We start from the raw sequence: 115,343 nt of genomic DNA on the forward strand, positions 1-115,343 counted from the left end.
ATCGCACCGCCGCGAAGAGGGTCGTAACCCTACTTTTTTAATTTGATATCAAATGCATTCGGCGGAAGGGGAACGGGATCATGCTCGCCTTCCATCGGCGGGAAGCGGTTGTCCCGCCAGTCTTCCTTGGCTTTTTCGATGTCTTCCGGTTCGGACGCAACAAAATTCCAGTAGATATACCGGCCTTCCGGAAAAGGCTCTCCGCCAAAAAGATACAGGGTGGTTTCCGGCCCGATGGTGAAGTGGCAAAGGCGGGCGTTTTTCGCTACCAGAATCTGTCTCGGCCCGAAGGTATGCTCCTCGCTTTCCATACTACCTTCCAGGATATACAGCCCGGCCTCGCCATAGAGATGGTCGCCGAGGTGTACTTCCTGCCGCTGTTTGCTTTTGATTTCCAGCATGTAAAGGGGGCTGTAGACGGGTACCGGCGAGGTATGCCCCATCAGGTTACCTGCCACCAGCTTGAACGAAAGACCGTCTTCTTCCCAGGCGGGGAGCTCGTCGGCGTCCAGGTGAAAAAACGCAGGGTCCATGTGTTCGAGCTCCTTCGGCAAGGCTACCCAGATCTGCAGACCGTGAAGCGTTTTTGCCTCTTCCCGCAGGTGGTCGGGCGTACGCTCGGAGTGTACAACGCCTTTTCCGGCTGTCATCCAGTTGACCTGCCCCGGCCGGATCTCAACCGCTGAGCCGAGGGAATCCCGGTGAAAAACAGCGCCTTCAAACAAAAAGGTAAGGGTTGACAATCCGATGTGCGGGTGCGGACCAATGTCCAGGTTCTCCCCCGGAGCCAGTTTCGCCGGTCCCATGTGATCGATAAACACAAAAGGACCGACCATCCGCTTGTCACGGAAGGGGAGGAGCCGGCCTACCAGGAAATGGCCGATATCGGCCGGCCGTTCTTCGATAATAACGCTGAGATTCGACATGACGGAAAATGCGGCCGGCCTGCGGAGCCTTGCCTTTTTACGCAAAAGAAAGCTTTTTCAGGTCTTTCGTAAAGCATATGCACTTTCTTTTCGCCGGGGCGGCTCATGCGGGGAATGCATTCAGCTACGCCCTTTCAAAAGGGGTATTTTCTTCCCGGTTTTTCCCTGATTTCTGTCCGTTTTTACTGCAATTTCTTCCATTGATCGAATGGTGCCGGCAGGTATCCTTTTTGTTGGGAAATTCATAACTGATTTTGTTTCAACAGCTTCTGCTCCGATGCAAGACTATCTGCCCAAACTGATCAAAGAGGCGTTCTACTACTTCATGATCGCCTGTATGTTTGCCTTCGTTGCCTGGAATGCATGGGGGCTTCTTCAAGACATTGCCCTCTGAGTTTCTTCATTTCAGGGGAATCGCAACCTGGCTTGACAGTCAGCAGGTTGCCTGAATAATTCGCCTCTTTTTTCCGGGATACCTGCTTTTTTCCTGTGCCTTCATGGGGGGACTTTTCCGATCGGTTGTCCTCAATTCCGTAAAAGCACATGAAAACATGAAGAATCAAGTTGCCGTCGTGACCGGCGCCAGCCGGGGCCTTGGGAAGTTCCTCGCGCTTGAACTGGCCCGGAGAGGTTTCTCGATCGTACTCGTTGCGCTGCCGGAGGAAAACATCGCGGACGTTGCCCGGCAGGTCCGCACCTGCGGCGTCGACGCGTGGACGTATGAAACAGATCTTTCCCGAAAAGAAAACGTCATTGACCTGACTACGTGGGTCAACGAACAGTTTGAAGTGGGCGTCCTCGTCAACAACGCCGGTCGCGGCGGCACAGTACCGTTCTCCGAATGCGGGGTCGACTACATCGACCAGATCATCCAGCTCAATGTCGGAGCAACGGCTCTCATGACCCATCAGTTACTGCCCAACCTGCTCCGGCAGTCCCAGGCGTACATTCTCAACGTATCGAGCATGGCATCTTTCAGTCCGATCGGTTACAAGACCGTATATCCGGCATCGAAACGCTTTGTGCATCATTTTACGCGGGGATTATATCAGGAACTGAAAGGCACAAATGTCTTCGTCAGCGTGGTCATGCCCGGATCGATGAAGACAAACGACAACGTCACCGCCCGCATCGAAAAACACGGATTTATCGGAAAAATAGGCCTTGTTTCACCGGAGAAAGTTGCGGAAAGGGCTATCCGGCAGCTCTTTCGCCGGGATTCGATGATCCTGGTCGGCTGGAGCAACCACCTGAACTGGTTGTTAATGACACTGATACCGGTCTGGATCCGCCTTCCGCTGCTCACCCGGGTGGTCCGCCGCGAAATCGAATGCGTATGAAACCGGTTCTCGTTACAGGCGCGAGCGGCCTGCTGGCTGTCCACACCATCCTGCAATTGCTGGAGAGTGATTATCCGGTGCGGGCGCTTGTCCGCGACCCGGACAGGCTCGCCTGGCTGACCCGCCCTGGCCTTGAAATTGTACCGGGCAGTGTGGAAGATCGTTGGGCGGTCGCCCGGGCTGTTCGCGGATGCGGCGCCGTTGTTCACGCCGCCGCGATAACCGACCCTGACCGGCTCGGATATGCTGAATACAAAGCCGTAAATGTCGATGCCACGCGTTGTCTTCTCAAAGAAGCGGTAGCTGCCGGCGTGCGAAAATTCGTGTATGTCAGTACTGCAAATACCCTCGGCTACGGGAGCAGAGAGAGGCCGGGCGATGAAACGATGCCGGCGAACGGGCCTTTTCGCCGCTCCGCTTACGCCCGCAGCAAGGGCGAGGGAGAAGATTGGGTACGACGGTTTTCGGACGATCTGGAGGTAGTGGTTGTTCACCCGACGTTCCTGATCGGAGCCTATGACGCAAAACCGAGCTCCGGACGTATTATCACGTTGCATTTCGACCGGCGCTGGATTTTCTGCCCGCCCGGAGGCAAGAACTTTGTGGATGTACGGGATGCCGCGAAGGGTGTCGTCGCGGCGCTGGTCCGGGGTAAATCCGGCGAATCATATCTGCTCGCGGGAGAAAACCGGAGCTACCGGGAGTTTTTCGGGCAGATGAGCCAGTATATGCCCCGCAGACCGAAATTGATTACCCTTCCGGCGGCCGTATTACTGGCGGCGGGACTGGTCGGAAGTATCCTTCGCCGATGCGGTATCCGCACCGCCCTCAGCCTGACGAATACGCGTATTCTCTGCGTCTCCAACTACTACTCTGGCGCAAAGGCGACGAGGGAGCTGGGCGTACCTTTTCAGCCGGTTTCAGGCGCCATCGCCGAGGCGGTTAACTGGTTCCGGCAAACCGGTAGGATAGGGCGGTGAGAATCGCGTTCGTATATTTGGATTTTGCAAGAGACGAACATGCAATCACTGGAGGACTTTTACCGGGAGACATCAGCAGTCGTCCCGGAGCAACTCAACCGTGAAATCGGGCACTTCAACGTATTCCGCCTGGAAGACCTCGGCCCGACCAAGAGCCGGCGTATGCCTTACAACCGGCGGGCCTATTACAAGATCAGCCTCATCAGCGGGCGGAACAAGGCCGAGTATGCGGATAAGGTCATCGAGATCGAAAAGAATACCCTGCTTTTTGCCACACCAAAAATTCCCTATCACTGGATTCCGCTGGAGGAAGACCAGAGCGGGTTTTTCTGTATTTTTTCTCCGGAATTCCTGGCTCCGCTGCGCAACGGAATACCCCTCGAAGACCTGCCGATTTTCCACCCCGGCGGCTACCCGCTTTTCCAGCTTCCGGACGATACTTATGCCGAGGTGACAGCTGTGTTTCAGCGCATGTTCCGGGAAATTTCGTCTGATTATGCCTACAAATATGACCTGCTGCGAAACTACGTTCTGGAGCTGATTCACTACGGCCAAAAGCTACAGCCGGCGACGGCTCTGTACCCGGCTCATACCGCTTCAGCTCGGGTTTCTTCTCTTTTTGTGGAATTATTGGAACGCCAGTTTCCGATAGAATCGCAGGTACAACGGTTGCAGTTGCGGACAGCGAAGGAGTATGCCGACCGCCTGGCCGTCCACGTCAATCACCTCAACAAAGTCCTGAAAGAAAACCTCGGCAAAACCACGACCGAACTCATCGCCGGCCGTGTGACGCAGGAGGCAAAGATCCTGCTGAAACAAACCGACTGGACCATTTCCGAAATTGCCTGGAGCCTCGGCTTCGAAGAGCTCGCTCACTTCTCCAATTTCTTCCGGAAACAGGCGGGGCTTTCGCCGGGTGCGTTCCGGCATTGATTTGAATTTTGTAAGATTCAGAATTCCGGATTCACCCCGACCCCGGAGGGGTCGAACACTGTAGCCGCAGGCACCGCCCGGGGCGTTTTTACGTATGGACCAAATCTCGCGGGCTGCAGCCCGCGGTTACCGGCGTTCGACCCCGAAGGGGTCCAAATGCTGAATACCACAGCCGATCAATGGTGCTTCCCCGCTTTGAAAAACACGGACTCATCTCCAGTGACGATATCAATTAACTATTTGATAATGAATTAGTTATAAACTTTTTTCAGAAAACAGAACAAAAATGAACCACCAATAGTTAAATACTTGACTATTTAAAATACCTTTGTGCATCTTTTGAAAACAGGCATGACAGAACAGGAAGAAACCATCGATTTGGCGCGGTCGTACTTCAAGGTATCGACGCAGGCGACTATGGCGTTCCGGCAGTTCATGCAGCAGAAGTTCAAAAGTACCGGCGTGGACCTGACATTTGAAATGGCTCAGGTTTTGAATGCACTCGCCGGCAAGGACGGCGTCAACCAGCAGGAAATCGCGAACGCGACTGTCAAAGACAAAGCCAGCCTGACCTACCTGATCGACAACCTCAGCATCCGCGGGCTCGTTTACCGGCAGGAAGATGAGGCCGACCGGCGCAACAAGCTCATTTTTCTGACGCCCAAAGGCCGGCAGTTGCTGCAGGATACCCTGCTTGCCTGGGCCGATGAGATGTACACCCTCGCTGCGAAAGATATTCACCCGGATGATATTCAACTGGTTATCAGTGTTATGGAAAGAATCGTCCAGAACCTGAAGAATTGATTTTTTTTGCCCAAATAGTTAAAGTCTTTACAGTCAATAAACAAAACATTAAACCATTTACTTTATTCCCGTTACAACCATGTATCGATTTGTTCTATTCCTGTTGCTGCTGACAGCCGTCCCGGGGTACTCCCAGAGACGGATTCCGCTGGAAGAAGCAATAGGGCTCGCTCTCCGGAATAATACGGCGCTGAAGGTATCGGCTGACCGCATTCAGATTGCCGATGCCCGGTTCCGGCAGGTGAAAGACCGCGCGCTGCCGCAGACAAGCGCCTCGCTCCAGGCCGCGCGTCTTTCGATTCTGTCTCCGTTTGAACTGAACATGGGCGGGCCTGAGCCGGCGTTCGCTTTGCCCCCGACATCGTTCTGGTCGACGATCGGAATGGTCTCGGCCGGGAAGGAAATCTTCTCCGGATTTGCCGAAAAATCGGCCCACAAGTCTGCCGAACTGCTCGCTGAAGCCAGTCGCCTCGACGCTGAAAAAGACAGCCGCGAAATCGAGTATGCCGTAGTTGCTTCTTATTACAACATCTACAAACTGATGCAATCGGCCCGAATCCTGGACGAAAACAGGGAGTTGCTCCTCCGAAAAGAACAGGATGTCAAAAACATGCTGCGCGAAGGTATCCTGACGTCGAACGAACTGCTGAAAATCCAGCTCCAGCAAAGTAACCTGGAGCTGTCACGGGTGGATGTACGCAATGCACAGGAAGCAGCGCTGTTTAATCTCGGAACGCTGCTCGGGGTAGAAACACCCGTTGCCATCGATACGACCCTGAAGCTAACGGATGCCTTGCCTGATCAGCTTGGCGACCTGCTCGGCCAGGCTGAGACCTCCCGTTCGGAGCTGAAAGCCAATGTATTGCGGATCAAATCAGCGGAATCGAACCTGACGCAAACGCGTAGCGTGCTTTACCCGCATGTCAGCGCCTCCGCGATGTACCTGTACCTGAATCCGAACAAAAACGTCATTCCGGACCGGCATACGTTCCTCCAGGCTGTCAACCTGGGCGTTTCGGTTCACTACAGCATTTCTTCGCTGTACGCGGCGAAGGGAAAAATCCAGGAAGCCCGGCTCAACATTGATCAGGCCCGGCACCTGAACACATTGCAGGAAGAACAAATCCGGAACGAAGTATTCGGGCTGTTCCGGTCGGGGATCTCCGCCCGGGAAAAGATCCGGGTATCAGAAACAGCCCTGGCGCAGGCGAGCCGGAGTTTTACACTTACAGAGTCGAAGTTTCGCAATGGGTTACTGCTGTCGAGCGACCTGCTCGAATCGCAAAACCTGCTCCTGCAGGCGCAACTGCAACTGCTCAACAGTCGGGTCGATGCCCAGCTGACCTACTACAAACTGCAAAAAGCCATCGGAAATCCTGTTCACTAATCAATACCATCATGAAACCGGAAGAAACACAGGCGGAAAAACATCCCCAGAAAAAACATAGGAAAGTAAACCTGCGGAAATGGACCGTCAACGGCATCCTGCTACTGGCGATTGCCGGCGGCGCCGGCTGGACATATGACCGGTTTGTCCGGTACCAAAACAGCGAGATTACGAACGATGCGCAGGTGGAAGAATTCATTAACCCCATCAATTCCCGTATCGGCGGGTACATACGCGAAATCCGGTTTACGGAACACCAGGCGGTAAAAAAAGGAGATACGCTGGTGGTTGTGGACGACAGGGAACTGAAAATCGCCGTCGCCCAGGCCGAAGCAGCCTACCTCGAAGCGCAGGCGGGTCAGGGAGTGACGACATCCACCATCAATACCGTCAAAAACAATACCGATGTAGCCGACGCCAACATCGAAGAGCTGAAAGTCCGCCTCGCCAACGCGGAGCAGAATTACAGCCGGTATGTCAACCTGCTGAAGGACGAATCGGTATCCCGGCAACAGTTCGACATGGTTAAAACAGAATACGACGCCCTGAAAGCCCGTTTCCAGGCATTGAAAGTACAGCGCCAGAGTACAGAGCTGGCCACACACGAAGTCAGCAAACGCCTCAATGTCAACGTAGCCGGTATCAAGCGGGCATCTGCCGCGCTCGACATGGCCCGGCTGAACCTCAGCTATACCGTGATTACTGCGCCGTACGACGGGTACGTAGGGCGGAGACTGATCCAGGAAGGACAACTGATTCAGCCGGGGCAGTCGCTGGTATCGATTGTCCGCGCCGATCAGAAATGGGTGACCGCCAATTACAAGGAAACCCAGACAGCGCGTCTGCGCATCGGTCAGCCGGTTACGATCCGGGTCGACGCCCTCGAGGGGAAGGTATTAAAAGGAACCGTCACGGCTATCTCTCAGGCGACCGGCGCGCGGTATTCGGCCGTTCCTACGGACAATTCAACCGGTAATTTCATCAAAATTCAGCAGCGGATTCCTGTTCGCATCGATTTCTCGGACAACGCGCCGGAAGATATCGCCCGGCTCCGCGCGGGCATGAATGCCGAGGTGGAAGCTGCCTCCCGATTATGAAAAGCCCGTTTCAATCCTGGTTGCCGAAAGGCCTGATTCCGGTGGCGTTGCTCGTCCTGCTGTTTCCAACGCTGAGTATGAGCGGAGTATATACCAGCAATACGCCTGATCTGGTCGGGGCGATGGGTACACTCAGCGAATACTTCACGATGGCCAACTATGCGACAACGATCGGGATGGTCGTCGCCTATCCGTTGTTGCTGAAAGTGAAGGGATACTACAATTCCCGGACAATTCTGCTGGTATCTTACGGCGCAACGCTGGGACTGAGCGTTTTATGCGCGACGACAGGATACCCCGAGGTAATCGTCGGTGCGAGCCTCTTCATCGGTTTCTTTAAGATGTTCGCCATGATCGAGCTGATCATTCCGATCATGATGATGCTGAGTCCGACGGGCGACCGGGGCCGTTTTTACGCCTTTTTTTACCCGTTGTCAATCGGTATCGGCCAGTTTTCGGCCTGGCTCACGGCATACCTGACATATGCATACAACTGGTCGTACGCCTATTATTTCATGGTATTGGCGATGCTGGCATGCCTGCTGCTGGTCCTGCTGATGTATCACGATGAACCGCTTGAAACCCGGGTACCTGTTCAGGGTATTGACTGGTTGAGTGTAGTTCTGCTTGCATCGGGGCTGATGACGCTGAATTACGTGCTTGCGTTCGGGAAATACGAAGATTGGCTGTCTTCTCTCCGGATTCAGGGCGGATGGATTGCGACGGTGATTCTGTTAACCGCGTTCGTTTCCAGGCAAATCGGGCACGCACATCCCTTTCTCGATCTGTCAGTGCTGAAGAGCCGAAACGTCCGCGTGGCGCTCGGTCTGATTTTTCTGATGGGCGCTTTCTTTGCCACCGGCGGGATTCAGACGGCGTTGACGACTACGGTATTGCGGTTCGACAACGTAACGTCTGCCGAGCTATCGCTCTGGATGCTGCCGGGCGTGCTGGCAGGCGGTGTGCTGTGTTTCTTCTGGTTTAAATACAAGGGCGGTTTCCGGGGATTATTGCTGATCGGATTCGGGGCATTCATCGCCTATCACCTGTTGCTGTACTTCCGGTTTCACCCCGGCGCCGGCGATCACGATTTGTGGTTTCCCAACGCGCTTAAAGGCCTGGGTATGCTCGTACTTTTCGTTGCGCTGGGACTGTACATGGCCAACAAAATGACCATGGTCGGCATGATCAACAGCGGTATGCTGATGATTATGTTCCGATCTTTTATTGGCCCGGCGGTCTTCTCCGCCCTCTATTCCTGGGGCATGTACTACGGTCAGATCAGCCATACCCAGGCGCTGGCCGGTCGGATGGACCTGCTCGATCCGCTGGTCACAGCCCGGTACCAGGCCGCCGGACTACCGGCGTCGAGTATGGGTGCTGAAGCCGTTCATTCCCGCGGCGCGCAGGCGTTGCTGGGATCGGTGCAGGTACAGGCAGTGCTCGTCACAGGGCAGGAGCTGTTCGGGTACATCGTTCTCGGAGGCCTGGCGGTTTTGGTGCTTATTCTCGTCCTTCCTCTCCAACCCGTTAACAAACGCCGGCTCGTAAACCTGCGTCGCCGCTGGCGCCAGGTAATCCCGGTACCCTGATCGTATGACCGTTTCACTTTCACACGTCCGGAATTTTCTTTGCCTTTTTCTGCGGGTACGGCATCAGATAGTCAGCCGGTTTGAGGAAGAAATGACCCGTCGAGGGCACAAGGGGCTTACCGTCAGGCTGTTTTCCAGTCTGTCGATGATTGAAGACGGGATGAATCCGGCGGAGCTCGCCCGCCTCCGCGGCGTCACCAAGCAGGCCATGAGCCAGACGCTGACCGCGCTTTCTGACGCCCGGCTGATTCGCCAGATGTCAGACCGCCACGACGGCCGTATCCAGCTTCTTGCCGTTACCGAAAAAGGAAAACAGGCGCTGGCAGACGGTCTGGAAGCGATGCAGGTTTTACTGGATCCTGCCGGAGCAATAGCCGACGAAGCTTTTTACAGGCAGCTGACCGGTATTCTTGAAGAATTGGGGAACTGAACATTCCTGTAAATGCCATGAAAAAGAAAAGGCGACCACCTGGTCGCCTTTTCACTTATTCCAGCACCCACCTGTTCACGGTATTATACTGCCCTTCCAACGCGATTTTGTAGTAGGATGAGGGTAAGCGGGATACATCAATCATTGCTTTTCCTTCCGTCACCGGTACTTCGCCCATGAGGAGGTACCGGTCGGGTTTGCCTTCCTCGAAGTAGTTGGTTGTACTGATCCAGATTTTCACCTTGCCTTCCGGATTGTGCGCTTTCCACTGGATGGAGAGGCTCTTTCCGGTTTTTTCGGCTTTCGGTTGAGAGAGAGACAGCCGGCCGGTCAGCGGAACGCCGTCTACTTCGAACGCCTGCTGCTTGGGGAATGTCACATCCAGGTGCCGCGCGATGGTCGGCATGATGTCGACAATCGCCGGCGTCGCCTGCGTAAAGGCGGCATTCAGACCTGTCGCGTTCGTTACAATCCAGGTACTCCGCTCCCGGTCCGACTGACCGCCGTGGTTTTTTCCGGTCTGAAAATCACGACCGTGGTCGGTGGTGACGACCATCAGCCAGTCTTCGCCCGTCGTCTTTTTCCGGTATTCGATTGCCTGCCAGAGCCGGCCCATTTGTTCGTCCATCATCCGGATAGCCGCGTAGTAGGGCTCGGCATCGCCGTAGCGGTGACCCATGTCGTCGGTGTATTCCAGGTATACCCACGACAGGTCAGGAGCCTGCGTACGGATATACTCGTCCGCCGTGTCGACGACCTTTTCGTCGATGCGATGAATGTACTGACTCTCTTTGTCATGCGGGAAATGAAGCGTATCCAGCTCGAAGCCATCGAAAAAGTAATCCATTCGCAGGTGGTCGGTCTGGGGCAGGCCGTCGCCGAGGAGCTTCGTCCGGTTATCCAGCCAGGTAGAAAATACAGCCGCCTTTTTCGCCGGATATTGTTCCTTGAAAAACCGGAAGATGGTCCAGTAATGATAGTTGGGGTCCTTGATGTCATTGCCCCAGACGTTATGCTTATTCACCCAGGTTCCGGTGAGCAGGCTGTTGTAGCCTACCGCCGAGATCGTCGGGGTTTGGGAATAGGTTTTCCGCTCTCCGCCGACATACGCCGCCGCGAAGCCGCCCTGTTTGGCGATGGCGTCGAGCCGGGGCGTACCGACTTTCTTCAGGACGTCGGGGGCAATACCGTCCACAATGACGAAAAGAACTTTTTTAGCTCCCTTCTGCGCCATCGCGGGTGTGAGAACGGAAAACAAAAACAGGAATGCGAGCGTACGTAGCATAGTCAAAACAGGTAAAAACGGGAGCCTGACGAGCAGACTCCCGCAAAGATGAACAGGCAGAATTACCAGCCAAAAACCTGTTTCAGGTTCGGGTTGAGAAGCATCTGCGTCTGTGGTACCGGACGGTAATAGTATTTCGGATCGATAAACTGCCGCGTCGTCGTTTCCGTGATGATCGCGCCGCCCGCGTTTCCGTTTTTAAGGTACACCGTAACGTTCTCACCCGGAGCGCCGGCTTTGTAGTACACGAGTACCACGCCGAGGGAGTTCTTTTCCTTCTGGGCTTCAGCAGGGATGGAAGCGCCTTTGTCGATGAGAATGATATCTTCGACACCGTCGCCGGTCAGGTCATACTTTCCGAGGCCGGGGAAATACATGCCTTCCGGGATTTTGGTCAGCACCTTGCCGGCTTTCCAGCGCATCAGGTCGTGGAAGCGGTGGTCTTCAAAAGCGAATTCCACCCGCTTTTCCCGCCTGATTTCCAGGATAATACCCTGATTGGCGCCGGTTACGTTGGGGAATTTCTCCGCCTGAACGGGATCAACCGAAGCATTGGCCTTGACGAGGTTCAGGTCCGGCATACCGGCGCGGCGACGGAGCAGGTTCACGGACTCATCGAGGTTGGCCTGCGTCAGTTTTCCGGTTTCGGCAAGAGCTTCCGCGTAAATCAACAGGGCTTCCGCATAGCGGTAAACAGGGTAATCCGCTCCGTTCTGAATCGCTGCTGTGGTGGAATTGATATATCCTTTCAACTGGTGATATCCGGAGAAATTCTTGTTAAGACGCTGAATATAAGGCGTTGCGTCGGGTTGACGAACCCAGCCCGGAGGAACCATCGTCTGAGACAACCGGGGATCGCGGTTCTGAAATTCCTTCACAAAACCAAACGTCTCGTACCCGGGTTGTGCCGAAAGGGGGGTACCGTCTTTCATGAGGTACGCCTGTACCAGATCGCGGGAAGGCGCCATTTCATAGTCTCCGAATACTACGCCATTGACCGAGCCGCTTCGCTTCTTGTCCATATCATAGGGGTTGGCGAGGATGACTTCCTTGTTCGAGAGCAGGTCCTGGCTCGCAAAAAGGGTAGCATAGTCTTCGTTCGGTTTTCCCGTCGAATAGATCGAAAACTTTTTCGAGGCGATGATCTCGCCGGCTATTGCTGCGGCTTTTTCGAGCAGTGGCCCGGCTGAGGCTGTCAGGCTTAATTCGTCGTGGTATTTCCGGTAGGTACCTTCATACAGGGCCGCGCGGGCATAGAGCAGCTGGGCGGCCCATTTGCCGGGAGTACCTGTCGGAACAGACTCCCGTACGTTGGCAGCGGCAAAGGCGAGGTCGGCGAGGACCGAATCCATGACGACCGTCCGCGAGTCCTGGGTTTTGTACAGGTCTTTGTCTGACGGGTTCAGCGTTCCGGAGTACCAGGGCACATTGGAGTACCGCCGTACCTTATCGAGGTAAAACTCTGCACGGTAGTACCGGGCGATACCCGCATAGTGATTCTTCACCGCTGCCGATACGTTGGCTTTCTGGTAGCTGACGAGGAAGTAGTTGATGTTCCGGAGCCGCGTCCAGTCCCATCCGCCGGTAATGGTCTGGGCGCTGGGCGTACCGGTCATGATGGTCTTCATCTCTATGGCGCCGGTAGTAGAGGCATTGTCCGTTCCCTGCTCCGTTGAAGCCAGGTACGAGCCCGATCCCGGGAGCGAAAGAAGCCCGTTGATGTACAGGGAGAGGTCTTCTTCCGAATTGAAAAATGCTTCCGGAGAAATCGACGTCTGCGGATACCGGTCCAGGAACTGGTCCTTGCACGACGTCAGGAGAATGAGTGCGAAAAACAGGTATTTTTTCATGGGATGTTAGAACTCGATGTTGACACCAACTGCCATTTTACGCTGGAAGGGATACGCCCAGGCGCTGTAACCCTGGTTGACGGCCTCGGGATCGATGTATTTCTTGATCGCGGAGAATTCGAACAGGTTTTCACCCGAGACATACACCCGGAACCGGTTGATTTTGTAGCGGCTCAGCCAGGCAGACGGGAGGGTATAGCCAACGGAAACGTTCTTGACCCGCAGGTATGCAGCGCTCAGCAGGTACTTGGTTTGGGGAATATCCAGACCGGCGCCGTAGTTGGCATCCGCGAGCCACGACTGAAGTACCGGGTATTTCGAGTTTGTATTGGCGTCGGCGAGGCCCGCAGCGATGTAGGAAGCAGAGTGGCGCTCCCGGTCGGCTCCCGTTTCGGAAGTAGCCCGGTAGAAATCCAGGTTCCAGGGATAGACGTTGGCATACGGCTGCTGGTAGGGTCCCCAGAAGAGGTAGTGACGGGGGTAGTAATCCGCTTTGCCGACTCCCTGCAGGAAAATAGCTGCGTCGAAATTGTTCCAGCTCAGGTTCAGGTTGATGCCGAAGCGGTACCGGGCCGTGGTATTCCCGATGATGCTCATGTCTTTCGGATCTTTGGCAGAAAGGCCCTTTTCGATCTTTCCGTTACCGTCGAGGTCGACATACTTCGGCCATCCCTGCACAATCTGCAGCGCTCCCCAGGGGATGATGGCGGTTTCGTCGAGCTTCTTGATTTCATCGGCGCTCTGGAAGTAGCCGTCGTTTTTCAGCCCCCAGATTTCACCAAGCTTCTGGCCTTCCCGGTAATTGCTGAACAACTGCTGGTCGTTGCGGAAGCGGGTAATGGTCGATTGCGCATCGGATACCAGGAATTTCGCATCTACTGACAGCGGCTTCGAGCCGACGGTATACGAGTCCCGGAAGCCGATCGACAATTCCCATCCGTTTGTCCGCATGTCGGCTGCGTTTTGCTTCGGTACCGACGTGCCGAGTACGCCCGGAAGTTCCTGTCCGGTGGTGAGCATGCCTTTCGTGTTCCGGATGTAGTAATCGGCCGTTACCATGATTTTATCACGCAGGAGCCCGAAGTCGAGACCGGCATTGACGGTGTTGACACGCTCCCAGGTATAGTTCCGGGGGTCGATCGTGAGCGACGGCGAACCGGTGATCACCGTTTGCTGACCTCCATTGATGAGGTAGCCGGAGAGACCCGTCGGAAGGGTTTGCAGGTAGCTGTAGTACCCGACGTTCTGGTTTCCGAGATCACCATAGGAAGCGCGGAGCTTCAGCGTGGGAATGGCATGCTGGGCGCCGGCAAAGAACGGTTCCGAGCTGATAATCCAGCCTGCCGAAACGGAGGGGAAGAAGCCCCAGCGGTTGCTCGACGGGAAGCGGGAAGAACCGTCCAGGCGTCCGTTGGCTTCGAGCAGGTAACGTTCCTTGAAAGTATAGTTGAGGCGGCCGAAGGCGCTCCGTGTGGCGTAGGAATCGTAACCGGCAGTGACGAAAATATCGCCGGTCGTCAGTCCCAGGTAAGGAAGCGAAGACGAAATCAAGACATTGCGCTCGGTCTTAACGGTGGAATATACGTAGCTCTCCTGGTTGAAACCGGCCATCAGGCCGACGGTATGTTTGCCGAAGGTCTTGTTGTAATTGCCGTACAGGTTGTAAACGGTCTGGTTGAGTGAGCCGTTTTGTTCGGTCACGGATCCGTTGCCGCCTTCCTGCCGGATATCGCCGGGGCCGAAGCCGATGTTGAACTTGCGGGTATCCCAGTGGTAGGTCCACATTTCTTTTTTGAACGAAGCGTCTCCCGTAATCGAGAAATCGCCGAAGGTGGCCGTCAGTCGCGTAATGTTCTGAAAACCAAACATATCCTCGCGGTTCTTTCCACCGTCGGTCAGGCGGGCTGCCAGGCGGCCGGCGCCGGTATTGGCCCAGGTTCCGTCGGGGTTTTTCGCCACGTCGGTCGGCTGGAGGTAATACACATCGGTGATGGAAGACGTCGGATCGGCGCGGCGGGTAGAATAGAGCGAAAGGTTGTTGTCGACCTTCAGCCAGCGGAGCGGCGAGAAGTTCACCCGGGATTTGAGGGCGTAGCGCTCCCAGAAATCAGCTGTGAGCTTATTCAGACCGTTTTCTTTCGTGTAATCTCCGGAGACATAATATCCGACCGGTACGTTTCCATCGGCGTTGGCACTGCCGGTAAACGCCAGGCTATGGTTCTGTGAAATGCCGACTTTGTTGAAGAAGTAGTCATACCAGTTGTTGGCGCCCATGTAAGCCCACTTGGTCGGATCAGACGGATTCAGGCGGGTATCGGGGAGGGACGGGTTGTCCGAGCGTTCCTTCGCCCACTTGTAATATTCATCCGAATAGTTGACATAGTCCCAGGGAGTATTGTCGGTCGACGTTTCAAGTACCCGGGAATAAATGTACGGGTCAGTAACGGGCTTCGCGAGTACCGTCGGTTTACCCCAGGAAACGAAATTGTTATACGTAATACTCTTCCGGCCCTTTCCACCCTCTTTTGTCGTGATAAGGACCACGCCGAACGCGGCCCGGGCGCCGTAGATGGAAGCGGAAGCGGCATCCCGCAAAACGGAGAAGGAAGCGACGTCCGACGGGTTCAGCCGGAGCATGTCATTGGACGTGGCCGGAATGCCGTCGATGATGATCAGGGGTTCGCCGCCGTTGATCGAGGTACCTCCCCGGATGTTGATCGTGGGTACCGTACCCGGCCGGCCGCCGCCATAGGTAATGTTCAAACCGGGGCTGGCGCCCTGTAAGCCCTGAATGACGTTGGCTACCGGTCTGGATTCCAGTGTTTTGCCGGCAAGTTGGTCGACAGCGCCCGTCAGGTTGATTTTCTTTTGGGTGGCGTATCCGACGACAACCAGTTCATCCAGATCGCCGGCGTCAGCGGGCAGGACGACATCCACTACCGTCCGCCCGCCGACCGCTTCTTCCACCGTCCGGAAACCGATCGAGGAGAACACCAGCACCGCGTTGTTCGGCACATTGACCAGGGTATAGCCCCCGGAGGCATCGGTGGCCGTGCCCTTGGCCGAGCCTTTCACACGGATGTTTACACCCGGCAGACCGTCCTTTCCGTCGGTAACCTTCCCGGTGATTTTTTGCTGGGCGTGTGCCTGCCAGACAAGCAGCAGCAGGCACGACACCCTTAACAGGTACTGTAGAGGGTTTTTCATGTTGTCAGGTTTGTGTTTCTGGAGAAATGAGGCAAAGTTCCTTCACGTAGATTAATTGAATGTTAAGTCAAAAAATCCAAATCATTAATAAATTGTTTGAATGTTCAGTTAATTTATAAATCAAACAGGTAACGCGCCGGAATACGGGGCGGTATGAACGGAAATGAATGATTACGGGGTTGGTTTTTCAGTCGGGAACGCGTGGCCGGGTGGCCAGTGAAAGGTTCACAAAGTAGTGAAGCAGAATGCATATTTCCATGCAGTTGCGCCGAAAGAAATGCTGAAAAACAGGCAGACAAACGTTTGCATGCCCGGATACAAACGTTTGTGCAAAAAACGGAGGGAAAGACGGGAGCGGAGCGGAACGCTTTCCGGTGGGGTATCATTCCGGGCGCTGCGAACGGAAAAGGGAGAATTCGGGGAAAAAAAAGGCATATTTGGGAGAAAATATTTTACTCGAAATGGGAAGAAAAAGTCTGAAAGACATCCGGCAACGGGAAATCATAGAGGTGTTTTATGCCGTGGCGAAGCGGGAAGGGCTGGAGAACACGTCCATCGCCAAAATTGCCAGGGAAATGAATACCAATCCCAGTCTCATCATCCATTACTTTCAGACGAAGGAAGACCTGATTTACGAACTGATCGACTACATCCTGAGCCAGTATCAGTTGATTTTTCAGATTGAGCGGGAAGGCGCCACGCGCGAGGCCCTCGTGGAAACGATTGACAAGCTGTTTTCCAAGAAGTGGAACGACCTGTTTGACGACGGCCTGTCCTTCAGCTGCTACGCGCTGATTTTCCGGAACGAAACGGTGAAGGAGAAATTCAAATCCGTGCTCGACCTGCTTCATACCCGCCTGGCGACGCTCATCCGGCAGTGCGCCGAAAACGGCGAGATCAGGCTGACGGAAGATCCCCGGGTGGTAGCCGACCTGATTTTCGTGATTGTTGACGGTGCGTACTACTATTTGAGCCTGGTCAGTGATCCGGCAGAGTTTGACCGGAAACTGACGGAATACAAGCTCCGGGCGCTTCGCCTCCTGTCGATCTCACTGATCCCGGTTTCTGCGGGCGATCGCGGCCAGGCCTATTCCCATCCAGACGACGTTGACGGCCAGGCTCGGTAAGCTCCCGGAATACAGGGAATGGACGATCAATCCCAGCGCACCGAGAATATTAAGCAGGTGAAACGGGATGCCCTGGGAGCTCAGTTTCCCAAGGGTCAGCAATAAATACGCCAGGACGTAGAAAACGGCTCCCAGCCAGCCGGCAAGTTCGATCAGGAATGTAGTAGTCATGCCGCTCACATGGGCTCATCTTCCGACAGGGCTACGCTGTCAATCTCAAAAAACAGAGTAATACGATCCCGGCTGAATACGCGCCGCACTACTTTCAGATTCCGCTCGGCAATGGCCTGATAGGCTACTTTATAGCGCTGGAAATCCTCTTCTTCCCCGTTCTCATCCCAAAATTCCGGCGGATTAACGAAGTCCGTTTCCCGGAAATTGATGTAGTCGCCCGCCTGCGGAACCAGGTCGTAAGGCAGATCCAGCTCCAGACCGGCAAACTCGCTGAGTACTTCATACAGCTCCTCATCGTAATCGTCCGGGACGAGAAACTCCACCGTAATTTTCATATAGCTCTTTTGATCGTTACCCGCAATATACGACGAATGCCGGTTTGGCGAGCGGCAAAAGCCGTTTCGTAACACCTATACATACCTAGTACGGTTTTTTCTACACTATGTTATTGTCTCCCGTTTAGCTGTCCGGCTACGGGAGTATCTGAAACCAAATGCATACAGTCATGGCACGTTACTCAAAAAAGGCAGGGGAGAAAGTAGAAGAGAACCTGCATGAAATGAAAGAGGGGAAACTCCGGTCCGGATCGGGGAAAAAAGTCACCAACCGGAAACAGGCCATCGCGATCGGTTTGTCCGAAGCGCGGAAAGAGGGCGCCAAAGTCCCCGCAAAAAAGAAGGAAAAGAACCAGTAACCAGGCCGGGGGATATTCTCCCGGCTTTTTCAAAAACGCCTTATGAGAGCTATCTGGTCGGGGGCCATCGGATTCGGCCTCGTTAATATACCCGTCAAACTACTGAGCGCCACGCAGGAAGAAACGCTCGACCTCGACATGCTGGACCGGCGGGATCACGCCGCGATCAAATACCACCGCGTCAACGCCGATACCGGCCGGGAAGTCGTCTGGGACGACATCGTCAAAGGATTTAAAACTGATTCGGGGTATGTCATTCTGGAAGACAGCGACTTTGAACAGGCGAGTCCCGAGCAAACGAAAATGATTGAAATCGGCGAATTCGTGGAGGAAACGGACATCGATCCTTCCTTTTTCGAAACCGTATACTTTCTGCAGCCGGACAAGTCGGGCGCTCGGGCTTATGCCCTCCTGCGCGACGCGCTGAAAAAAACCGGAAAGGCGGGAGTCGGCTCGTTTGTCTTACGAAACAGGGAAAGTCCGGTATTGGTCCGCTCGTCCGGAAACGTGCTGCTGCTGCATCGCCTGCGGTTTGCCAACGAACTCCGGGATCCGGCGGAGGTGACGATACCTGCTGCCAGAGTACGCCCCGATGAGCTGAAGATGGCGGTGGACCTGATCGGCCAGATGAGCGAGTCGTTCGATCCGTCGCGCTACCACGATACCTACAACGAAAAACTCCTGAAACTGATCCGGGCGAAGGAAAAGGGAAAGAAACCGGCAACCAAGGTTGTCCGCGTACCCACAGCCGAGAGCCGCGACCTGCTCAGCCGCCTGCGGGAAAGCCTCGCAGGAACCACCAAAAAGGTATCCTGACGGGAAAATGCGCCGGGATTCGGCGAAAAAATGCGTATTTTCACCGGTCAACAAACCAACCACTATGCGCCTTGTCGTTCTCGCCACTCTGGCAGCTTTCTCCGCTCAGGCCCAGCAATTTGACCTGAAAGGGAAAGCCGGTTCCCTGAAAGACGGAGACAAAATCTACCTCATTTACACCGCTGCTGATAAACAGGTAACGGATTCAGCCAATGTCAAAAGCGGTGAATTTCAATTCAAAGGCAAGCTCGACTATCCCGTTCAGGCGAACCTCTACCTCAACCGGAATCCGTATGTCAACCGGCTTCAGCCCGGTGAGAAAATGGACTACCTCCGGTTTTACCTGGAGCCGTCGGCTTTTGCGTTTAACTCCCCCGATTCCCTGAAAAACGGTAAGTTCTCCGGATCGGGCCTCAATCAGGACCACGCCGCGCTGAAGGAACTGATGAAGCCGAACGACGAGAAATTCACGGCTCTCCGGAAGGAATTTGAAGCGTTGCCGGCAGAAAAGCGTCAGGATAAGGAGGTCGTCAACGGATTTATCGAACGCGAAAATGCGCTGATGGGTGAATTGTATGGCCTGTATGTGACCTTTGCGGAGCAGCACCCGCAGTCGTACCTGGCGGTTATCAGCCTGAATCATGCCGCGTCCCGGGAGGATCTGACCGCCCGCGTACGCAAAGCCTATGAAAAGCTTCCCGCCAAGTGGAAGAACTCCCCCCTGGGCCAGGGCGTACCCGTAGCACTGGACGCGCCGGAGAAAACCAAAATTGGAAAAGAAGCGCCTGATTTCGCACAGAAAACGCCGGAAGGTCAGGACTTTAAGCTTTCCAGTCTTCGGGGTAAATACGTGCTGGTCGACTTCTGGGCGAGCTGGTGCGGTCCCTGCCGCCGGGAAAATCCGAATGTTGTCAAGGCCTATCAGAAATACAAGGAAAAAGGATTTACCATTCTCGGCGTATCGCTCGACAACCCCGGCCAGAAAGAAGCCTGGCTCAAAGCCATTGCCAAGGATCAGCTCGAATGGACGCAGGTTTCCGACCTCAAGGGCTGGGATAACGGCGTAGCCAAGATCTACGGCATCCGGTCGATTCCGGCAAATTTCCTGCTGGATCCGTCGGGAAAGATTATCGCGAAGGATCTTCGGGCAGAAGGGCTGAATGAGAAGCTGAAGGAATTGCTGGGAGGGGAATAGCCTTTTTTTATGTAAAACCTTCTATTTGAGACAGATGCCAGTTCCATGGGAACTGGCATCTGTGCTTTCTGTCCGGCCGGCGGGTATTTGCTTCGCGAGCGCGAACCGCCTATCTTCCCGGCTTCCTGAAAAGGACTACCCCAAAACACGCCTCCGCCGGCATGCAGAAAAAATTCAACCTCAAATCCTTCAATCTCTACGAGTTTCTGAAGCATCAGAACGCGTATGACCAGAGTGTTCCGTTCTTCCTTGCCGACCGGCATACGTATGAAAAGGCGCACGTCAACTTTCCCTTCCGGACCTTCGCCTACGGCATCGGGATTACCTATTCCGGACCGGGAGATATCTTCAAAATCGGTAGTACCGACTACTTTGTAACGGAAGGAAGCCTGACAACAGTAGGGCCGGGAATGGTTTGCCAGTGGACGGGCAACTACGTCTCCGAGCATGATACCGTGTACTTCACCGAAAAGTTCTTCAGTGATTTGCAAACGCATTCGTTCCTTCATTCGCTGCCGTTCTTTTTTCACGGGGGAAAGCACGTAATCGCGCTGACAGCGGAGCAGACGAAGAAAATGGCATCCTTATTCGGGTTACTGAAAGAGCTGAAAGACGACCGGAAGGCCGTCCCGGGGATTGTCCATTCCCTGCTCATGCTGGTGGATTCGTTTCATTCCGCCGACCCTTCCCGCAATTCGCCCGTATCCAACCGGGAAAAGATTGCCAGCTCCTTCCGGAAACTAGTGGCCGAACAGTTTGCCGAACACAAGGAAGTCGCCTTTTACGCCGACCAGCTTCACATTACCCCGAAATACCTCAGCGAAGTACTCCAGGCCGAATTGGGTAAACCGGCGAAAGTGTTTATCGACGAATACGTCATGATGGAAGCCCGTAGCCTGCTGAAACAGACCGCCTTCTCGGTGCAGGAAATCTGCCAGTGGCTGGGATTTGAAGACGCATCCCACTTCGCCCGGGTATTCAAAAGGGCCACCGGTGAGACCCCTACGCAGTACCGGAAAGTATAACGATACCGCCATTTGTGCTGGTTCTACCGTCTTCCTGCCTAACCGTGCGTTGGCAGGAAATCTACCTTTGTTCTGGTCCTGCTCGTAAACACCATGAACAAACTTTCTCTATTCACACTGCTCATTTTCAGCTTTTTCCATTCCTACTCACAAAATCGATCTACCATGAAAAACGTCACCGAATTCCGCGTCTCTGTTTCGCCCGAAGTACTGAACGACCTGAAAAGCCGTCTGCAAAATACCCGCTGGCCGGGCGAAGCCGACGGGTCAGGCTGGCATTTTGGTACCAGTGAAGCCTACCTGAAGGAGCTGGTCAAGTACTGGCTCACACAGTATGACTGGCGTAAGCAGGAAGCGGCGCTTAATCAGTATCCGCAGTACATTGCCGATGTCAACGGCGTCAAGGTTCATTTTCAGTACATCAAGGGAAAAGGGAAGAACCCGAAGCCGCTGATTCTGACGCATGGCTGGCCGGACAGCTACTACCGTTTTCACAAGATTATTCCGCTGCTGACAGAGGGAGAGCAGTCTTTCGACCTGATTATTCCTTCGATTCCCGGATTCGGATTTTCAGAGAAGGCATCTATGTCGAGCCGGCAGGTAGCCGATCTATGGAAAGTACTGATGACGGAAAACCTGGGGTATTTGAAATTCTATGCAGCCGGCGGCGATATGGGAATGAACGTTGTGAAAGCGCTCGCCTCCAACTACCCCGATCAGGTGACCGGCATACACCTTACAGACGCCGGGTATCCGATGGGCCAGGAAGATCCGGCAACGATGACCGAAGCGGAGAAACAATTTGCCCAGTTTGTGCAGCAATGGTGGTACAGCGAAGGCGCCTATGCGATGGTGCAGTCGACCAAGCCGCAGTCCCTTGCCTATGGCCTTAACGACTCTCCGGCGGGGCTGGCCGCCTGGATGCTGAGCTTCGGAAACGCCGGCGCTCCCTATGAAATCATCGAACAGGCCTTTGGTGGCCGGGACGAGCTGCTGACCAATGTGATGATCTATTGGGTGACGCAGACGATCGCCACCTCCGTCCGGATGTACAAAACAGACGCCCTGGCGCTGTGGGGAGGGGAAAAGCCTCTTCAGAAAACGCGTGTTCCGGCTGGGATAGCGGTATTCCCGCGGGAAGCGCAATTTCCCCGGGAATGGGCTGAGCGCTTTGTCCATGTCGTCAGCTTCCGGAACATGAAAGAAGGAGGGCACTTTGCCGCACTGGAAGTACCGGAAGCATTTGCGGACGAGCTGAGAACCTTTTTTTACAGCCTGAAGTAGCAGATCGTACTATTCTTTTCCCGTTTCCAGGAGGCGCCGCAGGTCGGCGCCTTTTTTCAGTACAGGTGCAAAAAGATCGCCCGTCTCGCGGAGCCGGTCGAGGGTATTCCGGAGATGAAAACGGGCCGGATCGAGCCCTTTCCGTACCTCGTCCCAATGCAGCGGCGTAGATACCGGCGCGCCGGGTCTGGGGCGCACAATATAGGGCGGCGCGACGGTTGCCTGCGGGCGGTTTTGCAGGTAATCAATGTATAGTTTCCCCTTCCGTGCTTTTACCGACCGCTCCAGGGTAGTAAAGTCTGGAAGCCGTTCGTGAACCCGCGAGGCGATGTACTCGGCAAGGGTTCGGGACTGCTCATACGTATACTTTCCGGCAAGTGGAAGATAGACGTGCATACCTGTTGCCCCGCTGGTTTTCGGGTACGATTCTATACCGTATTCCGAGAGAATATCCCGCACGGCGAGGGCTGTTTCCACTACCTGATCATACGTCTGTTTGTCCGGATCGATGTCGATGATGCACCACGTCGGGTGATCCGGCCGCGACGCCGTACTACTCCAGGGATGCGGATCGATGGTACCCATGTTGACAAGGTACAGCAGCGAAGCTTCGTCGTCTGCCATAGCGAAGTGCTTATCCGCGTCCGGATCGTCTTCCGGATGGTATAGCAAGGTATGCAGCCAGTCAGGTACCTGCCCGGAGACATCTTTCTGCAGAAACATTTTCCCCGAAATACCATTGGGGTATCTGTTGAGCGAGAGGGGCCGGTCTTTCAGATACGGCAACAGGAAGGGAGCGACCTCGTGGTAGTAGTTCAGCAGGTCCCGCTTGGTCAGATCAGGCCAGTACTTTTTGTTGAGATTGCTGAACGACAGGGTGCGTTTGCCGACCCGAACTTTCGCGTCGTTTTCGTCGGGCAGGAAGGATGGTTTCATCGATTTAGTTGCGGTTTCGGGTTGAACATTGGCCGGCCGCTTGTCGTCGCGCAGCGCCACAAACGACGGGTGCCGGAAAACGCCGTCCGGCGTAATTTCCGTGTAGTTGATTTCGGCCACCCGCTCCGGTTCCGTCCAGACGATTTCGGTATGCGGCGGCAGGGCTGCGCCGCCGGTCAGCGGCCCGGAGAGCGGGCTGGTGTCCCGGGGTTTCAGTTTCGAAAGAAGCTCTTTCTGAAACGCATCGGAAAAGCCCGTACCTACTTTACCCGCATACCGCCATTGTCCCTTTTCCCGGAGCGCCAGGAGCAGGGAGCTGAACGACCGCGGAGAGTCCCGTTTTCGGGTATATCCGGCGATAACTACCTCCTGCCGCTGCTGGATTTTCATTTTCAGCCAGTCTTTCGACCGCGTCCCGGGCCGGTACAGGCTGTCCATCCGCTTGGCCATGATGCCTTCGAGACCCAGTTTCTGAGCCGCCTGGTAAAACGACAACCCGCTTGTTTCCACTACTATACCCATCCGGATCGGGCCGCGTGGCGGTATCAGGCCCCGGAGCAGTTCCTGCCGCTCTGACAGAGGCCGGTTGAGCAGCGATCGCCCGTTGAGCCATAAAAGATCGAAAACATAGTAGTACAACGGTCCGTCTTCTTTCGAATGCCAGTGCTGGAGGTCGTTGAAGTGGGAAACGCCGTTTTCATCGGCAACAACGATTTCTCCGTCCACCACCGCCCGGATATCCCACGCTGCAACTGCGTCGTAAATAGGGTAAAAGCGTTCGTTGAACGACTGGTCGTTTCTGGAGCGCAGTTCTGTTTTCGCTCCGTCGCGGAAACAGAGTGCCCGGTAGCCGTCCCATTTGATTTCGAAAGACCAACCTTCGCGGTCAAACGGGGCGTCTGTCAACGTGGCCAGCATCGGAGCCACCGGGGGAGGGGCTTCGCCTGACTCATCCGCAGCCGGTTTTTTCTTCCCGCGGTGCCGGGGTGCGAGGGGCTCACCCGTCCGCACCGACTTGTTGTCTTTCGTAATGTCCCGGGAGCTGGCTTCGGCGTCGCGGTGCTTGATGAGCAGCCAGGCGTTGTCGCCCATGCCGCCCGCGCGGACGAGGGCAAATTCCCCTTTTAACTTTTGCCCATGCAGGATGATCTTCAGGGAGCCGTCGCGCAGCTCGTTCAGGAGTTCTTTTTCCTGCGCTTTTTTGCCCTTGGCAGGCGTTATCGGTTCGTATTCGCCTTCATCCCAGATGATAACAGTACCGGCGCCGTAATTGCCCTCCGGGATTGTTCCTTCGAAATCCTTGTAGGCATAAGGGTGGTCTTCGACCTGAACGGCGAGGCGGCGGACGGACGGATCTGTCGAAGGGCCTTTGGGAATAGCCCAGCTTTTCAGAACGCCGTCCATTTCCAGCCGGAAATCATAATGCAGGCAGGAGGCGTCGTGTTTCTGAACTACGAACCGCAGCGCGCCGGAACCCGCTTTTCCGCCCTTCGGTTCGGGCGTCTTTTCAAAGGAGCGTTTCTTCTTGTATTTCTGCAAGCCCATGATAGTCAGTAAGTAAGGTTAGTAATTTTTCCGGAAAAATTGCGTGCCGGGAGATGGGTAACCCCCGCACATTGGGTGGTTTCTTTCCCGGGAAAGATGGGGCGCAGCAGCAACGACTCCCGCTGCTCCCAAAACTGGAATGTGTTTTTCGCCCTGAAGCCGAAAAACCAACTACCTCTTGCTATGTCAACCATCCGAGATCTTTTCCGTACCGAGAAGGCCGATAACCTTCACGAATTGTTTGTCGACCAGCTCAAGGATATCTACTGGGCTGAAAATGAATTGCTGACGGCGTTGCCCAAAATGGCCGACGCCGCGACGACAGACGAAGTAAAGCAGCTCATCCGGGACCACCTCGACGAAACCGAGGGGCATGTCACCCGGCTGGAAAAAGTCTTTGCTTCCATCGGTCTTGAGCCGAAAGAACGCAAATGCGAGGCGATGGCGGGGCTGATTGACGAAGCGACGGACATTGTATCCGATTCTGAAACCGACTCCATCACCCGTGATGCCGGCGTCATTGCCGCCTGCCAAAAAGTAGAGCACTACGAAATTGCAACCTATGGAACCCTGCGGTCGTGGGCGGCGCTGATGGCGCATCAAGAGGCCGTCCGCCTGCTGTCGGCGACGCTGGAAGAGGAGGAGTCGGCCGACCGGAAGCTGACCGCATTAGCCGAATCCTTTGTCAACGCTGCTGCGCTGACCGAATAAAAATAGTCCCTGCCATCAACGGCAGGGACTGTCTCCGTTCCACAAAATCTGTACTGCTATGTCTATTCTGCCACCCGGAATCGAAAAAGAAATGATTCCCAAGCCCGTCTTCATCCGGGACAACTATCAGGGCAGCGGAAAGCTGAACGATAGAGTAGCGCTCATCACCGGCGGAGACAGCGGCATCGGACGTGCCGTTGCCGTGCACTTCGCGCGGGAAGGCGCGCACGTAGCGATCGTCTACCTCAACGAAGACCAGGATGCGCTCGAAACCCGCGAACTTGTCGAAGCCGAAGGCGCCATCTGCCTGCTCCTGCAAGGGGATATCGGCGAAGAATCCTTCTGCCGGCAGGTAGTGGAAAAAACGGCTGAGGTATTCGGTCGCATCAATATCCTGGTTAACAACGCCGGGGAGCAAACGCCCCGCCAGGAAATTGTCGACGTATCCGGGGAACAACTCCTGCGTACGTTCAGCACCAACCTTTTTTCCTTTTTCTACCTCAGTAAGGCGGTGCTGCCGTACATGAAGCCCGGCGATACCATCGTCAATACTACCTCGGTAACGGCGTATCACGGGAGTCCCGCGCTGCTCGACTATTCATCGACCAAAGGGGCTATTGTCTCGTTTACCCGTTCGCTTGCGTTGAACCTGGCCGACCGCGGCATCCGAGTCAACGCGGTAGCGCCGGGACCGATCTGGACGCCGCTTATTCCGTCGACGTTCGACGAGGAGAAAGTGCGCCAGTTCGGAAAAGATACGCCCTTCGGTCGGGCCGGACAGCCCTGCGAAGTGGCGCCGGCCTTCGTATTCCTGGCCAGCGAAGACGCGTCGTATATCAGCGGGCAGGTCATTCACCCGAACGGCGGGCAGATCGTCAATGGCTAAGCTTATTTCGCTTCTTCGAATTTGGAGAGGCTGACACGGATTTTCTTATCCTTGAATTCGTCGATTTCCATCAGAAAAGTCAGCGCGCCATCCTTGCCTTCAATGGTGAGGGTGGCGTGTTTCTGATCCCCGGAAACATCGCCGAATACCGCTTTGAGCACCGTCTTGCCCGTTTTGTAGGGAGTGGACCAGGCGCAGGATACGACGGATTCGATGGTGCCGTTCATCTGGTGGTCGGTCTGCCCGCCGGGGATAATCGTAATGTCTTTTGTGCCAATCGAAAGTGTACTGTTTTCATCTACGGTTCGCTGAACGGTTCCTGCGGCGTCGAGGTATTCCGTTTTGGAAGACTCCAGGGCGAGTTTCTGGTTGCATTGGCTGTAGCCTGCCACAGAAAGGGCTGATAATGAGAGGAGAAGGAGTGCTTTTTTCATGGTCGGTTATAGATTTCAATCGATGCAAAAGTAGAAAGGCAGAGCTACTGTGCAAAGCATAGTAGCTTATATTGCATGATAATATGACAGACGGGCTTTCGTGCGGGACGAAAGGGGAGGAGGGAAGGACGGAAAAGTAATGGATGGCGATGAGAGAGAGACCGATAGTACCGGACCATCGTCTCAATCGGTAGGCACTGCCGGAGGGGATTCCGGGTCAGGATCTCAATAGATTTCCTCAAATAAGGAAATTAACCCGACGCCGGGAGATTTTTCCCCGTCTCCCGCTTTCTTTGTATCTCTATTACTACTACAGCCATGCCCATTGAAGTTATTGCTTTCGACGCCGACGATACCCTCTGGATCAACGAGCCCTATTTCCGCGAAGCCGAAGTAAAATTCTGCGAATTGCTGAGCGGTTACATGCCCCCCAATCAGGCCGAACGCGAACTCTTCGCTGTCGAGATGCAGAATCTACCCTTGTACGGATACGGTATCAAAAGCTTTGTTCTCTGCCTGGTCGAAACAGCGCTGAAAATCACGGATTACCAGATCCCGCCGCGCATCATCGAGGAAATCCTCGGATACGGCAAGGAAATGCTCGAGAAGCCGGTTATCCTGCTGGAAGGAGTTGAAGAGGTACTTTCTACCCTGTACGGTCGCTTCCGGCTGGTCGTCGCCACCAAAGGAGACCTGCTCGATCAGGAACGGAAACTCCGGAAATCCGGTCTGGAAAAGTACTTCCATCACATTGAGATTATGTCAGACAAGAAGGAAGCAGACTATTCCAAATTGATCCGACACCTCGACATTCGTCCGGAGGCGTTTCTCATGGTCGGAAATTCCCTCAAGTCTGATATTCTGCCTGTACTCGGCGTAGGCGGCCATGCCGTGCACGTTCCTTTTGACATAACGTGGGCGCACGAACAGATCGATCATGCCGTTGAGCACGCCAACTTCTCCCAAATGGCGACCATCCGCGAGATACTTGCCTTTGTATGAAACAGGAACTCGACCTGAATACCTGGAAGCGGAAAGATCATTTCCGCTTCTTTTCCGCATTTGAGGAGCCTTTTTTCGGCGTGGTCATTAGAGTGGACGTCACGCGCGCCTACCACGTCAGCCGGGAAAACGGATATCCCTTCTTTCTGTATTACCTCCATGCAGCGCTTACGGCTGCGAATCGGATTGAGTCGTTCCGGTACCGGATCGACGGCGAGCACGTCTGGTTATACGACATGGTACACCCGTCGCCCACAATCAACCGGCCTGATGGCACCTTTGGGTTTGCCTACATGGAATATCAGGAGTCGTTTGAAGATTTCCGGGTGGAAGCCGAGAAGGAAATCACGCGGGTACGGGAGTCGACCGGCCTTTTCGGCTCTGCCTCAGGTGAAAACGTCGTCCATTGTTCCTCTTTGCCGTGGCTCGATTTTACCTCCCTGTCGCATGCGCGGAGCTTTTCCTTCCGGGATAGCTGCCCGAAAATATCCTTCGGCAAAATGACCGAAACGGAAGGCAGGCGCTCCATGCCGGTGTCGATACACGTCAACCACGCGCTGGCGGATGGAAATGACGTAGGGCTGTTTGCTGAAGCGTTTCAGGAAATTCTCAACCGGTAATGTTCCCGGTATTTCTGCGATGAATCCCGTACCGTTTGAGCTAACGGTACGGGATTTTTGCTTTTCGGGATGCTATTCTCAAATGAACCAAATATGACCATTGTCATATTTGGCGTCTATATTTGCACGATAGTAGCTTATTAAAATGACCGAAGTAACAATTATTAGGTAGCTTTCCCATGCGAAAATCCTTACACCGGAGTTACCGGGTGGCCCGGTACGTCTTGTACAAAGAGACGTTGCTCGAACCGGCGGATCACTTCTGGACCTTTCTCGGCGCTTTTACAGGTATAGCCTTGCTCGGGTATATGCAACAGGCGTTTCCGATGACCGACCGGGTATTTCTCATCGGATCGTTCGGCGCGTCGTGTGTGTTGATTTTCGGCGCGACGGATAGTCCGCTCGCGCAGCCGCGCAATGTGCTCGGCGGCCACGTTCTGGCGTCTGTTATCGGGGTAACGGTTCACAAATGCTGCCCGGACACCCTCTGGCTGGCGGCCGGCCTTGCCGTTTCACTATCCATCGTCGGGATGCAGATTACCAAGACGCTTCATCCTCCCGCCGGCGCCACAGCCCTGATCGCCAATATCGGAACCGATAAAATCAAAGCCCTCGGGTATGGATATACGGTCTCGCCCGTGTTTACAGGCGTGAGCCTGCTGTTGCTGGTCGCCATTGTCATCAACAATATCCCGGAAAACCGGCAATACCCCAGGCGGCCCGTTCGCCCGAAAAAACGAAAGCGCCTGGCGGTGCGGAAGCCCGTCCCGGCGTAACTTGTCCCGGTGAAAAAAGTAACCTGCGATCTCGCCTCCTGCCTTTTCTGCACCAGCTGTCCCGATGCCTGGCGGGATATCCTGCCTGCTGCCCGAACGATGCGTACGTTTCGGAAAGGGGAGGAAATCTTTGCAGAGGGAACGCCGGTCAGCGGCGCATACTTTGTTTTCGAAGGACTTGTGAAGATCCACATGGCCTGGGGGGCTCAAAAACAGCTCATACTCAATTTCGCCGGAAAAGGGGAAATGATCGGCTTTCGCGGGCTTGCTCCTGACCCGGTTTTTCCGATATCGGCGACGGCACTCGACGAGACGGTGATCTGCTTCGTCGAACGGGCCTTCTTCCAGTCCATGCTCGAAGTCAACCACCGGTTGACGCAACGCCTGCTCGACCTCTACGCCCGTACGTTGCAGGAGTCCGAGAAACGGATGCGCACCCTGGCGCTCATGGATGTCCGGGGCAGGGTGTCTGATATGCTGCTGATGCTTGAGCGGAAATTCGGGGCTGATAGTGAGGGGTTTATCTGCATTATTCCCAGCCGGCAGGACCTGGCAGCCTATGCCGGCACAACGTACGAGACCGTTTTCCGGACGCTTTCGGAGTGGGAAGAAGAAAAAATACTTGCCTTTCAAGGCAAAAGAATCGCTATCTTGGATCGGACGCGCCTGGAGGATTATACCCGTTGAACCACGATGCGACTCATCCGCTTTGTTTTCTTCTCCAATTACTTTCTTGGGCTGCTGGCCATCCTGTTGTCGGTCGAAGCCTCCAGTCAGCTCGGACTTCCCTTTAATTCGCCTGCCTACTACGTTTGTCTTTTTTCGTGGACGGTTGTGTACTATACCACCGCGTATGTCGTCCCCAAATCCGCAGCAGCCTCCCGGAACCCCCGCTCAGAATGGTACCGGCAGCATCGGGTATTTGTCCGGTGCAGTCAATGGTTTTTTTCCGGACTGGGTGTCGCATCAGGAATTGTACTCGCTGCAACGTTTTGGCGGAATAACGTCACTATACCGGTTTACTATTGGCTGGCGGCTATCCCGGTACCTTTTGCGGCGTTGCTGTATTACGGGTTTTTCCCGGCACTTAACCTGCGGAGTACGGGGTGGTTGAAGCCGTTCGTCATCGGGTTTGTCTGGGCGGGGGTAGTGACGCTGTTTCCCGTGATGGCCGTTCGGATGGAGCAGCATGCGGAGCTGGCGCAACCGGCGCTGCTGCCCTGGTTTTTCCTGAAAAACTGGATGTTTTGTACCGTAAACGCGATCATGTTTGACATGAAGGATTACGCGGACGACGCCAACCGTCAACTCAAAACCTTTGTGGTCCGGGTGGGTCTCCGGCGGACCATTTTCTACATCCTGATGCCGCTCCTGGCATTGGGCCTCGCGTCTTTCCTGATCTTCGCGTCCTACCGGGATCTCACTAACAGACGCCTTATTCTCAATGGATTACCTTTTCTGATTATGTTTCTCGTCGCCTGGTCTCTCCAAAACCGAAGGCGGATACTGTTCTACCTCATCGTGATCGACGGCCTGCTGCTCGTCAAAGCCTGTTGCGGAATAGCGGGGGTTTACTGGACTGCCTGAATACTTTCTTTGAGAATCGACACCGCCTGCTCCTGCTCCGCCAGGGTCAACGAGGCGAAACCGAGGCGCGTCGCCCCACCCGCGTTCGGTCCGTAAAAGGTCCCATCGCTGAATACCAGTCCCCGGCGGTATGCCTCAGCAGCTATTGCAGGCAGCGGCGACCGGAACCGCGTCCAGAGTACTAACCCGCCGGAAGGCAACTCAAATTCGGTTTCACCGGGTAGCTGGTCGCGGAGTAATGCCGAAAGATGATCCCGGCGCTCCCGGTAGATACGGTTGGTTTTTTTGATGTGCGCGGTAATAACGCCTTCCCGGAATAGCTCCGAAAGCGCTTTTTCGACGACACTATCTCCCTGAAAATCAATTAGTCGCCGACGGGCAGCCAATCCGTCAACAAACCGGGCCGGCGCCACCACAAACCCGACGCGTATCGACGGAGCAATCAGTTTGCTGAAGGTACCGACGTAGAGGGTGGTACCGCTGCGATCGAGCCCCGCCAGCGGCACATATGGCCTGTTATCGAACTGAAAATCAAAATCATAGTCGTCCTCCACAATCGCGAACGCGTACTCCCGGGCAAGCGCCAGGAGACGCTCGCGATGCTCCGGTGGCAGCGTGACGGTAGTAGGGTAGTGGTGATGCGGCGTGAGGTACAGCATCCGGATCTGCTCGTGCCGGCAATATTCTTCCAGTGAATCCACACAGATACCCTGAGGCGTAACCGGGATCCGCACTATTTCTGCTCGATAGGACCGGGCAATCTGAACGAGGAAAAAGTAGTCCAGTTCTCCCACTGCAACGCGGTCGCCCGGCCGGAGTACCGACTGACAAATCAACGAAAAAGCCATCTGCGCACCCCGTGTGAGCAGGATATTCTCCGGGCGGCAGGGTAGATGCCGTGTCTCGGTTACAAAAGCGGCGATATCCTCCCGGAGGGCGTCAATACCGTAAGGGGAAGTATATTTAAGAAAGGGTTGTGTCAGGTTCCGCCGGGCGATTTTGCGGTAGGCACGCATGAGTTCCTCCATCGGCGCCAGGCGTACGTCCGGGAATCCGTCGTCAAAAACCAATCCCCGGCCGGGGTAACCTGCGGGCAGGCGCGGGTAGTCTTCCGCCCATTGAAACGCAGGCATTTCCGGAATGTGCCCGGTACCTGCCGCCTCCGGCGCCTGACCAGGCGGTGTGGCGGATACGGCCAGGTATCTCCGCGGGGAGGAAGTAAGCCATCCCTGAAGCAGGAGCTCATCGTATGCGGAAAGGACCGTCTTCCGGTGTACGCCCAGCGCGAGAGCGAGCTGCCGGCTTCCCGGGATCCGGCTTCCGGCCGGAAGCCGTCCGTCCTGGATAAGCGTGACAAAACCATTGGCGAGCTGGCGGTACAGCGGCAGGCTGAAAGTACGGTCGAGCGGGATCCAATCGGATGGAAAAGGCATGGTGGACTCCTGAATTTTTAGGAACTGGTCGCCGGGAAGGCAGCGGTGATGGTGCAATTTTAGCGCATCCCGTCGTCGGGAAAAAACAATCTCACCCCATGAAGACACTTTTTTGCGGCCTGCTGCTATTGATCTGTCTGCCGCTCGCGGCGCAGCACCAGCACGGTATGCTGGCTTTTTCCGATGTACTGAGCCGACAGCTCAGCGACTCCCTGGGCAGCTACCGCCTGGTAAGCAAAGTGATGGAAGTACCCGCCGGGTTCCGGGATACCGTTGCCCACTACCACGACGCAGATCTGTTTGGCTATGTATTGCAGGGGAAGGTTTCGGTCGGATTGCGCCGCGCATCGCCGGAGGTATTTGCCGAAGGACAAATGTTTCACGAGCCGCGGATGACCCTCCATTCCCTGCTCGAAAACCGGGGGCAGTTGCCCGCCCGTGTACTCCTGTTGTTCATTATCCGGGAAGGAAGAAGGGAGTATATTCCCGCCCGTTAAGCCATGAAAAAAATACACCGCCTTTCGTCTGTCGTCCTGGCAGCCTTTATTCTTCCGCACCTGCTGAACCACCTGACAGCCTTTTGGAGCGGCCCTGACGCGCATATTGCCTTCATGGATGGATTCCGGAAAATATACCGGCAACCGGTCGTGGAAGGGATATTGCTGCTGAGCGTCGTCGTGCAGATCGGAACAGGATTACGGCTCGCTTTTACGCGTACCGGCCGGAAATTATCGTTCTGGGAACGGGTCCAGCGCGGGTCGGGTATCTACCTGGCGCTGTTTATGCTGATCCATGTTTCTGCGGTGCTGACAGGCCGGAGCAGCGGTACCGATACCAACTTTCATTTTGCGGCCTGGGGCGTTAATAACGATCCGTCGCTGCTGTTTTTTATACCGTATTATTTCCTCGGTGTCTGGACGTTTTTTTTACATATCGGAGCCATTCGGTATCGGAAAGTTCTGGAAATCAATAGGGTATCTTCTCCCTGGCAAGGGTATGGCATCTGGGCGGCGGGTTGGGGTATCTCCGCGCTGATCCTCGCTGGTCTGCGCGTCTGATGCGTATCTTTCGACCCTAATACACCCGGCTATGCAAGCTTTCCGAAAAGACCTGCTTACTGAACTTGCCACCTTTGGCAGGGAGAACGATCAGGCGCATACCGCCCGCGAGGCGAAGATGCTGAATATCACACCCGATACCGGACCGTTTCTGGCCTTGCTGGTGAAAACGGGCCGCTACAGCCGGATACTCGAAATCGGTACTTCAAATGGCTATTCGACCATCTGGCTGGCCGACGCAGCCAGGCAAACCGGCGGCCGGGTAACCACGCTGGAGCGCAGCGCGGCAAAAGCTGCCCTTGCGCAGGCCAATTTTGAACGGGCTCAGGTCGAAGTAGAGCTGGTTGTTACGGACGCGGACGAGTGGCTCCCGGCCCAGCCCGATGCCGCTTTCGATTTCATTTTTCTGGATTCAGATCGCGGGCAGTACACCGATTGGTGGCCGGTGTTGCAACGGCTGCTGATGCCGGGCGGTCTGATCGTCGCTGACAACGCCGTCTCCCATGCCGCCGAGATGCAGGCCTTTATCGGACTGACGGCCTCGGCGCCCGGTTTTGACACAGCCCTGGTACCCGTCGGAAACGGAGAATGGCTGGTACACAAAGAAGCATAAAGCAGACACCCCGCACCGGTATTCCGGGCGGGGTGTCTGCATAACTATAAGGTAACAAGTAGGCTATTTATATATTCTTATTTTTGATAATATATACGGGAATTCAGGTTGAAGGATTGCTGATATATCGTCGATGGAAACTTTTTTGTTCGTTCAGTAAAAACCCTCTTCCCCCAGACGGCGGAAGAGGGTCTGATATCGTCCGTCAGGTCCGTCCGCCTTTGGACCTGATTAATTATGCATCAAAATTAGCAGTGTCTTTCCGGCTGATGAGGGGTTTTCGACGAATGGCCTCGCTGCACGGAAAACAGGCGGAAAACGGCCGTTCTTGGGGAATATCATCCCCGCCTGTTTCAAAAGCATGTTAAGATTTCACAGCCTTTTGCAAAGAATGTAAGACGGGATTCGGCTGAAAGCGGCTTGTTTTGCAAAGGCGTCCGGAATGGACCGGACCGCTGCGAAGACGATGAACGTACTGACTTGCCTGACGCCCCGTCAACTGGCCTACGGGGAAATCCCCATGCCGGAACTGACGCCGGGCCATTCCCTTCTCAAAATCAAACGAATCGGTATCTGCGGAACAGACCTGCATGCCTTTGAAGGAACGCAACCTTTTTTCTCCTATCCGCGCGTTTTGGGCCACGAGCTGGCTGCGGAGCTGGTCGAACCGGGTGACGCCGCCGGATTTGAAAAAGGGGAGGCCGTGACTTTCATTCCCTACTACAGCTGCGGTACCTGCGTGGCCTGCCGCTCCGGAAAACCGAACTGCTGTGTAACGATCGCGGTATGCGGCGTGCACGTCGACGGAGGGATGGTCGAATACCTTTCCGTCCCATCCGAAACCCTTTTACATGGCGAGGGGCTCAGCTACGATGAACTGGCCCTCGTAGAACCACTCGCTATCGGCGCACACGGCGTTCGGAGAGCGGGTATTCAGCCGGGAGAGTTTGTGCTGGTCGTAGGTGCAGGACCGATTGGCCTGGGCACGATGGAATTTGCCCGGATCGCCGGCGCCAAAGTTATCGCGCTGGACCTGAACGAACAGCGGCTGACTTTTTGCCGGGAGAAACTGGGCGTGTCCCATACGATTAACGGCAAGACCGAGGATGTCGTCGCCCGGCTATCCGAAATCACGCATGGAGATATGCCGACGGTAGTGATTGATGCTACAGGCAGTCGCCGTGCCATCAACGAAGGCTTCAAATACCTCGCACACGGCGGCCGGTATGTGCTGGTAGGTTTGCAGCGGGAAGAAATTGTGGTCAGCCACCCCGAGTTCCACAAACGGGAGGCGACGCTTATGAGCAGCCGCAATGCGACGCGGAGCGATTTCGAGCACGTCATCCGCTCCCTGAAGGCCAACTACATCGATCCCACGACCTATATCACACACCGTGTTTCGTTCGATCAGGTCGGTGAACAATTTGCTTCCTGGCTGCTGCCGGAAACAGGGGTGATCAAAGCCATGGTTACTTTGTGAGCATGGGGCAAAGGGCAGCGGGTTTAGACCCATGCCCTCTGCTCCATGCCCCATGCGATTACGGCTGGCCGCCCTGAGCAGCGAGAGCCGCTTCATCCATGTAGGCAAATTCCCACTGGTGGCCGTTGATGTCTTCGAAGCTGCGCTGGTACATCCAGCCGTGATCCTGCGGATCGAGGGTCTGACGTCCGCCGGCGGCAATGGCTTTCTCAACGATATCGTCTACTTCTGCACGGCTCTCGGCAGAGAGCGCCAGGATCACTTCGGTGACGGCCTTGGCGTCTGCGATGGGCTTTTTGATGAAATTGCTGAAGAAGGGCTCGACGAGCAGCATCACGAAAATGTCTTCCGACACAACCATACAAGTTGCGTTTTCATCGGTAAACTGCTGATTGAACGTGAAGCCGAGCTTCGTGAAGAATGCCGTGGTGTCGGCGAGGTTCTTGATCGGGAGGTTGACGAAAATTTTGCGTGCCATGTGTGAAAAAGAGGTTGATTGGATGATGAGACAAAGGTAGGCGGGGAGCGTATCCCGACGGTCCCCCGAATGCGACATTATCAGGGGCCTATTCCGACAGGCATAAAAAAACACCGCCGGCAATATTTCGCGGCGGTGTTTTTCCTGTTCAGGGATAACCTATTTGGTTTTCGGCTCGAGAATGGTTCCGTAGAACGAAATCGGCTGACGGTTCTGGCTCGTTACCTGGAGTGAGGCATACCCGTTTTCACTGATGCTGAAGAAAAGCTGGCGAACGCCCTTCGCGTCTTTCGGAGTCAGCGTAACGTCCCATCCGCCTTTCTTCCTTTGTTTGACGGTATAGGAGTAGTCTTTGGAGGTGAACTTGATTCCGCCGTCGTTGGTACCTATCGGTGCAGAATATGCCCGGCCGAAGTAGGGGAGATAGGCGACAGCCGCTTCGGGGGAGACGTCTACCCGGTATTCTGTCGTCAGCTGAACCGTGCGGCCCCGCATGGCAGTAGCGCTCTGGGCACGGAACACAAATGTTTTATGCTCTATCCATCCGGCGATGGCGTCGTTTTTCTGGGCAAATGCTCCGGAGATGAGGCTGACAGCCAGGAGCAGGGTTATCGAAAATTTCATATGCTTCCTTTTTTGATCGGGAGGGAATAACCTATCCCTGTAAGAAAACAACCGGGCGGCGGAGCCCTTTGTTGCGGGAGACGGGGCTATTTAACTCTTTTTAGCAATTATCGGAAGATCAGACCCGTATAAAAGACAAAAGGCTTCTCTGAAAGAAGCCCCTGTACCGGAAATGAATTAACCCACACCTTTAATGGACTCCTGACAGCGAAACCGGCAGGAGTCTTTCGGTTGTCCAAATCTATATACGGGCAATGGCCGGAAAAGGTTTTCAGATTTTTGAAAAAAGTGGAAATAACGGTTCTGGCCCTAAAATTTTTCTTTAGTATACTTAATAGATAGAATAAATATATATTTGCCCTCCCATTCACCAACATTCCTTCGCTGTATGACCTGATCTACCCGACTTTCTTATTTCCTGCCTATTCAGAACCCTTCTTTCGGGAAGGGGCGGGAGATTTTTGTTTCCATAGAATAGTATGTCTATCGAACTACCCGAAAAACTCATCAACTGTTTTTTTCTTCCAATTGACCACCTATGAATCGCATTTTACCTCTTTTATTTCTCTGGCTGCTGGCCGCCCCGCTTTGGGCGCAGCAGTTTGCGCTTCGCGGAAAAGTGACAACCAGGGAAAACGAGCCGCTTGTCGGCGCGACGGTCCGCGTCAAAGGCACTCAAACAGCCGCACTTACTGATGGCTACGGCGGATTTCGCCTCCAGCTTCCCGGCCCGGGGAGCGTTCTTCAGGTCAGCTATGTCGGCTTTTCGACGGTAGAAGTGGAGGTCGGCGGCCGTACCTCGCTCACCATCGTCCTCGAAACAGACAGCAAAGTGCTGAACGACGTCGTCATCACCGGCTACAGCGTTCAGAACCGAAAGGACATCGTCGGTTCGGTGACGCGTATTTCCGGAGAAGACCTCAAAGGCACGCCCGCGGCGAGTTTTAACCAGCTTCTTCAGGGAAAAGCAACAGGCGTACAGGTGACGTCCAACTCCGGCGTTCCCGGCGGCGGAATCACCTTCCGCGTCCGGGGAAATAACTCGATCAATGCTTCCGTAGACCCCTTGTATGTGATCGACGGCGTCTTCGTCAGCAATACCGAACCGATCCGGACGAGTATTGGCAATCAGCAGCAGTCGAACCCGCTGGCTGATATCAACCCGGCGGATATCGAGAGCATCCAGATTTTGAAAGACGCCAACGCCACGGCTATCTACGGTTCGCTGGGTGCCAATGGCGTCGTTATCGTTACCACCAAGCGCGGCAGCCTGAATACCAAGGCACGGATTACTGCCAATATTTCGCATGGCTGGTCGGACGCGGTGAAGAAATTCCGCGCCACAACAGGCCCCGAAACCGGTACCCTCGTCAACGAAGCGGCAGTCAATACGGCGATCGACCGAGGTGTGGATCCGTCGACGATCACCCTGCCCTTTGCCGATCCCTCCAAACTTCCGACCTATGACCGCATCAGCGATCTTTTCCGGGTGGCGGGAACGTCGAGCTACGACCTCTCCGCGCAAGGAGGTACAGCCCGGAGTACCTACTTCGCCGGTTTCAGTTACCTCAAGCAGGAATCGATTGTTAAACCGTCTGATTTTGAGCGGTATACGGTTCGGTTTAACTATGATAACCACCTGAGCGACAAAGTGAAGCTGGGCAATAGCCTCAACATTACCCGTACCTACCGGAACGTCAGCAGCAATGACAATAACCCGACGGGCGTGATCAATTCGGCGATTTTCCCGCGGTCGTACCTGCCGGTGTTCAACGACGACGGCACCTATGCCCGGTCCGGAAGTTTCGACAACCACCTGGCATTGATCCGGAACCTGAATAACAATGCTGTCGGCTGGCGTACCATCGCCAACCTGTATGCCGAGTGGGCCATTCTGCCGGAGCTGACGCTGAAAAGCAGCTGGAGTCTCGACAACAGCGATATGTATGAAAACAATTACAGCAATACGCTCATTTCGGCCGGGATTGCCACAAAAGGCTCCGCTGCTTCCTACGAAACGAAAAACCTGATTCTCACCAACGAACAGATTCTGACCTGGCGGAAGTCGTTCGGAGAGAAGCACCGCCTGCACGCGCTTGTCGGGAATACGGTCAACAGTGTAATTCAGGAAAGTACAACCGCCACCGGACAGGGATTCGCGACGAACAACCTGACGAGTATCTCGGTCGCTGCCACAACGCTCGGATCGTCCAGCCGCGCGGTAGCCCGCCTGGTATCGTTCTTCGGGAAGGCCGGCTACACGTTCGATAACCGCTTTACGCTGGACGTCAGTCTTCGCGCGGATGCGTCCTCCAAATTCGGCGCCGATCGCCGCTGGGGGTACTTCCCGTCGGCAGGTGTTGCCTGGAACGCGTCGAACGAATCGTTCGTGAAAGACCTGGGCGTATTCAACGAACTGAAATTCCGGGCGAGTATCGGTCTTTCAGGTAATCAGAACGGCATCGGCTCGTATGCCGCGCAGGGGTTGTGGTCGTCCGGCTCCAATTACCTTGAAACAGCGGGTACGTCCCCGTCGCAGCTCGAAAACCGCCTCCTGACCTGGGAAACGACCCGGCAGGTGGATATCGGAACGGAATTCAGCATACTGAACAACCGGCTGGGGGTTACGGTGGACTATTACAACAAATACACCTATGACCTGCTGCTGAACGTGCCCGTGCCGTCGCGCTCCGGGTTCACGACCTACCTGCAGAACTTCGGTGCGGTCCGGAACAAAGGCGTCGAAATAGCACTCCATTCCCGGAATATTGAGGGACGGAATTTCCGGTGGTCGACCGACTTCAACATTTCTTTCAACCGGAATAAAATTGAAAAACTGGCGTCGGATATTGCACTGGGCGCGTCGGGTCGAAATATCTCCATCCTTCGTCAGGGATATGCCGTTAACTCCTTCCAGTTGTACAAGCAACTGTATGTCGATCCGCAAACAGGGAATGCGGTGTATGAAGACGTGAACAAGGACGGTATTCTGACGTCGGCCGACCGGCAGATTGTCGGAAATGCGCTGCCTCGGTTCACGGGCGGTTTGACCAATACCCTGTCTTACAAGCAGTTTGACCTCAATTTTCTTTTCTATTTCCAGGAAGGAAACAAGATCATGAGCATGCACGATTTCTTTTTGGTGCATGGAGGAACGCAGAATTTCATCGGATTTATTCCCCGTCAGCTGGAGCGGTGGCAGAAACCGGGCGACGTGACGGATATTCCCCGGCTGACGACGTACAGCGGCGCACCGACGGTCAACGGCGGGCCATCGAACAACTACGGCGGCAACGTTGCCAACCAGAGTTCGCGGTACCTGCTCGACGGCTCTTTCATCCGGCTTCGGAACGTATCGCTCGGGTATACCGTGCCGCAGAGCATCGTGAAGCGGGCGGGCCTGACGAATGTGCGGGCGTACGTGCAGGCGGCCAATCTCCTGACATTCACCCGCTTTACGGGTCTTGATCCCGAGGTCAGCTCGCAGAGCAACAGCCAGAATACCGCCGGCTACGACTGGGCGACGGTTCCGCAGCCGCGGACGGTCCAGGTGGGCGTAAGTGTGACTCTTTAATCCGATCGACATGAAACAGAAACTACTCACGCTGCTCGTCGCCCTCACCGGCCTGACGTCCTGCGATAAATACCTGGAAGAATCTCCCAATAATGCCCTGCCGACGGCCAGCGCGATTATCGACGCCGGTACTGCCCGGGCGGCTATCATCGGCGCGTATTCCCGCGTGCAGGGATACTATGCCAGCAGCTACCCGACATTGGGTACCATGCCGGCCGACAACGTTATTTTCAACGGTACCCTCAGCCAGTACCTTCAGTTGGATCAGAACGCAGTGACGCCGGACAATGCCGTCACGCTCGATGTATACCAGGGTATTTACCGGGTGATCAATTCGGCAAACAGTATCATCGCGTATGTGCCGGGTATCCAGGATCCGAACCTCGGTTCGACCGAAAAGAATACCATTCTCGGAGAGGCATACTTCCTGCGGGCGCTGGGGTACTTTGACCTGGCGCGTGGCTGGGGCGGGGTGCAGCTGCAGCTGAAGCCAACCGCCGATCTGGCGGATCTGAAAGGTATCAAACGCAGTACGCTCGACGCTACCTATGATCAGGTACTTGCCGACCTCGTCAAAGCGGAGGAGCTGCTTCCGGAAGATGCGACTACCCGCAACCGGGCACAGAAAAGTATCGCCCGGGCGCTGCGGGCGCGCTTACACCTCTACCGCGGGCAGTGGGCAGATGCGGAGGCCTATGCGACCCAGGTAATCGGCAATACGAAGTACGAACTGGTGAAGCCGTTCAAAAACTTCTTCACGTCTCCGTTTCTGACAAAGGAATCGGTATTCGAGCTGACCTATTCTACCAACAACCGGAATAGCTACTGGAACCTCTGGTATCCCAGCTCGCTGGGCGGGCAGTATACACTGAAACCTTCGGCGTCGGTTACCCAGAAACTGAATGACCCGGCGATCGGCGGCAGCCGGAGTACCCTGCTTGCCGGAACCGGAAGCAACGTATACGGGGTACTGTATAATACTTCCGCCACGAGTACCGATCCTTCGTACCTCATCCGCATCGCCGAGCTGTACCTCATCCGGGCAGAAGCGCGCGCGCAGCAGAACAAGCTGACCGCCGCCGTCGCCGACCTCAACGTGATCCGTGCCCGGGCAGATGTTGCCGCGTTTTCAGGGGCGACGCAGGCTGCTGTCCTTCAGGCCATTGAAGACGAAAACAGCGTTGAGTTTGCCTTTGAAGCCCACCGCTGGTTTGACCTTACGCGGACCGGTCGTGCGGGGGCTGTACTCGGCGTCACCGACCGCAATTACTGGGTCTTTCCGTTTCCCTACCAGGACGTCCTGTCCGATCCCGATCTTGAACAAAATCCAGGCTACTAATTCATATCCGACATGAACCGTTTCAGATGGGCGATTGCCGCTCTCTTCCTCCTCAGTACCTTTTCGCTTCGTGCCCAGCACGCGTATTTCTTTCCGGGAGCGGGGCCGTTTAACCCGAACGTCCCAACGCCGGAGCAATTCCTTGGCTATGCCATCGGCACGCACTACACCCGGCACGACCAGCTCGTGGCGTATTTCCGGGAGCTGGAGCGAACCTCCGGCGGCCGGGCGAAGCTTCAGGTAATCGGCAAGACGTATGAGGAGCGGCCACAGGTTGTCCTGACCGTCACGTCTCCCGAAAATCATAACCGCCTGGAAGACATCCGCCAGCGCCACGTAACGGTGACCGACCCGTCCAAAAACGGACTGGAAAAGGCCGACCCGGTCGTTATTCTCCTCGGCTACAGCGTGCACGGCGCTGAGACCTCGGGCGGAGAAGCGGCATTGCTGACGGCCTACTACCTGGCGGCCAGTCAGAGCCCGGAAACCGTGAACCAGCTGAAAGAAGCCGTAATTCTGATCGATCCGTCTCAAAACCCGGATGGACGGGATCGCGGCGCCAACTGGCACAATGCCTACAAATCCTTTCCGCCTGTTTCCGATCCGGCGGACATTGAGCACAACCAGGCCTGGCCGGGCGCGCGCGTGAACCACTTTTTCACCGACCTCAACCGCGACTGGCTCAGCGCCGAGCAGATTGAAAGCCAGAATCGGGTGGAGTTTTCGCACCAGTGGTACCCGAACGTCCACATTGATTTTCATGAGATGGGGACGAATAGTACGTATTACTTCGAACCGTCTCCGGCCGGAAACCAAAGCCCGATTATCCCGCAATCGTCTTACGACTTCAATACTACCCTGGCCCGGTACCACGCCGAGGCGCTGGACAAAATCGGGTCGCTGTATTTTACGAAAGAAGCGTTCGATAACCTGTCTCCGATTTACGGCTCTACCTACCCCGATTTTTACGGGGCAGTGGGCGTGACGTTTGAACAGGGAAGCTCCCGCGGACTCGTCCAGGAAAGTACCTCCGGGCTGGTGACCTTTCCGTTTACCATTCGGAATCATCTTGTGACGGGTCTTGCTACGGTCAAGGGTGCCGTCGCCGAAAAGGAAAACCTCTTTAAGCTTCAGAAGGAATTTTTCCGCTCCGCTGTTACCCAGGGCAAGGCTAATCCCGCAAAAGGCTATGTTTTCGGGGATAGCCGGGATGTATCACTCACGCAGCGGCTGCTAGGCCTGGCGCTGCGGCACCGGCTGAATGTGTATCAGTTGCCGGCGGACGTTACCGTCGACGGAAAGAAATTCGAAAAAGGCAAAGCCTATGTCGTTCCTGCCGACCAGCCCTTCTTCCGGATTGTACACTCGCTTTTTGAAGAAACACCGAAGCTGAAGGACAGTACATTTTACGATAATACTTCCTGGTCCGTCATCCATGCATACGGAGTGCAGTATGCGAAGTTGACGGGGGCCGTTTCGCTCGGCGATAAAGTGACGAAGGTAGAAGACGTTAAAGGTACAGTAACCGGCGGCAAAGCGACGTATGCTTACCTGCTGAACTGGTCGGACTACAACGCCTCCCGCGCACTGTATACCTTGTTGAAAAAGGGAGTTTTGGTCAAAACGGCGCTCAAACCGTTCACGAGCAAGACCAATGCAGGTGTTCAGAAGTTTGGTTACGGCTCACTGGTAGTTCCGGTACAGACGCAGACGCTTGGCGCGGATAGCCTCTTTGCGGCGGTATCGGAAGCGGCCCGTGTTGCGAAAGTGACGTTTTCGACGACTTCCACAGGTTTCAGCGTGGAAGGTATTGACCTGGGCAGCAACAACGTCCGGACCATCCGCAAGCCGGAGGTAGCGGTGCTGGCCGGCCCCGGTTCCGGACTGGCGGAAGTAGGGCAGGTATGGTTCCTGCTCAATAGCCACCTCGGCCTGCCGGTGTCAAAACTGGAGGTAAGTTCGGTTGGCCGTACCTCGCTCGACCGGTATAACGTCCTGGTACTGACCAGCGGCAATTACCGGGAGCTGGACAAACCGGCTGTAGACGAGCTGAAAACCTGGGTAGCCAAAGGCGGTACGCTCATTACGTTCCGCGCGGCTGCGGAATGGGCGATCCGGCAGGGACTGGCGAAGGAACGGGTTTACGTGGATTCTTCGGCCAGTCGCCGCGGCAATCAGCGGACAGACTATGCCGTCCGCGCGGAAACCGAAGCGCCCCGGCGAATCAACGGAGGAATTTTCCAGGCAGATATCGACATCACAAACCCGATTGCATTTGGGCTGAACGACCGCCGGATCTTCTTCACCAAAACCGGAAGCACGATTCTGCTGCCGAGCCGGGACAAGTACGCTACCGTGGCGAAGTATACGCCGTCGTCATACATCAGCGGTTTTGTAACCCGCGAAAACATCGCCAAAATCAACAATACAGCGTCTATTCTGATCGGACAATCGGGTCAGGGAAAGACGATTCTGTTTGCAGAAGATCCGACGTATCGCCATTACTGGCATGGAACGGACCGGTTATTTCTGAATGCGGTTTTCTTTGGTGATTTGATTCAGTTGCAGTCGGCGTTCATCGCTTCGGAAGAAGAATAACTCACCAATTTTTTTCTGTGAAGTCTGTGTCGTCTGTGAGAAAAATATAGTTAGCTCACAGACGACACAGACTTCACAGAAAAATTAGAGCAGTGGAGGTCTTTCTACGGTTTCAGACGGTAACAACCACTTTTCCCGCGATGGATTTCGACTCCTGTACCCGGTGTGCTTCCGGTAATTCGTCGAAGGCAAACGTCCTGAATATGTGCGGTTGCAGTGCGCCGCTTTCAAGCAGTTCTGCCAGCGAACGCTGATCGGCGCCATCGGAAACCACACCTACACGGTAGCCTTTTACCTGGCGGGCGCTGAGTTGTTGATTGAGCGCCTCGTCGAACTGTGCCAGAATACTGACGAGCGTTCCGCCCGGGCGAATCACGGTCAGGGAGCGTTCGAGGTGTTCTTTCGTCATCTGTACACCATCGAGGACGAAATCGACGTCCGAAACGACTTCTTCAAACCGTGTACTTTTATAATCGATGTGTTCATCCACCAGTGTCAGCGCGAAATCCCGGTGGGTGGCAGAGGAAGTACCTATGACATAGGCGCCGAAATGCCGGGCAATCTGCGCCGCAAAATGACCGACGCCGCCCGTGACGCCGTGGATCAGTACGCGGTCTCCCTTTTTCACCTGTCCATAGCCGACCACCGCTTTCCAGGCAGTAAGGGCGGCGAGTGTTGTTGCCGCGGCCGATTCGAAGGAAACGGCGGCCGGTTTGAGCGCTAACTGATCGGCCGGAGCCGCGACATATTCTGCATAGGCTTTTCCGTACCCCGGAAAGCGTACCATACCGAATACGGCGTCGCCGGGTTTGAAGGACGTTACGTCCGGTCCAACGCTTTCGACGATACCGGCAATATCCCAACCGAGGACAACCGGCTCTCCCGCCACAGGTTGCAGGAACATATTCAACGCCCAGTCATACGACCGGACAGCTATATCTACCGGATTGATACTCAATGCTTTGGTGCGAACCAGGACTTCTCCTGATTTCGGCTGCGGTACGGGAAGATCGGAGAGGACCAGGTTTTCGGGTCCACCCGGTTGGGTCAATACAAAGGCTTTCATAAGAGTGAAATCGAAGTTCGCAGCAAAGCTAGATTTATGCTATCTTTGAGGCAAGTATGCACCAAATGGTAACCTACGTACCAAATGGATACTAATGGGGCATATGAGCTGCAAACCGGGAAAAAAATGTCAAAAAAAATAGAAGAGCTCACCCGTGCGGCCTGTGCGGTAGATTACGCCTTCCAGCGGATGGGCGGAAAATACAAGGCCCGGATACTCTTTCACCTGCGGGAAGGTATCCTGCGTTACGGCGAACTGCGCCGGGGAATGCCGGATATTACTCCTAAAATGCTGACGCAGGCTTTACGCGAGCTGGAGCGGGATGCACTCATCACGCGGAAGGTCTACCACGAAGTACCTCCCCGGGTGGAATACGAACTGACAGGCGACGGCCAGGACCTGCTTCCCGCCATCGGCCTGTTGTGCGAATGGGGCAAACGGCAGATGAAACAACGGAATCTTCCGATCATCTACGATCGCGCTTCCCGATATGAAACCGAGGAAGAAGTGCTAACCTCGGTTTGATTTTTATAACTTTGCCGCATGAATACAGCAGAATCGATTCAGGATTTTTACGGTCGGGTAGCGTTGAAGAATCCGGGCAGCCCGGAACGCTCGGGAATCGGGCATTTCAACGTTTTTTCCCGGGAATCGTGCGCCCTGATCACGCCTTACAGCCGGAGAGATTACTACAAGATTTCGCTGATTATCGGAACGGGTACGCTGCATTACGCGGATAAGTGGATCAGAATCGACCGTCCGGCCCTGTTGTTTTCGAACCCTGTTATCCCGTATTCGTGGGAGGCTGGTTCCGAATCGCAGCAAGGCTGGTTTTGCCTGTTTACGGAGGCGTTTATTTTTCCGGGGGAGCGGCAGGAAAGCCTGCAGGATTCCCCGCTGTTCCGCATCGGCGGCAGCCCGGTGTTTTTTCCGGACGAAGAGCAACTGGCCGTGCTGGCCGATATGTACCGGAAAATGATGCGCGAAATGGCTTCCGACTATGTTCACAAGTACAGCGTATTACGGCATTACCTGCACCTGGTGATTCACGAGGCCATGCGGATGAGTCCGGCCGGCTCCTTTGAAAAACACACCAATGCTTCTTCCCGGATTACAACGCTGTTTCTGGAACTGCTCGAACGGCAGTTTCCGGTCGATACCCCGCAAACAGCGCTGAAACTGCGGACGGCGCAGGATTTTGCCCGCCATCTTTCCGTTCATGTTAACCACCTCAACCGCGCTGTTCGCGAAACGACCGGAAAGACGACAACCGAGCACATCGCCGCCCGGATTGTCCGCGAAGCCGGCGCATTGCTGCGGCATACCGATTGGAACGTTTCCGAGATTGCCTATAGCCTCGGGTTCGAGTATCCGGCTTATTTCACGCATTTCTTCCGGAAGAATACGGGGATGACCCCCGGGGAAGTCCGCGCAGCCCTTGTTTGAATCTTGACAGCTTTCGTTTGAATTTTGAAATGCTGCCGGAAGCAGGGGTACTACTTTTGCATCGTGACCAACGCAGCTATGAAAAACAGAAAACTGGGCAACACGACCGAATCACTCTCCGCAATCGGTTTGGGATGCATGGGCATGAGCTTTGCCTATGGCCCCACGGACGACACAGAAAGTATCGCCACCCTTCACAAGGCCCTTGATCTGGGCATCAACTTCTGGGATACCGCTGACATGTACGGCAACGGGCAGAACGAGGAACTCCTCTCGCGGATACTCGTCTCCAACCGCGAAAAGGTATTTCTGGCTACCAAATTCGGCTTCCGGTTCCGCGATGGCGTCGCCGGACCTTCCGGGTCTCCGGGGACGTATTTTGACGGATCTCCCGAATGGGTAAAGAAAGCGGCGGAAGACAGCCTTCGCCGCCTGAAAACCGACGTTATCGACCTCTACTACGCCCACCGGGTAGACCCCAATGTGCCGGTGGAAGAGACCGTCGGCGCAATGGCCGACCTTGTCCGCGAAGGAAAGGTCCGGTACCTCGGCCTCAGCGAAGCATCGGCCGCCTCCATCCGGAAAGCACATGCTATTCACCCGATAGCAGCCCTCCAAAGCGAATATTCCCTGCTCTCGCGGGATGTGGAAGGGGATATTCTGGATACGGCGCGGGAATTGGGTATATCGCTGGTGCCGTACTCGCCGCTGGCGCGGGGACTGGTGACGAATACCCTGGCCGTTGACCAGCTGGCCGATTCGGACTTCCGCCGGTTGCTGCCCCGGTACTCCGGCGCGCATTACGACAACAACCAGCGCCTGGCTGCCGAGTTCGCGGGCCTGGCTGCCGACAAGGGCGTTACCGCCGCGCAGCTTGCCCTGGCCTGGGTACTGGCAAAGGGCGAGGACATTATCCCGATCCCCGGCACTAAAAAACGGAAGTACCTGGAGGAAAACGCCGGCGCGGTAGATATCCAGCTCTCCGCATCGGAAATTGCCGAAATCGAAGCCGTTGCTGCCCGCTACCCGAATACCGGCGAGCGTTACAATGAAGGTTCGATGAAGCTCGTCAATAACTAGTTAAAATTTACCGGTAAAAGGCCCTCGGCGGACGCTCGTCTGCTGAGGGCCTTTTTCTATCTTTACCCTGATCCCGAAAACCTCTTTGTACCGCAAAACCTTCCTCCATGTCGGAAACCTTTCTCTTTTACATTCTGCTTGTTTTGATTATCCTCGGGCTGGTGATGCTGGCCCAGAAATTCCGGACGGCCTACCCGATTGTACTGGTGCTCGGAGGGCTGGTACTCAGCCTGATACCGGGCATACCTGACATATCGGTTGAGCCCGAATGGATTTTTGTCATTTTCCTGCCTCCGCTGTTGTATGAAGCGGCCTGGTATACCTCCTGGAAGGAATTCTGGCGCTGGAGACGGCTGATTTCCAGCTTTGCGTTTCCGGTTGTGGTGATTACAGCTTTCGGCGTGGCGGCTTTTTCGGTCGCCTGTATTCCGGGATTTACCTGGGCGCTGGGCTTTTTGCTTGGTGGAATTGTCTCTCCGCCGGATGCCGTATCGGCTTCGGCTATTCTGAAGCATATCAAGGTACCCCGGCGGATTGTTTCGGTGCTCGAGGGGGAGAGTCTTCTCAACGACGCATCCAGTTTGATCATCTTCCGCTTTGCGCTGATCGCCGTAGGTACCGGTCATTTTGCCATTGAGGAAGCAATCGGCAGCTTTTTTCTCGTAGTAGGAATGGGTATTCTGATCGGCCTGGGCGTCGCGCTGGTATACTACGCCATTCACCGCTGGCTACCGACAGATCCGAATATTGACATTGTGCTGACGCTCACGGCTCCCTATGCCATGTACCTGCTGGCGGAAATGTTCCATTTTTCGGGAGTACTGGCGGTGGTCAGCGGGGGGCTGTTTCTGTCTTCCCGAAGCCACGTCATTCTGAGCCATAGCAGCCGGTTGCGGGGGACAAACGTGTGGTCGGCGCTCGGGTTTGTCCTCAACGGACTGGTATTCATGCTGATCGGCCTGGAACTACCGGTCATCGTCGACCAGCTCGGCGATGTCGGGCTCGGAGAAGCCATCGTATATGGTATAGCGATGACGGTATTCCTGATCGCAATCCGGATGTGCTGTACCTTCGGCGCGGTTGTCTTTACGAAATTTATCAGCCGCTACATTACGACTGCCGATCCGAGTCCGGGCGTCAAGGCGCCGGTGATCATCGGCTGGGCGGGTATGCGAGGTGTGGTATCGCTCGCCGCTGCGCTTTCGGTACCGCTGGTGCTGGCAAACGGGCAGCCGTTCCCGCAACGCAACCTGATTCTGTTCATTACCTTCAGCGTTATTTTATTATCACTTGTGGTACAGGGACTTACCCTTCCGGTCGTGATCGGCTGGCTCAACATGGAAGATCCCGACAAAGCCCTGCCGGAAGAGGAACAGATAGAGGCCATCCGCCGCAAACTGGCAGCCAGGAGCCTGGCTATTCTGGACGAAAACCACCAGCAGACTGTCGAAGCCAACCGCATGCTGACGCAGCTGCGGGCCCGGTATGAGCACGATCAGTTCGGAACGGCTGAAGAGTCAGCGGCGTACGCGACTGTGGTACTCGATTTGCTGGACCGGCAACGGTCCTGGCTCCGTGAAATCAACCGGAAAAACGAAGTCAGCGAAGAAGTAATCCGCCGCTATCAGACCCTTCTTGACCTGGAACAGGAGAAGTTGCAGCGCTGGAGGGAGAAGTAGCGGGGTTGGGCAGGGGGCGTAGGGCATGGGGCAGAGGGCATGGGGTGAAGTCGTCTTGGAAGGTATTTGGTGCGAATAATTAAAAGCCCGTGAATGGCAATATACCATCCCAGGCTTTTTACCCTATGCCCCTTGCCCTACGCCCCCTGCCCCCTGCTCCTTGCCCTACGCCCCCTGCCCAACCCCGCACGCCGTATCCTCCAGACTATGCAGTTTGCTGAAAAGCGGGTCGCGGAGGTCGGTATAGGACAAAATACCCTCGCCGCGCCATAGCTCGATGCCGCGGCGGACCAGTACCAGCGTCGGAAAATGCCCGACCTGAAAGCTTTCGATTATTTCCGGGTAGACGTTTTGCCGTATTTTGAGAATGGAAACGCTGTTCCCAAAGACAGCCTGGACTTCTGACAGCAATTCATTCAGGTATAAATTGCCCGTCGACTCCAAAAATGCCAGCAGAATGGTCCGCGCCTCAAAGGCCCGTCTGCTTCCCCCGATGCCACCGCTCCGTGTTTCCATAAGTCAAATTTCGACCAGCCGGAAACGCGGTATCCATGAGGATCGTCACGGGAAAACCTGATTTTGGTCACCCCGTATTTTTTTTCTTGGTCCGGCTTGTACTAACTTCAACCCTCGGCCGCCAACGGACCGCACCACACTTTCATGGAATCAGATTTTTATCACCGGATATTTACGGATCTGCTTTTCGAGCAGGCCGATGACTTTATTGGCGTATTTGATCTGGAATCAGAGGAGTTTTTCCGCATCAACGAGGCCGGTACCGGTCTCTTCGGCGTTGTAACGAAAGACGAACTTCAGGTCCGCAAAGCAATCCCCTTTCTGACAGGTGAAAAGCTTGCAGAAATCCGCGAGCGCGGAAAATACCGCTACCAGGACGAGACCTTTCTCACCCGTGCCGACGGCAGAACATTCTGGGCCCGGATTTATGTCGATCCGTTTGACATCAACGACCGGCCTTACGCAATGGTCCGTATCTCCAACCTGGAATGGCTCCACCGCATCGAAGACCAGCTGGAACAGAACGCCCGGCGGTATGAAGCGATCTTCGACAGCGCGACTATCGGCATCATCGTATCGGACCGGAAAGGAAATATTGTTTCGTGTAACCAGCTGGGTTACAAGCTTTTTGGTTATCCGGATAACGAGCTGACGGGTCAATCCATCGAATTGCTCGTTCCCCGCGACCGCAGCCAGGGCCACGAACACTACCGGGAGTCGTTTTACCGGCACCCGCAGGTTCGGGCGATGGGCCATAACCGGGATTTGTATGCGCGGCGGAAGGACGGTTCGATCTTCCCGGTTGAAATTTCCCTGAGCTATTTTCACCTTGAGGATGAACTGTATGCCGTGGCATACATCATCGATATATCCTTCAAAAAGGAAACCGAGCAGGAACTTCTCGCCCAGCAGCACCGGATCGAATCGATGAATGCCGAGCTGGAACAGAAGGTAGTCGACCGGACCCATGCCCTGATGACAACCCTCGCCGAGCTCGAAAAATCCAAAGACGAGTTGTCGAAGGCCCTCGCCACCGAACGGGAGCTCGGGGAGCTGAAATCACGCTTCGTGGCTATGGCGTCGCACGAGTTCCGGACGCCGCTTACGACCGTTCTTACCTCCGCCTCCCTGATCGAGAAATACCCCGAGTCGGATCAGCAGGATAAGCGGAGCCGGCACATACGGCGTATTACCTCGTCCGTCAACCACCTCAACGATATACTGGAAGAATTCCTGTCTGTCGGAAAGCTGGAGGAAGGCAAGGTCGAAGTACAGCTCTCGGAAGTAGACCTGATGCGCCTCCTGTCTGAGATCATGACCGACCTTCAGGGTTTGCTCAAGACGGACCAGGTATTCGACACGCGCCTCGACTTCGGCGATGTGGTCTGGAGCGATTCTGCCATTCTGCGGATGATTCTCGTCAACCTCCTTTCGAACGCCATCAAGTACTCCGGCGAAGGAACCCTGATTTCCATCAACGGCATCCGGCAGGATAACCTGCTAGTACTGTCCATTCAGGATCAGGGTATCGGTATCTCCAAAGAAGACCAGAAACACCTTTTCGAGCGGTTTTTCCGGGCGCAAAACGCGACCAATATTCAGGGTACCGGGTTGGGGCTGCACATCGTGCGCCGCTACCTGGAACTCATCGGCGGAAAGATCACCCTTGATAGCGAACTCAACCAGGGTACCACCGTCACGATTGTCATTCCGATTACTGAACCCGTGAAAACTGATGAAGACGATTCTGCTTATTGAAGATAATTTAGATATCCGGGAAAATACCTGCGAAATCCTGGAGCTGGCGGGGTATAAGGTCATGGAAGCCGAAAACGGAAAGGTGGGCGTCGCGAAAGCGATGGAAACCCACCCCGACCTGGTTATCTGCGACATCATGATGCCGGTGCTGGACGGATACGGCGTGCTCCATATTTTCTCCCGGAACCCGGACCTGGCCCGCATTCCGTTCATCTTCCTGACGGCGAAAACGGAGCGGACCGACTTCCGCAAAGGCATGGAGCTGGGGGCGGATGATTTTCTGACCAAGCCGTTCGAAGAAAGCGAATTGCTCAAGGCTATCGAAGGACGGCTGAGCCGGTTCGAGCAGCTCGACCAGGTTCGCATCCGGGCCGACTACGACCTGAACAGCAACGGATTACAGGAATTTCTGGATGACGTGCAGCTGACGGTCGAGCTTGAGTCGCTGTCAGTTGACCGGAAGTCCCATTTCTTCCCGAAAAAGCAGTACATCTACACCGAAGGCGATCGCCCCTCCCGCGTGTACTTCGTTCGGAAAGGTACCGTCAAGACGATCAAGATGAACCCGGAAGGGAAGGAGTTTATCACCGGGTTGTATGGTCCGGGTACGTTTTTCGGCTACCTCTCGGTGCTGGAAAAAATGGACTATGCCGATTCGGCGGTATGCCTCGAAGATACCGAGCTCATTTACATACCCCAGACGGATTTCGAGCAGTTGCTCTGGGCCAACAAGCAGATCAGCCACCAGTTTATCCGGATGCTGGCCGGCCGGGTGATCGAGCGGGAGCAGCAGCTCCTCACGATGGCCTACAGCTCGCTGCGCCGGCGGGTGGCGAATATGCTGCTTCAGCTGAATGAACAGGCTTCGGAAGAAACAAAGGTGATCCGTTTTTCGCGGGATGACCTCGCCTCCATGATCGGCATCGCGACGGAATCACTGATCCGGACCTTGAGCGAATTCAAACAGGATGGCCTCATTGAAATTTCCGGCTCCTCTATCCGGGTATTGCAGGCAGAGAAACTGCGCCGCGCAAACTGGTAATTTCCTATTTCCGGGGAATGCAGGCGGTACGGTCGCCCGCATTCCCCGGAATGATTTTTATCAGCCGGTGGGGCAACCTTTCCTCATCGCACCGGAAAAATCGCGCAGGTAGCTTTGTCGCGTCGCTATCTGAAACGTGTCATGAACTACCTGCCTCATCAGCATACGCTGACCATCGCCCTGCCTACCGCCCTGAAAAAGGGGGAACTGGTCTGCCACCACCTGACGCAGAAGTACCAGGATTTCAAGGTCTCCCTTGCCCGTGTTCCGAACTCGCTCGTCCGCCTCACGACCGAACACATGGCTTCAGGTCGCTGGCTGGTGCAGGTATTCTGGACCGACGGAGACCGTGAATATTTCCTGGAAGAAGAACTGATGATCCGCGGATGAGAGCTTTTCTGCCGCTTGCCTTTTTTCTGCTGCCGTGGCTTGCCGCAGCGCAGCAGCCTCTCCGCGTTCTGAAAACGTATGCGTTTTCGAAGGGAATTGATACCGTTTGCCATGCGGGCGACAGTGTTTGCGCACGCCGGTTGATTACCGAACTGCTCTACGGCCACGCACCGGACGGAATCGCCTATACCGGGGTGAAAGAAAACCTGAACGTCTCCTTGCTGACTGTCCTGACAGACAGCGTAGCAGCCGGTCGTGATTGGTACCGTCTGCTGGCCGCACATGAACCGGAAGACCTCCGCTACTGCTACCTCGAAGACTACTGGGCCCGCGGTTGCAGTGACGAATATGCGATGGACGCGGCGACGCTTGCCGCGCTGAAAACGGCGCTTAATGAATACCGCTGGTTGAACCGGTTCAGCGCGCCGCTGAAAGTGGTAGTGAATATTCCGGCCGCGCAACTGGAAGTCCGGAATGCAGCGGGCAAAGTACTCCTCCGGAGCCGGGTAATAGCCGGAAAAAAGGCGACGCCGACGCCCGTATTTTCCGCGCCGGTCACACAGGTGATTACATACCCCTACTGGAACGTCCCGGCGTCGATTACTCGAAAAGAACTACTCCCCAAACTCCGGAATAACCCCGGCCTGCTGAACGAAATGGGTATGCAGGTAATCGACAAAAACGGGAAGACAGTCGACCCGTCCTCGATCGACTGGCAAAAGCCTTTTCCCTATCGCCTCCGGCAATCGACCGGGTGCGATAACTCGCTGGGCGTCATGAAGTTTCAACTGAAAAGCCCGTTTGATATCTACCTGCACGATACCAATAACCGCGCCGCGTTTTCCGGAAAAAACCGGTTTCTGAGTCACGGTTGCGTCCGGGTGGAAAAGCCGGTTGAGTTGGCTAATGCAGTGCTCGGAAAACAGGTATTCAAACCGGCTTTTCTGACGACTTGCCCGGCAAATCCGGTTTCCGGAAGCTATGCCGTTTCGCCGGAGGTACCGGTATTTTTTCTCTATAAAACCCTGGATGTCACTGAAACAGGTGACCTTGTTTTTTACGAAGACATTTATGAAAAGGCTAAGGAAGTGAGCAGCCACCGGTAGTATGATGCATATGCCGCAGAGAAGCAGCATATTGCCATACCAACCAACCTGATCCGCATGAAACTCCTTTGCAGTATACTTTTGATGATCGTCTTCAGCAGTCAGGTTTCCGGGCAGCGCAGGCTGGAATTGCCGTTCGGCCTGGCTTTCGGCATGTCGCCGGAGCAGGTAACCGAAGCCATGAAGAAGCTGGATATAGAAGAAGAACCGGCCATGTTAGCGGAGTACCGGTTTTTTTCTCACGTACCGGTAGGCCACCGCTTTGCGACCGTCAATGCGATTTTTAACGAAAAAACACTGGTACTGGAATCCCTCATCGAAGCGTTTGAGGAGTCGGACGACCCCCTCCTCGAATACGATTCCATGCGTGTAGAAGCCGGGGCGAAGTACGGGAAATCGACTACCCGGAAACGATTGGATCGCGAAACCTTTTCTGCCCAGGAAGACTGGCAGTTTGACGACGGCGTATTGACCCTGTCTCTGGCCAAATCCGGTGTTTCCCTGATATTCGATAAGGCGCTTCCCAAAAAGAAAAAGCGATAAATAGCAAAGCGGGCGCCCGGGAAACCGGGCGCCCGCTTTGCTGAGATAGTCCTGCTTATTGCTTAACGCGTACCGCGCTCGCTTCAAACGAACCCATTACTGAACCTTTGAGGTGATCGTCGTCTACCTTGGTAAGCTCCATCGCAATGCCGGAAGCCTGCGGGTGATCGAAGTAGATGGTGAGTTTTTCTTTTTCTTCTTCGATTTTCGAGATCGGCAGCGCTTCGGCGCCTTCGCCGACCGGTTTCAGCTCTCCAGTCAGTTTTCCGTCTTTCCGGACCAGTTCGGTTGTCATTTTGGCATCTCCGTTTGGCGTACCCAGTACGGTGATTTCCCATTTTCCGGCGAAGAAGTCATCCGGAGCAAGGGGTGTAAAACTGGTCAGGGAGAGGCCAAGCAGGATAAGGAACAGAAAGAAGTTTGCTTTTTTCATGCGAGTAATTGGTCTTAAGGTGAATTTGTTTCCACGGGTCTCCGGACAGAGAACAGGAGGGGTAACTGGTACTATTTCCGGAATAAATGTAAAGAGAGTTTTGATTATTCCGTAAAATGTACGGAATAATTTTATCTTTGAGTATGAATTCGTTGGAAGACGTACTGGACTTCGTTCACCACGGCCGCGGCCGATACGTGCCTCATGTCAGCCTGGACTCCGTGATCATCGGCTATCACGACCAGCAGCTCAAAATTTTACTACTCAAATGGAAAGGGTTCGAAGGCTGGGGCCTTCCGGGCGGATTCGTGCTGCGGCATGAACCGATCGGCGAGGCGGCGCATCGCATCCTGCACGAACGAACCGGTCTGGAAGACCTGTTTCTGCAGCAATTTCATGTTTTCGGCGACTCTCCCTATCGGCTGGAAGAACGGGATACGGCGTTCTTTGCGCGGTTCGGGCTGGAGGTGGAACCGGGCAACTGGTTGCTCGAACGGACGTTGTCGGTAGGGTACTTTGCGCTGGTGGACTATTCCCAGGTCAGCGTCCGGACGGATTTTTTCACCGAAGATTATCAATGGTGGGACGTAGCGGAGATACCCGAACTGCTCTTTGATCACAACGAGGTAGTAGAGAAAGCCCTCGATACGCTCCGGCTCCAATTGTTTCACCAGCCGATTGGCTCGAGCCTGCTGCCGGAGAAATTCACCCTGCCGGAGATACACTCCCTGTACGAAACCATCCTCGGCCGGAAGCTGGACTCCCGCAATTTTGCCAAAAAACTGGTCGCGCTGGGCCTCATCCGGAAACTCGACGAGCAACGCCTGATCGGACCGCACCGATCCCCCTTTCTCTATCAGTTTGAAAAGGAAGCCTATGAAAAGGCTCTCAAACTGGGTGTCGTGCAGACCTATTGATAAAAAAATCCGGCGGGTATCCGCCGGATTTTTTTATATCAGTTGCCATCGTGCAGCGCCAGGAGCGGCACCAACGGATTGTAGGCGAGTTGCCGGGTGACACTCCGGTTCCAGAGTACATCGAGGAGGGATTTCCGGTGAGGGACCGTCACGAGGAGGTCTACCTGGTTGTTTTCGAGGTAGGTTTCGATGCCGTGGCCGATGTTGTCGTCCATGATGAAATAGGGCGTCGCCTGCCCATCGCCGAACTGGGCCGCCAGGTCGCGGCGATGTTCCTCAAAATCACCCTTTTCGGCATGATCAAAGTTGGTTTCAACGATGGAAAGCGCGGTCAGTTCCGCTTTTCCAATGGCTTTGATATCGAGCAGGGGTTTCAGCACATCGGCAGAAGGCAACGTACCGGGGTACGGCACGGCCAGCACTACCTGCCGGATGGCTTTGTTTTTGGCTGATTCCGGTACGACGAGCACATTGGTTTCCGCTGAGCGGATAAGCCCGGTGGCGACGCTGCCGAGTACCGGAAAGAGACCGGCTCCGGTGGCGCCAACTACGACAAGGTCGTATCCTTCCCGTTCGAGAAGCGAACCGACTACCGTGACGGGCGTACCCGGCGCGTTGAGCAGACGGTAGGAATGAATTGCCGGAATATCCGTGATCGCGTTCAGTTCTTCGTGAAGATGCTGAAAGGAGGCGTCCTTGGCTTCGTCGAGCAGGTACGCCGCCGCGTAAAGCGCGTCGGTTTCAATCTGGTATACGTGCAGCAGGGAAAATTCGACGGGTGTATCCCGGAACAACGTCTGCGCGAAATGGATCGCATTCCGGGCGGCGTCGGAGAAATCGGTGAGGAGGAGGACTTTTTTCATAACAGATGCTGGATGGGCGGACCGAAACGTCCGCAACAAAACTACTGAAAGAACAACAGCCTGTACGCGGCAAAAATTCTGCGGAACGCTGATAAAAATCAGCCCCGGAGTCTTCTGAATGCTTTCCAACCTTCCAGCCAGACAACAGAAACAAAGCCCGCCGCAATACCTCCTGCCGCCAGTGAAACATCGGGCAGAATGAAGCCGAAGAATCGCGCCAGGGGTGGAACCGTCAGCAGGAGTACCGTCAGCAAAATCGTGATTCCGAGTACCAGCGGGACGAGGCGGTTTTTGTAACCGAGTGTGGTTATGAACGAATAGTAAAACGACCGGTTGACCAGTGTCAGAAATACGTTTGCTGCGATCAGGACGATGAACACCAGGGTACGGGTTTCGGCCTCGCCGAAGTCATGAATAAGGCCGTACTGGTACGCGCCGAGGGTCGACACGCTGATGAGTATGCCCTGTATGATGCTCAAAATCAGCTCATTGCCTCTGAAAAAAGTCTCAGAAAATGGTCGGGGAGGTTCCTGCATGGCATTTCGCTCCAGGGGTTCGTTTTCGTAAACAATGGAGCAGGTCGGCCCCATGATCAGCTCCAGAAAAATGATGTGAACCGGCGAAAAGATATCCGGAAACTTCCAGCCCAGAAACAGAGGCAGGGAAACGGTCAGGATAATCGGAATGTGGATGGAGATGATATACCGGATCGCCTTTTTGAGGTTGGTGTAAATGCGGCGGCCCATCGCCACGGCATCGACCATCCGGGCGAGGTCGTCTTCCAGCAAAATCAGGGAGGCGGCCTGGCGGGCGATTTCCGTGCCTTTTTTGCCCATCGCGATGCCGATATGCGCGGCTTTGAGTGCTGGGCCGTCATTGACGCCGTCGCCCGTCATGGCGACTACCTGCTGACTGGCTTTCAGCGCGTTGACCACGCGGAGCTTGGCATCGGGAAACATCCGTGTGAAGACAGACGTAGTCAACGCCTTCTCTTTCAGCTCATTATCGGAAAGCTGCATGAGCTCGTCCCCCGACAGGCCGTGTTCCCACCCGCGAAAACCCACCTGCCGGGCGATGGCGCGGGTCGTCAGTGCGTTGTCGCCGGTGATGATCTTTACCGAAATACCGGCGTCATAAAACGCATGCAGTACGTCCGGAATGTTGGCTTTCGGAGGATCGTAAAACCCTACCAGGCCGAGAAAACGGAAGGGAAGATCCTGCTGGCGTTCGGGATAGGCATCGCCTGAGAAAGTGGACTCACCAACCCCCAGTACACGGAAGCCTTCCGCCGACATCTCCTGTAGCGCAGCAAGTACCTCCTTTTTTTCCGTCTCCGACAGGTCAGAAACTGCAAGCATCGCTTCCGGAGCGCCTTTGGCAGCGATAATGCGCTGACCGTCAGACTGTTGAAAAACGTGCGTCATCATCGGCGGACGACCTCCCAGCGGGTATTCGTGTACCAGTTTCCAGTCCGGACGTTCATCCGCCTGCGTTCGTTCGCCATAGGCCCGGTGCAGCGCGATTTCCATCGGATCGAAGGGGAGGGGTTCGCTGGCCCACATCGCGGTGCGGATCAGTCCGGACTCGTCAGCGCCGGCCTGGTCCAACGTGACAATCTGTCCTTTTGCCGGCGTATATAAGCGGGCGAGCTGCATGCGGTTTTCCGTCAGGGTACCTGTCTTGTCGGTACAGATGATCGAAGCGCTGCCGAGGGTTTCGACGGTTTTCATCTGCCGAACCACAATGCCCATCCGCATCAGCCGCCAGGCGCCGAGCGCCATGAATGACGTAAAAGCGACGGGAATTTCTTCGGGAAGAATACTCATCGCCAGCGTCAGGGCTTTGAGCAGGCTGTCGAGAAGCTGGCCGGAGCGGACGAAATGCACGGCCCAGACGAGGGCGAAAACGATCGCCCCGAGGATGACCATCTTCCGGACGAAAGATCCGACTTGTGTTTCAAGCGGCGTTTTTTCTTCCCGGATGTTTTGCAGGCTTTCGCCGATACGACCCAGTTCTGTCCGGGCGCCGATAGCCGTTACTTCGGCGATGGCAAGTCCGCTTACGACGGTAGTTCCTTGAAAGACAGCTGGTTGTGTTGTGTCTTTGGCGACGGGCAGGGACTCGCCCGTCAGGATGGATTCGTTGACAGTGAAGTCGTGCGCATACCGGATGAGACCGTCAGCGGCGACAAGCGTGCCTTCTTCGGCAACGAGGTAGTCGCCGACGACGAGCTGATCTGCGGGTATTTCAATCAACTGCCCGTTTCGTACCACACGACTCGACGGCTGGGTATAGGCTTCCAGTTTTTCCAGGGCGTTCCGGCTCCGCGTGTCCTGATACAGCGAGATCGCGGAGACGAGTACGATGGCGGAGGCCAGAAAAATGGCGTCGCCGGTTTCTCCGCTGACCAGGTACAGGGCGGAAGCGGCGAACAGGAGCACGACCATCGGCTCCTTAAACAAATTCAGCAACAGACGCCAGGGGCCTTCCTTTCCGGAAACCGCGCGGGTATTGCTTCCGGATTTTTCGCGGGAAAGGAGTACTTCTTCGTCGGTAAGGCCTTTGATATCAGCGGGCAGGTTGACAGGCATGGCAGCGGGGTGGTGTGCGGCGAAAGTTACACAAACCCGCGCCGGAAAAAAGTGACAAAACGCGTTCTATGCGGAAAAGAAGCTGTATGCGGGCAAGTATGCATCACTGACAGGATAGAGCTTTCCAGGTGATGCTGTCAGTCGTCGAGCGACAAAGCCCCCGGAAAGCAGCTGACTTTTCGGGGGCTTTGTCGCTCAAAGGTTGTTTTATATCATCCGATCAGACTCGCTGCGATCTGGTATGACATCGTCGTGTAATCATAGATATAATGATCGCACGGCGGAAGCTCTTCTTTCGTATGGGAAGTCAGAACGCCTACTACCTTCATCCCGGCGTTGCGGGCGGCGGTAATGCCGGAAAAGGAATCTTCAAAAACCAGGCAGCGGTCGGGGGATACGCCCAGATTCCGGGCCGAAGTCAGGTATACCTCCGGGTCGGGTTTGTGGCGCTGCACGTCTTCGCTGGCCAGTACCGAACCCATCAGATCCCGGATGGGCACTTTGCTCATGATCAGGTCAAGGTTGGCCCGCGGCGCGGAGGTCGCCACACCCAGCGCTACGCCGTGGGCATGGAGGTCGGTGATAAACTCCACATTGTGCGCGATCGGCTCGACATACGGTTCGTAGATTTTCCGGAAAAGACTTTCTTTCTCGTCTTCGAGCAAAGCGAGTTCTTCTCCGTCGACAGTCCGTTGCAAAAAATGGCTCAGAATGTACCGGTTGCTTTTACCGAACATATGCTCGGCAAACTCTTCATCGGTAGGCGCCAGGTTCCGGACAGCGAAAAACTCCCGGAAGGCCATGGAGTGGTAGGGGTTGGTATGGCAGATAACCCCATCCATATCGAAAATGACGGCAATAGCGTTGTTCATGGCTCAAAATAACGCATAAAACAGCAAACGACGGAAGCAGACGGGCGTTTTCCGGATACCGGGTACGTTACCGAAATGATGTTTTAAAAGGACCTTTCCGGGGTCGTGCGGAATCTTAACGGTTTGGTTACACAGCTTAACATTCCGGTAACAGGGCCTGTCAAGTGACACTATACTTTTGCACCCGGTTCCGGTAAGGTACCCGACTATCCGGGCAAGAGGGCCCCCGACCGGCGGTCGCCGCTAATACAACTCTTCGCATTATTATGAATACGACACCGCGGTCGCCACGGTGCCGGAAAGGTCTTTGCCTTCTCACTATAAACTGACTCCTATGCATCCATTATTACCTGCTGACAGCCTGCTCAGAAGGTACGCACTTGTTGCCTGTCTGGGCTTTTTGCCCCTGCCCGGCGTTGTCCGGGCCGCCGAGCCGGTTGTGCTGACCGCACCCCGCGACATTGTCATTAAAGGCATCGTTACCGACGGAAAAGAACCCCTCCCAGGCGTCAATGTCAGCCTGAAAGGCACCCGCATCGGGGTTACGACGGACGCCAAAGGTGCTTTTTCCCTGTCGGTTCCTTCTTCGGAGTCGACGCTGGTATTCAGCTACATCGGCTTTGTCCGGCAGGAGATTGTTGTCGGAACGCAGACGAACCTGTCCATTACGCTGCAACCCGATGCGAAAGGGTTGGAAGAGGTGGTCGTTGTCGGATACGGTACCCAGAAAAAAGCCAACCTCACCGGAGCGGTATCGCAGGTGGGAACGGAGGTACTCGACAGCCGGCCCGTCGCCAACGTCACCCAGGCGTTGCAGGGCGCGGTACCCAACGTAAACGTGACGTTCGGAGACGGCCGTCCCGGCTCTACCGGTACCATCAATATCCGGGGTTTTGCTTCGATCAACAGCTCTACGGGTTCTCCGTTGATCCTGATCGATGGCGTGCCGGGCTCGCTCAACTCCATCAATCCCCGTGACGTTGAGAACATTACGGTGCTCAAAGATGCTGCTTCTTCGGCGATCTACGGGGCGCGGGGTGCGTTTGGCGTGGTGTTGATTACGACGAAGAAAGCGGCGTCCGGGAAGATGCAGGTCAACTACAGCAGCAACTTCGGCTGGTCGACGCCGACCGTCCGTACCGACTTCATCACCGACGGCTATACCTCCGCGAAACTGAATGACGAGGCCTTCCTCCGTGCCGTCGGGAAAACCTATACCGGCTATACCGATCAGGATTACGAGGAACTGAAAAAGCGGCAAACGGATAAGTCCCTGCCGTCGGTTGTGATCGATAACCGGAACGGAAAAGACATGTACGTCTACTACGGCAGTACCGACTGGTGGAGTACCATGTTCCGGAAGTGGTCGCCCTCGATGGAACATAACCTGAGTTTCAATGGCGGAAACGACAAGACCAACTACCTGATTTCGGGACGGTACTACCAGAAACGCGGCGTGATGCGCCTCAATCAGGACGTCTACAACGGATATAACTTCCGCGCGAAGCTCAATACCAAGGTAACCGACTGGTTCTCACTCAACACGAATACCCAGTTCAACGCCAGCGATTATACGTATCCGGGCTGGGGTGTAAACAGCAACTTCGTTTCGGTGACGGTGCACGCGCTGCCGTCTTACGTCCCCGTCAACCCGGATGGTACGGCGACCTACCGGACCGAGCTGAATAACTACACCATTGGCGACGGTATCTATGCCGATCTTCTCCACGGAAAATCAAAAGGCGGCGAAAAACGATTTGAGCTGACGAATACCGTCGGCGGAACGCTGAAACTGTCAAAAAACCTGTCGGTCGTCGGTTCCTACAGCTATACCCTCTCCAACGGAACGTTTAACGTCAACCGCAGCGCCTGGGAAGGCGGCAATACCTTCCTGCGGCGGACGGCCGCGCCCTGGTCGATCTACCCGGGCGTGATCAGCTACGTAGGCTACGATCAGTTGAACGAAACGTCAAACCTGTCGCAGTACCACGTAGTCAACGCATACGCTACCTATGACAAAACCTTCGGCGATCATGGACTGAAGGCGATGATCGGCTACAACCAGGAATTGTACCAGCAGAAATCCCTCAGCGGTAACCGGAAGGATCTGTTGTCGGAAGACCTGAACGACGTGAACCTCGGCTCCGGCGCGCAGGAAATCAACGGCGGCCAGGCCGAATGGGCGCTGCTGGGGTACTTCGCCCGGATCAACTACGATTACAAAGGCAAGTACCTGCTCGAACTCAACGGCCGCTATGATGGAACGTCCCGTTTTCAGCCGTCTGACCGGTTCGGGTTCTTCCCGTCGGTATCGGCAGGATGGCGGGTCAGTCAGGAGAATTTCTTCGACCCGATCCGGGATGTAGTCAACGACCTGAAATTCCGGGCGTCATATGGAGCGCTTGGTAATCAGCAGGTTGCGAACTATGCCTACGTTTCTTCCCTTTCCCGGGGAACATTGAGCTACCTCATGAACGGGGTGAAGACGGAATACCTCTCGTCGCCCGCCCCGATTTCCAATACGCTGACGTGGGAAAAAGCGACGTCAACCGACCTCGGTCTGGATGTCGTCCTCCTGAAAAACCGCCTGAACCTCACGTTCGACTGGTACCGCCGCGCCACCACGCAGATGCTGACGAAGGGCCGGACCCTTCCGACGGTATTCGGTGCGACCGAACCCCGCGAAAATGCGGCGGATCTTCTCACGAAAGGCTTTGAAATCTCACTCGGCTGGCGCGATCAGGTACGCATCGGGGCGAAGGCGCTCCAGTACAACGTCGGCTTCAACATCGGCGACTATACCGCGAAGATTACCCGCTTTGACAACCCGACACAGCTGCTGAGCAGCTATTATGTCGGGCAGCAGCTGGGCGAAATGTGGGGCTACTCGGTAGATGGTATGTTCGGAACGGACGACGAAGCCGCTGCCTGGCAAGCCAAAATTCCCCTGGCCAATTCGGCGGTTCACAAACAGATTTCCAGCGCTCCCGGCGAATGGGGCAAGCTCCGCGCGGGCGATCTTCGGTTTATTGATGTCAACGGAGACAACAAAATCAGCGTCGGCGCGAATACCGTGGGCGATCACGGCGATCTCAAGCGCATCGGCAACAGTCTGCCCCGCTACTCGTTCGGCGTCAACGCAGGGGTGAGCTGGAACGGATTCGACGTGTCGGCTTTCTTCCAGGGCATCGGCCGGCAAAACTGGTACCCGGGTTCCAACGCGGATAAGTTCTGGGGACCGTATTCCCGCCCGTACTATTCGTTCGTTCCCAAAGATTTTGAGTCACAGATCTGGACGGAAACGAACCGCAACGCTTATCTCCCGGTACTGCGGGGCTACACCGCCCTCAACGGCGGCGGCGATCTTCAGGCAGCGAACGACCGGTACATCCAGAACCTGGCTTACGTCCGCCTGAAAAACCTGACGGTTGGCTATACCCTCCCGAACCAGGTACTCCAGCGCCTGAAAATGAGCCGTTGCCGCATCTATGCGTCCGGCGAAAACCTGTTCACCCTGACGAAGTTCAAAACCGACTACATCGATCCGGAAATGGCCGCTGCCGAAACCAACGGCCGGGTGTATCCTTTCAGCAAGGTGTTTTCGATGGGTCTTGATATTTCTTTCTAAGCATGAAAAAGATACTTTCTCTCGCTGCGTGCGTCGCTGTCCTGTCTGCCGTTTGGGGCTGCAAGGGCTTTCTCGACCGCCAGCCGTTATCGGAACTTTCGCCGGATCAGTTTTTCACCAGCGAAAAGGATCTGAAACTGTACACGAACTCGTTTTACAACGTGATTCCTTCGGCGGAAGACATTTACAACGAAGGCATCGACAACGTCGTGAAAACGACCCTGGAAGACCAGGTAACCGGCAAACGGACCGTACCGACGTCGGGCGGCGGCTGGGACTGGGGTGAGCTCCGGAAGATCAACTACTTCCTCCAGAACTACAACAAACGGGGAATCGCGCCGGCTACGGCCAGCAAGTACGTCGGGTTGGCGAAGTTCTTCCGTGCCTGGTTCTATTTCAACAAAGTCGCGCGTTTCGGAGATGTTCCCTGGTACAATCAGGTACTGTCTACTGCCGATGAACCGCTCCTCACGAAAGCGCGCGATCCGCGTACGGTGGTGATGGACTCGGTTCTGGCCGACATCAACGACGCCGTGGCCCGCCTGGGTACCGCGCGTTCGACAGAAGAAGTAACGAAATGGACGGCCCTGGCGCTCAAATCGCGCATTTGCTTGTTTGAAGGTACTTTCCGGAAATACCACACCGAGTTCAGCCTGCCCAACGCCGATAAATTCCTGAACGAAGCCGTGAAGGCATCGGAGGATATGATGGCGGCAAGCGGGTACTCGATCTATGGCTCGTCGCCCGAAAGTGCCTACCGGGATCTCTTTGCTTCGTTGAAAGCCGTTCCTGAAGAGGTAATTCTCGCCCGGAAGTTCAGCGCCGATCAGCAGGTATTTCACAACGTCAACTACTACACGATCACGGCGTCATACGGTCGGCCGGGTCTGGAGAAAAAGCTCGTCAACAGCTACCTGATGAAGGATGGTACCCGGTTTACGGACAAAGCCGACTTCAACAAGATCCAGTTTTACGACGAAATGCAGAACCGCGACCCGCGTCTGGCGCAAACCATCCGGACGCCGGGCTATACCCGGATCGGCAATACGAATAAGCTGGTGCCGGATTTCGGGGCGACCGTCACCGGATACCAGCTTACGAAGTTCGTCACCGCCGAAACGGAGGATTCGTATAACAAGTCGCTCAACGACATGCCCGTTTTCCGGTATGCCGAAGTACTCCTGAACTACGCCGAAGCGAAAGCCGAACTCGGTACGCTGACGCAGGCAGACCTTGACAAGTCTGTTCAACTGATCCGCAAGCGGGTAGGGATGCCGGCGCTGTTGCTCACAAAGGCCAACGCCGACCCCGATCCATATCTCGCCGGGCAGTATACCTCGGTTTCAGGTACCAACAAGGGCATTATCCTCGAAGTACGCCGCGAGCGGCGCGTCGAGCTGGTGATGGAATCGTACCGCTGGAACGACGTCATGCGCTGGAAGGAAGGCCACATCCTCGCCGAGCAGTTCAAAGGCATGTACTTCCCCGGACTCGGCAAGTATGATCTCGACAAGGACGGTACCATCGACGTGGTCATCTACGAAGGCACCAAACCGACCGAGAAAGGCCCGCAATACCTCAAGCTCGGAACGGAAGCCGTACTCGAAGGCGGCAAAAACGGCGGGCTGCTGCTCATCAATGCCAACATCGCCAAGACGTTTACCGAAAACCGGGACTACCTTTTCCCGATTCCGATTCAGGAACGGCTGCTTAATAAGAACCTGACGCAGAACCCGAATTGGGCTGACGGGTTGTAGGAGCAGGGGGCATGGGGCAGAGGGTATGGGGTTAGATGCTTGATATTCTGTGGTTTCTGTGTGTTCTGTGAGAAAAAAACTGCTCACAGAATACACAGAAATCACAGAATATTTTTTTGTGAGCGGGCGGGAGTGAACGCGTCGGGCGGACACGTATCTTCGTCCGAAACGTAACCTCTTTATGAAACCTGTTTTATCTATTCTTTTCAGTGCGTTGCTGGGTATGTCAGCGGCGTATGCCCAGCCGGCGCCGCAGCCTGCCAACCGCCTGCGGATCCTCGTACTGACCGATATCGAAAACGAACCGGACGATGCCCAATCCATGGTTCGCTTCCTGACGTACTGCAATCAATGGGACGTGGAGGGGCTGGTGGCAACAACGTCCATTCACCTCAGGAACCGCGTCGCTCCAGACCGTATCCGCCAGATTATCAAGGCATACGGTCAGGTACGGAATAACCTGCTGTTGCATGAGCAGGGGTATCCGGAGGAAAGTACGCTCCTGGGGTTGGTGAAAGCGAGCCTGCCGAAATACGGCATGGAAGGCGTCGGAAAGGGAAATGATTCGGAGGGGTCAGAGCATATTATCCGGGTGGTCGACAAAGCCGATGACCGGCCGGTATGGATACCTGTCTGGGGCGGAGCCAACTGCCTGGCACAGGCGCTGTGGAAGGTGAAAATGACGCGGTCGCCGGAAGACCTCGACAAGTTTGTATCTAAAATACGTGTATATACCATTTCGGATCAGGACGATACCGGTCCGTGGATACGGAAGACGTTTCCCGGTCTTTTTTACATTGTTTCTCCGGGGCATTTCTTCAAGGGAGCATACCACCATTCCACCTGGAGTGGTATTTCGGGAGACAAACACCACGGCCGGTTTACGGGAGCCAACTTCGCCATCGTCGACAACCCCTGGCTGGATGAAAACATCCGGAAAAACCACGGCCCGCTCGGCGCGCAGCATCCGCATACGGAGTACCTGATGGAAGGGGATACGCCAACTTTCCTATACCTGATACCCAATGGATTGGGCAGCCCGGAGCACCCGGACTACGGCAGTTGGGGCGGCCGGTACGAATACTATACGCCACGGTACCGCAAGTGGTTTTTCGAACCCGAAACCCGGCCTATCTGGAGCGATACCGAAGACGAAGTAATGGGAGTAGACGGAGCCATCTATTCTTCCAATAAAGCAACCATCTGGCGCTGGCGGCAGGCCTACCAGAATGATTTCGCGGCTCGTATCGACTGGACCATCAATCCGTATAAGGAAGCGAACCACCCGCCCGTTGCCCGGCTCCGGCATGCCGCGCGCCTCCAGGCAAAGAGCGGGGAAACCGTGACACTCAGCGGCGACGGCTCCACCGATCCCGACGGTAATACCCTTTCCTACGAATGGATCTACTACCGGGAGCCGGGTACCTACGACAGCCCCCAAGCCCTTCAGATCCCGGATAACAAACAGAAGACTACGTCCTTCAAAGCGTCGGAAGTCGCTCAGCCTGAGACCCTTCATTTTGTATTGGCAGTGACAGACAACGGCACACCCGCCCTGACCCGCTACCAGCGCGTCATTCTGACCGTGCTGCCAAACTAGGCCGCAGACAGTACCGGACGCGCAGGAGGGAAAGTTTTTTGCACAATACTGAGTATAAGTTGAATTTTCCCTCCTATTAACCGTCGAATCGACCGGAAAGGCGCCTTTCCGGTTCTGTCTAACGCCGAAGAAAAATGCTGAAACCAGACCTGAGGCGGTCGTCGCCCGCTCCCCGGGATAAAACCGACGAGACGCTTTTGTGGCTGAAATTCCGGGAAGGGCCGCAGGAGGTTTTTCAGGAGCTGGTGCAGCACTTTTACCGGGAGCTGTATTTCTACGGCGGGCGGTTCACACGGGACACGGATTTGCTGAAAGATTGCCTCCAGGACCTTTTTCTGGACCTTTGGGTATACCGGCACCGGATTTCGGATACGCCATACATCCGCTCGTACCTGTATAAATCACTTCGGCGGAAGATTCACCGGGAAATACTCCGGCAGCCGTCGGCGGGGAGGGATGACAGCGTGACGTTTGACGACGTCAGTTCCCAGGAAATTACTGCCGAACAGGCGCTGATCCGTACCGAACTATCAGAGTATCAGACGTCCCGTTTGCATGAACTGCTGGCGGGATTGTCGGACCGGCAACGGGAGGCGATTCACCTGAAGTTTTACGGCGAACTGTCGAACGAAGAAATCGCCGACATTCTCGATGTCAACAAGCAGTCGGTCGCCAATCTCCTGCACCGGGGCCTCAGCCGCCTTCGGGAAAGCTGGCCTACGCTGCTGTCGTTCGTGCTGTTTCACCTTTCCAACTCACTGAACCGATGACTACCCGACCTGACTACCGGACTTACGAGGCGGAAGATTTCCTTGCCGACAGCTGGTTTCTGGCCTGGGTCAAGCGCGACAGGTCGGACGCCCGCGAGTGGTGGCGCGACTGGATGGAGAAGCACCCCGCGCGCAGGGACACGCTTCTTCTGGCCAAAGACATGGCGGAAGCACTTCGCAACCGCCCGGTGCCGCTTTCAGCAGAGCAGGAAAAGCAGGAGGTACAACGGATCGTCGCCCTGACGAGGCATCTGCCTGAAGAAAAACGCCGCCGTCTGTGGTGGCCCTGGGCCGCCGCCTGTGTCGTGCTGGCGATGGGCGTCTACCTGTTCCGGCCCGCGCCTGTGCAGCCTGAATTTGCCGGGTCTGTTTTGAAGGAAGTACCGGCCGGGTGGCTTACCCGGGCCAACGGGACGGACAAGCTGCTGAAAATGAGACTTCCTGACGGCAGCCAGGTTACTTTGTATCCGAAGAGTACCGTAGCCTATCCGCCGGGTTTCGCGCCGGAAGAGCGGGAGATTGAGCTGGATGGAGAGGCGGTTTTCTCGGTCGTCCACGAAGGAAAAAGACCGTTTACGGTACATACCCGATCGCTGAAGACCCGGGTCTTGGGGACGCAGTTTCGCGTCGTCAGCCGGGCGGCGGATGCGAAGCAGGTCGTTTCGGTTATCTCCGGAAAGGTATCCGTAACAAAAGCCGGAGACACTCGGGAGCCGGGCGCCGTCCGGAGCGCCGGAAGCGGCCTGGGTGTCGTCCTGACTGCCAATCAGCAGGTGACGTATGACATGGCCCGTACAACGTTTGTGAAAGAGCTGGTCCGGAATCCGCTGCCGGTCCGGACGGCCTCCGCCGCTGCGAAGGAGACGTTCCGTTTTGATGAAACACCTGCCGCCGAGGTGTTTGAACGCCTGAAAAAAGCCTACGGCGTCGAAATTATTTACGACGCCGCTACCCTGCGGCACTGTACCCTGACGGCCTCGCTGGAAGGCGTACCGCTCTATGACCAGCTGAGCTTGTTGTGTGCGTCGATTGGCGCGACGTATGAAGTGATCGACGCACGTATCGTCGTCACCGGGCGCGACTGCTCCTGAAAACCGATATCCTCCTGCTTATCCTCAAACCCGTTCTGACCGGCCCGTCGCCGGCCGGGAGGAACCTCTTTTGCCTGAAAAACTCCCTACCTTATGTTCCTCACACATCAAACCTTCCGGGAACTTATGCGGATTTCACTTCTACAGCTGATCCTGACCGTCCTGGTACTCAACGGCGCGCTGGCTGCCCGGGCGCAGGAATTGCTGGACCAGAAAATCAGCGTCCGGCTCGAAAACCAGACCGTCCGCGAAGCGCTCCAGACCCTGGAAAAGAAAGCACACATCCGCTTTGTGTACAGCAGCCAGGTGGTGCAACTGGAGCGGAAAATTACGCTCAGCGTCACCGAAGAGCGGCTGGCAACAGTGCTGGACCGCCTTTTCCGTTCTCTTCAGATCCGCTACGTGGTCAACGGAAACCAGATCGCCCTGGTCCGGGCGCCGGTGGAAGAGGGGAGGGCAGAGCCGTCTGTCCCGGTTGCTGCCGCGCCTGACCGGGTCATTACCGGCGTCGTCCGGAATGAAAACGGGGAAGGCATGCCCGGCGTGAGCGTTTCGGTCCGGAATACTACCCGGGGCGTGACGACCGACGCCGACGGAGGCTTCCGGCTGTCCCTTCCCGACGAAGCAACCACCCTGGTGTTCTCCTTTGTGGGCTACAAAAGCCAGGAAGCTGTTATCGGAGCGCGCACCACGCTGGATATACGCCTCGAACCGGATCACAAAGCGCTGAACGAAGTCGTGGTAGTCGGCTATGGTACTGCCCGCAAAAGCGACCTGACCGGGTCCCTGTCGCAGGTGAAAGCGAAAGACATCAATGCCTATCCGGCGACCAACGTTCTTCAGGCGCTATCCGGCCGCGCCGCCGGCGTGCAGGTGTTGCAGAATACCGGCGCTCCGGGCGGTGGCGTCAGCGTCCGCATCCGCGGTACCAACTCCATCAAGGGCAGCAATGAACCGCTGTATGTGGTCGACGGTTTTCCGCTCTCCGGCAGCAATCCGACGTTGCTGAACAACGCCGATATTGAAAGCATCGAAATCCTCAAAGACGCCTCGGCAACAGCCATTTACGGATCGCGGGGAGCAAACGGCGTCGTTATTATTTCCACAAAAACCGGGAAATCCGGGAAAACCCTGGTCGATTTTGAATCGAGCTACACGACGCAGACCCTCCGGAAAAAACTGGACCTGATGTCGGCCAAAGAATACGCCCTTTTCTACAACGAACAGGCCGTAAACGACAAGCAGACGCCCTTCTTCACTCCGTCTCAAATCGACGCCTTCGGAAAAGGATACGACTGGCAGAACCTGGTATTCACCCAGGCGCCGATGCGCAGCAATGCGCTCAGTATCAGCGGTGGAAATGAAAAAACGAAATTCTCGGTTTCCGGCAGCGTACTCAACCAGGACGGAATCGTGAAGGGCAGCGACTACGACCGGTACTCCATCCGGACGAACGTCACCCATACCGTCAGCAAGCTCTTCAGCGTACAGCTCAGCGGTACCCTCAGCCGGCTCGATACCCGCCGGAAGGACAGCGGCGGCGGAAGTCGCGGCAACTCGATGATCTCTTCGGCGCTGGCGGCTCCGCCAACCCTGACGCCGTACAACGACGACGGTACCTACCGCGTGCTGGCGACGGCCTACCCGTTTGTCGCCACAGACCTCATCAATCCCCTGAATTTTATCAACGAACAGTCAAACAAAACCCGGGCGAATATCGCCCTGCTCAACGCGTCCCTGCTTTTTAAGCCGATCGAGGCCCTCACGATACGCATCTCCGGCGGCGTCGAAAACCGCGACGACCGAACCGACAACTATACCACACGGAAGTTTGTCAACTCCAACGGCGTCGCGAGCGTGAGTACCGGCCAGCAAACGAGCCTGCTCAGTGAAAACACGGTGAGCTATAACAAGACGTTCGGGGGAAGGCACACGGTATCAGCGGTAGCGGGGTTTACCTACCAGGATTTTCTGTCGACGAGCCTTTCTGCCGGCGGCAACGGCTTTCTGAGCGATATCTTTGAAACCTATAACCTCGGCTCCGCTACCACCCCGGGGATACCCGGTTCAGGCTATTCGAAAGCTATTCTGCTGTCGTTTCTGGGGCGGGTGAATTACAATTTTGCTGATAAGTACCTCGTCACGGCGAGTTTCCGCCGGGACGGCGCCTCGAAGTACTCGGAGGGAAACAAGTGGGGCTCCTTTCCCTCCGCCGCAGTGGCCTGGCGCGTATCCAACGAAGATTTCCTGAAAAGCCAGAATACCCTTTCTGACCTTAAAATCCGGGCCAGCTGGGGGCAAACCGGCAGCCAGGCGATCGACCCGTATACCACGCTCAATCAGCTGACTTCGGGGAAAACGGTGTTCGGCGACGCCCTCTATACCACCTTCTCTCCGGGTACTACCCTGCCGGGAAACCTGAAATGGGAGACGACCGCCCAGTTTGACGCCGGATTCGATCTCGGTCTGCTCAAAAACCGCCTGACGGTCACCGTAGACTACTACGTCAAAAACACAAAAGACCTGCTGAATACGGTACGGCTGCCGTCGTCGCTCGGCTATTCCAGTACCGTCCGCAACGTCGGGCAGGTACAGAACAAGGGGCTGGAGCTCGGCGTCGACGCCCGGATACTGGACGGTCCGGTACGCTGGGACGTCAACGCGAACATCGCCTTCAACCGAAACAAAGTCGTCAAACTCTATGACGGCCAGGATATTCTGAGCGGACAGATCAATACGGTTGTGGTCAATGACGTCAGCAATATCCTCAGGGAAGGACGGCCCATCGGGCAGTTTTGGGGCTATGTGGAAGACGGATATGACGAAAAAGGCAAAATCCGGTACAAGGACCTGGATCAGGACGGCGCCATTACCATCAGGGATAAAACCTACATCGGTAATCCAAACCCCGATTTCATCTATGGCCTGAATTCGTCGGTTTCGTACAAAAACTTCGATCTCACGGTTTTTGTCCAGGGAACGAAGGGCAATGATCTGTTCAACGCCAGCTCCATCGGCAGTACCATCGACTACGGTTTCGGCCTGAATATGCCCCGCGAAGTATACCTCAACCACTGGACGCCGGAAAAAACACAGGCGAAGTACCCGATTATCAGTAACAACGTCAACGCGCGGATTTCGAACCGTTTTGTGGAAGACGGCTCCTACCTCCGGCTGAAGAATATCCAACTGGCCTACAATTTCCCGGTCGGCAACTGGAAAGCCCCGTGGCTGCGGAGTATCCAGGTATACGCCAGCGCGCAGAACCTCCTGACATTCACGAAGTACTCCTGGTGGGATCCGGAAGTCAACTCCGCCGGCGGCGCCAATTCCATCACCCAGGGCGTCGACTTTTACAGCTATCCGGTAGCCAAATCGTATACGTTCGGCCTGCGGGTCGGCCTCTGAATCACCCCCTGAAACGCACAGCTATGTCTGCTCAACACCTACTTATCCGGTTTTTTGCCGCGGCGCTTCTTTTCGGGGCGACGTCGTGTTCGGACCTCCTGACCGAAAATCCCAGGTCCCTCGCGGTCGAGAACTTTTTCCAGACAGCGGCCGAAGTCGAATCGGCGGTCAACGCCGCCTTCACGCCGCTGCGCGCCACCAACTATTCGGTCTATGAAACCTCGCTCGAGTGCCAGTCGGACTACACCGGCGGCCGCGGCAGCTGGGCGCCCCTGCATGAGTTCCAGGGGCTGAACGACGCGAATATCACCCGGGTGGCGGGCCTCTGGGACGCCTTTTACCTCAGTATCCGGAATGCCAACCTGGTGATCCGCCATGCGCCAAATGGTAAGTCCATCAGCCAGGCGGATAAGGATCGGTACGTGGGGGAGGCGCGGTTTCTCCGCGCGTTCAACTACTTCCAGCTGGTCCGTAACTGGGCGGGTGTTCCGCTGAAAAAAGAAGACAATATGGACGACGCGGACGTTAAACGGGCGTCTGTTGAAGAGGTTTATTCTTTGATTGTCAGTGATTTGACGGCAGCTGAAACGGTATTGCCTGAAACGCCGTCCGTCGCCGGCCGACCAACCAGATGGGCCGCCAAAACCCTCCTGGCGGATGTATACCTTCACCTCAGCAAATTCGCCGAGGCCCGGGATAAAGCCGCGGAAGTCATCCAGAGTAATAAGTTTTCGCTGGTGCCGGTGACGACCAAAGCCGATTTTCAGGTGAAAGTCTGGGGTCCGGAGCTGGTTTCTACGTCCGAGGAAATATTCTTCCTCAAATACACCCGGCAAACCGGGCAGGGTAACTACATGCTGTGGGTCGCGAACCACCCGGATACCAAGCTGTTCAATTTCGGCGGCGCATACGTGTTGTACGCGGATGTAACGAGCGCGTATTACACTTCCTGGAACAATGCCGATATCCGTAAGTCCCTGTGGGACAAGATCAATTTCGGCCTTGGTCCCAATACCCTCGTCAGTTCCCGGTTTACCGATCAGGCAGCGGTGGGGCAAAACGGCGCTGGCAATGACGACCCGGTTTACAGCTATTCCGACGTCCTGCTGATCTATGCCGAGGCGTCGTCGCGGGCCGGAAACGGACCCACTGCTGCCGGTATGGAAGCACTCAATCAGGTACACCGCCGGGCATACGGAAAAGCGCCCGGAGCGGCGGCGGCCGTTGACTACAAAGTCGCCGACTACACCGCCGAAACGTTTCTCGATCTGGTATTACAGGAGCGCAGCTACGAATTCCAGCTCGAAGGAAAGCGCTGGCTCGATCTCAAGCGGACCGGCCGCGTGAAGGACGTCATCCTGGCGGCTACCGGTAAAACGGTGGCCGACAAACACCTGCTCTGGCCGATTCCCGTCTCCGAAATGAACTACAACAAAGCCCTCGACCCGGCGAAAGACCAGAATCCGGGGTACTAGATGAAGGAAAAACTGCAACGGCGTACCGTGCTGTCAGCTCTCGGCGGCGCGTTGTCAATCAGCATGGTAGCTCCCGGGGAGCGGCTCGCCGAACCCTATCGCGTACATAAAAAGACGATCCGGACGGATATCCTGGTAGTAGGCGGAGGAACGGCCGGTGTTGTCGCCGCCCTCCAGGCTGCCCGAGCCGGAAAGAAGACGATACTTGTCGAAAATGGCAGCCAGTTGGGTGGAACGACTACTACCGGAGGTGTGGCTTTCCCAGGTATCTTTTTTGCGTGGGGAAAACAGGTTATCGGTGGAATAGGCTGGGAAATGGTACAGGAGGCCGTCGCCCTCAACGATGATACCCTCCCGAATTTCTCCATTCCCCACGGCCGGAACCACCCCCGCCACCAGGTACGGCTCAACGGGCAGTTGTACGCACTCTTGCTCGAAGAAAAATGCACCGATGCCGGCGTACAGCTCCGCTTTTATGAAACCCCGACGAAGGCATCGTTCCGGAACAATACCTGGACAGTCGAAACGATGGGCAAGGGGACGCAAACCGAAATCGTCTGTCAGCAGTTGATCGACTGCACCGGCAATGCGTTCGTGACCGCACTGGCGGGATTTGACGTACTCCGGGAGACGGTCACTCAGCCCGGTACGCTGATGTTCCGGATTGGCGGATACGACCTGTCATCGCTCGATCTGCCGCTGATCCAGTCCCGGTACCAGGACGCCATCAGGCGGGGAGAACTGGTGAAATCCGATTTCCGGAACAACATCGCCGGCCTGCTGCGCAGCGAAGGGGATAATATCCAGCACGTTCTGGGTGCAGATTCCACGACATCCGAAACCCATACCCTCGCCAACATTGCCGGCAGGGCGTCGCTCCTGAAAACGCTCCGGTTTCTGCGGACGCTTCCGGGTCTCGAGAAAACGAAAATCATAGACGTTCAGAACGAAACGGCCGTACGGGAGACCTACCGGATCGACGGGCACTACCAGATCACGCATCAGGACTACGTTACGGGTCGTGTTTTTGACGACGCTTTGTCCTATTCATACTACCCGATTGATGTACACGATGAAAACGGGGTAGTGCCGGATCATCTAAAAGAGGGCGTCGTCCCGACAATCCCGCTCCGGTCCCTGATTCCGAAGCGCAGCCGGAACTTTCTGGTGGCGGGCCGTTGCGTCAGCAGCGACCGGCTGGCCAATTCCGCGCTCCGGGTACAGGCTTCCTGCATGGGCATGGGGCAGGCTGCGGCAGCGGCGGCGGTACTGGCCTGCGACCGGAAAACCACACCCCTGGAAGTACCTCATTCGGCTATCAAAAAACTGTTGCGCGAGCACGGAGCGATTGTCCCCGGCGCATGAAAGTGCTGATTTTCATCGGAGTATGGCTGACGGCGGCGGAGGGCTTTGGGCAGGCTTTCCGTCCGTCGTCGCTGCCATTGGCGCCGGCGGCGACCCTGGGGCACTTCCTGCCCGCCCGGGATTCCATCGCTTCCGATACCTTGTACGAATGGGTTTCGGGAGAAGGGTATCCGCTGGCTTTTTTTCGCAAAATCCGCACGAGCGTCTGCTTTGATAACCAGTGCCGCTTGCTGCGCTGCGCGGTATACTGGAATCCCACAGGCCGTTTTCTGGGATTGTCCTTTCCGCCGGGAGAGTACCTGAGCAAGGCCGAGCACAAGCCGTTTGTGCCGGAAGAACACGAACGGTTACTGATGCTGCTGGCCGATCCGTCGCTGCCGCTGAAGGACTATACCTACGACGAGCTCGTTCCGCGACGGCATACGTCCGGTAGCAACGACGCAGACGGGGTTACATCCGCTACGGCAAAAAATGTACTGGAGTATGTCGTCGAAGGCGCGGCGTTTACGACCTATAAACTCTGGCACGTTGTCTATGGGTCTACTCAATCCGACATCGATTCCCTTGTCCGCCCGAAAAGTACCGCCGCGTTTCTGCTGCGGGTACTCGATAGTCCGGACGTCACAGACCGGTTGTGGGCACTGAATCAGATACATAGCCCGGTGCCGGCGGCGCTGTGGCGGCGGCTGACGGGCATTGCTACCGGGAGCGATTACACCCTGGCGGAAACGGCGGTTCAGCGTCTTCCGGCGGCAGACCTTGTTATCCGGCAGGGCGATCTGTTGGGTGTTGTTGAAAAGGCGCTGCCGTCTGTCCGGAAGCAACTCTTCACCAAACTGAAAGAAGCGAAGCCGTTTACCCTGGCCGCTCCGCTGGCTGCCCGGCTGCTTTCTGTGCCGGTCGACGAAGCCGCCGCAATACTCGACCTGCTTACCTACCACCGTATAGACGATCCGGCAGCCTTGCGGGCCGTTTCGCAGGTACTGGGCGCTCCGAATGCCTTCCTTGCGCGGAAAGCTGCGGCATGCCTGACGGCCGCGCCGCGACTGGAGGCCGTTGTGCAGCAGCGGCTTGCACGGTACCGGTCGTCCCATCGCTGATCCCTTCATCCGAAAGCCCCTGTATTCGTCGCCACAGCATAGAAAGTCCGGGGTAATTGGTGAATTTTGAGCGGTCCCGCCGCCGACTTCCGGCGGGAGTATCCTGCCATGATCGGAATTCTGATATTGTTGCTGATTTCCTGGGGCGCCCTGCGGATGGCGACCGGGCGTGGTTTGACCGCTCTCGGATTAGTACCTGACCGCAGGCTGACCGGCGAGATTTTCGGAAGCCTGGCTGCGACGGCTGTGCTTTGCCTCGGCTATCACCTGCTCAAGAATGCGTCGGAAACGGCTGTCGTATCGGTAAATCCTGACTTTACAGGCATGACTTTTCTTGCCGGACTCCGCAGCGTTATTCAGTCCGTCGTTACGGAAGAGCTTGTCTTCCGCGGAGCGGCATTGTACCTCCTCACCGAATACGCCGGAGAAAAGAAAGCCGTCGCCATCTCCGCCATAGCTTTTGGCATATACCACTGGTTTTCCTTCGGCCTGTGGGGGCAGGTGGTACCGATGGCGTATGTTTTTCTGCTGACGGGCGGCGCAGGCTGGGCGTTTGCCCTTTCGTTTGTCCGCACCCGCTCACTTTACGTGCCTGTTGCCCTGCATTTGGGCTGGAATGCCGTGCACCTGCTGGTATTCGGGAAACAGGGGTATTGGCTGGCCCAGCCTACCCGGTCGGCGCCGGTAGCTTTCGCGGTGGCGCTGTTTCTCTATCAGTTGGTACTCCTGCCGCTGCTGGCGTACCGGCGGTGGGGGTGGAGATAGTCTTTTTGTTTTCTCACAGAAAGCACAGCATACACAGAAGTTGAAGGAATAGAGGCCCGATAGCCTCTTTATCACCTTTTTCTGTGTATTCTGTGCTTTCTGTGAGAAAAAAACTCCATTTTTTTCAGGACATCCCCTTCCCTCCCGACTCTTTATCCGTACAAAGTCATTCCGATAAGGTTCTGGCAAGAAAATCTATAACGATTCGGAGTAAACAGGCCCCGCATGCAGCGTACTCACACCCAGGAATATCCGCACCAGGCGAATGAAGCCGTTCTCTGGAAGGCCTTCAAGGAGGGCGATCGGGCAGCTTTTGCCGAGCTGGTGGAGCTATACTACCCGCAGCTGCTGAACTATGGCGTGCGGTTTCAGCGCGACAGGGAGTTTGTGAAAGACTGCCTGCACGATCTGTTGCTGGAGCTGTGGAACCGCAGGCAGCGGCTCGACGACGTCCACGTCGTCAAAGTATACCTGCTCAAATCCCTCCGCCGGAAAGTACTGAAGGAATCGACCCGCCTGAAATGGTTTCGGGAGGCGCACGAGGTATCGGACGACTATGCCTTCGAAGTACAGTTCGCCATCGAAACCTACCTCATCAGCCGGGAGGTGCAGCACGAGGACCTCGTCCGCCTGCGTACCCGGCTCGAGCGCCTCACAAAGCGCCAGCGGGAGGCAATCTACCTCCGGTTTTACCAGGATCTTGATTATGACGCCATCGCCGGTGTCATGTCGATTCAGGTCCATTCGGCTGTGAACCTCGTGTACGAGGCCCTGAAGCTCCTCCGGCGTAACTGGTTTCTGTCGCTCCTTATCTGGATTCTTCCCTTAAACCCATGAAAAACTACAGTCAGTTTGACACCGAAGACTTTGTCCAGGATCCCTACTTCCGGAAGTGGGTATTGGGCAAGTTGCCGCCCGGCGACAGCTTCTGGCCGACGTGGCAGTCCGCACATCCCGGTCGGCAGGAACAGCTGGAGGAGGCCCGTTCGCTTGTCGTGGCGCTTCAACCGGATGACCGCCCTGCCGATCCCGATGAAGTCCGTCTGGCCGTTCAGGACATTATGAACGACCTGGACGACCGCCGCCGCCCGTTTCCGCTTCTCCGCATCGCTGCCGGGCTGCTTTTGCTGGCGGGCCTGGGCTGGTGGGTGTGGACGGCACTCCTGCCACCGGGCAGCCGGGAAGAGGTGAACCGATCCGCTCTTCCCCGGAAAATCCAGCTGGCCGACGGAACCCGCGTGACGCTGTCGCCGAACAGCCGTCTGAAAATCTCCGAGCATTACGGGCAGAAAAAGCGGGAAGTATCACTGACGGGAGAAGCCTTCTTCGACGTCGTCCGGAACCCCGAAAAGCCCTTTCTCGTCTATGCCGGAAACCTGGTAACGAAAGTACTGGGTACCAGCTTTACGATACGGGCAACGGACGACCGGGTATCGGTTGCCGTCCGGACCGGAAAGGTGACCGTCTACCGCACGGAGAAAAAGCCGGGATCGGCGCTGTCGGAAGAAATGATCCTGCTGCCCAATCAGCAGGCGGTCATGGAAAAAGCCAGCCTCGTGAAAACCCTGGTGGAGGAGCCTGTATTGCTCGAAAGTCCGGTCGAACGATTCGCCGAAACGCCTGTAAATGAGGTATTTCACCGCCTCGAAAAGGCCTATGGTATCCGGATTCTGTTTGAAGAAGACCAGTTGAAGGACTGCAATTTTACAGCGACGTTTACCCGTGAATCGCTGTTCGACAAACTGAGTTTTGTCTGTGAGACGATCCAGGCCCGCTATGAGGTCGTCGACGGACAGATTGTGATTGACGGCGCGAAGTGCCGCTGATATCCAACCCGCGAAATCTCTGTATCTGAAAGAAGGCCGGCGGTGCCGCAAACACTGCCGGCCGGATCCCCTGCTCCGGCCTTACCGCAAATAAGACCGGAAGGGAGTGCTTTTGCCAAACGAAAACCGCTTCACAAAAACAGCCCTGGAAGGCCTTTCAAACCTATGAAAAAAACTCGGCATGATTTGCTGCTGATCGTCATGAGAATATCCATTACGCAGGCGTTTGTGTTTCTGATTGCGGGAATGACCTGGGCGCTGCCGGCCCCGGGGCAGGAGCTGCTCGATAAGCCGGTGACTATCCGGATGGAAGACAAGTCTCTCAAAACGGTCCTTTCCTTCCTCGAAGAGCATACCAGCGCCCGGTTTGTCTACAGCCCGAAGGCCGTGCAGGCGGAACGACGGGTGTCGGTACACGTCACCAATCAACCGCTCCGGAAGGTACTTGAGACCGTGCTGGCGCCGATGAAAATCCGCTACCGGCTTGTCGGCGACCAGATTATCCTGAGCCAACCGAAAATTCCGGAAGAAAAAACGCCGGAACCACCTGCGGAGTCATCCGCTATGCCCGAAGCACCGGAAGAAGCAGCAGACCGTACCCTCCGCGGAACGGTCACGGACGCGGCCGGCGCCCCGCTTCCCGGCGTCAGCGTGGCTATCCGGGGTACGACGCGGGGTACGACCACGGGTGCAGACGGCTCCTTTACCCTCCGCTTACCCGAAGAGCCGGTGACGCTCGTCTTTTCCTCGGTAGGCTATCTGACGCAGGAACAGGCCATCACGACGCAGACGGTCTTTTCGGTGACGATGGCGCCGGCCGACAGGGCCCTCGACGAAGTCGTGGTGGTGGGTTATGGTACACAGAAGAAAGCAGACGTAACAGGCTCTGTATCAACCATCAAAGGAGATGCGCTGACCAAGGCCCCCACGCCTAACCTGGCGAACTCCCTGACCGGAAAGATGACCGGAGTCATTACCACCCAGCAAAGTGGCAAGCCCGGGTTCGATGATCCGACGTTTCTGGTCCGGGGAAAAAGTACCTTCGGAGACAACGGCGCACTGGTACTGGTCGACGGTATCGAGCGGTCTTTCAGCCGCCTTGATCCCAATGAAATCGAGAGCGTGACGGTTTTGAAAGACGCCGCGTCGGCAGCGGTATACGGCGCACGGGCGGCGAACGGCGTTGTTCTGATCACCACCAAACGCGGGAAGGACGGTAAAACCAAAATCAGCTATACCGGATCGACGGGTTTTCAGATGCCCACGCGCGTGCCTCATGTCATGAATGCGTATGAGTACGCGACATACCTGAACAGGGCAAAGGTAAACCTGGGCGATGTACCCCGGTTTTCGGACGCAGATGTCGAAAAATTCCGCACGGGCGCGCTGCCTTCAACGGATTGGTGGGGTACTGTCCTCCGCAAGCGCGCCGCTATCCAACAGCATAACCTGACGTTGAGCGGGGGGAAGTCGGAGGGTACCAAATACTTCGTGTCCCTGGGTGTTCTCAACCAGAACGGACTCTATGAACTATCTGATTTCAAGCGCTATAACCTGCGGGTGAACCTGGATAATCAGGTCACGAAGGATTTTCGCGTGAGCCTGGATATCGGCGCCCGGCATGAACTGCTGAGCCAGTCGGCCATCGGCGACGGCATCTTCACGACCCTGATCAATTCCAAACCGACCGAACGGCCCTATACGCCCGACAGCATCGCGGTGGGCGGTCTGGGTTCCAACGGGCAGGGGCTGTCCCCGATTGGCCTGACACAGCAATCCGGGTACTCCAAAACCACGAACGACGTGTTCCAGGGAACGCTTCAGGCTACTTATGCCGCTCCTTTTGTGAAGGGACTTTCGGCGAATATGCGGTTTTCGTACGACCGGTTTTTCTCCGCCGCCAAAACCTTCAATACGCCGTATACCTACTACGTGTTCGACCGGGCGATCAGCAAATACACCGCCTTCCAGAGCGGGGGAGGGACTAATTTGTCGGAAGGAACGGCGCAGGACGCCCGCTCAACGCTCCAGGTATCCCTCAACTACGACCGTACCTTCGGCAACCACGGTATTTCGGCGTTGCTCCTGACCGAACGTATTCATTATGCCTACCAGAACCTGCAGGCGTCGCGCGTGCAGTACATCTCTCCGGCGATAGACCAGCTGTTTGCCGGACCAGACCTGAACCAGAAAAATGGCGGCTCGGCGACGGAGACGGCCCGCCTGGGTTACGTCGGTAGGGTGAATTACAACTACCGGGAGCGGTACCTGTTGCAGGCCAACTTCCGGTACGACGGCTCGTTTAACTTTCCCAATGGCCGCCGCTGGGGCCTGTTTCCGGCTGTCTCGGCAGGCTGGCGGATCAGCGAGGAGCCGTTTCTACGCAGTACCACATGGCTGAGTAACCTGAAAATCAGGGCCTCATACGGGCAGTTCGGAAACGATCGCGTCGCGGCTTTTCAATACCTGAGCGGGTTTCGGTTCGGTTCGGGCTCGGTGATTGGCGGGTCGTATCAATCCGGCCTGGCGGATCTCGGTATTCCGAACCCGAATATTACCTGGGAAACGGCGACGAATACCGATGTCGGCCTGGAATTCGGCCTCTTCAACGGAAAGGTCTCCGGCGAGCTGGATTACTTCTACAAACGGACAAAGGACATACTCCTGCCGCGGAATGCTTCTGTTCCGTCCACGTTCGGCGCGACGCTGCCGTATGAAAACATCGGTATCGTCGACAACAAAGGCTTTGAAGCCATCCTCCGGTATCAGAACCAGGTCCGGAAGGTGCGGTTTTCTGTCGAAGGAAACATGACCTATGCCCTCAGCAAGGTGATTTTCATGGATGAACCGAAAGACGTGGACGCCCGTATCCGCAAAACCGGCCAGCCGTTCGACCAGTTTTTTGCGCTGGAATCAGCCGGTTTGTTTCAGACGCAGGAAGAAATCAACGCTGCACCGGTGCAGGACGGCAACGGCAACAAGTCGATCAAAACGGGTGACATTCGGTATATCGATTACAACGGCGACAAAATCATTGATGGAAAAGACATCCATAAAGTCGGCAAAAGTGACATCCCTCGTTTGGTATTCGGTTTCAACCTGTCGGTCAGCTATGCCGGGTTTGACCTGACGGCCAATTTTCAGGGCGCGACGGGCTTCCAGCAGTTTCTCCGCTATGACCCGTTCAACCTGGAATCCAACGCCCTGGCGATGTTCAAGGATTCCTGGACGCCGGAAAACCCCAATGCCCGCTTCCCGCGGCTGTATGCCGGGCTGAAGCAGAATAACCGGGAGTCGTCCTCCTTCTGGCTCTATAACGCAACGTATATGAGGCTCCGGAACCTGGAACTGGCTTATTCCTTCAACCGCTTTGCGGCAATCAAAAAGGCAGGCTTCGGAAACCTGCGGGTCTTCGCTTCCGGAAATAACCTCCTGACCTTCTCGAAGATGAAAGACTTTGACCCGGAAGCGCCGAATATCGAGCCCGGCTCAAAATCCTACTACTATCCGCAGATGAAAACCTATAACCTCGGCGTCCAGCTGGAATTCTAACGCGATGAAAAAGACCTTTATCTGCCTGCTGGCTTCGACCCTGCTGCTGGCTTCGTGCCGGAATGATTTTCTGGACCGCAAACCCCTCGATATCATCTCCAGCGATGCCGTTTTCAAAGACAAAGCCCTCACGGAGGCCTACCTTTACCACATTTACGACTACATGCCGGTAGGCTATGGTTTATACCAGACGGAGGGCCAGAACGTCTTTTCCGGTTTGGGTATTACCGACCTGCTTGACGGCAGTACGGATATGCTGCGATCGCCCTCGATCTGGAACGAAAGCAACAGCATCATGATCCCGGGGCTGATTTCGGCGACCTACAACCCGCTCGAAACCTGGGCCCGCAACTACCAGGCGATCCGGAAGGTACACAACCTGATCGACGGCCTGAAAACCAGCACATTGGACGAAACCTGGAAGAGCCGCATCACCGCCGAAGCCCGCTTTGTCCGCGCGTTCCTGTACTTCGATCTCGTCCGCCGGTACGGCGATGTTCCGCTGGTGAAAGACCTGCAATCGTTCGATAACCTCGATAACCTTCTCGTGCCGCGTACGGCCGCCGCCGATGTGTATGCTTTTGTTGCAGCCGAACTGAACGCCTGCGCGGAGCTGGTACCTTCCGTCAAGGCACTGGCGAGCCTGGAGCTTGGCCGGGTGACGCGCGAAGCCTGCTGGGCGCTCAACGGGCGGGTATTGCTTTTCGCAGGAAAATATGCGGAGTCGGCCGCTGCATCGAAGAAAGTAATCGACAGTGGCAGCTACCTGCTCGACCCGGATTACAACGCCCTGTTTCAGTCCCGGGGCGGTAACCGGGAAGTCATCTTCGAGGTGATGTTCAACGGGACAAACAAAGGGCATGCGTTTGATAACCTGTTTCTGCCGCCGAGTATCGACAACGGTTGGGGATCGCAGACACTTCCGACGCAGGAAGCCGTCGATTCCTACGAAATGCTGAACGGAAAAGCGATCACCGACCCGACATCCGGCTACGACCCGCAGAACCCCTATGTCAACCGCGATAAACGTTTCGCTGCCAGTATTGTGTACGACGGAGCAGTCCTGAAAGGTAAGACCATCCGCACCGCCGCGCTGGTGCCGGACGACGGGCTCGGCCTCGAAGGGCGTACCGTCACCGGTTACTATATCCGCAAGTTTATCGACGAAGCGATCCCCTTTGTGGAGCTCGATTTCAACGGAAGCAAGGTTTCCTGGAAAGAACTGCGCCTCGGGGAAGTACTGCTCAACTATGCCGAAGCGCAGAACCAGGCGGCAGGTCCGGATGCCTCTGTGCTTGAGGCGATTAACCAGGTTCGGCGTACCCACGGCGGTCTGCCCGCCCTGCCCGCCGGATTGAGCAAACAGCAGGTAACCGACCGGATCATGCAGGAACGCAAAGTAGAACTGGCTTTTGAAGGCCATCGGTTCTGGGACCTACGCCGGTGGAAAAAAGCAGAGGAAGTATTGCACGACAAGTACTTCCATGGCATGAAAATCACCGTCGACGCGGCAGGGAAACGCACGTTCACCCCGTTTGAGCTGTCGACTCTCCCGAAACAGGTATTCCTGCCGAAACATTACCTCATGCCCATCAACCTCGCTGAACTCAACAAGAACAAAAACCTCCAACAAAACCCCGGTTACTGATCGATGAAAAAGACCGCCGCTTTCCTGTGCCTGCTCGCGCTCGCGACAGGCTGCAACCCGCCAGTAACGCCGCCGACAAACTCGACGGGCAACACGACCTATTACGTCGACTCACAAAACGGCAGCGATACCAACGCCGGAACGAGCGAAGGAGCCGCCTGGAAAACGTTTACCAACGTCAACACGATCACCTTTGCCGCCGGAGACAAGATATTGCTCAAAAGCGGAGGAGTATGGACCGGACAGTTGCATCCGCTCGGCAACGGCGGGACGGATAACCCCATCACACTGGGGTCGTACGGAACCGGGAGTAAGCCGCTCATCAGCGCAGGTGGGATCACCGGAGCCGCGGTATACCTCAAAAATCAGCAGAACTGGGTCATCGAAAACCTCGAAATCACAAATACGGCGGCGAGCCGGAGCGATGTCTACCGCTGGGGTATTCAGGTGGAAAACAACGGCGGCGGGACCCTTTCCAACATCATCATCCGGAATAACTACGTACACCACGTCACCGGCTCCTTCAAGTGGGTCACGGGGTATATTGATCCGCACCTCAACGGGGGTATCGCCGTCAACGTCACCGGCTCTGCGGGTACAGACAAGTTTGATTATGTGGTGATTGAAGGAAATACCGTGTCGAATTCGGGGCGGACGGGTATTGTGGTGTGGGATAATGTATGGAACGGCAGCAACTTCGCTTCGACCCGCGTCAAGGTCCGCCAGAATACCGTGGAGTACATCGACAGCGACGGTATTCTCACGTTCGGCTGCAACGGCGCGCTGCTCGAATACAACGTCGCCAATACCTGCGGCAACTACGCTGAATCCGGCCAGTTCAACGGCTCCTGTGCGATCTGGTCGACGCGCGGCAGCGACTGTATCAGCCAGTATAACGAAGCCTACAACACGAAAGCGCTGCTGGACAATGTTGACGGCCAGGGCTTTGATATTGACATGGATGCAACGAATTGCATCGTCCAGTACAACTATAGCCACGACAACGAAGGCGGTTTTATTCTGCTGATCGATGCCCGGACACAGCCCGGCGTGTATGTCGGTACTTCCGGCGCTGTGGTTCGCTACAATATCAGTCAGAACGATAAGACGCGTATCATCAATTTTGCGGGAGGAATCGCACCGAATTCGGCTGTTTACAACAATACGTTCTACATCGGGAGTGGTTTGGCGACAAACATTATCGAACATTCCTGGGATATGGACATGACGCAGCCGTTCTCCTTCCGGAACAACATCGTCTACAACCTCGGCTCCGGCGGGTACCAGATTCCGGGACCGAACGGGACGTTTGACTACAACCTGTTTTACGGAAACCACCCGGCTACGGAGCCGGCGGATGCCCATAAACTTACTTCCAATCCCCTGCTGGCCAATCCGGGCAGCGGAGGGACGGGACGCTCAACCGTTGCCGGCTACCTGCTCGGCAGCGGCTCTCCGGCGGCAGGTTCCGGGAAAGTGATCGCGAATAATGGCGGGCTGGATTACTTCGGCAATACCATCACGGCGGGGTACTACCCTTCGCGCGGGGCGCATCAGGTAGCAGGCGGACCGGCGGGTACCACGCCCGAAACCGTCACCGATCCGCTGGATAATTTTTCGCTGGTCTCGTCGCGCAGTACCAATATCCAGCTCGACGCATCCAACCCGGCGTATTTCGGAGGCGATAATTCGCGGGTGACGCGCAGCTCCGGCAGTATCGGGTACATCACCTACAACCTGAGCAACCTGACGTCGTTCAGCGCTGATATTCACGAGTTTTCGACGGACCTGAGCAAGGTGAAGTACTATGCTTCGGCTGACGGAACGACCTGGACGCTACTCTCTTCCTCCTATACCGCACCCGTGCTGATAGCCAATGGCTGGTCCAAAACGACGTTCTCCGGAGCGGTGCCAGCCGGCAACCACTACCTCAAAATCGAACTTTCCGACGCCTCAAGCTGGGGTACGCAAATCGGAAAAGTAACCATTACCCACCTGAACTAGCGAATGCAGAAACGACGGAACCACCTGCAGGCGGCCGCACTATGCTGGCTGCTGGCCGCCTGCGGGGCGCCGGTCGACGAGCCGGTACTCACCATCAACGGAGATGCCATCGGGCAGGAGGAATTCCTCGCCCGTATGGAACAAAACCGGGCGGTGGTAATCGGGTATTTTCAGCGGGAAAAAGCGTCCGGCTACGCTGATGATTTCTGGACGCATTCGTACGATGGTACCACGCCGCTGGAGGTACTCCGGGATTCGGCCCGGAAACAGCTTGCTGATCAGTATTTGAAAATGCAACTGGCTGAAAGTATGGGTGTTATCGCTGATGCCGGGTATTTGAAACGCAGGGAAGCCTGGCAGGCTGAAAACGAACGCCGCCGCAAAGCAGTCGTTGCCCGGGAGATCCTATTTGGCCCGACGGTTTTAACTTTTTCCGGCTATGAAAAGTACCTGCTGAGTAACCTGGAAAATACCCTGGCCGACCGGCTCGGCGGAGCTTCCAACTATCGATTCCGGCTCGACTCGCTCCGGCGAAAAGCCATCGTCACCGTCCACCTGCCGGTTTACGGAAAAATGAAACCCTGATTCCCATGCGATACCTCCTTTTGCTTTTTTTCGGACTGTTGCTCCGCCCGGCGGGGGCGCAGCAGGCTCAAACCTTGACAGATCTTGCCTACGGCCCGGATTCCCTTCAGAAAATGGACGTGTACCTCGTCGCGAACCGGACGACCCAGACGCCGCTGGTTATCCTTGTTCACGGCGGGGGATGGATGAACGGAGACAAGACCGCCTGCCATTTCATGCGGGATTTTCTCCTTCCGCAGGGAATCAACATCGTCAACATCAACTACCGCCTGGCTACTCCGCAGCGGCATTACCACGAAATCATGGCGGATATGGACAGCGCCGTGAGTATGCTGCTGCGCAAGGCAGACGAATGGGGCATCCGGAAAGACCGCTACGTTTTCTGGGGCGGAAGCGCCGGCGGGCACCTGGCACTGCTGTATGCTTACAAGTATGACAGGCGAAACGTGATTTCGGCGGTAACATCTCTCGGCGGGCCGACCTGCCTGGACGATCTCCGCACGCTTTCCAAAGTCAAACCGTCTGATTTACAGGGCCTGCTGCCGCTCATCACCGGCGACCCGTGGACGCCGCCCAACCTGCCGGCCGGCTATCGGGAAGCGAGCCCCTGCCACGGGCCCGACTACAAGCCTACGCTGCTGATGCACGGCGGCGCAGACCCGATCGTTCCCGTTGGGCAATCAGAAATAATGTATCAATTGTTACAGGAAAGACAGATACCCTCGGAACTGATCGTCCTCCCCAACGGCGGCCACGGCGGAGAAGGTACCACGCCCGAGGCCGCACAGCACATGGCCCGCACGCTGGTCCGGTGGATTCAAACCTACAGCCGCTAGCTCAGGCTTTTGAGGACGTGCCGGAAGTTCTTTCCGACAGGCAGTTCGCGCCCGTTTTTCAGGTGAATGGTATTTCCTTCGATGAAATGAACAAAATGCCGGTTGAGCAGAAAAGACTTGTGAATACGAATGAAAGTATCTCCGGGTAGCTGGGTTTCAAAGCTGGTCAATGTCCTGGGTGTCAGCGTGAAATGGCCGTCCTCCCAGATTTTGACATAGTTGCCGAGGCTTTCCAGGTACTGGATGCGGTCGAGGTCGATCAGCACCTGTTTCTTATCCGATTTGACAGAAATACGGAGTGATTCTGCTGGTGCGGCAGGTGCGGAAACAGCAGGCTGTTTGAGGGAAAACTCTGCCTGCGCGCGGTTGACGGCTTTCAGAAAGCGGTCGAACCGGAACGGTTTCAGGAGGTAATCACACACGTCCAGCTCAAAACTCTCCAGCGCATGCTCTTCATACGCCGAGGTAATAATCACCAGCGGCCGGTGCGTCAGCGTCCGTAAAAACTCCAGGCCGCTGAGCCGGGGCATACGGATGTCGAGAAAAATGAGGTCAACCGGCTGCGCGCTCAGAAACGTCAGCGCTTCGGTAGCGCGGTAGCAATGCCCGGCGATTTCCAGGAAGGGCACGTCTTCGAGGTATTGCCCGATGATCTCGTGGGCAAGGGGTTCGTCGTCGACGATCAGGCAGCGCATCACAGATCGAGGGAAAGTTCAGCCGTAAAGGTAGTTATTCCGGCGGACGTGGTCAGGCGGTGCTTGCCCGGGTAAAGGAGTTCCAGTCGCCGGCGGAGGTTTTCCAGGCCGATTCCCCCCGTTTCGCCCGGCTGCTCTTCTACCGAATTTTCACACCGGAAGAACAGCTGACCTTTCCGGCAGCGGAGGGTAATGGTCAGACTTGCCGATTCCGCAGCCGGCTCGATGCCGTGTTTGAAGGCATTCTCGACCGGTACAATCAGTAAAAGGGGAGATATGGGCTGCTGTTCGTCGTCCAGCTCAACGGATACCTTCAGCGCCAGCGGCAGGCGAAGCCGCAATTGCTGCAAACGAAGGTAGTCGCGCAGGTACTGGACTTCTTCCTGAATGGCGACCTGTTCTTCCTTTCCCCGGTAAATGACATACCGCATCAGGTCGGAGAGCTGAAGGATACTCTCTGGCGCGTCAGGCGATTGTTTCAGGGTGAGGGAATACAGGTTATTAAGCGTATTGAAGAAAAAGTGGGGATTGAGCTGCTGCCGGAGCAGGTCGAGCTCCGCCCGGGTTTTTTCCTGTTCGAGCAGACTGATCCGGTCGTTTTGCTGCGCCCATTGCAGGGCGAGTACCACCGGCAGACTGACGAGCATGACGCCGGAGAAAACCAGCGCATTTTCAAAGACAAAGGGATTTTCGATGATATCTCCGAAAATCCGCCGGAGCGTCAGGGACTTGATTAGTTGGGAAGCTGCCGGGTACAACAGGGACAAAACGGCTGCAAAACTCAGCAGGTAGATCAGCAGGCCTTTTTCTTTCAGGACAACGGCAACGAGAAAATGCCGGTTGAGCAGGTAAAACACATATCCGGCCAGGTACATCACTTCAAACTGAAGGAAAAACTGCACGAAAATACCAAAGTGCCGGAGGATAAGGGGACCATCGAAGAGGTAATGAACAAGCAGAAAGCCATCCGGATAGTGCGCCGGATCGTCCATCGACGAAACACTCATAGCCGCCAGACCTGCCGCTACCAGCGTAATACTCAGCAGAATAGCGTTGTCTAACCCGATGCGCAATACCTTTGGCGCCTGCCGGTTCCGGAAATAGGCAGAAGCCGTGAGGATACCCTCCAGCGCCAGGTTCAGGCAGGCCGCGAGGACAAACAACCCGTCGGGTGCAGTACCCGGATGGAAATAGGTCAGCGCAGGGAGCGCCACCAGGAAGCACCCGGCCCGGACGGCAAGGTACCGGGACCGGCTCAGCCGTTCCTTCAGGTACTCTTTTCCGGCGGTAACTGCCAGTACCGGTAGCTGCACGACCAACAGCGGCAGCAGAATGCCGGCAAACCGTGCCCAGGTATACGGTTCCTGCTCCAGCGTCTGCCCGATGGCCAGCCACGCCGACAGACCGGCAAACAGCCAGACGTCCAGAAAACGCAGGAAAAAACGTCTCATCTCTTCCATAAAAGACCGAAAACAAGGCGAAAGCTTCCTTTCCGGCAAAAAGGAATGACAAAGGGAGTTGTTTTCGTGACGAAAGGAAGGTAGTTCCGGTTGGCCCCGGTACGCGGTCGTTCATCAGCCTCATTCATACCTTCCTCATCTAAAATTCACAGAGAAAAGTACTTCCGCCAGGTTGCGCCAAAAAAGCAATCAATGGCTGATTTACAGATACAACACCTCACCAAACAATACGGCAATGTCCGGGCGCTGGACGACGTCACGCTGGCGATCGGTACCGGCCTTTTCGGCTTGCTGGGCCCGAACGGAGCAGGAAAATCGTCCCTCATGCGTACCCTCGCCACGCTTCAGGAACCGGATAGCGGGAAGGTATTTTTTTCAGGAACCGACATACACCGGGAGCCATTCGCACTCCGCCGGCAACTGGGATACCTGCCGCAGGATTTTGGCGTATATCCGCGCTTCACGGCCGTGGAGCTGCTGGATCACCTGGCGGTGCTGAAAGGTATCCGCAGCCGCGCCGACCGGCGTGAGCAGGTACTGGCGCTGTTACAGCGCACCAACCTGTACGAGGTCCGCAACCGGGCCGTCAGCAGCTACTCAGGCGGAATGCGCCAGCGGTTTGGCGTTGCCCAGGCCCTGCTCGGCGATCCGAAGCTGGTGATCGTCGACGAACCTACCGCCGGTCTCGATCCCGAAGAACGGAACCGGTTTCACGACCTTTTGGGTGAAATCGGAGAAAAAATAGTGGTGCTGCTATCGACCCACATCGTCGAAGACGTCAGCGAACTCTGTCAGGACATGGCCGTTCTGGCGCAGGGCAGGGTGATCCTGCGCGGTCGCCCGGCAACGCTCCGGGAGCAATTGGCCGGAACGGTCTGGCGAAAATCCGTTCACCGCGATGAAGCGGAACACTACCGGCAGTCGTTTGCTGTCCTGTCCGAGCGCCTTCGCGAAGGAAAGATTCAGGTACACGTACTCGCATCCGAACGACCGGAATCCGGTTTTGAGCCGGTTGCTCCGGGCCTGGAAGACGTTTACTTTTCAGCGCTGGCGGGCCGGCGGGGAGGTGCCGCGTGAGGAAAAATGCCTGGCTTTTTGAACTCCGGTACCACAGCCGGCAGGCGTCGTTTCGGGTAGCGCTGGTCGTCTTTTTTCTGCTTGGTATCGGGATGTCGTTCGGGCGGTTCGGCGACGCCCACAAAAACGCTCCCTACGTCCTGGGAATGCTGACGGGGCTGCTGTCGCTGACGACGGTTTTTGCGGCGACGATTTTTACTGCTAACGTATGCCTCCGCGATGTGAGGTACCGGATGGAACCGCTGCTGTTTTCGACATCCCTGCGCCGGTCAGACTACTTCCTGAGCCGGCTGTCGGGTTTGTGGCTGGCTGTTTTTGCGATACTCACGGTATCCCTGGCAGGAGTGGCAACCGGCTGCCTGATACAGGAGCATGAGGTGCAGGGGCCTTACGTGGCAGGTTGGTTTCTGCATCCGCTGGTAGTATTCGGAGTACCGAATGTTCTGGTGATTGTGTCGCTTCTGTTTGCCGTGGCGCTGTTTTCGCGGAGCGAACGGTCGGTATATGTGACGGGCGTGCTGCTCTATATTCTCTACCTGACGGGATCGATACTGGGCGGCTCGCCGCTGATCGCCGGTTCGCCACTGAAAGACGGGCCGCAGAATATCTGGCCATTGCTGGGCGATCCCTTTGGTCTGTCGTCGTTTTTCGGCGATACACGGTTGTGGACGGTATCCCGGAAAAACAGCGAGCTATACGGCCTTTCCGGCGCTTTCGGGTGGAATCGGGCGGTGTGGACCGGCTTTTCGGCGGTCGTGCTTTTCGTTACATACCGCCGTTTCCCGTTCCGGCTGCCAATATCGTCCCCGGAAAAAAAGAAAATGCAGGAAGCGGCTGCGCCCGCCGTCTATCGCCTGATACCGGTTCAGGCAACCGGAATATCCTGGTATTGCTGGGTTTTTTGGGCGCGTTTGGAACTCGAAATCAGACTGTTATTCCGGCAGATTCCTTTCTGGGTCATGCTCCTGCTGTGGGTGTTTCTGTATGCGGTGGAGTTGCAGGATGCGTGGTATGGAGGTCCGTACGGAATGCGTTTATTACCGACAACCGGCCTGTTGGTGGAAGAAGTCCGCGCTTTTCGCCTCGCCCTGCCGGTATTGCTCTTTTTCAGTTCGGAAATGGTCTGGAGCGATCGGCAGGTGCGTTTTTCGGATATACTCACGGCGACGCCCGTCGCCGGCAGCCTGCTCTGGGCCTCAAAAATGACAGTGCTGGCACTGCTGATACTGGTACTGATCGGCGCGACGGCCATAACCGGCGTGGCCTCTCAGCTCGCCGCGGGATACACCGATCTGCAACCTTGTACGTACCTGAGTCTGGCCTGTTACGGCGGTCTGCCGCTGCTGTATGTAACGGTGTTACTGTTGTTTGTTCAGGCAATTACGCCCAATCGATACCTCGGCCTGGTACTGGGATTGCTGGTGATGGCGCTGGTATTGTTCAGCCGGAGGATAGGTCTCGAACATCCGCTGCTCCGGTATGCGACACCACCGGAGCTGTATTATTCGGAAATGAGCGGCTGGGGACACTATGCCGACGCTTTCGACGGATACATGCTATACTGGGGTGCGGCGGCGGCTTCCATCGGAATACTGACCGCCGCCTGGTGGGGAAAGCGCCGCCCGGTTTTTTCCCGATCCTTGAAATTTTTGCTGATACTGGCGCTCTGTACCTGGGCCGGAACCGGCGTAGCCTTGTACCAACGCCTGGCGCCGACGTACCAAAGCCAGCAGTCGCTTATCAATCAGGGCATTAGTTATGAAAAGCGATACAAACGCCTGGGACTGGCCGCGCAGCCGGTGATTCAGGCCACGCAGCTGGCGGTAGACCTATTTCCGTCCGAACGAAAGTACCGCGTCCGCGGCACCTATCGTCTCCGAAACGAAAGCGATAAGCCGCTTAGCCAGATTTGGGTGGGAACGGATCCCGGAACGATGACGACGGAAATCACGCTTTCGGAGCGTTTCAGCGACCGGACGGAGGGCAACCAGCACTTTCTCCGCCTGTCGCGCCCCCTCTTGCCGGGAAGGGAGCTGACGCTTCGTTTTTCGATGGAAGCGGACCGCTCCGGCTACGTACCATTCGACGCCGAACACAGCGTAGTACCGAACGGATCATACATCGAGCTGGAAAAATTCCTGCCCTGGCTGGGCTATAATCCCCGCCTCGAAACGCGTGACCGGCAGGCGAGGCGAAAGGCGGGGTTGCCGGAGGAGTCGGTGCCGATACCCGCAGATTCCCTGTATCATCCTGTGCATCAGGATATAACCGTCACAACAGACCCCGGTCAGACCGTCGTAGCAATCGGAACGCTGATTTCGACGGGTAATAGTGCCGGCAGGCCTGTGTTCCGGTACCGGCTGGACGGCCCGTTCCGCTGCGCGCTGAGTTCGGCCCGGTATGTAGTCCGGGAAGACCAGGCAGGTACCACCCGGATACGGATCTTCTATCACCCCGGCCATGAAACCAACGTCCCGATGCTGGTGAAAGCAGCGAAAGACGCGCTCACATATGCCGATACAGCTTTTCATCCTTACCCGTTTCCCGAACTGACGATAGCAGAAATACCCCGGTATCCGGGCGCGGCGACGGCCTATCCGGGTACTGTTTTTTCGGCTGAAAACATCAATTTTCTGGGAAATTTCAGCCGAAATGCCTTTCCGCACGCCTATGCGATCCTCGCGCACGAAATCTCCCATCAATGGTGGCCGCACCAGATGGCGCCGGTGGGCGGTCCGGGAGACGGTTTGCTGACAGAGTCCCTGGCGAAATATGCCGAGGCGGTGATCACAGAGCGCTTTACCGGCCGCGAGCAGCTGAGTACCTACCTGAAACGGGACAACAATTTCTACTTCGGCATGCGGGAAGACGATGAAAAGCCGCTCACCCGGTCATCCGACCAGCTTTATGTCGAATACCAGAAGGGCGGACTCGTGCTTTACGGCTTGCGCGAGCGCCTGGGCGAGGACCGGGTCAACCGCGCATTGAAAAAGCTGGTACACAGGTATCGCTACCCCGGCCGCCGGGTACGTCCGGCGGACCTTCTCCGGGAGCTGACGGTCGGCGCATCCGAACGCGAAAAACGACTGATTCGGGAGTTGCTTCAACAGAAAACAACCTATGACCTGTCGATCCGGGTACTGAAAACCGAACGCAGACCCGATGGAAGCTACCGGCTGCTGCTGGAAATCAGCGCCCGGAAGGAAGAAAACGGCCGGAAGCTGCCCGTCGATGAGGATATGGAGGTTGCCGTTTCGGGTGACAGCGGTCGGTTGTTCTCCCGGAAGTACCGGATTACGGAGGACCGCACCCGGTTGTCGCTCGTCGTCCGGCAGCGCCCCGATCAGGTTATGGTTGACCCGATGGGATACATCCTTGACCCGGATCAACGGGATAATTCGGCGAAGGTAAAGTGAAGAAGGAGGTACGGCGGCGCAGGCCGCCGTACCAAAATACTTTTTATTTTCGCCGCGCCGGATTGTCCGCCGGCCGGAATGCATGAAAACCCATCAGCCTGTTGCGATCGTCTGTATTTTTACCTGGATCGGCTTTGTCTGCGCGATCAGTTTTCTCGAAGCCTGGCTGAAGTTTCAGGCTCCGGGTGTGACGATCCCGATTGGTTTGGGTATCGGGCGACTGGTGTTCTCCGCCCTGAACAAAATCGAATGGGTATTCGCGGTAGCGGTGCTTGGAAGCGCTTTCCTGAGTCGGAACGGGCTTCGCTGGCCGCTGTGGATTGCCATCGCCATTCTGGTTGCGGAGACGGTCTGGTTGCTGCCGGCGCTCGACGCGCGTGCGGAAGAGATGATCCATCACCGACCGGTTCCGCCGTCGCGCCTTCACATAATGTACATCGCAATGGAAGGCGTCAAAGTTTTCGCATTGCTGGCCGGCGGTCTGGCGCTGTTCAAAAGTACCCGCTACCGGTAGTATTCGTCGAGCAGGTCCCGGCGCTCTCCCGTTTCGAGGTGAATGCACTCCAGGCGCTTGTAGGAACAAAATGAACCCATATCGCGGTCGCCGTTGATGAATACCGCGCCGGCGAGTATTACATACCGGCAGGGATAGCTGGTTTGACTCACGAGTACATCAATGCGCTGATTGATGGCTTCATACATGACTTCTGTCGCTTCAAACAAGGAATGCGGAGCGTTTTTAATGCGGCTTTCTTCTTTCAGGAAAATCTGTTCGATGGTGTTCATCTGGTAATCGAGGTCCGTCACCGCACCCGGCCGGATGTTTCCGGCAAGTAACTTTCCGAGCGCACCTTTGGCGGCGCCACAGCACGCAGAAGCCTGACTCTGGCCGATCCGGCTGATTTCTCCCAAAGATCCTTCCTTGGTAACCCCGATATGCGGCGCGAAAAAGACGAGTACGGCTCCGTCTTCCGGCACGTGATGGGCGAAGGCGTTCATACCGGTCACGCCGGCGAAGGGGAAACCGTCGAGGCCGCCGAGGTGGAAAGGACCTAGCATTTCCAGCGCCCGCGGAGGATACTGAATCGCATTTACGTCGTCGCAGCAGAGGCTGTCGGCATGCATGATCTGCCGGGGCGAAAGACCCAGCGTGCGCCCGAGGGTATCGAGGAGGCGGTCGACGGTTTCAATAGACGTCAGCGCATTCGGATACCAGCGCCGTACTGTTTCGAGGTGGTTCATGATGTTAAAGAACAATGTTGTTAACAGGTTGAATAGCAGGGGGAAGGTCGGTTTCGCCGAGCATTTCGCGCAGGTCGATTTCGATCGTGCGGGAAATCTGGGTGATGGGTACGTCGTTGGCGCTGCCTTCGAACGGGTTTTCGGTGGCCTCGCCGGTCATATCAAGCGCCACGAATACCCAGCCGAGAAGCGTACTGAACGGAATGGAGAGCCAGACAAATTCCGGTCCGAACTTTGCGAATTCCTGTACCATCCCGAACGGAATCAGGATGCATAGCAGGTTGGTAAAAAACAGGTTCAGGCTGGAATACTGCCGCGGATAGGGGAAGTTTTTAATGCGCTCGCACCGGCCCTGCTGGTCATACAGGTCTTTGAGGTGGGTTTCGAGCGCGACGAAGTTGTAATCCGTCAACAATCCCGCTTCGTTCAGCCCGCGCAGCTCGTCAGACTGCCGGGACAGCAGCTGCGTCGCCTTGTTTTTCCGGGCGAGGATATACTGTCGTTCTTCTTCTGGCAAAAAAGGCTTCAGTTCTTCGCCCATGTCCGATTGCCATTCCGGCACGACGTAATACCGCTTCTGATATTCCTGATTATACCTCCGTTTTTTGATGTATTCCCAGCTGCGTACTTCGCGCAGCTGAAACCGCAGGGCTGTCAGCCACGCGATGTGCCGGTAGATCAGCCGTTGGTGGATATCCTGTTCGAGGGCAGGGTCATCGGCGCGAACCATACTGCGCACGAGTATTCCGAAGCTGCGGCTCTGGTTGATAATGCCTCCGTAAATCTGCCGGGCTTCCCAGGTACGGTTGTAGGTCTGGGTGTTCCGGAAACCGGAGATAAACGCCGTCACCGTTCCGAGCAACGCAACCGGCACCCAGGGCATGGTAAACCACTTGCCGCCGGTGCAGGCATAGATAATCGCCGGAATGGTGCTGATGAGAAGGAGTTTGTAGATCTGGAAGCGTGTCCAGGGGATGTAGTGGCTGAGGTGGTAGTGATCGCCTGTGTTCATGAAAAGCAGGGCCGGATTAGGTAGTCGATGATTCGATTAAGGCGGCGTATAAAGGATGGGGGCCGTAGAGAGACGGTCGCTCGCCGAGCTTCCGGATTGTCTGGTAGCCGACTTGTTCGGCGAGACGGGTCAGCCGGGCGAAATCCAGCGGATACGGCACCCAGGGATTTCCTTGCGTCAGCTCATATTCAACAATCAGGAGGGAATGCCGGGTTTGCAGCAGCGGAAACAGCCGCTCCAGAAACGCCTCCGGATGACGGACGTAGTGGAGGGCATTGGCCATCAGCAACCCGTCGGCCGGCGGAACCGGCAGCGCTTCGGACTCAAAATCGGCCTGCATGCCGTGAATCCGGACGCCGTCGACAACCGGCTCGAGCCGCAACGGCTGCCGGTCTACCGCATAAATAGTACTACCCTGGCGCAGCAACCGGGCCAGCGCACGGGTGAATGTTCCTCCGCCTGCACCGAGCTCAAGCCAGACAGCCTTGGCCGGATCAGGGGAAAACCGGATCAGATCAGTCGCTTCCTGAATGGTCATAGACAGGTGTTTTCTTACGGGAAACTACTAATTTTTTATGAAAAATCACAGATCCGAAAATGCCAAAAATAACAGACCAGGCAGACCAGGATATGGTGAACTTTTCGGTTTTTTCAGGGATGCCGCTCCGGAACCTCCCGAAATTCCAGCCAGAAGCCGGCTGTCTGTTCCGGAGAAAGGAACAGGCTTTTCCCGGCGGCAACCGGCCTTATTCCGGCTTGTTCGAACAGGGCCCGCGTCGTTTTCAGGCTTTTAACGCGCAGCGTCGCGCCGATGATCGGGCGATGAGCCAACCGCTGGTAAGATGCGGGTAGCAGGACGATCTCTCCGTCCCGGAAGCGGGTAACTTCGGCGTTGAGCTTCGCGGGTATCCGGACTGTTTCCCGGGTGGTCGTTCCCCCGAATACATGCAGCAACTCCCGCAGCGCCTTCGGATCATCGGGCGCTAGCCAGACGCTGATGAGTGACTCCGCGCCGTTGGCATGCGCGAAATGTTCGGGTTTGTCGGTGGGCGACTGGTTTCCCGAACCCAGGAAATAGGTGTCCAGCGCTCCGCGAAAGCTATCCCCTGTATGCGGGATACCAGCCGCGTCGAGGCGGCTGCGGAGTGTTGCGCGGTCGGGCGCGAGGAAGGCCAGATACGCCGGGCCGTCGCCCTGTACGAGCAGGCGACGGTAGTTGGCTGTGAGTTCATCTTTCGCTTCCGGAGCGGTGATGATCTCCATTTCGGTGCCATCCCGAAACTTGATGTGCCGGTTGCGGATACCGTTGTCATGCGGACGGCCCTCTTTCAGCGCAAAGCCCAGTTTCCGGAAGCGGGCCGCCGCCGATTCCAGATCAGAAACCGCCACAGGAACATGGTCCGGGCCGGTGACGAGCGGAGCGGACTGGGCCGTGCTGATGAACGGAATCGCCCAGAAGAGAATAAAAAGGAAGCGGATCATACCGGATTTTTCCGAAAGAAACGAAAGAATCCGACTACGGGAAACAGGCCGTTTCGGGCTACTGCCGAACGGAAACATCACATATCGGTAACATTTCCTTAACCGAATCCGCGGCACGGGCTCACTTGTTTTGCAGCCGGAAAACTTCCCTTCAGAAAACTGCATGAAACGTTTTTTACTTGGCTGCATTCTCCTGTGTCTTTCCTGCCTGTCTTCCGCGCTCATGGCGCAGACGACCCAGGCATCGATCTCAGGGGTCATCTATGAAAATGAAAACACGCCGCTTGCCGGAGCTACGGTACGCGTGCGGAACGAATCGACCGGCTTCTCGACCGGTACCATCACCAACGCCAAAGGAGAATACTCATTCAAGGAGCTTCCGCTCGGCGGACCCTACACGATCGTTTCGACCTTCGTGGGTTTCGGCGAACAACGGCGCACCGGCTACTCCCTCAACCAGGGCGATGCCGTGAAAATCAACCTGAAACTCGAAGACGCGGGTAAAACGCTGGAGGTCGTTCAGGTCGTCGGATCCGGTATCAAAAACAAAATTGAAAACATCGGCGCAGCGACGGCCATTTCAGCCCGCGCCATTACGCGCCTGCCGGTAAACGGTCGGAATTTCACCTCGCTTACGGATCTTTCTCCGCTGAGCCGGGGTGGTAACCTGTCGGGCCAGCTGGGATCGTCGACCAACTACACGATCGACGGGATGAACGCGAAGAACCCTACTTCTGCCGGTTCCACGACCAGCCGGAGTGGCGCGCCGTATTCCATTTCGATGGAAGCGGTACGGGAGTTCAAAGTCGTCACCAACCAGTATGACGTAACGCAGGGCCGCGCAGGCGGCGGTGCGGTCAGCGCGGTAACCAAGTCCGGTACCAATACCATGACCGGTAGCATCTTCAACTATACCCGTGCCAACTGGCTCTCCAGCCGGTACGACATCCGCGGTAACCGCCGGTCGGTGAAGTATTCCACCAACCAGTTCGGCTTCTCCCTGGGTGGTCCGATTATCAAGGACAAACTGCACTACTTTGTGGTATGGGATCACCAGGCGGATTCGCGCCCGCTGATTATTGCCGATGTTCAGTCGCCCGCCGACGAACTTCGCTTCAACGTAAACCGCGCAACGCTCGACAAATTCGTCGACATCGCCCGCAGCAAGTACGGCGTCGCCAACACGCCTCAATACGGTTCTTTCGGAAAGAAACGCGGTTCTGACGCTATTTTCGGTCGGATTGACTGGCAGATCGACCAGAAGAACCTGCTGACGATCCGGGACAATTACACCAGCGATCGCAACAAGCTCGGCCTGGCAGACAACACGTCGATCAACATCCTGGAGTCGTACGGCAATGACTACAACATGGACAACAGCCTCCTCGCCAGCCTCCGGACGGCCCTGAACCCGAAAGTGACGAACGAGCTGAAACTCCAGCACCTGTACACGTACCAGAAGAGCAGTCCCGGCGATCAGCTGCCTGCGGCGAATATTCCGCGTGCGATTGTAGAGAACGTCGCGTCGACAATTGACGGGCAGACCAAAACCACCAATATTCAAATGGGCGGTCACCGCTTCGCGCAGGAAGGCTTCACGAACAATGTCTTTCAGCTCGTCGACAACCTGTACTACAACACAAACAAGGCGGAATTTACCTTCGGCATTGACCTGATGTATACCCATGCCAAGTCGAAATACGGCAGTGAAGTAAACGGCCGCTTCCACTACAATCAGGAAGTCGTCAACAACGTGACGATCAGCGCACTGGAGAACTTCGAAAACCTCAAGCCGTACCGTTATTACCGCGAAGTACCCCTGATGGACGACTGGACCGTGCGCGGCGGCATCTTCAACGCCGGCGCATACGGACAGATGAAAACAAAGCTGGCGCTGGGCCTCGATCTGACCGCCGGCTTGCGCTTCGATTACGCACACTACCCGTCGTCGCCGCTGAACCAGCTGGTACTTGACGAAACCGGCGTGCGGACCGACAACAAGATCAAATCGTTTGTGGTACAGCCGCGTATCCAGTTGACATGGGATGTGAACGACCGCCACACGGATATCTTCCGTGCCGGCGCGGGTATCTTCTCGTCCGACATCAACAACTACATGGTTATCAACAACCTGACGTTCGACGGCAAGCACCTGGCAACGGTGGACGTGCGCGCCCCGAACATCCCGACGCCGGATTTCGCCGCCTACCGGAAGGATTACAACGCGATCCCGACGCTGGCGCAGTTTCAGCTTCCGACGATCAATACGAACGGGTCAAATGTGCACGTTCCGATTGTCTACAAAGCCAACCTGTCGTACAGCAAGTACCTGACAGACAAACTGCGGGTAGGTATCGCGGGATATATGTCGCTGGGCCGGAATAATTACATGTATGTGGACCGGAACATGGTGAAAGACCCGTTCTTTCGCCTCGCTAACGAAGACAACCGCGGCGTATATGTTCCTGCTTCGAGCATGCCGACCAACGGCGCCGGCGACTGGCTTCAGGGCCGCATCAGTCAGAAACTCGGCCGGGTGCTGGAGCTGAACTCGGAAGGAAAAGTGAACCAGTTCGCAGTTGTGGTCGACGCTACCTATCAGTACTTCAAAGACGGCGAAATCACGGCGAGCTATACCTGGAACGATGCGAAGGACAATACCTCCTTCAACGGAAACGTGGCGAATACCGCAACGCTCTCTCTCCCCGTAAAAGACGACCCGCGTAATCTCAGCAAGATGAGCTACTCCGACGGGCAGTTCCGTCATAAAGTAGTTGTTTACGGAACGCTGCCGACCTTTGCCGGCTTCAAAGTAGGCTTCCGGTTCTCCGGTATGGGCGGTACACGGTACTCCCTGCTCTCCGGCGGAAATACCAATGCTGACTTCGTATCAGGTACGAACGACCTCGCCTTTATTTTCGACCGGAAGAACGCTGCCGTACCTGAAAACGTCAAAACCGGTCTTCAGGGCCTGCTCGACAGCCCGACGGCCAGTCAGAGCCTCAAGGACTATATCCTCAAATACGAAGGTAAAATGGCCGAGCGGAACGGTGGTATCAACGGTTTTTACAGTACGATCGACCTCCGGGTATCGAAGTACTTTAAGATCTACAAAAACCACGGCGTCGAGTTGTCGGCGGATATCTTCAACTTCACCAATATGCTCAAGCGTGACTGGGGCGTCAACCGCTCCCTCGGATCGCAGGCATTGTATGGTCTGGGTATTCCGGCAACGAAAACCACTCCGGGCGTAGCCGCATTCGACAAAACGACCAACCAGTTTGTATACCGCGTGAACAACTCCGGCGTCATAACGCCGTCCGGAGATCCGTTCCAGATTCAGATTGGCGGTCGCTACAGCTTCTGATCCGTCAGATCTTGCTGATTGACAAGCCGGAGAATCACTCTCCGGCTTGTTTTTGTTTGCAGATGTGGCGGGGAACGTTGATTTTTCGGGACGAAAAGAATACCCGATGCGAAACCTCTTCACCGTCTGTTTGCTATTACTCGTCTGTTCCGGGACGCGCCCGTCCGGGACGCGCCCGTCCGCTGCACCGCCGAATATCATTGTCTTTCTCGTCGACGACATGGGCTGGCAGGATACGTCCGTGCCCTTTTGGAAAGAACAAACGCCGCTCAACCGCCGGTACCATACCCCTGCGATGGAGCGGATGGCTAGGGAAGGGATTGTCTTCACCGATGCCTATGCGACGCCGTTGTGCACGCCGTCTCGCATCAGCCTCATGACCGGGCTCAACGCTGCCCGGCACCGGGTGACGAACTGGACATCTCCCATACCCGACACCAGCACTGACTATGCGGATACGACGTTGCTGCCGGTCGACTGGAACATCAACGGCTTGAGTCCGCAGCCGGGAACGCCGCGGACGGTCGTCGCAACGGCTCTTCCTGCACTTCTCTCTCAAAAAGGCTATTACACCGTTCATTGCGGAAAGGCACATTTCGGGTCAAAGGGAAAACCGGGTGCTGACCCGAAGCATATCGGTTTTGCTGTGAACATCGCCGGGAACGAAATCGGCCACCCCGGAAGCTACCTCGGTACCGAAAACTACGACCATCCTTCCGGAGGAAAACCGGGACGCAACGCCGTTCCCGGGCTCGAAGCCTACCACGGTACGGAGACATTCCTGACCGAAGCCCTTACGAAAGAGGCCCTGAAGGCTCTCGATCAGCGGGGCGGCAAGCCGTTTTTTCTGTACCTGACCCACTATGCGATTCACACCCCGATCATGGGTGATCCGCGTTTCGTAGATCGCTACCTCAAAGAGGGCCTACCTCCCGTCGAAGCCCGGTATGCTTCGCTGATCGAAGGCATGGATAAAAGCCTGGGCGACGTGCTGAACTACCTCGATCAGAAGGGTTTGGCGCGGAATACCCTAATTGTTTTTATGTCGGACAACGGCGGGCTGAGCCTGTCGCCACCGCGGAGCGCACCCGCCCATACGCACAATGCGCCGCTGCGGGCGGGTAAAGGTTCGGTTTACGAGGGCGGCATCCGGGAACCCATGCTGGTGCGCTGGCCGGGCGTCGCGCCGGCCGGTAAACGTTCGGAGGCGAATGTGCTGGTGGAAGATTTCTTTCCGACGATCCTGGACGCTGCGGGTGCCGACCGACCGGCGGGCACGATTGACGGGCAGTCCTTTCTTCGGGTGATCAAGAATCCGGAGAGGAAAGGTCCGGAGCGACCGCTCGTCTGGCACCATCCCAACCGCTGGATCGCGGAGGAGGGGCCGCTGGTTTCCTGGGCGAGCGCTATCCGGCTCGGGGACTGGAAGCTGGTGTACGACCAGCGCCGCGAAAAATGCGAGTTGTACAATCTGAAGGAAGATATCGGAGAGACAGATGACCTGGCCTTTGCCCGACCGGAAACTACCCGGAAGCTGGCCATAGCGCTCAGTAATTACCTGCGCGAACGGAACGCGCAGATGCCGGTTTTCCGGGCTTCGGGAAAGGCAGTACGCTGGCCCGACGAGGTAGTCCGGCAGTAAACGTATACAAGCAGGCGAAATAGTTATTACATTGGAATCCTGAATGTTATCCCCTTGCAAAGCGGCTGGTTAGATCGTCGCGGCAGACGATAGCCAGGTCTCCGCGTACCAGACAGAGCCTCCGTCTACCGCTTTGGAATTAGCACAGGAGATACATCGGAAGATTGGAGAATCAACATACACCGCCATGAAACACTATCTGCTCCTGGCATTTCTCCTGCTGGTCGCCTGCAAGTCCACACAAAAACTGATGGACAGCGGCCGCTATACCGAAGCCTTTTATTCAGCGATAGAAGACTGGAAGAAAAAGCCGGACGACGAAACCATCCGCCGGCAACTAAGCGAAGCGTACGACCGCTCCGCTGCTCAATTGCTGGCAGGTATCAATTCGGCAAAAGCGGCTTCGGGTCGGCGTATGGGCGACCGCCTCGACCAGGCTTATGCGAACTACAAAACCCTTCAGGAGCTGTACGATGCCGGTCAGGGCATACCGTCGCTCACCGTGAAAGACTACTCCGCGCCGTTTGATTCCGCCGCGCGGGAGGCTGCCTCGTACCATTATGAAGCCGGGATGGTACTGATGGGCCGGGGGCCTTCCCGGCAGGACGCGCGTGAAGCGCTGACGCATTTCCGTCGCGCGGATGCATATGTGCCTGGTTACAAGGATGTTGTGCAGCAGCTTTCAGCGGCGGAAGACCTATCGGTTACCCATGTGGTCGTAAGACAATTTGACCAGCGTTTTGGCCGGTACTCGGTCAACGGGGCCTTTTTTGAAGGAGAGGTACTCTGGAACCTGAATACGCTCGGCAACTACGTGAAGTTCTATGGCGCGCGTGATCCGTCCACGCGCGATGTCCGTCCGGATCAGTACATGGATATACTTCTGAGCGATATCTGGTTCGGCAGGATGTTTACCAATAGCTATTCCTATACCGTCAGCAAAACGCTGCCGGCCGATCCGAGGCTGAAAATTGCGCCGGAGAAGGTATCGGCGACGGTTTTCGTCACCCGGCGGGGTATTGAAGCGCGGGCGACGATGGATTGCCGCATTACGACAGCCGGTGGGCAGCCGGTTTCGTCCGACCGCTTTCCGGCCCGGTATGCCTGGGAAAACCTGACCGGCCGGTATACCGGCGACTCCCGCGCGCTGAGCGAAAAGGACTGGGCGATCATCCGCGGAGCGTTCAACCAGCCTCCTTCCTACGACGAACTATACCGGAACCTGACGCGCCAGATTATGAATGACTTTTTGTTCAGGATGCGGGGGATTTACCGGTAAAGCTGCGACGGTCCCGACAAAAAGGACATCATTCCTCTCCAATACGTGGCTGTTCATAGCCGGGCCGGAACAGAATGAAGGCCGCGACTGCCACAAGAATCAGGCCTGTTCCCAACTCCACGTAAACGACAGTCCATCCGTACTCGATTTGCGGCAACCTGCTTTTCACATAGGCGATAATGCCCAGTACGGTCACCAGAAGGGTAATAATACGGGCGGGGCGGACCCCGTTCCCTCGTCCGGTTCGGAAAAGCAATACCCAGGCGCCGCCGACGTAACCAAAGTATTGTAAAAAAACTACCGTCTGAGCGGCGAATACCTCAAAGAGAAAAGCAAAAGGGTCGTTGCGATCCGCGAAGGGGATATGCAAGGCTACCATCGCCAGCAAAATACCAAGCGGAGCTAGGTGCACATAGTGCTCGCGGCCGAGCCGGAATTCAGGCTGAACGAATGTGCGGATCAGGAAGTAAAAGCAGGGATAGAGCGCCGGCAGAAGACCATACAGGTATTGCACGGGGCCAGGGAATCCGGACGCATGCCGACAGGAAATCAGTGCGATAAACAGACAGAGGAGGGCATTTCGCTGCTGATTGTCGGAAGGTCGGTACAGGAAAAACAGAAAGCCCGCAAACCCCGCCGCCGTTGAGGCGAGAAAAAAGACATACAAAATCTGGTTGATCATCGGGTTGGATACATTGGACGAAGGAAAGTACGACGACTTCACCGAACTACCAACCATCCGCTACCGATCCAGCCACGCCTTAAATACCGGCGCTTTTTCCCGGCTGATCATGACCTCGGTACCGTCGCGGAGTAATACCAGCAGCTTGCCGTTGAAGCTGTTCCGGATGACGTCGATGCTGTTGACGTGGATGATAAACTGCCGGTTCGCCCGGAAAAACGGATCGGGATCCAGTTCTTCCTCCAGTTCATCCATGCTTTGCGGAATAGCTTCAACCTGCCCGTTCATGAGCGTCAGGTGCGTGACTTTGTATTCTGAATAGACATAGGCGATTTGCTCCACCGGTACCGTTTTGAACCCGTCGAAGCTCGGGAGCAGAAACCGGCGGCGGTACAGGGCGGAAGACGAACGAAAGAGCTTCAGGAGATCCTCCACGCCCGCAGCTGCCAGGTTTCCGGCCGGTTTTACTTTCTGCAGGGCGAGTTTCAATTCCTCTTTTTCAATGGGTTTGAGCAGATAATCAAGTCCGTTGACACGAAATGCCCGGACGGCATACTCGTCGTAAGCAGTCGTGAATATTACCGGACAACGGATATCTGTCTGCGCAAATAGGTCGAAACTCAGCCCGTCTGACAGGCGGATGTCCATCAGAATCACATCCGGCGCCGGCTGCTCCTGCAGCCATTCGAGGCTCTCGCGTATTGTTTCGAGTATGCCGACGATCCGGTATCCGCCCAGTTCGGTCAGGATACGCCGGAGCCGGGCGGCATTGGGTTTTTCGTCTTCAACAATCAGAATCGTCATAAGCCTAAAAATCTAGCAACGGAAGTACGACCGTAAACTCCGTCAATCCCTGACTCACTTCCGGCAGTCGCCCCGACAAAATCCGGTACCGGTCTGTGATGTTGGCAAGGCCCGTGCCGGTCGACGGCATCGGGTTCGGAATCGGCTGCAGGTTGTTGATGACGTACAGCCAGTCGTCGTCCGCCGTTACCGTAATCCGCAGCGGCTGCGAGGCCGTCGCCACGTTGTGTTTGATGGCGTTTTCGATCAGCAATTGCAGGGTAATCGGTGGAATGGCCCGTTTCCGGGCTTCGTCTCCAACGCCGATGGTCACCTGTACGTTTTCCCCGTGGCGGATGCGGATGAGGTAAAGATAGGCCTTTACAAACGCGAGCTCGTCGCCCAGTTGCACCAGATCCCGCTTGACATTCTGAATCATGTACCGGTACACGCGGGAGAGATTATCGAGAAACCGGGTGGCGACGGCCGGGTCATCGTTGATCAGCTCCGACAGCGTACTGAAGTTGTTGAACATGAAGTGCGGATCGAGCTGCAATTTGAGCGACTGCAACTCCGCCTGCATGGCTATTTCCTTCAGTTCCAGGGTTTTGACCCGAAGATCCGCTGCCTCCGACATCGAGGTCTTCCACCGTTGCAACAAAAAATAGCCGGTATGAACAGTACTCACGAGAATCGAGACCAGTACACTGACGACGAAAAACTGCCACAACTCCAGGCTTTCCTGCTGGCTGAAACAGCATTCCCCGTAAATAATCCGGAACACCAGGTCCTGAAAAACGAGCAGAAATACCACCGACACGACCGTCAGCGTCGTTTGCAGCAAAAACCGCCGGAGCGGAGAGCTCGTCCACGGCAGGCGTCTTTCCAACCAGTGGGCAATACCCGTGCTGACTTCGATAATCGCCCACCCCAGCAGCAGACTGAGGGCGATTTCAATCGCGAGGTCGGCGGCGCTGTGGTTGGCATATTCTTTCCATGACGGACTGAAAGGATTCATCAGAAACGCCAGGAAATAAATCAGCACGAATACCACCAGTACCAGGACCAGCCGGACGAACCGGTTGTATTTCTTCTCGTCGGACATGCGCTAAAAGTAGGGATTTCAGGACCTATTTCCAGCCTCCGCCCATGGCCCGGTAGAGTTCAACCCGGGCGACGGACAGGTCGCGCCGGAGTTGACTGGCCTGAAGCCGGGCCTGGAGGTAGTTGCTCTGAGCGGAAATCACTTCGAGGTAATTCGCCGAACCGGTCCGGAACAATACGCCGGCCGAGACAAGTCCTTCCCGCAGGGTATTTTCACGGTTCAGAGCCAGTTGGTACTGCTCCCTCGTTTTTTCGGCGACGGCCAGCGCATCGGATACTTGTGTATACCCTTCCAGAACGGTCTGGCGGAATTGATACACAGCCTTTTCCCTTTCCAGGAGCGCCTGTTCGTACTGCGTTTTGAGCTGGCGGCGCTGGAATACCGGCTGCGCCAGGCTGCCCGATAGCAGTCCGAAAATTGATCCCGGAACGGTAAACCAGTTGGACGTCCGGAAGGAGTTAAGACCGCCCGATGCGGATATCGTCAGCGTCGGGTACATCTGCGCCTGGGTCACGCCGGTGCGGGCGTTCGCGGCGCGAAGGCTCCATTCGGCTGAGAGTACATCCGGGCGTACCGAGAGGGCCGAAACGGGATACGCGCCAACAGGCGCCAGGTCGTCCGGCGTAGCAGGTTGCCGCCGGATACGCTCAGCATACTGCCCGGCCAGCAGACTAAGGGCATTTTCCTGCTGGAGGATACTCTGTTCGATCTGCGGCACGAGCTGGCGCGTTTGCTCCAGCTGTGCTCTCGCCTGCTGCACCGCCAGGGCATGGGTATCCCCGACGCGGAACTGTACCTCCGTGATGCGGAGGGTACTGTCGGCCAGAATCAGGCTGGACTCGGCGATGGCCCGCTGCTCGTCGAGCATCAAGAGGGTATAATAGCCGGTGGCGAGGTCTGCGACGAGCCGGGTTTGTACCGCTTTCCGGACTTCGCCGGCTTCAAACAAGCGTGAAACGGCTTCTTCCTTTTCTTTCCGGATACGGCCCCAGAGGTCAATTTCCCATGAAAAACCGAGGCTCGTCGTGAAATCATCGACGCTCCGGGAGCCGATAAACTGTTCGTTTCCGATGCCGGCGAGGCTATTGCGGGACGAAATATTCCGGTTGGCCGTCAGCTGCGCCGTGAGCTCCGGGAAGTAGCCGAGGCGTACGCGTTTCAGCGTCGTGCGGGCAATTTCCGTATTCGCCGCGGCGATTTTCAGGTTGTTATTCTGCCGGAGGGCGGAGTCAATCAGCGTCACGAGCCCTTCGTTCCGAAAAAAATCATGGAGGTTGGGAAGCCGGACGCTGTCGGCTGCCGGCCCGTTCCGGAACCGCTCGGGCAGTGCCAGATCGGGGCGTTTATAGTCCTTCCCCACGCGGCACCCGGCGAGCGCCGCGAGGAGAAACAGGACAGTCAGTCGGGTTTTCATACAGGTTGTGGCTTGGGAGCCGGCTTGCGGCTCACTTTCTCCTGGAGAGTTTGGAAAACAATGAACAGAACGGGAATGAAAAACAACCCGAGCAGTACGCCGGTGATCATCCCGCCGGCAGCGCCGGTACTGATGGAGCGGTTGCCGACTGCCGACGGGCCGGTGGCGATCGTCAGCGGCAATAGTCCCGCTACAAACGCCAGAGACGTCATCAGAATCGGGCGGAGCCGCTGCCGCGCGCCTTCGAGCGCCGCCTGTACCACCGGCATGCCTTCTTTGCGGGCCCTGAGGGCAAACTCGACAATCAGGATGGCGTTTTTCGCCAATAATCCGACCAGCATGATCAACCCTACCTGTACGTAGATGTTATTGGTAATACCGGTTGCCCCGATGGCGAGATATACCCCCAAAAGGCCCGTTGGGATGGAAAAGATCACCGCCAGCGGGAGCAAATAGCTTTCATACTGTGCTGCAAGCAGGAAGTACGTAAACAGCACGCACAGCCCGAAAATGAACAGGGTCTGGCCGCCGGAGCGCTTTTCTTCCCGGCTGAGCCCGCTCCATTCGTATCCGTAGTTCGAAGGAAGTTTCCGGCTCAGGATTTCCTCCGCCGCTGCCATGGCCTGGCTGTTGCTGTAGCCGGGGGCAGGCAGGAGGTTGATCGTGATGCTGTTGTACAGGTTATACCGGTTGACGACTTCCGGGCCGTATACTTTCCGAAGGTGTACCAGCGTACCGACGGGAATCATCGCCCCGGTATTGTTTTTGACAAATACCTGGTTGAGCGACTGTTCGTCCATGCGGTAGCTTCCTTCCGACTTGATATTCACGCGGTAGAACTTCCCGAACCGGACAAAGTCACCCGCCTGCGCACCCCCGTAAAAGAGTTGCAGCGTGGTCAGTACCTCCCGCGGGGTGGTTCCCAGCTGGTATGCCTTGTCTTCGTTGACCTCCACTTCAAATTGCGGGAAGTCGCTCCGGAACGTCGTAAATGCTGCACCAACCGACGGCTGTTTGCTGAACGCTTCGATGAGGCTGTTTGCCGTCTGACTGAAAACACCCAGGTCGCCGCCGGCTTTGTCCTGCAATACCAGCTCGGCGCCGCTCACGCTCCCGAAACCTTCGACGGGCGGGGAGCGGAAAAGGCTCAGCTCGCCGTCTTTGACAGAAGCAAGGCGCTCGTTCATCGCCACGATCACCTGGTCCATATCCTGTATTTCGCCGCGGTCTTCTGTCGCTTTGAGTCGGATGAAGCCGATGCCGTAGGAAGGTCCCGCGCTGTTGCTCAGGATGTTAAAGCCGGAAACGCTCGTCACCATTTCTACTTCGGGCATATGGCGGAGAGCGCTGTCGATTCGGGTGATCGACCGCGTTGTAAACTTCAGGTTCGTCCCCGCCGGAAGGGCGAGGGAGTACATCACAAAACGGTCGTCTTCTTCCGGGACGAAGGCTTTCGGGGACTCGTTCATCAGCCAGAAAGCCAGGACGGAAATCGCTCCGAGGCCGCTGAGCGCGAGGATTTTTCGTTTCGACAGGAAGCGAACCGCGCCGATGTAGCGGCCGGTCAGCTGATCGAACCCGGCGTTGAATGCCGTGAAAAACCGCCCGGCTATTCCTTTGTGCTGCGCATGGCCGCTTTTCAGGAATAGCGCACACAGGGCGGGGCTGAGCGTCAGCGCGTTGAGTGCCGAAATCAGGATCGCGATGGCCAGGGTGAAGGCAAACTGCCGGTAAAAAATACCCGCCGGCCCTTCCATAAACCCGACTGGCAGAAATACCGCCGACATCACCAGCGTAATCGAAATAATAGCGCCTGTGATTTCGCCCATCGCGGCGTGTACCGCTTCGCGCGGTTCGTATTCGCCTTCGGATAGTTTGGCGTGTACGGCTTCGACGACGACAATCGCGTCATCCACCACAATACCAATCGCCAGTACCAGAGCAAAAAGCGTTAATACATTGACTGTGAAGCCAATCAGCGACAGGAAAAAGAACGTCCCGATAATGGCGACAGGTACGGCGATGGCCGGAATGAGCGTCGACCGAAAGTCCTGCAAAAAGATAAACACCACGATAAAGACCAGCACAAAGGCCTCTACGAGCGTCTTTTTTACCTGATCGATCGATTGATCCAGGCGTTCTTTCACGCTTTGAATCACCCGGTACTCAACGCCTTTCGGAAACCGGGTACTGAACTCATCGAGGCGGTTCCGCACTTCGGTGGCAATCTGGTTGGCGTTTGACCCGGCTGTTTGCTGAATACCCAGCGTGACCGCCGGGAAGCCGTCTTCCTTGTTGTCCGAATCGTAAAACGCCGCTCCGAATTCCACCCGCGCTACATCCCGGAGGCGCAGCATCGAGCCGTCTGAATTGGCTTTGAGTACTATCCGCTCGTATTCTTCCGGCTGGTTCAGTTTGCCTTTGTACTTCACGACATACTGCAACGGCGCATCTGACTCCTCACCGAGCTTGCCCGGCGATGCTTCGAGGCTGCTGTTGGCGATGGCATTCTCCACATCCTGAGGTACTAATCTGTGTACCGTCAGCTTCTGCGGATCGAGCCAGATACGCATGGAGTAGTCTTTTCCTCCGAACAACTGCACGTTACCGATACCCTGAATCCGCTTCAGGCTCGGGATGACGTTGATTTTGGTATAGTTCTGCAGAAATACTTCATCATACTTCTCCGGATCGTGGCTCACGATGTTGAAGTACATGATGTTGCTGTTCTGCTGCTTGGAGGTCGTGATACCGGCCCGGATCACCTCCGCCGGTATCAGGCTGTTGGCCTGCGCGACCCGGTTCTGCACGTTTACGGCGGCCTGGTCCGGGTTGATACCCTGCCGGAAAACGACCTGAATGGAGAAGGAGCCGTCGCTTCCCGCTGACGACGTCATGTACTGCATGTTTTCCACCCCGTTGATGGCTTCTTCGAGCGGGGTAATGACCGAGCGGGTTACGCTTTCGCTGTTTCCGCCCGGGTAGGCGCCGGAGACGAAGACCGTCGGCGGCGCGATATCAGGGAATTGTGTGACCGGAAGCCGGGACAGGCTCACAAGTCCCAGCAGTACGAGCACGATGGAGATCACCGTGGCCAGTACCGGTCGGTCGATAATGGTTTTCAGCATGGCTTTTACTCTTTTGTGGCGACGGGCTGGAAGGATTCGCCTTCGGTGACGGTGGTTACTTCTGCGGAAATGATGCGGTCGCCCGGCTTCAGGCCGCTTTCAACGACATAATGGTCTCCGCTTTTGCCGGCGATGCGCAGGGCTACCCGTTCGGCTTTATTACCGGGACCAACGCGAAAGGCGAAGATCTTGTCCTGCATGTCTACCGTTGCACGCGTAGGCACCAGCAGGGCATGTGCCCGGGTTTCCGGCAGGGAAATACGGCCGGTATTGCCGGAGCGGAGCAGGAAGGCCGGGTTTTTGAAAACGGCCCGCACGCCGATCGCGCCCGTCTGGGTATCAAACTGCCCGTCGATCAACTGGATATGCCCGGGATGCGGGTATTTGGTTCCGTCGGCCAGCACCAGGTCTACCGGCGGCAGCTGTGCCACGACTTTCGGAAGCGGAACATCCGGACGGCGGCTGCTGAGGCGGAGAAAGTCTTTTTCAGACAGCGAAAAATAGGCATATACCTCGCTGATGTCTGTCAGTTGCGTCAATGCCTGCGCATCCGTTTTCGACGCCAGGTTACCCACCCGGCGCGGAATGCGGCCGACATAGCCGCTCACCGGAGCCCGCAGAACAGTAAAGCCGACATTAATCCGTGCAGATTCCACCGCTGCCTGTTGCTGGGCGACGTTGGCCTCCGCGTTTTCCAGCGCTGCTTTGGCTGCCTTTAGCGGAAATTCGGAGCTGACACGGTTGCGTACGAGTTCGGTTTGTTTCTCTACCTCGAGCGAGGCGCTTTTCAGCGCGGCGCGGGCGGCGCTGAGGTTGGCCTGTGCCGTGTGCAGCGCCTCGCTATAGGGCGCGTCTGCGATTTTGAACAAAGGCTGTCCCTGGCGGACATAGGCGCCTTCCTCGATAAAAATCTTTTCGAGGTAGCCGTCGACCTGCGGACGGATGTCCACGTTCACACGCCCTTCAATACGGGCGGGGTAATCGGCATGAAGCGTGACGGACTGCTCGGCAAGGGTAAGCACAGGACGTTTGGCAACGGTTTGTTCCTGAGGGGCTTCTTTTCCTTTCAACGTACATCCGGTCAGGCTGAGGGCGAGGCCCAGAGCAAGGTACTGTTTCAGTGGGAGGTTCATGGCTTTTGGGAATCAGGCCACAAAATTGGACCAACGCCCCTGAAAGGGGAAGCGAAAACTGCCCGAACCGGAAGAGATCACAGCCGAACCGCCGGCCGCGCAGGCCGAAGCGGAGCGGTTTTCCCTGCTTTCGTTTTCGTACAATCCGGCGGACGCGGCGTGTCTGAATTTTGTCCCGAACAAAAAACAAAACAGACCATGAACACGCTTTTGATCACCGGAGCAACCGGTACCATCGGATCCGAACTCGCCCGTCAACTTTCTGCCCGCGGAGCCTCTTTCCGGGCGCTGGTCCGTACCCTTGATGCCCGTGCCGCCCAATTGGCAGCATTGCCGGGCGCCGAGGTAGTTGTCGGCGACTTCCGTGATTCCTCAAGCCTCCACGCCGCACTGGAAGGTATCGAAAAAGCATTTCTGCTGACGCATTCGTCTGAAGAGGCGGAAGCCCATCAACTCGCCTTCGTCCGGGCGGCGAAGGAAGCGGGCGTGCAGCATGTCGTGAAGCTGTCGCAACTGGCGGCGGCGGCTGACTCGCCGGTTCGTTTTCTCCGTTACCACGCCCGGGTCGAAGAAGCACTGCGTGATTCCGGGATGGACTGGACCTTTCTCCGCCCGAATCTCTTCATGCAGGCATTGCTGGGTTTCCGCCAGTTGATCGCGGAAAAAGGTGTGTTTTTCGCGACGGCTGGAGACGCTCCGGTCAGCCTGATCGATATCCGGGACATAGCCGCCGTAGCTGCCGAAGCGCTCACGACCTCCGGCCATGAAGGAAAGACATACGACCTGACCGGACCGGAACCGCTGACACACGGCCGGCTGGCAGAGATCCTCTCCGAAGAGCTGGGAAAACCGGTTCACTACATCAACGTGACCGAAGACGAGTTACTTCCCGGACTACTTGCGGCGGGATTTCCGGAGTGGCAGGCGGAAGGCCTTCTGGAAGACTACGCCCATTATGCCAGGGGTGAAGCATCCGGGGTATCTCCCGCCGTACAGCACGTAACGGGGGTACCGGCCCGTACTTTCCGTGCTTTCGTGGCGGAAACGACCACACTGTTTTCCGGGAAGTAACCCTTACCGGTATAGCCTGGAAGAGCTGTCCGGCTCTTCCAGGCTATCAATGGATCACTAGTCAAAAACAGGTATATTGCCGTAAGAACCTTTCCCCGGAAAGATCGAACAAAATTGATTCTATAGTTTGACAGAATAACGGCGTCAGACTATAGAAATAGTTCCTTTCAACACCTGACTGAACGTATGAGATCACATCGCCCGATGCTGATCGGTATCCTGGTTTTACTGTCTTTTTTAACGGGTTGTTCCCCTGAAAAAGCAGTAGTTGACCTGAGTGCCTATGAAAAAATAAGCCGCGAACTCGCGCGGTTAGATAACAACCCCGGCCGTTCGCAGGCCATGCGGTATGCCGACTCGCTGCGGCGCAAAACCGCTCCGGATACACTGCTCGTGCGGATTGCCCGGCTGGAATTCCTGCGCGACCGGACGCAGTCGGCCAGCCGGTTTGGCGAAAGCCTGCGGTATGCCGATTCTGTCATCACCGATCTCGAACAACAAACGGCAGACAACAGCGACCGGCAAAAGCTACTGACGATGATGTACCGGCGAAAGGCAATCCTGCTTGGCCATATCGGAGACACCGAAGGCGCGGTATCGTTCTTCCGGCAATCGATGGAGCTCGGAAGCCGCCTGTCCGATACCTGCTTTGCGGCCGGAAACAGCATCAATATCAGCACAAGCTTTGCCGCCATGCGCTATCGGGCGAAGCGGTACCGGGAGGCCGCCTGGTACTACCGTGACGCGCTGAATACGTATTCCGGTTGTGCGATGGATCAGGCGACAGACTATGATCGGCAGACAACCTGCAACAACCTGGGACTGGCCTACTTTCGGGCCGGAGACTCCGACAGCGCGCTGATCGCGTACCGGCTTGCCCTGAAGGAAATCGGCCGCTATGCCCGCCGGTATCCCGAAAAGCACCAGGACGCCGCTAATGCCCTCGGAAATGTTTATAGTAATATTGCCGAAGTAGAGCTGGCCGGTAATAAACTGGATACGACGGTCTCGCTGCTGCGCCGGAGTATTTCACTTTGCGAAAAAGGTATTCCGGAAGCGGCGCTTTTTTCCCGCATCCGGCTGATAGAGGCCTGTACCCGGACGGGAAAACTGAGCGAGGCCGGGACTGCGCTGCAGGCCGTGACGCGCGTTCTGGATACCCTGCATTCGGAAGAAGGTTCGAAGCGATTTTTTCGCGCAGCGGCGCAGTACTACGAACGTTCCGGTGATTCCGGACAGGCACTTTTCTTCCAGCGGAAATATGCGAATGAGATCGAAAAAGAGAACAAAGCGACGGCCGAGCGAACAGAATCGGACGTGATTCAGTCGCTTCGCCTGGCTGTAACGGAGGGGCGTCTGGCTTTGCTTGAGCAGCAAAGCAATGTCAAAACCCTGTTCCTGTTGCTGGCTGCCGGCGGCGCGGCGGCTTCGGTCGTCGTTTTGCTGCTGATCGGCTTGTATTCCCGTAGGCTGAAAACCCGCAACCGGGAAGTAACCTCGGTAAACCGGCAGCTGGAGGTGACATTGTCCGGCTTGCACGCCTCTAACCAGCGTTATAGCCGCATGATCGGGGTCATCGCGCACGACCTGAAAAATCCCATGAAAGTGATCGAGCACCTGAGCGAACGGGGCATACAGGGGCAGGCCGAAACCGCGGACGTCCTCCGGGCCATCTCCGAGGCTTCCCGGGATTCGACAGCGATTATTGAGAACATTCTCCGGTATGAGCGGGAAGAGCTGGTGCCGGCCCGGACGCTCACCGATTTATACACCGTCGTCGCTCCGTGTATCCGCCTGATGCAG

92 protein-coding genes (1 of these 92 only partly in view) are annotated in these 115,343 nt (G+C 56.1%); 63 read left to right on the forward strand and 29 right to left on the reverse strand.

What is annotated here, in order from left to right; genetic code table 11:
- Positions 1-29: 29 nt before the first annotated feature.
- Positions 30-926, reverse strand: coding sequence for a pirin family protein (locus tag BLR09_RS00425; protein ID WP_093196431.1), 897 nt, complete (start codon positions 924-926; stop codon positions 30-32).
- Between the two features lie 551 nt (positions 927-1,477).
- Between BLR09_RS00425 and BLR09_RS00435 the strand changes: the two genes are divergently transcribed.
- The 8 genes from BLR09_RS00435 (at position 1,478) to BLR09_RS00470 (ending at position 9,489) form a co-directional block, all read left to right on the forward strand.
- Complete coding sequence (locus BLR09_RS00435) at positions 1,478-2,266, forward strand: SDR family NAD(P)-dependent oxidoreductase (RefSeq protein ID WP_093197758.1); 789 nt, start codon at positions 1,478-1,480, stop codon at positions 2,264-2,266.
- Positions 2,263-3,246 (forward strand): NAD-dependent epimerase/dehydratase family protein, encoded by a 984-nt coding sequence (locus BLR09_RS00440; RefSeq protein WP_093197760.1) that lies wholly within the window; start codon positions 2,263-2,265, stop codon positions 3,244-3,246. Before BLR09_RS00435 ends, BLR09_RS00440 begins: the two co-directional genes overlap by 4 nt.
- Before the next feature lie 39 nt (positions 3,247-3,285).
- Positions 3,286-4,179: a helix-turn-helix domain-containing protein gene (locus BLR09_RS00445; RefSeq protein ID WP_093196435.1), complete on the forward strand. Its 894-nt coding sequence runs from the start codon at positions 3,286-3,288 to the stop codon at positions 4,177-4,179.
- A 351-nt stretch (positions 4,180-4,530) separates the two neighbouring features.
- Positions 4,531-4,983 carry a MarR family winged helix-turn-helix transcriptional regulator gene (locus BLR09_RS00450; RefSeq protein ID WP_143010972.1) on the forward strand — a complete coding sequence of 151 codons (453 nt, stop codon included), beginning with the start codon at positions 4,531-4,533 and terminating at the stop codon, positions 4,981-4,983.
- Between the two features lie 79 nt (positions 4,984-5,062).
- Positions 5,063-6,370: a TolC family protein gene (locus tag BLR09_RS00455; RefSeq protein WP_093196437.1), complete on the forward strand. Its 1,308-nt coding sequence runs from the start codon at positions 5,063-5,065 to the stop codon at positions 6,368-6,370.
- 11 nt (positions 6,371-6,381) lie between these two features.
- Positions 6,382-7,467 (forward strand): HlyD family secretion protein, encoded by a 1,086-nt coding sequence (locus BLR09_RS00460; RefSeq protein WP_093196439.1) that lies wholly within the window; start codon positions 6,382-6,384, stop codon positions 7,465-7,467.
- Positions 7,464-9,059 (forward strand): MFS transporter, encoded by a 1,596-nt coding sequence (locus BLR09_RS00465; RefSeq protein WP_093196442.1) that lies wholly within the window; start codon positions 7,464-7,466, stop codon positions 9,057-9,059. Before BLR09_RS00460 ends, BLR09_RS00465 begins: the two co-directional genes overlap by 4 nt.
- Positions 9,060-9,063: 4 nt before the next feature.
- Positions 9,064-9,489: a MarR family winged helix-turn-helix transcriptional regulator gene (locus BLR09_RS00470; RefSeq protein ID WP_093196445.1), complete on the forward strand. Its 426-nt coding sequence runs from the start codon at positions 9,064-9,066 to the stop codon at positions 9,487-9,489.
- A 55-nt stretch (positions 9,490-9,544) separates the two neighbouring features.
- Here the strand turns inward: BLR09_RS00470 and BLR09_RS00475 are convergent, their stop codons facing one another.
- The 3 genes from BLR09_RS00475 to BLR09_RS00485 form a co-directional block, all read right to left on the reverse strand.
- Entirely contained in the window at positions 9,545-10,774 is a 1,230-nt protein-coding gene (locus BLR09_RS00475; RefSeq protein ID WP_093196447.1) for an alkaline phosphatase family protein, read from the reverse strand.
- Positions 10,775-10,836: 62 nt separating this feature from the next.
- Positions 10,837-12,624 carry a RagB/SusD family nutrient uptake outer membrane protein gene (locus BLR09_RS00480; protein WP_093196449.1) on the reverse strand — a complete coding sequence of 596 codons (1,788 nt, stop codon included), beginning with the start codon at positions 12,622-12,624 and terminating at the stop codon, positions 10,837-10,839.
- 6 nt (positions 12,625-12,630) lie between these two features.
- The gene (locus tag BLR09_RS00485; protein ID WP_093196451.1) at positions 12,631-15,831 is read right to left on the reverse strand and encodes a SusC/RagA family TonB-linked outer membrane protein; all 3,201 of its coding nucleotides are present in this window, start codon (positions 15,829-15,831) and stop codon (positions 12,631-12,633) included.
- 461 nt (positions 15,832-16,292) lie between these two features.
- Here BLR09_RS00485 and BLR09_RS00495 point away from each other — a divergent pair, with 461 nt between their 5' ends.
- Entirely contained in the window at positions 16,293-16,958 is a 666-nt protein-coding gene (locus BLR09_RS00495) for a TetR family transcriptional regulator (protein ID WP_093196456.1), read from the forward strand.
- Here the strand turns inward: BLR09_RS00495 and BLR09_RS25235 are convergent.
- Entirely contained in the window at positions 16,881-17,129 is a 249-nt protein-coding gene (locus tag BLR09_RS25235) for a CBU_0592 family membrane protein (RefSeq protein ID WP_143010973.1), read from the reverse strand. The two genes, BLR09_RS00495 and BLR09_RS25235, sit on opposite strands and share 78 nt — an antisense overlap.
- Before the next feature lie 5 nt (positions 17,130-17,134).
- Positions 17,135-17,467 (reverse strand): hypothetical protein, encoded by a 333-nt coding sequence (locus tag BLR09_RS00500; protein ID WP_093196459.1) that lies wholly within the window; start codon positions 17,465-17,467, stop codon positions 17,135-17,137.
- A 170-nt stretch (positions 17,468-17,637) separates the two neighbouring features.
- On the opposite strand from BLR09_RS00500, the gene BLR09_RS00505 reads away from it, so the two are divergent.
- From BLR09_RS00505 to BLR09_RS00525, 5 genes are all read left to right on the forward strand, one after another.
- Positions 17,638-17,826 (forward strand): DUF6496 domain-containing protein, encoded by a 189-nt coding sequence (locus BLR09_RS00505; RefSeq protein ID WP_093197765.1) that lies wholly within the window; start codon positions 17,638-17,640, stop codon positions 17,824-17,826.
- A gap of 42 nt (positions 17,827-17,868) precedes the next feature.
- Entirely contained in the window at positions 17,869-18,642 is a 774-nt protein-coding gene (gene ku, locus BLR09_RS00510; protein WP_093196461.1) for a non-homologous end joining protein Ku, read from the forward strand.
- Positions 18,643-18,706: 64 nt separating this feature from the next.
- A complete protein-coding gene (locus BLR09_RS00515) occupies positions 18,707-19,837 on the forward strand; it encodes a TlpA disulfide reductase family protein (protein WP_176785389.1) in 1,131 nt (376 codons plus the stop codon).
- 161 nt (positions 19,838-19,998) lie between these two features.
- Positions 19,999-20,862: a helix-turn-helix domain-containing protein gene (locus BLR09_RS00520; RefSeq protein ID WP_093196465.1), complete on the forward strand. Its 864-nt coding sequence runs from the start codon at positions 19,999-20,001 to the stop codon at positions 20,860-20,862.
- A gap of 165 nt (positions 20,863-21,027) precedes the next feature.
- On the forward strand, positions 21,028-22,146 hold the full coding sequence (locus tag BLR09_RS00525; protein WP_093196467.1) for an epoxide hydrolase family protein: 1,119 nt from the start codon (positions 21,028-21,030) through the stop codon (positions 22,144-22,146).
- 9 nt (positions 22,147-22,155) lie between these two features.
- On the opposite strand, the gene ligD is transcribed toward BLR09_RS00525, so the two are convergent.
- Entirely contained in the window at positions 22,156-24,627 is a 2,472-nt protein-coding gene (gene ligD, locus BLR09_RS00530; protein WP_093196470.1) for a DNA ligase D, read from the reverse strand.
- 183 nt (positions 24,628-24,810) lie between these two features.
- Between ligD and BLR09_RS00535 the strand changes: the two genes are divergently transcribed.
- Positions 24,811-25,338 (forward strand): YciE/YciF ferroxidase family protein, encoded by a 528-nt coding sequence (locus BLR09_RS00535; protein WP_093197768.1) that lies wholly within the window; start codon positions 24,811-24,813, stop codon positions 25,336-25,338.
- Between the two features lie 58 nt (positions 25,339-25,396).
- Positions 25,397-26,224, forward strand: a complete 828-nt coding sequence (locus BLR09_RS00540) for an SDR family oxidoreductase (protein WP_093196472.1) — start codon at positions 25,397-25,399, stop codon at positions 26,222-26,224.
- 2 nt (positions 26,225-26,226) lie between these two features.
- On the opposite strand, the gene BLR09_RS00545 is transcribed toward BLR09_RS00540, so the two are convergent.
- Positions 26,227-26,658, reverse strand: coding sequence for a hypothetical protein (locus BLR09_RS00545; RefSeq protein ID WP_093196474.1), 432 nt, complete (start codon positions 26,656-26,658; stop codon positions 26,227-26,229).
- Between the two features lie 318 nt (positions 26,659-26,976).
- On the opposite strand from BLR09_RS00545, the gene BLR09_RS00550 reads away from it, so the two are divergent.
- The 5 genes from BLR09_RS00550 (at position 26,977) to BLR09_RS00570 (ending at position 30,643) form a co-directional block, all read left to right on the forward strand.
- Positions 26,977-27,660, forward strand: a complete 684-nt coding sequence (locus BLR09_RS00550; RefSeq protein WP_093196476.1) for an HAD family hydrolase — start codon at positions 26,977-26,979, stop codon at positions 27,658-27,660.
- Complete coding sequence (locus BLR09_RS00555) at positions 27,657-28,280, forward strand: chloramphenicol acetyltransferase (protein WP_093196478.1); 624 nt, start codon at positions 27,657-27,659, stop codon at positions 28,278-28,280. Before BLR09_RS00550 ends, BLR09_RS00555 begins: the two co-directional genes overlap by 4 nt.
- Before the next feature lie 179 nt (positions 28,281-28,459).
- Positions 28,460-29,056 (forward strand): HPP family protein, encoded by a 597-nt coding sequence (locus BLR09_RS00560; RefSeq protein WP_093196480.1) that lies wholly within the window; start codon positions 28,460-28,462, stop codon positions 29,054-29,056.
- 9 nt (positions 29,057-29,065) lie between these two features.
- The gene (locus tag BLR09_RS00565) at positions 29,066-29,743 is read left to right on the forward strand and encodes a Crp/Fnr family transcriptional regulator (RefSeq protein ID WP_245689844.1); all 678 of its coding nucleotides are present in this window, start codon (positions 29,066-29,068) and stop codon (positions 29,741-29,743) included.
- Between the two features lie 6 nt (positions 29,744-29,749).
- Positions 29,750-30,643, forward strand: coding sequence for a UbiA family prenyltransferase (locus BLR09_RS00570; protein WP_093196482.1), 894 nt, complete (start codon positions 29,750-29,752; stop codon positions 30,641-30,643).
- Here BLR09_RS00570 and BLR09_RS00575 read toward each other — a convergent pair.
- Positions 30,628-32,076, reverse strand: coding sequence for an aminotransferase-like domain-containing protein (locus BLR09_RS00575; protein ID WP_143010974.1), 1,449 nt, complete (start codon positions 32,074-32,076; stop codon positions 30,628-30,630). The genes BLR09_RS00570 and BLR09_RS00575 overlap by 16 nt on opposite strands.
- Before the next feature lie 98 nt (positions 32,077-32,174).
- Here BLR09_RS00575 and BLR09_RS00580 point away from each other — a divergent pair, with 98 nt between their 5' ends.
- The 4 genes from BLR09_RS00580 to BLR09_RS00595 all read left to right on the forward strand — a co-directional run bounded on the left by BLR09_RS00580 (position 32,175) and on the right by BLR09_RS00595 (position 35,227).
- Positions 32,175-32,573, forward strand: a complete 399-nt coding sequence (locus BLR09_RS00580) for a cupin domain-containing protein (RefSeq protein ID WP_176785390.1) — start codon at positions 32,175-32,177, stop codon at positions 32,571-32,573.
- A gap of 3 nt (positions 32,574-32,576) precedes the next feature.
- Positions 32,577-33,134, forward strand: a complete 558-nt coding sequence (locus BLR09_RS00585) for a hypothetical protein (protein WP_093196486.1) — start codon at positions 32,577-32,579, stop codon at positions 33,132-33,134.
- Between the two features lie 31 nt (positions 33,135-33,165).
- Positions 33,166-33,747, forward strand: coding sequence for an O-methyltransferase (locus tag BLR09_RS00590; RefSeq protein WP_093196488.1), 582 nt, complete (start codon positions 33,166-33,168; stop codon positions 33,745-33,747).
- A gap of 466 nt (positions 33,748-34,213) precedes the next feature.
- Positions 34,214-35,227 (forward strand): zinc-binding alcohol dehydrogenase family protein, encoded by a 1,014-nt coding sequence (locus BLR09_RS00595; protein WP_093197775.1) that lies wholly within the window; start codon positions 34,214-34,216, stop codon positions 35,225-35,227.
- A 58-nt stretch (positions 35,228-35,285) separates the two neighbouring features.
- On the opposite strand, the gene BLR09_RS00600 is transcribed toward BLR09_RS00595, so the two are convergent.
- Complete coding sequence (locus BLR09_RS00600; protein WP_093196490.1) at positions 35,286-35,705, reverse strand: VOC family protein; 420 nt, start codon at positions 35,703-35,705, stop codon at positions 35,286-35,288.
- Positions 35,706-35,864: 159 nt separating this feature from the next.
- The gene (locus tag BLR09_RS00605) at positions 35,865-36,329 is read right to left on the reverse strand and encodes a DUF4251 domain-containing protein (RefSeq protein ID WP_093196492.1); all 465 of its coding nucleotides are present in this window, start codon (positions 36,327-36,329) and stop codon (positions 35,865-35,867) included.
- A 538-nt stretch (positions 36,330-36,867) separates the two neighbouring features.
- Here BLR09_RS00605 and BLR09_RS00610 point away from each other — a divergent pair.
- Genes BLR09_RS00610 through BLR09_RS00620 form a run of 3 tightly spaced genes read left to right on the forward strand, consistent with a single transcriptional unit; the run spans position 36,868 to position 43,840 of the window.
- Positions 36,868-39,903 carry a SusC/RagA family TonB-linked outer membrane protein gene (locus tag BLR09_RS00610; RefSeq protein ID WP_093196494.1) on the forward strand — a complete coding sequence of 1,012 codons (3,036 nt, stop codon included), beginning with the start codon at positions 36,868-36,870 and terminating at the stop codon, positions 39,901-39,903.
- A 10-nt stretch (positions 39,904-39,913) separates the two neighbouring features.
- Complete coding sequence (locus BLR09_RS00615) at positions 39,914-41,242, forward strand: RagB/SusD family nutrient uptake outer membrane protein (RefSeq protein ID WP_093196496.1); 1,329 nt, start codon at positions 39,914-39,916, stop codon at positions 41,240-41,242.
- Between the two features lie 12 nt (positions 41,243-41,254).
- A complete protein-coding gene (locus tag BLR09_RS00620) occupies positions 41,255-43,840 on the forward strand; it encodes a M14 family zinc carboxypeptidase (RefSeq protein WP_093196498.1) in 2,586 nt (861 codons plus the stop codon).
- A gap of 112 nt (positions 43,841-43,952) precedes the next feature.
- Here the strand turns inward: BLR09_RS00620 and BLR09_RS00625 are convergent, their stop codons facing one another.
- The gene (locus BLR09_RS00625) at positions 43,953-44,906 is read right to left on the reverse strand and encodes an NADP-dependent oxidoreductase (protein ID WP_093196500.1); all 954 of its coding nucleotides are present in this window, start codon (positions 44,904-44,906) and stop codon (positions 43,953-43,955) included.
- Positions 44,907-45,032: 126 nt separating this feature from the next.
- On the opposite strand from BLR09_RS00625, the gene BLR09_RS00630 reads away from it, so the two are divergent.
- The 4 genes from BLR09_RS00630 (at position 45,033) to BLR09_RS00645 (ending at position 49,111) form a co-directional block, all read left to right on the forward strand.
- Complete coding sequence (locus BLR09_RS00630) at positions 45,033-45,431, forward strand: winged helix-turn-helix transcriptional regulator (RefSeq protein ID WP_093197779.1); 399 nt, start codon at positions 45,033-45,035, stop codon at positions 45,429-45,431.
- A gap of 18 nt (positions 45,432-45,449) precedes the next feature.
- Positions 45,450-46,352 (forward strand): helix-turn-helix domain-containing protein, encoded by a 903-nt coding sequence (locus tag BLR09_RS00635; RefSeq protein ID WP_093196502.1) that lies wholly within the window; start codon positions 45,450-45,452, stop codon positions 46,350-46,352.
- 78 nt (positions 46,353-46,430) lie between these two features.
- The gene (locus BLR09_RS00640; protein WP_093196504.1) at positions 46,431-47,432 is read left to right on the forward strand and encodes an aldo/keto reductase; all 1,002 of its coding nucleotides are present in this window, start codon (positions 46,431-46,433) and stop codon (positions 47,430-47,432) included.
- A 107-nt stretch (positions 47,433-47,539) separates the two neighbouring features.
- Entirely contained in the window at positions 47,540-49,111 is a 1,572-nt protein-coding gene (locus BLR09_RS00645; protein ID WP_093196506.1) for a Na+/H+ antiporter, read from the forward strand.
- Between the two features lie 165 nt (positions 49,112-49,276).
- Here BLR09_RS00645 and BLR09_RS00650 read toward each other — a convergent pair whose 3' ends face one another.
- A complete protein-coding gene (locus tag BLR09_RS00650; protein WP_093196508.1) occupies positions 49,277-49,627 on the reverse strand; it encodes a YbbN family protein in 351 nt (116 codons plus the stop codon).
- Positions 49,628-49,771: 144 nt separating this feature from the next.
- Here BLR09_RS00650 and BLR09_RS00655 point away from each other — a divergent pair, with 144 nt between their 5' ends.
- The 5 genes from BLR09_RS00655 to BLR09_RS00675 all read left to right on the forward strand — a co-directional run bounded on the left by BLR09_RS00655 (position 49,772) and on the right by BLR09_RS00675 (position 54,466).
- Complete coding sequence (locus BLR09_RS00655) at positions 49,772-51,385, forward strand: sensor histidine kinase (protein ID WP_093196510.1); 1,614 nt, start codon at positions 49,772-49,774, stop codon at positions 51,383-51,385.
- Positions 51,363-52,427 carry a response regulator gene (locus BLR09_RS00660; RefSeq protein ID WP_093196511.1) on the forward strand — a complete coding sequence of 355 codons (1,065 nt, stop codon included), beginning with the start codon at positions 51,363-51,365 and terminating at the stop codon, positions 52,425-52,427. The genes BLR09_RS00655 and BLR09_RS00660 overlap by 23 nt, the downstream gene beginning before the upstream one ends.
- Before the next feature lie 141 nt (positions 52,428-52,568).
- On the forward strand, positions 52,569-52,817 hold the full coding sequence (locus BLR09_RS00665; RefSeq protein ID WP_093196512.1) for a FixH family protein: 249 nt from the start codon (positions 52,569-52,571) through the stop codon (positions 52,815-52,817).
- Complete coding sequence (locus tag BLR09_RS00670; protein WP_093196513.1) at positions 52,814-53,923, forward strand: L,D-transpeptidase family protein; 1,110 nt, start codon at positions 52,814-52,816, stop codon at positions 53,921-53,923. Before BLR09_RS00665 ends, BLR09_RS00670 begins: the two co-directional genes overlap by 4 nt.
- A gap of 57 nt (positions 53,924-53,980) precedes the next feature.
- Positions 53,981-54,466: a hypothetical protein gene (locus tag BLR09_RS00675; protein ID WP_143010975.1), complete on the forward strand. Its 486-nt coding sequence runs from the start codon at positions 53,981-53,983 to the stop codon at positions 54,464-54,466.
- Positions 54,467-54,521: 55 nt separating this feature from the next.
- Here the strand turns inward: BLR09_RS00675 and BLR09_RS00680 are convergent, their stop codons facing one another.
- The gene (locus tag BLR09_RS00680; RefSeq protein ID WP_093196515.1) at positions 54,522-54,899 is read right to left on the reverse strand and encodes a hypothetical protein; all 378 of its coding nucleotides are present in this window, start codon (positions 54,897-54,899) and stop codon (positions 54,522-54,524) included.
- Positions 54,900-55,042: 143 nt separating this feature from the next.
- Here BLR09_RS00680 and BLR09_RS00685 point away from each other — a divergent pair, with 143 nt between their 5' ends.
- Complete coding sequence (locus BLR09_RS00685) at positions 55,043-55,816, forward strand: NUDIX hydrolase (RefSeq protein WP_093196516.1); 774 nt, start codon at positions 55,043-55,045, stop codon at positions 55,814-55,816.
- Between the two features lie 38 nt (positions 55,817-55,854).
- Here the strand turns inward: BLR09_RS00685 and BLR09_RS00690 are convergent, their stop codons facing one another.
- From BLR09_RS00690 to BLR09_RS00700, 3 genes are all read right to left on the reverse strand, one after another.
- Positions 55,855-56,679: a universal stress protein gene (locus BLR09_RS00690; RefSeq protein WP_093196517.1), complete on the reverse strand. Its 825-nt coding sequence runs from the start codon at positions 56,677-56,679 to the stop codon at positions 55,855-55,857.
- A 98-nt stretch (positions 56,680-56,777) separates the two neighbouring features.
- Positions 56,778-59,270 carry a cation-translocating P-type ATPase gene (locus BLR09_RS00695; protein WP_093196518.1) on the reverse strand — a complete coding sequence of 831 codons (2,493 nt, stop codon included), beginning with the start codon at positions 59,268-59,270 and terminating at the stop codon, positions 56,778-56,780.
- 212 nt (positions 59,271-59,482) lie between these two features.
- Entirely contained in the window at positions 59,483-60,142 is a 660-nt protein-coding gene (locus tag BLR09_RS00700) for an HAD family hydrolase (RefSeq protein WP_176785391.1), read from the reverse strand.
- 334 nt (positions 60,143-60,476) lie between these two features.
- Here BLR09_RS00700 and BLR09_RS00705 point away from each other — a divergent pair, with 334 nt between their 5' ends.
- The 17 genes from BLR09_RS00705 to BLR09_RS00785 all read left to right on the forward strand — a co-directional run bounded on the left by BLR09_RS00705 (position 60,477) and on the right by BLR09_RS00785 (position 87,552).
- Entirely contained in the window at positions 60,477-63,770 is a 3,294-nt protein-coding gene (locus tag BLR09_RS00705) for a SusC/RagA family TonB-linked outer membrane protein (RefSeq protein ID WP_093196519.1), read from the forward strand.
- 2 nt (positions 63,771-63,772) lie between these two features.
- Positions 63,773-65,527: a RagB/SusD family nutrient uptake outer membrane protein gene (locus tag BLR09_RS00710; RefSeq protein WP_093196520.1), complete on the forward strand. Its 1,755-nt coding sequence runs from the start codon at positions 63,773-63,775 to the stop codon at positions 65,525-65,527.
- A 181-nt stretch (positions 65,528-65,708) separates the two neighbouring features.
- Positions 65,709-67,127, forward strand: coding sequence for a DUF1593 domain-containing protein (locus BLR09_RS00715; protein ID WP_093196521.1), 1,419 nt, complete (start codon positions 65,709-65,711; stop codon positions 67,125-67,127).
- Positions 67,128-67,261: 134 nt separating this feature from the next.
- Positions 67,262-67,897 (forward strand): RNA polymerase sigma factor, encoded by a 636-nt coding sequence (locus BLR09_RS00720; RefSeq protein ID WP_093196522.1) that lies wholly within the window; start codon positions 67,262-67,264, stop codon positions 67,895-67,897.
- Positions 67,894-68,988, forward strand: a complete 1,095-nt coding sequence (locus tag BLR09_RS00725; protein WP_093196523.1) for a FecR family protein — start codon at positions 67,894-67,896, stop codon at positions 68,986-68,988. The genes BLR09_RS00720 and BLR09_RS00725 overlap by 4 nt, the downstream gene beginning before the upstream one ends.
- A gap of 93 nt (positions 68,989-69,081) precedes the next feature.
- The gene (locus BLR09_RS00730; protein ID WP_245689845.1) at positions 69,082-72,396 is read left to right on the forward strand and encodes a TonB-dependent receptor; all 3,315 of its coding nucleotides are present in this window, start codon (positions 69,082-69,084) and stop codon (positions 72,394-72,396) included.
- A 23-nt stretch (positions 72,397-72,419) separates the two neighbouring features.
- Positions 72,420-73,871: a RagB/SusD family nutrient uptake outer membrane protein gene (locus BLR09_RS00735; protein WP_093196524.1), complete on the forward strand. Its 1,452-nt coding sequence runs from the start codon at positions 72,420-72,422 to the stop codon at positions 73,869-73,871.
- Positions 73,872-75,236 carry an FAD-dependent oxidoreductase gene (locus BLR09_RS00740; RefSeq protein ID WP_093196525.1) on the forward strand — a complete coding sequence of 455 codons (1,365 nt, stop codon included), beginning with the start codon at positions 73,872-73,874 and terminating at the stop codon, positions 75,234-75,236.
- Complete coding sequence (locus BLR09_RS00745; protein WP_093196526.1) at positions 75,233-76,336, forward strand: hypothetical protein; 1,104 nt, start codon at positions 75,233-75,235, stop codon at positions 76,334-76,336. Before BLR09_RS00740 ends, BLR09_RS00745 begins: the two co-directional genes overlap by 4 nt.
- Positions 76,337-76,444: 108 nt before the next feature.
- Positions 76,445-77,101, forward strand: coding sequence for a CPBP family intramembrane glutamic endopeptidase (locus tag BLR09_RS00750; protein WP_143010976.1), 657 nt, complete (start codon positions 76,445-76,447; stop codon positions 77,099-77,101).
- A gap of 225 nt (positions 77,102-77,326) precedes the next feature.
- Positions 77,327-77,938, forward strand: coding sequence for an RNA polymerase sigma factor (locus BLR09_RS00755; protein WP_093196528.1), 612 nt, complete (start codon positions 77,327-77,329; stop codon positions 77,936-77,938).
- Positions 77,935-78,927: a FecR family protein gene (locus BLR09_RS00760; protein WP_093196529.1), complete on the forward strand. Its 993-nt coding sequence runs from the start codon at positions 77,935-77,937 to the stop codon at positions 78,925-78,927. The genes BLR09_RS00755 and BLR09_RS00760 overlap by 4 nt, the downstream gene beginning before the upstream one ends.
- A gap of 165 nt (positions 78,928-79,092) precedes the next feature.
- Entirely contained in the window at positions 79,093-82,479 is a 3,387-nt protein-coding gene (locus BLR09_RS00765) for a TonB-dependent receptor (protein ID WP_093196530.1), read from the forward strand.
- Positions 82,480-82,483: 4 nt separating this feature from the next.
- A complete protein-coding gene (locus BLR09_RS00770) occupies positions 82,484-84,127 on the forward strand; it encodes a RagB/SusD family nutrient uptake outer membrane protein (protein WP_093196531.1) in 1,644 nt (547 codons plus the stop codon).
- Between the two features lie 3 nt (positions 84,128-84,130).
- Complete coding sequence (locus tag BLR09_RS00775) at positions 84,131-86,131, forward strand: right-handed parallel beta-helix repeat-containing protein (RefSeq protein WP_093196532.1); 2,001 nt, start codon at positions 84,131-84,133, stop codon at positions 86,129-86,131.
- A gap of 3 nt (positions 86,132-86,134) precedes the next feature.
- Positions 86,135-86,716 (forward strand): hypothetical protein, encoded by a 582-nt coding sequence (locus BLR09_RS00780; RefSeq protein WP_093196534.1) that lies wholly within the window; start codon positions 86,135-86,137, stop codon positions 86,714-86,716.
- Positions 86,717-86,721: 5 nt separating this feature from the next.
- Complete coding sequence (locus BLR09_RS00785; protein ID WP_093196536.1) at positions 86,722-87,552, forward strand: alpha/beta hydrolase; 831 nt, start codon at positions 86,722-86,724, stop codon at positions 87,550-87,552.
- On the opposite strand, the gene BLR09_RS00790 is transcribed toward BLR09_RS00785, so the two are convergent.
- Positions 87,549-88,247 (reverse strand): LytR/AlgR family response regulator transcription factor, encoded by a 699-nt coding sequence (locus BLR09_RS00790; protein ID WP_093196538.1) that lies wholly within the window; start codon positions 88,245-88,247, stop codon positions 87,549-87,551. The genes BLR09_RS00785 and BLR09_RS00790 overlap by 4 nt on opposite strands.
- Positions 88,247-89,698, reverse strand: a complete 1,452-nt coding sequence (locus BLR09_RS00795; protein WP_176785392.1) for a sensor histidine kinase — start codon at positions 89,696-89,698, stop codon at positions 88,247-88,249. Before BLR09_RS00795 ends, BLR09_RS00790 begins: the two co-directional genes overlap by 1 nt.
- A 201-nt stretch (positions 89,699-89,899) precedes the next feature.
- Between BLR09_RS00795 and BLR09_RS00800 the strand changes: the two genes are divergently transcribed.
- The 3 genes from BLR09_RS00800 to BLR09_RS00810 all read left to right on the forward strand — a co-directional run bounded on the left by BLR09_RS00800 (position 89,900) and on the right by BLR09_RS00810 (position 94,714).
- Positions 89,900-90,784, forward strand: coding sequence for an ABC transporter ATP-binding protein (locus tag BLR09_RS00800; protein WP_093196542.1), 885 nt, complete (start codon positions 89,900-89,902; stop codon positions 90,782-90,784).
- Complete coding sequence (locus tag BLR09_RS00805; protein WP_093196544.1) at positions 90,781-94,200, forward strand: M1 family aminopeptidase; 3,420 nt, start codon at positions 90,781-90,783, stop codon at positions 94,198-94,200. Before BLR09_RS00800 ends, BLR09_RS00805 begins: the two co-directional genes overlap by 4 nt.
- An 82-nt stretch (positions 94,201-94,282) precedes the next feature.
- Positions 94,283-94,714, forward strand: a complete 432-nt coding sequence (locus BLR09_RS00810; RefSeq protein WP_093196546.1) for a hypothetical protein — start codon at positions 94,283-94,285, stop codon at positions 94,712-94,714.
- Here BLR09_RS00810 and BLR09_RS00815 read toward each other — a convergent pair.
- The 4 genes from BLR09_RS00815 to BLR09_RS00830 form a co-directional block, all read right to left on the reverse strand.
- Positions 94,705-95,442 carry a hypothetical protein gene (locus BLR09_RS00815; protein WP_093196548.1) on the reverse strand — a complete coding sequence of 246 codons (738 nt, stop codon included), beginning with the start codon at positions 95,440-95,442 and terminating at the stop codon, positions 94,705-94,707. The two genes, BLR09_RS00810 and BLR09_RS00815, sit on opposite strands and share 10 nt — an antisense overlap.
- A 4-nt stretch (positions 95,443-95,446) precedes the next feature.
- On the reverse strand, positions 95,447-96,454 hold the full coding sequence (locus BLR09_RS00820; protein ID WP_093196553.1) for a bestrophin family protein: 1,008 nt from the start codon (positions 96,452-96,454) through the stop codon (positions 95,447-95,449).
- A gap of 16 nt (positions 96,455-96,470) precedes the next feature.
- On the reverse strand, positions 96,471-96,992 hold the full coding sequence (locus BLR09_RS00825; protein WP_093196555.1) for a class I SAM-dependent methyltransferase: 522 nt from the start codon (positions 96,990-96,992) through the stop codon (positions 96,471-96,473).
- A 113-nt stretch (positions 96,993-97,105) separates the two neighbouring features.
- Positions 97,106-97,936 (reverse strand): VOC family protein, encoded by an 831-nt coding sequence (locus tag BLR09_RS00830; RefSeq protein ID WP_176785393.1) that lies wholly within the window; start codon positions 97,934-97,936, stop codon positions 97,106-97,108.
- Between the two features lie 163 nt (positions 97,937-98,099).
- On the opposite strand from BLR09_RS00830, the gene BLR09_RS00835 reads away from it, so the two are divergent.
- The 3 genes from BLR09_RS00835 to BLR09_RS00845 all read left to right on the forward strand — a co-directional run bounded on the left by BLR09_RS00835 (position 98,100) and on the right by BLR09_RS00845 (position 104,224).
- Positions 98,100-101,303: a TonB-dependent receptor gene (locus tag BLR09_RS00835; RefSeq protein WP_093196559.1), complete on the forward strand. Its 3,204-nt coding sequence runs from the start codon at positions 98,100-98,102 to the stop codon at positions 101,301-101,303.
- A gap of 106 nt (positions 101,304-101,409) precedes the next feature.
- Entirely contained in the window at positions 101,410-102,945 is a 1,536-nt protein-coding gene (locus BLR09_RS00840; RefSeq protein WP_093196561.1) for a sulfatase, read from the forward strand.
- Positions 102,946-103,132: 187 nt separating this feature from the next.
- Positions 103,133-104,224 (forward strand): hypothetical protein, encoded by a 1,092-nt coding sequence (locus BLR09_RS00845; protein WP_093196563.1) that lies wholly within the window; start codon positions 103,133-103,135, stop codon positions 104,222-104,224.
- Positions 104,225-104,252: 28 nt separating this feature from the next.
- On the opposite strand, the gene BLR09_RS00850 is transcribed toward BLR09_RS00845, so the two are convergent.
- From BLR09_RS00850 to BLR09_RS00875, 6 genes are read right to left on the reverse strand one after another with little or no spacing between them, the layout of a single operon-like run.
- The gene (locus tag BLR09_RS00850; protein ID WP_143010977.1) at positions 104,253-104,906 is read right to left on the reverse strand and encodes a hypothetical protein; all 654 of its coding nucleotides are present in this window, start codon (positions 104,904-104,906) and stop codon (positions 104,253-104,255) included.
- 60 nt (positions 104,907-104,966) lie between these two features.
- Positions 104,967-105,710 (reverse strand): LytR/AlgR family response regulator transcription factor, encoded by a 744-nt coding sequence (locus tag BLR09_RS00855; RefSeq protein WP_093196567.1) that lies wholly within the window; start codon positions 105,708-105,710, stop codon positions 104,967-104,969.
- Positions 105,711-105,714: 4 nt separating this feature from the next.
- Entirely contained in the window at positions 105,715-106,794 is a 1,080-nt protein-coding gene (locus tag BLR09_RS00860; RefSeq protein WP_093196569.1) for a sensor histidine kinase, read from the reverse strand.
- Positions 106,795-106,819: 25 nt separating this feature from the next.
- Positions 106,820-108,208 (reverse strand): efflux transporter outer membrane subunit, encoded by a 1,389-nt coding sequence (locus tag BLR09_RS00865; RefSeq protein ID WP_093196571.1) that lies wholly within the window; start codon positions 108,206-108,208, stop codon positions 106,820-106,822.
- Positions 108,205-111,336 (reverse strand): efflux RND transporter permease subunit, encoded by a 3,132-nt coding sequence (locus BLR09_RS00870; RefSeq protein ID WP_093196573.1) that lies wholly within the window; start codon positions 111,334-111,336, stop codon positions 108,205-108,207. Before BLR09_RS00870 ends, BLR09_RS00865 begins: the two co-directional genes overlap by 4 nt.
- 5 nt (positions 111,337-111,341) lie before the next feature.
- Positions 111,342-112,469 carry an efflux RND transporter periplasmic adaptor subunit gene (locus BLR09_RS00875; protein WP_093196575.1) on the reverse strand — a complete coding sequence of 376 codons (1,128 nt, stop codon included), beginning with the start codon at positions 112,467-112,469 and terminating at the stop codon, positions 111,342-111,344.
- Positions 112,470-112,667: 198 nt separating this feature from the next.
- Here BLR09_RS00875 and BLR09_RS00880 point away from each other — a divergent pair, with 198 nt between their 5' ends.
- Together BLR09_RS00880 and BLR09_RS00885 are read left to right on the forward strand one after the other, a co-directional pair.
- Entirely contained in the window at positions 112,668-113,540 is an 873-nt protein-coding gene (locus BLR09_RS00880; RefSeq protein ID WP_093196577.1) for an SDR family oxidoreductase, read from the forward strand.
- A gap of 186 nt (positions 113,541-113,726) precedes the next feature.
- Positions 113,727-115,343, forward strand: the 5' portion of a protein-coding gene (locus tag BLR09_RS00885; RefSeq protein ID WP_093196579.1) for a tetratricopeptide repeat-containing sensor histidine kinase. Its footprint extends 417 nt past the window's final position; only the first 1,617 of its 2,034 coding nucleotides appear in the window; its start codon is at positions 113,727-113,729; the stop codon falls past the right edge of the window.

The organism is Siphonobacter aquaeclarae (assembly GCF_900103285.1).
Classification (GTDB): domain Bacteria; phylum Bacteroidota; class Bacteroidia; order Cytophagales; family Spirosomataceae; genus Siphonobacter; species Siphonobacter aquaeclarae.

Coding starts and splice junctions, on each gene's coding strand:
- BLR09_RS00425 (WP_093196431.1), bottom strand. CDS start 926: ATGTCGAATCTCAGCGTTATTATCGAAGAACGGCCGGCCGATATCGGC.
- BLR09_RS00435 (WP_093197758.1), top strand. CDS start 1,478: ATGAAGAATCAAGTTGCCGTCGTGACCGGCGCCAGCCGGGGCCTTGGG.
- BLR09_RS00440 (WP_093197760.1), top strand. CDS start 2,263: ATGAAACCGGTTCTCGTTACAGGCGCGAGCGGCCTGCTGGCTGTCCAC.
- BLR09_RS00445 (WP_093196435.1), top strand. CDS start 3,286: ATGCAATCACTGGAGGACTTTTACCGGGAGACATCAGCAGTCGTCCCG.
- BLR09_RS00450 (WP_143010972.1), top strand. CDS start 4,531: ATGACAGAACAGGAAGAAACCATCGATTTGGCGCGGTCGTACTTCAAG.
- BLR09_RS00455 (WP_093196437.1), top strand. CDS start 5,063: ATGTATCGATTTGTTCTATTCCTGTTGCTGCTGACAGCCGTCCCGGGG.
- BLR09_RS00460 (WP_093196439.1), top strand. CDS start 6,382: ATGAAACCGGAAGAAACACAGGCGGAAAAACATCCCCAGAAAAAACAT.
- BLR09_RS00465 (WP_093196442.1), top strand. CDS start 7,464: ATGAAAAGCCCGTTTCAATCCTGGTTGCCGAAAGGCCTGATTCCGGTG.
- BLR09_RS00470 (WP_093196445.1), top strand. CDS start 9,064: ATGACCGTTTCACTTTCACACGTCCGGAATTTTCTTTGCCTTTTTCTG.
- BLR09_RS00475 (WP_093196447.1), bottom strand. CDS start 10,774: ATGCTACGTACGCTCGCATTCCTGTTTTTGTTTTCCGTTCTCACACCC.
- BLR09_RS00480 (WP_093196449.1), bottom strand. CDS start 12,624: ATGAAAAAATACCTGTTTTTCGCACTCATTCTCCTGACGTCGTGCAAG.
- BLR09_RS00485 (WP_093196451.1), bottom strand. CDS start 15,831: ATGAAAAACCCTCTACAGTACCTGTTAAGGGTGTCGTGCCTGCTGCTG.
- BLR09_RS00495 (WP_093196456.1), top strand. CDS start 16,293: ATGGGAAGAAAAAGTCTGAAAGACATCCGGCAACGGGAAATCATAGAG.
- BLR09_RS25235 (WP_143010973.1), bottom strand. CDS start 17,129: ATGACTACTACATTCCTGATCGAACTTGCCGGCTGGCTGGGAGCCGTT.
- BLR09_RS00500 (WP_093196459.1), bottom strand. CDS start 17,467: ATGAAAATTACGGTGGAGTTTCTCGTCCCGGACGATTACGATGAGGAG.
- BLR09_RS00505 (WP_093197765.1), top strand. CDS start 17,638: ATGGCACGTTACTCAAAAAAGGCAGGGGAGAAAGTAGAAGAGAACCTG.
- ku (WP_093196461.1), top strand. CDS start 17,869: ATGAGAGCTATCTGGTCGGGGGCCATCGGATTCGGCCTCGTTAATATA.
- BLR09_RS00515 (WP_176785389.1), top strand. CDS start 18,707: ATGCGCCTTGTCGTTCTCGCCACTCTGGCAGCTTTCTCCGCTCAGGCC.
- BLR09_RS00520 (WP_093196465.1), top strand. CDS start 19,999: ATGCAGAAAAAATTCAACCTCAAATCCTTCAATCTCTACGAGTTTCTG.
- BLR09_RS00525 (WP_093196467.1), top strand. CDS start 21,028: ATGAAAAACGTCACCGAATTCCGCGTCTCTGTTTCGCCCGAAGTACTG.
- ligD (WP_093196470.1), bottom strand. CDS start 24,627: ATGGGCTTGCAGAAATACAAGAAGAAACGCTCCTTTGAAAAGACGCCC.
- BLR09_RS00535 (WP_093197768.1), top strand. CDS start 24,811: ATGTCAACCATCCGAGATCTTTTCCGTACCGAGAAGGCCGATAACCTT.
- BLR09_RS00540 (WP_093196472.1), top strand. CDS start 25,397: ATGTCTATTCTGCCACCCGGAATCGAAAAAGAAATGATTCCCAAGCCC.
- BLR09_RS00545 (WP_093196474.1), bottom strand. CDS start 26,658: ATGAAAAAAGCACTCCTTCTCCTCTCATTATCAGCCCTTTCTGTGGCA.
- BLR09_RS00550 (WP_093196476.1), top strand. CDS start 26,977: ATGCCCATTGAAGTTATTGCTTTCGACGCCGACGATACCCTCTGGATC.
- BLR09_RS00555 (WP_093196478.1), top strand. CDS start 27,657: ATGAAACAGGAACTCGACCTGAATACCTGGAAGCGGAAAGATCATTTC.
- BLR09_RS00560 (WP_093196480.1), top strand. CDS start 28,460: ATGCGAAAATCCTTACACCGGAGTTACCGGGTGGCCCGGTACGTCTTG.
- BLR09_RS00570 (WP_093196482.1), top strand. CDS start 29,750: ATGCGACTCATCCGCTTTGTTTTCTTCTCCAATTACTTTCTTGGGCTG.
- BLR09_RS00575 (WP_143010974.1), bottom strand. CDS start 32,076: ATGCCTTTTCCATCCGATTGGATCCCGCTCGACCGTACTTTCAGCCTG.
- BLR09_RS00580 (WP_176785390.1), top strand. CDS start 32,175: ATGAAGACACTTTTTTGCGGCCTGCTGCTATTGATCTGTCTGCCGCTC.
- BLR09_RS00585 (WP_093196486.1), top strand. CDS start 32,577: ATGAAAAAAATACACCGCCTTTCGTCTGTCGTCCTGGCAGCCTTTATT.
- BLR09_RS00590 (WP_093196488.1), top strand. CDS start 33,166: ATGCAAGCTTTCCGAAAAGACCTGCTTACTGAACTTGCCACCTTTGGC.
- BLR09_RS00595 (WP_093197775.1), top strand. CDS start 34,214: ATGAACGTACTGACTTGCCTGACGCCCCGTCAACTGGCCTACGGGGAA.
- BLR09_RS00600 (WP_093196490.1), bottom strand. CDS start 35,705: ATGGCACGCAAAATTTTCGTCAACCTCCCGATCAAGAACCTCGCCGAC.
- BLR09_RS00605 (WP_093196492.1), bottom strand. CDS start 36,329: ATGAAATTTTCGATAACCCTGCTCCTGGCTGTCAGCCTCATCTCCGGA.
- BLR09_RS00610 (WP_093196494.1), top strand. CDS start 36,868: ATGAATCGCATTTTACCTCTTTTATTTCTCTGGCTGCTGGCCGCCCCG.
- BLR09_RS00615 (WP_093196496.1), top strand. CDS start 39,914: ATGAAACAGAAACTACTCACGCTGCTCGTCGCCCTCACCGGCCTGACG.
- BLR09_RS00620 (WP_093196498.1), top strand. CDS start 41,255: ATGAACCGTTTCAGATGGGCGATTGCCGCTCTCTTCCTCCTCAGTACC.
- BLR09_RS00625 (WP_093196500.1), bottom strand. CDS start 44,906: ATGAAAGCCTTTGTATTGACCCAACCGGGTGGACCCGAAAACCTGGTC.
- BLR09_RS00630 (WP_093197779.1), top strand. CDS start 45,033: ATGTCAAAAAAAATAGAAGAGCTCACCCGTGCGGCCTGTGCGGTAGAT.
- BLR09_RS00635 (WP_093196502.1), top strand. CDS start 45,450: ATGAATACAGCAGAATCGATTCAGGATTTTTACGGTCGGGTAGCGTTG.
- BLR09_RS00640 (WP_093196504.1), top strand. CDS start 46,431: ATGAAAAACAGAAAACTGGGCAACACGACCGAATCACTCTCCGCAATC.
- BLR09_RS00645 (WP_093196506.1), top strand. CDS start 47,540: ATGTCGGAAACCTTTCTCTTTTACATTCTGCTTGTTTTGATTATCCTC.
- BLR09_RS00650 (WP_093196508.1), bottom strand. CDS start 49,627: ATGGAAACACGGAGCGGTGGCATCGGGGGAAGCAGACGGGCCTTTGAG.
- BLR09_RS00655 (WP_093196510.1), top strand. CDS start 49,772: ATGGAATCAGATTTTTATCACCGGATATTTACGGATCTGCTTTTCGAG.
- BLR09_RS00660 (WP_093196511.1), top strand. CDS start 51,363: ATGAAGACGATTCTGCTTATTGAAGATAATTTAGATATCCGGGAAAAT.
- BLR09_RS00665 (WP_093196512.1), top strand. CDS start 52,569: ATGAACTACCTGCCTCATCAGCATACGCTGACCATCGCCCTGCCTACC.
- BLR09_RS00670 (WP_093196513.1), top strand. CDS start 52,814: ATGAGAGCTTTTCTGCCGCTTGCCTTTTTTCTGCTGCCGTGGCTTGCC.
- BLR09_RS00675 (WP_143010975.1), top strand. CDS start 53,981: ATGAAACTCCTTTGCAGTATACTTTTGATGATCGTCTTCAGCAGTCAG.
- BLR09_RS00680 (WP_093196515.1), bottom strand. CDS start 54,899: ATGAAAAAAGCAAACTTCTTTCTGTTCCTTATCCTGCTTGGCCTCTCC.
- BLR09_RS00685 (WP_093196516.1), top strand. CDS start 55,043: ATGAATTCGTTGGAAGACGTACTGGACTTCGTTCACCACGGCCGCGGC.
- BLR09_RS00690 (WP_093196517.1), bottom strand. CDS start 56,679: ATGAAAAAAGTCCTCCTCCTCACCGATTTCTCCGACGCCGCCCGGAAT.
- BLR09_RS00695 (WP_093196518.1), bottom strand. CDS start 59,270: ATGCCTGTCAACCTGCCCGCTGATATCAAAGGCCTTACCGACGAAGAA.
- BLR09_RS00700 (WP_176785391.1), bottom strand. CDS start 60,142: ATGAACAACGCTATTGCCGTCATTTTCGATATGGATGGGGTTATCTGC.
- BLR09_RS00705 (WP_093196519.1), top strand. CDS start 60,477: ATGCATCCATTATTACCTGCTGACAGCCTGCTCAGAAGGTACGCACTT.
- BLR09_RS00710 (WP_093196520.1), top strand. CDS start 63,773: ATGAAAAAGATACTTTCTCTCGCTGCGTGCGTCGCTGTCCTGTCTGCC.
- BLR09_RS00715 (WP_093196521.1), top strand. CDS start 65,709: ATGAAACCTGTTTTATCTATTCTTTTCAGTGCGTTGCTGGGTATGTCA.
- BLR09_RS00720 (WP_093196522.1), top strand. CDS start 67,262: ATGCTGAAACCAGACCTGAGGCGGTCGTCGCCCGCTCCCCGGGATAAA.
- BLR09_RS00725 (WP_093196523.1), top strand. CDS start 67,894: ATGACTACCCGACCTGACTACCGGACTTACGAGGCGGAAGATTTCCTT.
- BLR09_RS00730 (WP_245689845.1), top strand. CDS start 69,082: ATGTTCCTCACACATCAAACCTTCCGGGAACTTATGCGGATTTCACTT.
- BLR09_RS00735 (WP_093196524.1), top strand. CDS start 72,420: ATGTCTGCTCAACACCTACTTATCCGGTTTTTTGCCGCGGCGCTTCTT.
- BLR09_RS00740 (WP_093196525.1), top strand. CDS start 73,872: ATGAAGGAAAAACTGCAACGGCGTACCGTGCTGTCAGCTCTCGGCGGC.
- BLR09_RS00745 (WP_093196526.1), top strand. CDS start 75,233: ATGAAAGTGCTGATTTTCATCGGAGTATGGCTGACGGCGGCGGAGGGC.
- BLR09_RS00750 (WP_143010976.1), top strand. CDS start 76,445: ATGATCGGAATTCTGATATTGTTGCTGATTTCCTGGGGCGCCCTGCGG.
- BLR09_RS00755 (WP_093196528.1), top strand. CDS start 77,327: ATGCAGCGTACTCACACCCAGGAATATCCGCACCAGGCGAATGAAGCC.
- BLR09_RS00760 (WP_093196529.1), top strand. CDS start 77,935: ATGAAAAACTACAGTCAGTTTGACACCGAAGACTTTGTCCAGGATCCC.
- BLR09_RS00765 (WP_093196530.1), top strand. CDS start 79,093: ATGAAAAAAACTCGGCATGATTTGCTGCTGATCGTCATGAGAATATCC.
- BLR09_RS00770 (WP_093196531.1), top strand. CDS start 82,484: ATGAAAAAGACCTTTATCTGCCTGCTGGCTTCGACCCTGCTGCTGGCT.
- BLR09_RS00775 (WP_093196532.1), top strand. CDS start 84,131: ATGAAAAAGACCGCCGCTTTCCTGTGCCTGCTCGCGCTCGCGACAGGC.
- BLR09_RS00780 (WP_093196534.1), top strand. CDS start 86,135: ATGCAGAAACGACGGAACCACCTGCAGGCGGCCGCACTATGCTGGCTG.
- BLR09_RS00785 (WP_093196536.1), top strand. CDS start 86,722: ATGCGATACCTCCTTTTGCTTTTTTTCGGACTGTTGCTCCGCCCGGCG.
- BLR09_RS00790 (WP_093196538.1), bottom strand. CDS start 88,247: ATGCGCTGCCTGATCGTCGACGACGAACCCCTTGCCCACGAGATCATC.
- BLR09_RS00795 (WP_176785392.1), bottom strand. CDS start 89,698: ATGAGACGTTTTTTCCTGCGTTTTCTGGACGTCTGGCTGTTTGCCGGT.
- BLR09_RS00800 (WP_093196542.1), top strand. CDS start 89,900: ATGGCTGATTTACAGATACAACACCTCACCAAACAATACGGCAATGTC.
- BLR09_RS00810 (WP_093196546.1), top strand. CDS start 94,283: ATGAAAACCCATCAGCCTGTTGCGATCGTCTGTATTTTTACCTGGATC.
- BLR09_RS00815 (WP_093196548.1), bottom strand. CDS start 95,442: ATGAACCACCTCGAAACAGTACGGCGCTGGTATCCGAATGCGCTGACG.
- BLR09_RS00820 (WP_093196553.1), bottom strand. CDS start 96,454: ATGAACACAGGCGATCACTACCACCTCAGCCACTACATCCCCTGGACA.
- BLR09_RS00825 (WP_093196555.1), bottom strand. CDS start 96,992: ATGACCATTCAGGAAGCGACTGATCTGATCCGGTTTTCCCCTGATCCG.
- BLR09_RS00830 (WP_176785393.1), bottom strand. CDS start 97,936: ATGATCCGCTTCCTTTTTATTCTCTTCTGGGCGATTCCGTTCATCAGC.
- BLR09_RS00835 (WP_093196559.1), top strand. CDS start 98,100: ATGAAACGTTTTTTACTTGGCTGCATTCTCCTGTGTCTTTCCTGCCTG.
- BLR09_RS00840 (WP_093196561.1), top strand. CDS start 101,410: ATGCGAAACCTCTTCACCGTCTGTTTGCTATTACTCGTCTGTTCCGGG.
- BLR09_RS00845 (WP_093196563.1), top strand. CDS start 103,133: ATGAAACACTATCTGCTCCTGGCATTTCTCCTGCTGGTCGCCTGCAAG.
- BLR09_RS00850 (WP_143010977.1), bottom strand. CDS start 104,906: ATGATCAACCAGATTTTGTATGTCTTTTTTCTCGCCTCAACGGCGGCG.
- BLR09_RS00855 (WP_093196567.1), bottom strand. CDS start 105,710: ATGACGATTCTGATTGTTGAAGACGAAAAACCCAATGCCGCCCGGCTC.
- BLR09_RS00860 (WP_093196569.1), bottom strand. CDS start 106,794: ATGTCCGACGAGAAGAAATACAACCGGTTCGTCCGGCTGGTCCTGGTA.
- BLR09_RS00865 (WP_093196571.1), bottom strand. CDS start 108,208: ATGAAAACCCGACTGACTGTCCTGTTTCTCCTCGCGGCGCTCGCCGGG.
- BLR09_RS00870 (WP_093196573.1), bottom strand. CDS start 111,336: ATGCTGAAAACCATTATCGACCGACCGGTACTGGCCACGGTGATCTCC.
- BLR09_RS00875 (WP_093196575.1), bottom strand. CDS start 112,469: ATGAACCTCCCACTGAAACAGTACCTTGCTCTGGGCCTCGCCCTCAGC.
- BLR09_RS00880 (WP_093196577.1), top strand. CDS start 112,668: ATGAACACGCTTTTGATCACCGGAGCAACCGGTACCATCGGATCCGAA.